The organism is Bradyrhizobium sp. CB2312 (assembly GCF_029714425.1).
Lineage (GTDB): Bacteria > Pseudomonadota > Alphaproteobacteria > Rhizobiales > Xanthobacteraceae > Bradyrhizobium.
On record NZ_CP121668.1, the window covers coordinates 3003246 to 3117511 of the forward strand.

Below are 114266 nucleotides of genomic sequence, written 5' to 3' on the forward strand. Positions count from 1 at the left end.
CGGGTCCGTTCACGATGAGCCAGCAGGCCAAGAACGAGTTCTACAAGGACGAGGAGGAACTCGCGATGGCGCTCGCCGAGGCCGTCAATGCCGAGGCGCTTGATCTGCAGAAGGCCGGCGCGGACGTAATCCAGCTCGACGAGCCCTGGGTGCGTAACAATCCCGAGCTCGCCAAGCGCTATGCCGTCAAGGCGATCAACCGTGCCCTGCAAGGCATCACCGTGCCAACCGTCGTGCATCTCTGCTTCGGCTATGCCGCGGTCGTGCCAGGCTCGAACAAGCCGGCCGGCTATTCCTTCCTCGCCGAGCTCGACGACACCATTGCCGACCAGATCTCGATCGAGGCGGCGCAGCCGAAGCTCGATCTCGGCGTGCTCAAGGATCTCTCGTCCAAGAAGATCATGCTCGGCGTGCTCGACCTCGCCGATCCCGCGGTCGAAAGCGTCGATATTGTCGCGGACCGCATCCGCAACGGCCTCAAATATGTGTCGCCCCACCGGCTGGTTCCCGCGCCGGATTGCGGCATGAAGTACATGCCGCGCGCAATTGCGTTGGGGAAGCTGAAGGCAATGTGCGACGCCGCGGCCAAGGTGCGGCAGGAGATTGGCTAAAGAAGCACCACGCTCGGCTATGGCGTTCGTCTATCAGCGGCAGTCGGCCGGCCGGGCCGCTCGAAGTCCGCGCGCTTGTGCCCGCTACACCATTTGCCGGGCACGGTCCCGGCTTGTCAGTGAGATCAGTGTCGCGATCGATTTCGGTCCGCTCACGTCGCGAGAGCGAGGCTTGCCATCATCAGGCCGATCGCCGCGATCCAGCCTCCGAGGGCGCGAACGGCGATGGCCCGCCAAGATGCCGAATTGTCCGACGTCGTTTGCCTGAAGACGGCGGTCAGCGCCATCGTCAGCGTGATCACCGTGTAGCCCGCACAGGCAAGGCCGGCCGCAAACAGCAGCCGGTCGGTTTCGGGTCCGAGCTCGGCCCCGTTCGCAGCGCCCCGTATCACGGCGACCGCGAATGCAATCGCGCACAACACGAAGGTGGGAACTTGCGCGGCTGCTGCGAGCAGCATGCCGATCGCGAGCATCATGGTCGCGTCGGCCAGCTGCGTCGCGGCCGCGCCGAACAGGGACGCGAACGGCAGTCCGGCCAGCAGGCCGAGCGGAAACACCAGGATGAGCCAGCGTCCCCTGGCGGCGCCAAGCGTGCCTGCCAGCAGGCCGGTCGCGGTCCAGAGCAGGACATCCTGAAGATCGGTGAGCGGGTGCGAGGCTCCCATGTAGAAATCACCGAGGCGGGCCGCGACGATATGGGCCTCGGCTGCGTTCGCCCCGGTCAGCAGCAACGCTGCAGCGGTCAAGGCCCGTGCAAGGTGCGATCTCATGCGACGGCTCCGAGACCCTGCGCGAGGAAGTAGCAGCCGATCCCGGCGATGCCGGCGCCAAGTCCCTGAATGATGCGCTCGCCGGCGGGCCAGCGCGTCAACGTGCCGATCATGATGCCGCAGAGATGCAGGAGGCCGGTGGCGGTGACGAAGCCGACGCCGTAGGCCAGCGCATTCGCCGCGCGGGGAAGCTCTGCGCCGTGCGCATGTCCATGGAAGATCGCGAAGATCGCGACGATCGCGGCGGCCGCGGCAAAGGGCAGGCGCAGCCGGGCCGCAACAGCCACGCCGAGGATCACGGCGGAAATGGCTATCATCAGCTCCGGCATCGGCAGCGGAACATGCAACACGCCCAGCACTCCGCCGACCGCCATGACGAGCGGGAACGTGATCGGCAGGATCCAGATGGCGGGCGCGCCGAGCTGCGCGCCCCAGATCCCGACAGCCACCATCGCGATCAGATGGTCGATGCCGGTGACCGGATGCAGCAGGCCGCTGGCGAGGCCGCCGGCCACGCCAGCCTGCTCGTGCGCGAGAGCCGGTTGCGTCAGCGCGATTGCTGCGATCGCCGTGGTGAGGGCTCGGGAGATGTGTAGATTCATTGTGCTGCGACTCTCGCTCAGATCACGGCGAACACGCGCGCCAGACGGCCGAAGAACCAGAACATCGACACCGACCCGATGAGATAGGCCGGCAGCGCCTCGCCCCAGCGCGGCACGACGGCATCGAGCCGCCGATGCGCCCAGATCAATGCGAGCACGAGCAGCACGAAGGCAAGCTGTCCGATCTCCACGCCGATGTTGAAGAACAGCAGTGCCGCGGGCAGCAGGCGGCGTTCGAGCCCAAGTCCCGCCAGGGCGCTCGCAAAGCCGATGCCGTGAACCAGGCCGAAGGTGAAGGCCACCATCCAGGGATAGCGCGCGGTGAGCCCGATCTCGCCGCGCTGCTGCTTGACGATCTCCACGCCGACGAAGGCGATGCTCAACGCGATGCAGGCGTTGAGCGGGCGTTCCGGCACGCCGATCAGGCCGAATGCCGCCGCGGCCAGCGAAGCGCTGTGCCCGATCGTGAAGGCGGTGATGGTCTTCACCAGAGGCCAGCCGCCGCCGACGATCCAGATCAGGCCGAGCACGAACAGCAGGTGATCGGCGCCGAGCAGAATGTGATCGATACCGTAATTCACATAAGTCTTGGCCAGCTCGATCCAGGTCTCGAGCGTCGGTGCGCCGGTGCCGAGCACGGAGACGACGGGATTGGCCGTCGAGATCGTGTAGCTGCGCGGCTCGCCCTCGATCGGGACGACCTTGATCAGGACCACCGACATGTTGGAGCCGAGATTGGTGATGGTGATCGGGCCAATCAGTCCCTTCTGGCCGCAGTTCATCTCGGGCAGACGCAGGAAGCAATGCGGCGGCACCCGCAGATCGACCCGCGAGGCGCCGATCGACGGCTCTATGCTCCAGCGGCCGACGAAGGCGCCTGGGCGAACCTCGCGGAATTCAAGCACGCCCATCGCCGCTTCATGCGCATGAAGCACCGATGGCCGGATCAGCACGGCCAGAGCGAAGGTCAAGGCCAGCAGCGCAAGCCGCAAATATCGTATCGTCGTCACGGCTCGTTCCGCACTTGATAGGATGCCTTGAGCCGCTTGACCGCTTCCCAGGCGCGCTTGCGGGTTTCCTCCGTGTGCCAGTTCCTGGCCGCCTCATCCCGAACGCTGTCGAGACTGGCAAGATTTCCGGCTTGCCGAGAATCCAGCCGGGCGACGTGCCAGCCATCCTTGGACTGCAACAGCTTCCATTCCCCCTCCGGCATCGCCAGCAATCCGTCACGGAAATTGTCGCCGAAGGATGCCGAGAGACTCTCGACGGGGCGGCCGAGGATGGCGCGCGTGAGCTTCTGCAACTCCTCGGATTCGCGCTGCTGAGTGATGTCGTCGAGCTGACGCTGCGCCGTTTCCTGATCGGTGGGCGGGGTGATGTAGAATGAAACGCGCTCAGGCTCGTCGAAGCGGCCGTGATTTTCCGCGAACCATGCTTGCAACTGCTCGTCGGTGGGACGCGGCACGCGGATCTGATCGAAGATCAGCAATTGCATCTTGTAGGCGATCCGGTCGCGGATCGTCTCGTCACCGCGGTCGACGGCAAGCGCCTTGCCTTCACGATAGAGAATCTCGCTCGCGACCCAGCTGTCGATCATCTTCTGGAGCTGCGCCTCGGAAGGCGCGCGTTCCTTGTCCTCGTCGAAATTGTCGATGAAGGACTGCCGCATTGCCTTGGTGACGGTGATGACTTTTTCGTCCTTGGCCGGAGGATGCAGCACCGCGTCGATGCCGAAGATGATCGCTCCGAGCAAGGTGAAATGCAGCAGAGGCTCGCGCGACAGCCGCGCAAATAGAGAGACAAGCGAGCGCGAAGACTTCGTTGCGCCGTGGGCGACATCGTTCGGATCTGAATCGTCGATACGCGATATCGGAAAGGGCTGCACTTCAACTGGTGTCGCTGGCATTGACATACGGTTGTCACAAACTTTCTTGGCACGCGCGTCGCCGCGTCTTATGCGGCAGTGCTTTTCATCTGTCATCCTCTAACGCTCATGCGGCGAAGAAAAATGCAATGGAAAAACGCAAGAGGCAAGATGCCGCACACGCAGTGCGCAGTTGTCGCGGTCAAACACAAATCCTTCACGAAGCTGTATCGTAACTCTGGCCAGTATCGCCGCGTGCAGGGAGCCGCGCACGCGGATGAGCCAAACGGCTCTCACTCTCCGCACCTCTGGCTAATTTTCTCGATATGTGACACGAGGGGCGATAGATGTTTCCATCCGGCAAGACGATCCTGTTGACTGCAGCATCGGCAACCTTGGCGCTGACGCAGAGCGCTGCAGCCGACGACTGGGGGCGCGGCGAGCGCCGCGGCAATCCCTATGTTGCCGGTGACATGCACAACCACAACACCTGCACCGATGGTTCGGTCGCAGCCGGCTACACGATCGATCGCGCGGTCGGCCGCGGCACCGCGTCCGCCGGCGGAAACAATTTCGATCTCGACTGGTTCACGCTCGGCAACCATGGCGGCTCCGGCAACCGCGACTGCCGCTTCAGCGACACCAGCGCCAATCTTCCGGGACAGACCACGACGACCTGGAGCCAGACGCTCGGTCAGACCATCGACGGCATCACCATCAGCAGCCTGAAGGGCACCCCGAACGGCACCGGCAGCGGCGCGCAGATGTGGCGCTGGCAGTCGATCCGCGAGGTCGAGTATCCGACCATCGTCAATCGCACCAACACCTACGACAAGGTGCTGATCGAAGGTCTCGAGTGGATCGCGCCCGGCCATGAGCACGTCGACGTCGCCGTCATCACCGGACAGCACCCGAAGCACCGGTGGAAGCCCGGCAACGCGGACAAGATGGCGGAATTCGAATACCGCTTCGACCGCGCCGACACCGACGCGATCGGTCCCACCATCGATGCCGGCGGCAACCAGCTCTGGCCCGGCAAGGACAACGTCAACAACACGGGCACCGCGGGTCACCAGAAGGCGCTCACGGGCATCAAGTGGCTGCAACAGAACTATCCGCTGCAATCCTACGTCATCCCGACCCACACCGAGCGCCAGGGACCGTTCAGCGCGACCGCCAATAAGGGCTATAACATCGAGCACTTCCGCGACTTCAACAACGCGGGCCCGACGGTGGCGTTCGGCATCGAATCGCCCGGTCACTTCGCCGAAGGCGGCGCAACCGGCGGCTCCGGCTCGTACACGCCCAACGCGGTCGGCGGCGGCACCTACGGCATGAGCGGCATCTACACCGCGAAGGTCGGCGGCCTCTGGGACGGTCTGCTCGGCGAAGGCCGCAACTTCTTCATCTTCGTGAGCTCCGACTGGCACAGCCGCGGTGCGGGCGGTGCGCGTGATTCCTTCACGACCGCCGACTTCATCCCCGGCGAGTACACCAAGCTGTACGTTCCGAATGCCGGACGGTTCTCGTCGCAGCACGTTGTCGACGGCATGCGTTCGGGTAACTCGTACTCGGTCAATGCCGACCTCATCGGACCGGATCTGGTGTTCCGCGCCAAGGCGCGCGGCGACGACTGGAAGACGATGGGCGAGACGCTGGTCGTGAGGCCGGGGGACAAGGTGACGGTCGAGATGGAGATGACCGTCCCGGCCGAGAACAACGCCCCCTACAGCTTCAACAACCCGCTGCTGTTGCCCGTCGGGATCAAGCAGCCGCTGAACAAGCCGTCGCTCGACCACGTCGACCTCATCACCGGCAAGATCACCGGCGTTGTTGCGCCCGATGCGGCCGGCTATTCGGTTCCGAATGCGGCCGGTACGGCCGGTGCGGCGATCGTGTACAATCCGACGGCGACCATCGCGCAGCAGATCCTGGCGAAGCAGATGCATCGCGAGCATCAGCACCATGGCGCTGTCCGCCTGAAGTTCACGACGACGTTCAGCGCCGGCAACACGCCGTTCTACATCCGCGCGCGCGGAACCAACATTCCGAACGGCACCCCGAACGTCACCGACACCGCCGGAAACCCGCTGCTCGACGCCAACAACGCGCTGGTCAGCTGCACCGATCCGGCTTGCCCCGCGCATCTCGAAACGGTGAACGGCGCCAAGAAGGTGACCCACGACGTTCAGGCCTATTCGAACACCTGGTTCTACGCCAATCCGATCTTCGTGCGGCCGGAGCGTTCGCCGAAGCTGCTGGTCGAGACCAATGCCGAGCTGGCTCGCCGGCTCGGGCAGCGCGCCGATAACGATCATGATCACGACCATGACCATGGTCACGATCACGATCATCACGACCATCACTGACGCGATGATTTGAGGCCATCCGGCGGGACGCATGACAAATGCGTCCCGCCGTACCTATTTTATAACCCGCTAGACTTGCCAGCACGCTCGTGATGTCACTGTTCCGTATCTCGGTCTGCACACTATCCCTTCTCTCTGCCGGCTTCGGTTGCGCGCTGGCCACCCCCGGTGCGGTGCCTGCCTCCGACGAGCCTACCCGGGAAGACTGCAACGCCGCGGTGGCGGAGGCGCGCGCATTGGCGGCCGATCTGCCGCCCGATCATCTGTCCCGCTACTTTGCCGAGCGGCATTTGCACCAGGCCCTGGTCGAGGCCGGCAATGGCGAATTCGACGAATGCGTCGATATGGCCGCGCGTGCCTCCGACGAGGTGCGCGAACGCCGCCATGAGCTGCAGCCGGGCGAGCAGCTGAGAGTGCTCAAGCCGAACGAGTAGCGAGAGCGGAGATCTTGCGCGCTGTCATCGCAGCGTCATCTTTCCCCGCGCATTGTTGGCCGAGCTTCACCAACAGGTAGATGTCGCGACATGGATCAGATCGAGCCGCTTTTCCCGATTCCCCTCATGCGCTCGCCTGGGCTGCTGCCGCCATCGCTGAACGAGGCCGCGGTCGCCGCGATCCGCAGTACCACGATCGAAGGGAATCTGCGCTCGGGCCAACTGTTCCACACCGAGGTTGCCGATCCCCGCGACAATGAGCTGTTTCGCCAGATCGCCGAGCTTGCCGCACCGAAGCTGGTCGATTTCGGCGTCCTGCTGTTCGGCGAGCAGTTGCGCTGGACGGTCAAGGAGATGTGGACCAACATGCTCGAGACCGGCGGAAACCAGACGCTGCATTCGCACGCCAACAGTTTCGTGTCCGGCATCTTCTATCTCACGCCCTCGCACGCGGCGTGCAAGACGGTGTTCGTGCGGCCGCCCGGCGGCTCAGACTTTTCCTTCCGTCACCACACCCGCAGTGCCGCCATCGGGCCGTTCAATGCGGGCAAATATGTTTTGCCGGAAGCCGAGCCCGGCGATCTCGTGCTGTTCCCGAGCTATCTCTATCACGAGGTGCCCAGAAATCCGGGCGGGCAGCGGATCACGATCGCCTTCAACGCGATTCCGGACCATCTGGACTGCTGGGGCTATCGCATCAACTTCGCGCCGTGAGGCCGTCGATCACTCGTTTCTCATGCCGAACTCTCGAAGCAGCAGGTCCCTTGCCTCGCGGCGGGACGGTGCTGCCTCGTTGATCTTGCGCAGCAGGCGTGCGGCGGCCGCGCGGTCCGAGCCGAGCAGGGATTTTGCCATCCCCATCAGCGGTCCATAGGCCGGATCGAACTCCGCGCTCAGGCGAAGCGCGTCGATGAGGCCCGGCGACGCCGCGTCGATCAACGCGGCTCCGCGCGGATCGCCTGGCAGAGACGCACCGGCTTCGAGAAAGCGGTTGCGCGCGGCCCAGTAGGCATTGAGGCGTGTGCCCAGCGCGTCGCGCTCGGCTGCGCTCACGAGCAGTTCATTCGGATCCGGGCGAATCTCCTTCGTGACGGCAAGCAGCAGTGACCAGGGCGCCGCCGTGAGCGCACGGACATTTCGGCGCGCATCGAAAGTCACGAACGGATAGTCGTCCGTGTTGCGCGGACCCTCGCCGGCGAATGTGGAGAGGGCGCGCGGGCCTGCTACATATTGGCCGAGGAGATCGATCGATGTCTCGAACCCGAGGGGGCGAACGGCTGATGCGACCGCGGGATCGCGAAGCCGCGCAGCCAGCGCGTCGGTGTCGAGATGGCCGCCGTCCCGCGTTCCGACCAGCGCAAGCATCGGTGTGCGGACGCTGTAGTGATTGAGCCAGGCCGCGCCGTCGGGATAGACGTCGAGAAAGCCGCGGACGATGGCGCGCAGCGACGGCATATCGAGCTGGTACAGCGGCAGCCATTGGCAGAAGATCCCGCCGGGCGCGAGGCGCCGTTTCACGGCTGCGAAATGCTCCACCGTGTAGAGCGCGCCGCTGCCGTCGAGCGCGGGATGAAACAGGTCGGCGATGATCACGTCGTGCTGGCCGGTATCCGCAGCGACGTAGCGGCGGGCATCCGCCACCGTCACAAGCGGCGCTGATGCCGGTGGCGGATTGACGAACCAGGGCAACAGCTCCACCACTTCGCGGGAAAGTTCGACGGCGCGCACGCTGACGCCGGGCATCTGCGCGCCGCCGACCATGGTGGCGCCGGTGCCGATACCCAGGAACAAGGCGCGGTGCGGGGCCTCGTGAAGCAGCAGCGGCAGCATCGCCTGCCGGTAGTCGGAGCGCGTCGAGCTCGTCCCGCCCATGCGGAAGTGGCCGTTGATCTCGAGGTAGCGCACGCCCGCGGCGTCATCGACGACGCTGGCCGTCGCCATCGGACCTTCACGGACTGCGAGCAGCGCGCCACCCGGCGGCACGCGCGTCAATGATGGCGCAGGATTGAGCCACAAGATGAGCGCGGGGACTGCCGGTACCGCGGACCACAGCAGCGCCGATCGGCCGGGCGGCAGCAGCAGCAGATAGCCGACCGCAACGGCAAGCAGCGCCGTCCATGCGCCAAGGGCCGGAATCAGGAATTGCGCCGCCAGCAGCGGCGCGATGCAGGCACCAAGGCTGTTGATGCCGACCGCCGCTCCGACCGAGCCGCGCTGATCGCTCACCCGTTGCGCCAGCAGGCCGAACAGCGCGCCCATGGCGCTCGCAGGAACCAGGAACAACACCATCGCCACGGCCAGCTCACCAAAGATGTCCGCAGACGATACGGCCTCGACCAGGCGGCCGGCATAGGGGGCCAGCGCCGCGGTCGCGATGCAGGCGAGTGCGGTTGCCGCGAGCAGGCCGCGGAGATTTCCATCCCTGGCATCGCGCCCGGTCCGCTGCCAGAGCAGGCTCCCCGCCGCGGTGCCGAGCAGATAGGCGGCGAGCAGCCCGGCGAACGTGTAGACGGTGTCTTCCATCACCTGGGCGGCGATCCGGACCACGAGGACCTCGAAGGCGATTCCCAGCAGTCCCGTGGCGAACAGGGTGATGGTGAGCCGCACGTCGCGAATGCGTTCCGGCCGCCGTTCCTCGGCATCGGCCGTGGCGGCTGGGCCGAGCGCGAGCGCGCCAAGCGCGCAGAACGCGTTGACGGCGGCAAGGCAGAGCAACGTGCCCGAAAATCCCAGCGCCGGGATCAGAAGGAATGTCGCGACGAGCGTGCCGGCAAGAGCTCCGGCCGTATTCGCGCCGTAGACGCCGGCCGTGACGCGGGCTTCGCCACGCGCGTTCCGCATCATCCGTTCCAGCGCGGCCAGCGTCCCGCCCATCGCCATCGTTGCCGGCAGCAGCACGAGAGTCGGCAGCGCCAGGCTGCCGGCCCAGAGCAGGGCAGCCGACGGCTCGGTGCCGAGCAGGGGGGCAAGAGCGCGACCGGCGGCCGGCAGCAACCAGACGCTGATCAGGCCCCACACGGCAATGACGGCTTCGAGCATCGCATAGACGCGCCATGGCGATGCAGCGCGGCGGATCGGCCGATCGAGCGCGAACGCGCCCAGTGCCAGGCCGCCGAAGAACCCGGCAATGACCCCGAGCACCGCCATCATCTCGGTGCCCAGCACGAGGCTCAGCTGGCGCGTCCACACGATCTCGTAGCCGAGGCCCGCAAGACCCGACGCGGTCACGATCGGCACGAGAGCCCAGGCGCGGCTTGCAGCCTGGCGCGTGCGCGCCGGCGCGGCCTCATCCTGCGCCGCGCCTGCGAACCGGCCAGCCGAAGCGATCGCGATGCTGTCCGGCTCAGATTGCATTCCTTCACTCCTGTTCGAACGCGACCGACTGCGCGGGGCAAGCTGAACGCTTTGCATCGGCCGAGTGGTGTTCTCGGCCGATCAGAGCATTCGCTCTATGTCAGATTTTTTCAGGATTTGTGACGACCGGTCAGGACCCGTTGTCGCTGCGATCAGAATCTTGCCGCCACCGTCAGCCGCACCGCAAGCGGCTCGGCCGGATGGACGTGACGGTCAGCGACGCCGTCGATGGGCTCTCCCGGCAAGCGCGACAGATAGTAATATTCGATCTGGTTGGTCTGGGCGTTGAAGAGGTTGAGCACGTCGAGCTGCACCCGCACGCCATTGTCGAATCTGTAGCCGGCGCGCGCATTGAAGATCAGCGAGGACCGCGAACGGACGCTGTCGTCCTCGATGAGCGGGCGCGGACCGAAATAGCGCGCCTTCAGGCTGCCGAACCAGCCGGTGTCGCCGCCCAGCGTGATCGCGCTGCTGGCCACCCACGCCGGTGCGCCGGGGATGCGGGACCCGGCGGGGTCGAAATCGGTGAAGCGCGCGTGAGTCTGCGCGACGTCGAGGTCGACCGTCATCCACGGCAGAGGCTTGTACTCGTTCGTCCACTCGACGCCGACGCGGCGGCTGGGCCGGCTCGGCTCGGTAGTGCCGGCGTCGCCGACGAAGAGCAGCTCTGAGTCGAAGTCGAGCACGAAAACTGCGAGCGTGCTGGTGAGACCCTCGATCACCTTGGTGCGGATGCCGAGCTCGGCGCCGCGCGAGCGCACCAGCAGCGGCACGCGGTCGAGCGGGGTCACCTTGTCGTTGGGATCGACGGTGATCGTCGCGCCGCGGATGTCGTTGCTGTGCAGGCCGTAGCCGGCATTGCCGTAGAACTCGGTCTTGTACCAGGGGCCGAGCACGATGCCGGCCTTCGGGCTCGCCATCGAGGCCTGCGCGTTGCCCGAATTCTCCGGCGTGTCGCTGTTCACATGTCCGGCAAAAAAGTCCTCGCGGATGCCGACCGTGGTGCGCAGCCAGTCCTTCCAGCGCGTGGTGGTGTCGGTCCAGAGGCCGACATTGCCCTCCTGCACGTGGTCGTCGCGCACGGTCGAGAGCCATGAGCGCTGCTCGGTCTTGAACAGCCCGACATGGATGTCGTCGTAGCGCGTCTGTACGCCGACACGGGTCTGCGATTCGAGCCCGCCTAAGCGCCAGTCGAACGTGTGCCGCGCGTCAAAGCCGCCGAGCGTGCGACCATCGAGCTGGCTGAACTGGTCGCCATTGACGGGATTGTCGAGGAAATAGGTGAAATTGTTGAACAGCCGCAGATCGGAGCGCACGACATAAGCGCTGACATTGGTTTGCCCATAGTCGCTCGACTGTGCCCAGTTACTCGACAGGCTGAAGCGGCTGGAGGTGCCGCCATCGGTCGGATCGAGCGTGCCGAGACGGGTGATCAGGCCCTGGTCGATCGCGCGTTGCGGGACCTGATCGGTCGAATTCCAGCCGTTGGAATAGGCCATCGCCGTCAGCGTCAGGCCATCGGTCGCGGTGCCCTGGCTGTAGCGCATGACGCCGTTCAGCTTGCGGACATCGTCGGGCACGTCCCATGGCCCGTCATATTTGTTGGCTTCAAATGCCGTCAGCAGCGTGCCGTCGCCAACGCTGGTCGATCCCGCCGCCAAGGCGCGGCGATAGCCGAAGCTGCCGAAGGTCAGCTCCGCGAAATTGTGCGGCAGCTTGTTGACATAGTCGATCGCCACGGCGCCGGCGGATGCGAAGTCGCCCTGGTCGGCGAAATACGGTCCTTTGCGGACGTTGACCGACCGGATCAGCTCCGGGATCAGGAAGTTGATATCGGCATAGCCTTGCCCATGCCCGTGGGTCGGCATGTTGACGGGCATGCCGTCGACACTGATCGCAAGATCGGTGCCGTGATCGAGATTGAAGCCGCGCAGAAAATACTGGTTGGCTTTGCCCTCGCCGGAATGCTGCGTGACGATCAGGCCCGGCACCACTTCCAGCGCCTCGCCGGGCCGCGAGAACGGGATAGCGTTCACCTGTGCGCCGCTGATGCGCACTGCGCTGGCGGCAGTGGGTTGCAGGGCGGTCGAGCCGGCCGGCGCAGCGCCGGGCGCACCGCCGCCCTCGGTCTGGCCGTCCGTGCGAACGGCAGCCTGGCTGCGCACACCGGCATTTTTCGGCGGCTTTCTGTGGGTGTGCCGTTTGGGATGCTGATGATCCGCCCCCGCAATGGTGACTGGCGGAAGCTCGGCGGGCGCGGCCGAGCTGATCTCGTGGGCTGGGGCCGGGAACGTGCACAGCGCGGACGATGCGGCAGCGGAAAACACCCGCAACAAGACGCTACGCACCACGATATCTCCGCACCACGACCATTGCAGTCCAACACACCGATACTATGGCAGGTGAGTATGACGATCCAGCAACAATATCATACTAACCCGCGGCGGCGATTGCGAGTAGCGAATTGTTACATTTACAACCGCAAAGGCGCATCGCCGGCGGCTTGGACGCCCAAATTCATCTGCGCGACGTTGCAGTCCGGATAAGCCGTTGAAACATCGGCAAGGTAATCGCCGCTTCGCACGGCTGTCACATCGGTAACCGATAAGCCTTGCTTCCCTCGGCGCTGCTTGTCCTGCATATGCAGGCCGCCAGCTTTCCGTGACTTGAGAATCTTGCACTGCTGGCAATTGGCTGATGACGAGGGACATGCGAGCACATCGGGCGATACGGCGGATCTCGGCATGGCTCGCGCCCATGCTGGCGGCTTCGCTCGCCGTTTCCGCGCCGACCTTTGCGCTGCCGTCTGATTTTTCGGATGCCGACGCGCCGGCCTACGTCGTGCCGGCGCCTGACCGCCCACTTCCGGAAGTTCCCGCAACATCGGCATCGGCCGTCAGCCCTGCGGCGCGAACCGCCTCGCCCGTCAAGCGAGAGGCCATGAAGGGCAATCCGCTCTGGGCGGTCCCGCTCGCAACGCTGTCGGAGACGGGCGAGCGACCGATCTTTTCGGCCTCGCGGCGCCCGCCACCGCCCGTGGCTTCAGTCGCCGCGTCGAGCGCGCCGCCACCGCCGCCGGGCCCGCCGCAGGCCGAGTTGCATCTGGTGCTGGTCGGAACCGTCATCGGCGGCGATCAGAGTGTCGGGATTTTTGTCGACGAGGACAGCAAGACGACACTGCGCCTCAAGCTGGACGGCGACTATCAGGGCTGGAAACTTCTTTCGGTGCATCGGCGGGAGGTCATCATGGCGCGCGGCGAGCTGACCGAGACCTTGGAGCTCACGAGGACGGGCCAGGGCGCGTCCGCAAACGTGTCGGCGGTTGCGGAAAGCACCGCAAAGCGCGGAAGCTCGCACACGGCTCAGTACGACTAGGTGAGCAGCAGGCCTGCTCCGAGCCGGCGTCTGGCGAACTCGCGCGCCGCTATTGCCGGGCCGCGATCGCAGTCATCTCGAGCTTGACGCCCGGACCGAGGTCGGCGACGCCGATTGCGGCGCGCGCCGGCAGATGCGCTTCGGCGAAGCACGCCTTCCAGGCCGCGTTGAACTCGGCCTTCTCCTTGAGGTCGGCCATGTAGATGGTCACCTGCAGGACCTTGCATATGTCGGATCCGAGAGTCTTCAGCAGCTGCGCCAGCTGCCTGAGAACGTCGCTGGCCTGGCCCGACATATCGAGGCTCGTATCCTCGGGGACGATTCCGCCGATATAGAGCACACCATTGTGCTCGACCACTTCGTGGAGAAGTCCTTCGTAGGGCAAGACGCGCTGGATCATGATGAGACCGGTGTTGCTGTGGGGACGGGCGGCATATCACACATTCCAATGTCAGTATCGTCGGCAGAAATTTTCGTGTTGTCAGGCGGTCCGATCAGAATGCTCCCGAGGGCTGTGGAACAAGATATTGGAAATAAAGGAACAATCGGGCCGCTGAACTGCCGCGATGGTTCCCTCGAAGGTTTACTTACCTGCACTTGCGCACGAGGGCCCGGCATTTCCGCTGGCCTGATCGCGACGACATGCGGGAGCGGATCGGTATACTGCCACCGGAATTGACTCGGAAACGACCCGGACCGCGGGCGGGAACAAGGATCAGGCGATGGACGATACGATTGGCTTCCCCGACCCCGGTCTCGACCTGTCGGACGGCTTCAAGCCGCACACCTCGCATTGGGGCGTGTTTTCCGCGCGTCAGGGCGAGGCCGGGCTCGAGGTCAGGGCCTATGCGGGCGATCCTGATCCGAACGGCATCATCGACAATTTCCCCGGCGCGCTGCGTCACCAGGCGCGCATCGCCCAGCCGGCGATCCGCCGCGGCTGGCTCGAGCGTGGTCCGGGTCCGGACGATCGCCGCGGTCGCGACGAATTCGTCTCCGTCAGCTGGGAGAAGGCGCTCGATCTGCTTGGCGACGAGCTCGGCCGCATCCGTGATACGCGCGGTCCCGACGCCGTGTTCGGCGGCTCCTATGGTTGGTCGAGCGCGGGCCGCTTTCATCACGCTCAGAGCCAGGTACACCGTTTCCTCAACATCGCGATGGGCGGTTATGTGCGCTCGGTGAACACCTATTCGTCGGGCGCGTCCTCGGTGCTGCTGCCGCAGATCCTGGCGGGCTACGAGGACATTACCAAGCGCAATGTCACCTGGGAGCAGATCGCGGCCGAGACCGACATCGTGCTCGCCTTCGGCGGCATGGCGCTGAAGAACTCCATGGTGGCCGGCGGCTCGATCAGCAAGCATGTCGAGCGCGGTGCGATGCAAGCTGCGCGCCGCCGCGGCTGCGAGTTCGTCCTGATCAGCCCGCTGCGCGACGACCTGCCCGTCGAGGCCGGCGCCGAATGGATGAGCTGCGTGCCCGGTACCGACACCGCGTTGATGCTGGGCATCGTCCACACGCTGGTGAGCGAAGGCCTGCACGACCAAGCTTTCCTCGATCGCTACACCGAAGGATGGCCCGTCTTCCTGCGCTATCTCCTCGGCGAGAGCGATGGGCAGGCGAAGCACGCTGACTGGGCCGCATCGATCTCAGGCGTCGACGCCGACACCATCCGCTCGCTTGCGCGCCGTGCCGCCGCCGGCAAGCGCGCGCTGATCACCGTCTCGCATTCGCTCCAGCGCGCCGAGCATGGTGAGCAGCCGGTGTGGATGGGCATGGTGCTGGCGGCAGCCCTCGGCCAGATCGGTCTTCCCGGCCGCGGCTATGCCTATTCGTTAGGTGCGATCGGCTATTACGGCCGCCGCGTCAACGACGTGCCGGGGCCGACGCTCGGGCAGGGCCGCAATGGCGTGCGCGATTACATCCCCGTCGCGCGCATCGCCGACATGCTGCTCAATCCCGGCGCGACCTATCGCTACAATGGCGAGACGCGCACCTATCCGGACATCCGCCTCGTCTACTGGGCCGGCGGCAATCCCTTCCATCACCACCAGGATATCAACCGCCTGCGCAAGGCGTTTGCGCAGCTCGATACGTTCGTCGTGCACGAGCTCGCCTGGACCGCGACCGCGCGCCATGCCGACATCGTGCTGCCGAGCACGATGACACTCGAGCGCGAGGACATCGGCTATTCCACAAACGATCCACTGATGGTCGCGATGCACCGCATCGCCGAGCCGTTCGGCCTTGCGCGCGACGACTATGAAATCTTTGCCGATCTCGCCGAGCGTCTCGGCGCACGCGAACCCTTCACCGAGGGACGCACATCGCGGCAATGGCTGGAGCATCTTTACGAGCCGACCCGCGCCTCGCTCGCCAAGCGCGGTCTTGAGGCGCCGAGCTTCGAAACATTCTGGCAGCGCGGCAGCCTGGTCGTGCCGCAGCAGCCCGACGATGGCGGCCGGCTGCGCCGCTTCCGCGAGGATCCCGTCAATCATGCGCTGCCGACGCCGAGCGGCCGCATCGAGATCTTTTCGCAAAAGATCGCGGGCCATGGTGATGCAGATTGTCCCGGCCATCCGGTCTGGCTCGACAAGACCGATATGCCGAAGCCTGGCGCACCCTGCTTCCTCGTCGCCAACCAACCGGTGACGCGTCTGCACAGCCAGCTCGATTTCGGCGGCCATTCGCTAGGCGCAAAGCATCGCGGCCGCGAGGTCGCGCGCATGAATCCGGTTGATGCAAATGCCCGCGGCATCAAGGACGGCGACATTATCCGCCTGTCCAACGAACGCGGCGCGTGCCTTGCCGCTGTCCACGTCACCGACGGCATCGCGGCCGGTGTCGTGCAGCTTCCGACCGGCGCCTGGTACGATCCGATGGACCCCGAGGACGAGGCGCCGCTCTGCGTGCACGGCAATCCGAATGTGCTCACGCGCGACATCGGGACGTCGTCGTTTGCGCAAGGCTGCACGGGACAGCTGACGACGGTCGAGGTGGAGAAGTTCACCGGCAATCTGCCGCCGATCCGGGCGTTCGATCCGGTTTAGCGGACGACTGCCATGGTTGGGTCGAGAGGCACGACATTGGGCGCGCCGGGCGCGCGCTTGTTGACGGACTCCGATGCGAACTTCCCCGCCGCCATTGCCGGCGGCAGCACCGGATTGGTGCTGTGCCAGGTCGGCGGCCAGTGCTCTGGCCTGTGGCCCCAGGCATTGAGTTGTCCGAGCGCGTCGAACAGGCCGAGATATTGGTGATAGGCGACGTTCGGCAGCTCCTCGCCGATCGGACATCCCAACGTCACAACGGTTAGGCCATCGAGCCGCTCTTTCGGGACTGAACGGATCGCGTTGCTGATCTGGAGCGCGCCCTTGCTGTGCCCGACCAGCAGGCGGAATGGCGGCTCGCGGCGCATCAGCAGCGCATGCAGCACGTCCGACGAACCGGACCCTGTCCGGAACACGGGTGCTCCGCGCAGCGTTGGCTCGTTGGGCGCCGATGCCGCGAGGTCGCGCCCGATGCGCGCGACTTGCGGCGCGGCGGCAGCGAGACTCTTCTGGATCATCGACTTGCTGCCGAGGTAATCGTGCAGGCCGAAGGCGAACCAGCCGCCCAGCGACTGCAGAACGACGTCGGCGGCACCATAGCCGGGGACGAGCGCCAGCACGGGCTTCTGCAGCGCGACGGAGATGTCCCAGGCCAGAGCGGCACTGCCCAGCGCCGAGCTGCCGACGCCGGTGATCGTGACGATGTCGACGTCCTTCGTCTCCTGGCCCGCGGAGTCGAGGAAAGTCGCGACGTTATTGTACTTGTGAACATACGGCGCAGTCGTTGCATCGATGATCAGCATCGATCCTTCGGGATCGGCCAGCGCATCGAAGTCCACGATCCGGGAGGGCTTCTTGTCCCCTGCGGCCATCTGTGCGTCCTTTTCGGTCAATCCCGCGCGCAAGGTCGGAACGTCGTAGAAGATGAAGTCCAGTGCGGTGTTGAACAACCGGCACGAACGTACCGCCGGCTCGACGAGCCATTTTGGAATCTCGAAAAAGGCAGGGGATAGTCCGGTGGACGAATGATCTGATGTCTCCATGACGGGCTCCAATTGCTTTTGAACAATCGATATTCCGCCTGATCTGGTCCGTCAGGCCGCGCCCGGCGATGTGATTGTAATATGGAGAGGTGGCAATTTACAATTGTCGTGTCGATGCCGCGCTGATCACATTTGTCGCATCGATCGTCGCTCTGGCTGACGTGAAGGCCGCAAGCTTTTTCAACTATCACCGTCACCCCTGAGGTGCCGAAGCGAAGCGGAGGCCTCGAAGGACGAACGGCCCGGCTGTGTCGGGGCCGGTGATCCTTCGAGGCTCCCGATGGGGCGTTCAACGTCCCATCGCTCGCACCTCAGGATGCGGAGCTGATAGCGTCGACGCTGCAACAGGCCGGAAAACGGGGCCGCCCTGTGTGGGCGCAGGGACGGCCCCGAGAGGCTCGCAGATCCGGGAGGAAGAGGGGCGAGCCGGCGCAGGTCGACGAGCTACGCGGCGGCGCTCGTGATCCAATCCCCGTCCGCCGAAGGACGGCGCCGCGGCAGTGCTTCGATCTCGAAGCGCTGGTTCTTGCTCGCAAGGCGCCAGCGTGCCGGAGACTGGCCGCTGATGCGCTTGAACACGGTCGAGAAATGCGCCTGCGTGCTGAAGCCGACGGCGAGTGCGATCTCGGCCAAGGGCCGCCCGGTCGTCGCGAGCAGCGTCTTCGCATGCTCGATCCGGTGGTTGAGCAGATATTCGCGAGGACGGTAGCCGGTCGCGGCGCGGAATTGTGCCGCAAAGTGCATCCTGGACAGGCCGGCGACATTGGCGAGCTCGGACAGGCTGATGCAGCGGTCGAAATAATCGGCGATGTATTGCTCGACCCGCCGCAACCGCCATTTCGGTAAGGCATTCACCCGCGCGCGCGGCGATTCCAGCCGGGTCAGATGCATCGCGAGGGTCTGGCCGATGCAGAACGTGAATTGGTGGTCGGCGGCATCGCCACGTTCGATCAGCGCCTTGGCAAGCTCGGCCGCCAGCGGGTCGCGCAGCAGTACCAGATCGTTCAGTCCCTCGGCCGCGGCGAGTTGCGTCGGAAAATGGTCCGCGGAGATGTGGAAGTGCAGGAAGGCGCACGGCGACTGGAATTGCCCGGCGAGCGGTTTTGACGGCGCGGTGACATACAGCGTGCCCTCGGGCATGGCGCCGTCGAAGATGACCTGACGGTCCCGCGTCAATCTCGCCCGCGTGGACTTGAGGGCGATGCCGACGAAATAGCAATCCTCGGGCGTCGTCGTCTGATGCGAGGAGGCGCTTCGCGCGTCTTCCCATCGCGAGATCGTGATGTCCGCGATGTCGGCCTGCGGACTGCGGACGACCTGACGCCATTGGCTTTCCCGGGCGATCGCCTCCGTGGCTCGGGAAATCCGGTGATCCCGTGGGCGGATCGGAAATTCGATCCCGCCATGCGACGCGTGCAAATTGGTCGACATCGTTCGTCCTCTCCTGGCTCTGCCGCTCTTGCAACGATGGGTAAGCGCGCAAACCCAATTCTTTTCATGTTGAGAGGATAGGCGCGACTTGGCCAGGACGCTCGTTAGGTGTGATTAGGATGTGTTAGTTTTTGTGGTGCACGCCGGATGCGACAGCCCGCCGCAGGAGCGCTGAGTGCGCTCAATTTTTCGGATATTTACGCAGATCGGCCTCGGCGTGGGACAGCGTAGCGACAGTCGCGCGGCGATCGATGCGGCTCGTCGCTGTGGACCTCGCCGCGTTGATCGCTAGATTGCGGCCGCGACGTCCGGGATCGCGTCGGTAAAGGCCTTCGGCGCGCCTCCAGGCCGTTCGCTGCGCTCCTCGTCGCCCATGTCGCCGCCGCTACTCGAACACGGCGTCGAAAATCTCAACGTCCATCAGCACGGGCTTCGCGACCACTGATCCATCAGGCCGCCGCGTCTGTGCGCGGCGAAGCGTCGGCACGACGATGCCGCCAAAACTGTCATGTGCCCAGGAGTAATGCGCGACCTTCGTTCCGAAGAGGTCGTGATCGGTCCGCCGCTGCAGCGCGTTCTCGTCGAAATAGAAGATCTGCTCGGGCGCGAGCGTGATCAGGTGCGGGGGGAATTGCGCCCGCAGACGCCGCCACGTCTCGGTGTTCTCGCGCCATGGCGCCAGCTCTTCGGTGACGACATCGGGATGGGCGAGCAGGAACGGATTGGTCAGATAGTTCCAGATCGCGACGCCGCAGAAGAAGACGAGGTGCAACTCGTCGGCCAGCGTAGGGGACCCGACCTCGGGAAACGCAAGGCTCGGATTGCGCCAGGTCCGCAACACGTCGCCATCCAGGCTTTCGATCGTGATCGCATCGGGCTGAAAGGTGCCGGAATGTTCACCCCCGGTGATGCCGGTGAAGCGGACCGATTGTGTGCGGGTCGAGCCCTCCGCGGTCACGTCCTTGAATTCCCTGGCATGCCCGGCGCTGGCGAACAGCGTTCCGCCGACGGAAAGGTGGAGCGTGAACCGGTCCAGGCTGTTCCAGTGGGCCATGCCGCCGCAGGCATCGATTGCATCGTCAAGAAGCGCCATATCCCGTCATATCCGCCGTGAAGCGCCACCACCATGGCGGGGCGCATGCGGCTTGGCATGTTAGAAGTTGTTAGGAGTTGCGAGCGCGCGGGACGGCGGTATCTCGTTGAAGACGCTCTCAATTCAGGGTGTTCAGCAACCCCCTTGCGGCGGCCAGATCGCGGCTATGAAGGCCCTCTTGATATTGCGCGACGAGCGGGGCGAGCAGCGTGCGTGCTTCGCCTGCTTTTCCGGCCCGCTGCCAGATGCGGCCGAGGCTGATCGCGCCGCGCAGCTCCCAGCCGAGCGCGCATTGCCGCCGCGCCAAATCGAGCGATCTGCGCAGATAGGTCTCGGCCTCTGCCGCATTGCCCGATCGCGCCAGGATCTCGCCCTTGACCCTGAGCATCTCCGGCATGTCGAAGGATTCGCCGTGATCGGGGATCTGACCGATGGCCTCATTGATGGTCTGCAAGGCGAGATCAGGCTGGTCTTGCGCGGCGAGACCCTCGGCGAGCGCGGTCGCGAACACCGTCGTCATGATCCGGTGCCGTGTCGCGTACAGCGTCGCCTGGCTGCGGCGGAGGTGCTCGATTCCCGCAGCGACGTCGCCGCGGCGCAGCAGCAGCTCGCCCTTCTGGCCGATGCCGACCGCGTGATAGGGACCGAGGAAGTGCCGTGCCGAATGGTCGATCAGCCGCTCGATCAGGATCTCGGCATTGGCGAAGTCGCCAACCCAGAGAAACACGTAGATCGTCCAGATCAGGGAGATGCCGAGCGTCAGCGGCTGTTCGAGCAGCTCGGCCTCGCGCACCGTGTATCCGGCCGCCTCGATCGCGCGATCGGGCCGGCCGGTGAGCCACAGCCCGCGCGCCAGCGCCACCAGCGCGACGATGCGATCGTCATAACCGAGATGGCCGATGTTCAGCCGCTGCGAGCCGGGATTGTGCAGCATCGCGCTTTGGCAGAACTGTACGGCCTTGTCCTGGTTGCCAATCAGATGATGCGCGACGCCCAGCATCCATTCGACGTTCAGCGTCGCGGCGGGATCGTTCAGCTTGCGCGCGACGCTCTCGCTCTGTTCGCCGGTCCCGAGCGCGCCGTGAAAATCTCCGAGCCTGGTGAGATAAATGTGCAGGCCGCGCAGCAGCCAGAGCTGCCAGTGCAGATCCTCGAGTTCCCGCGCCAGTTCGAGACTGCGCGTGAACGCGGCCCGGACCGCGTCGGTATTGCCCTGCGTGAACATCACGGAGACGCCCAGCGCGGCCTGCAGCGTCATCTCCTGGCGGCTGTCCGCCGGAGCCGCGTCGAGCGCCCGCCGGGTCCAGCGATAGCACTCCGTCAGCAATGTCAGCTCGAGGAAGAACTGGGCTGCGGAGGCCGCCAGGCCCACGCTGATCGTCCGGTCGCCGGCATCCGAAAAGCTCCAGATCAGCGCCGCCCGGACATTGGGCAAATGGTCGGCATAGGGAAGGAAGCCGCCAGCGCTCTGCATGCCCGTGGATTTGAGCGCGATGTCGCGCAGGAAGTCGCGGAAATATTCGGCGTGGGCGCGCGCGACTTGGCTCGCTTCGCCGTTCTCGACGAGCTTGTCGCCGACGAAGGTGCGGGTGGTGTCGAGCAGGCGATAGCGCAGCCGCCGCTCCGCGGGCGAGGTCGCGATCAGGGATTTGGAGAGCAGGTTCGAGATCGCCTCTGCGGCTTCAGACTCGCTGATGCCCTGGCTGCACGCCACGGCTAGCGCGGCCTCCAGCGTGAAGGGGCCGACGAACACCGACAATCCACGCAACGCCGCGCTTTCGGTCGCGGGCAGCAGATCGTAGCTCCACGCCAGCGCAGCGCTCAAGGTCTGGTGCCGCGGAATCGCGGTGCGGCGTCCGCGCCACAAGAGCGAGAAGCGGTTGTCGAGCAGTGAGGCGGTTCCGGCGATGCCGTAGGCGTTGACTCGTCCGGCCGCGAGCTCGATCGCGAGCGCAATGCCGTCCAGCCGCCGGCAGATATCGGCGACGAGCGGGGCGTCCTCCTCGCTGAGCTCGAAGTCGCCCAGGCTCTCGGCGATGCGTTCCACGAAGAGCTGGCTTGCGGGATAGGCGAGGATGTCGGCGATGCCGAGCCCGGCACGCTCCGGCGGGCAATCCAGCGGAAACAGCCGGTGGACGCGTTCGCCTTCGGCGCGAAACGACTCGCGGCTGGTGGCAAGAACATGCAGCTCGTCCGCCTCGCGGACCATACGCTCGGCCAGGGGAGCGAGTTCATCGATGATGTGCTCGCAGCTGTCGAACACCAGCAGCATGCGCCGGCTGCGCAGGAACGTCAGCAGGCCCGGCATCGGGTCGTCGGAGTTGACGGTCAGGCCCAGGGTCGCCGCGATCGTCCCGGGAATGAGCCGGGCATCGGTCAGCGCGCCGAAATCGACGAAGCTCACCTGGCCGTCGAAGGCCGCAAGCTCGCCGTGGGCGACGGCGAGCGCGACCGAGGTCTTGCCGATGCCGCCGGGGCCGACGATGGTGACGAAGCGATGCTGGGCCAGCTCGGCGGAAATCCGCTCGACCGCATCGTCCCGCCCGATCATCTTCGCAAGCGGCGCAGGAAGCGCATGAGGGGCCGAGACAGCCGGGCTCGCTCGCCGCTCCGCAGGTTCGGCCCGCAGCAGCGGAGCCGCGAAGCAATAGCCGCGTCCGGGGACGTTGACGACGTAACGCGAGCCTTCGCCCGCATCGCCCAAGGCCTTGCGCAGCGTCGTGATGTGAAAGCGCAGACTGCCTTCGTCGACATTCACGTCGGCCCAGACGCGCCTGATCAACTCCCGCTTGTCCACAACCTCGCCGGCGCGCTGGGCGAGAAAAATCAGGATGTCGAGCGCACGGCCGCCGAGGTGAAGCGGGGCGCCGTCCTTCTCCAGCAGGCGCGACTTGGCGAACAGGCGGAACGGCCCGAAGGCAATAGCCGAATCCTGGTCGCTAATGTTCGGCACGGGCCAATGATTCCAGTGAGAGGGAGCGTTGTCCGCACTTTGGTCTAGCAGAACGAGATCGTCAGTAAACTAACCGAAAGTGGCGAAATCGCGCGGCAATCTGTCTGCCGATCTGTGACAAATTTTGCTTAAACGCGAGCAGCTTACCACGCGACCGGGGCAATTCGTCAGCGTGCTTGGCCGTGCAGAGGACAGCTTCGCTGCCACACTCTGTTTGCCGCCGATCATAACAGAATCTTGCAACGTCTAACGAGCAATGCGCGCAAAGTGCATCCAGTATAGCGTTCGAGTTCAGCACTACGTCAAACGGGGAGGCTATGATGTCCGGTATTGGCGCTCGGCCGAACGAGCACGTCGTTCGATCTGAATTTGTGGCCAGTCCCGACGATCCGTCGCGTGATTGGGAACTCGTGCTGCGAGAATCCCACCATCGGATGAAGAACACGCTGACTCTGCTGGGTGCGTCAGTCCGCCGCGATTTCACGCGGGCGGGACCGAAAGACGTCTCGGTTGCGGTCGACCGGTTCGAGCGGCGCATCGTCGCCTTCGGCAGGCTCTACCAGCTCTTGTCCGACAATGATGATCCCTTGCCGGTCTCGATCGAAGGCTTCTTCGAGAATTTGTGCGGAGCGCTCTCCGAGGCGGTGCTGGCGCCGGCGGGCATCCGCTGCGAGGCTGCGATCGCGAGCGGCACGCTGCCGGCCTCGCAATGTCATCGGCTCGCGCTGATGCTGACCGAGCTGGTGACGAATGCGGCAAAGCACGCCTTCCCGAACAAGAAGGGAGCACTGATCCGCATCGACATGGCAAGGCGCGACGGCGCCTGGTTCTGCACCGTCGCTGACAACGGCATCGGGGCGACCGGCCCGCTTCAGGGTACGGGCAGCCGCATCCTCGAAGGGCTCGCACGCAGCATCCAGGCGCGGCTGCACGGCGAGGCCGGGCAGGGCGGCACGCGGGTGACCATCGTGATGCCCGCGGCCTGAAACCGTCTCTGCTCGCAGTCGCTCCACCTCACATCCGGGAGTTCAACATGGCTACAGTCGAAATCAACCGCGACGCCGCGGCGAAGCCCTCGGCATCGCGCGGCCTCGATCTGAAGCTCGAGGTCGTCGTCATCCCCGTGTCCGATGTCGACCGCGCCAAGGCGTTCTATACGCGCCTCGGCTGGCGATTGGACGCGGACTTTACATCGGGCAACGAGTGGCGGGTGATCCAGTTCACGCCGCCAGGTTCGGCCTGTTCGGTGATCTTCGGCCGGAACGTCACGCCAGCGGCGCCCGGTTCAGTGCGCGGCCTGTACCTGATCGTCTCCGATCTGGAGGCGGCCCGACAGGATCTGCTCGACCGCGGCATCGCGGTCAGCGCGCCATTCCACGGCGGGGGCGACGTTCATGCCGGGCCGGACGAGCCGTATCTGTTCGGCAGCGTTCGGGTCAGTGGCGCTGACCCGAAGCATGGCAGCTACAGCTCGTTCGCGTCATTCAGCGATCCCGACGGCAATGGCTGGTTGTTCCAGGAAGTCACGACGCGGCTGCCTGGACGCATCGAAGGAGGCAGTACGACATTCGCCTCGACGGCCGAACTCGCCGCGACCTTGCGCCGTGCCGCGACGGCGCATGGTGAGCACGAGAAGCGGACCGGCGGGCATGACGAGAACTGGGCGGATTGGTACGCCGACTACATCGTCCGCGAGCAGGCCGGCCAGCCGCTGCCGTCCTAACGAGAACGCAGTTCGTCGCGCGTCGCTTTGCATTCGCGCCCCTGCTCGCGCCGTTCTGCATCGGAACCGTGGCGGCGCTCGACCGGTTGGAACGGCCGCAGGCGGTCACGCCGATGTCGCCTTCCACCGGTACGGAGCGCCGGTGCTTGAAACAAACAAGGAGAACCGAGATGATCCGCAAGGCAAAAGCAGTTTGGAAGGGCACCGGTCGCGACGGTACCGGCCATCTCTCGAGCGAATCCGGCGTGCTCACCGATACGCCCTATTCGTTCAAGACCCGCTTCGAGAACGAGAAGGGCACCAATCCCGAGGAATTGATCGCGGCGGCCCATGCCGGCTGCTTCACCATGGCGCTGGCCTTCGGCCTCCAGATGGCCGGCTTCACGCCGGACGAGCTCTCGACGGAAGCCGCCGTCACGCTCGAGCCGGAAGGCAAGGGTTTCAAGATCAGCAAATCTGCGCTCACCTTGCGTGCCAAGGTGCCGAATCTGGATGAGGCGGGCTTTGCCAAGATCGCTGGCGAGGCCGAGAAGAACTGTCCGGTATCGAAAGTGCTCAACGCCGCCATCACGCTCGACGCCAAGCTCGGCTAGAGACGAGCTCAATGTCCATCCGGCTCTGAGGAACCGGGTGGACATAGGTGAAATGCCCGCCTTTCGGACGGGTAGCCGAATGCATATGATAACACGGACGCAGGGCGATCAATCGGGAGCGGACAGATGACGACGGAGCGCGCAGTTTTGGCCGGGGGCTGTTTCTGGGGCATGCAGGATCTGATCCGCAAGCAGCCGGGCGTGATCTCGACCCGCGTTGGCTACACCGGTGGGCACGTCAGGAACGCCACCTATCGCAATCACGAAGGCCACGCCGAAGCGATCGAGATCATCTTCGATCCAGCCAAGACCAGCTTCCGGACCATGCTGGAGTTCTTCTTCCAGATCCACGATCCCACCACGCTCAACCGTCAGGGCAACGATCTCGGCACGAGCTACCGCTCGGCGATCTTCTACACCAGCGACGAGCAGAAGCGGGTCGCCGAAGACACCATCGCCGACGTCGAGGCGTCGGGCCTGTGGCCTGGCAAGGTGGTCACCGAGGTCGCGCCGGCGCGCGAGTTCTGGGAGGCCGAGCCGGAGCACCAGGATTATCTCGAACGTTATCCCGACGGCTACACCTGCCACTTCATCCGGCCCAACTGGAAGCTGCCGCGGCGCGCGGCTGCCGTGGGCGGCTAGATCTAGAACGCATGATCCGGAAAAGTGTGTAACGGTTTTCCGAAAAGATCATGCGCAAATAAAGAGCTAAAGCGCGATGATGATGTATCCTGATCTCATCGCGCTTTAGTCCGGCAGGCGCGAGAAGCGGAAATTGCAGTGGCTCGCGCCGCCGGCCAGGGTTTGCGTCCGTTCCAGGCGGATGCCTCGCGTGGCATAGGCATCGAAATCAAGCCCGCAAATGTTCGGCAGGATGTCCTTGTCGCCATGGCGAGCGGCAAATTTGCAGAAGCCGCAGGCCTTGTAGTTGATGCCGAACTCGAAGTCGTCACCCGGGCCCGGTTCGACGAAATCGTAGACGAAATCTTCCGGAAACGCGTCCTGGTGGCTTGCGCTCGCGCTTCTTGCAGCCTGCTCGCGCAGCAAGGCCTGGTTCTCTGACGACATGAATTGGCGCCCCGAAGCGAGACGTTCCGCTTCAGGCACGGTGAGCAATTGCGCCTTGTAGGTTTCCCGCTCGATCTCGCCGATCACGGGCAGCGGCACGCCATGCCGCCGCAGCACCCGGCTGATCGCCATGAAACCCATGAGGCGCATGAAGAAGTCGCTCATGCGGCTCGTGGCGCCGCCGACATAGGGCATCTGGGTGAGCACGATCTCGAATTCGTTCATCACCTCCTGCCTGATCGCGTGGATATCGGAGACATGCGCGCGTTCGCGCAGCATCGCTTCGGCAAGGTCGAGTCGATCGCGCATGGCGGCCTCCATGGCATCGCGATGCTGCGCGTAAAAGGGATGGATGGTCTCAGTCATTGGACACCTGACAAAATTGGCTTATCGCAAAGGCGGCGAACCCGGTTTCATTCCGCCGCGATCGCCTCGATCTCCAGCAGCCATTTGCTGTTGACGGTCTGGGCGACCATGACCGTCAGCGCGGGCTGATGGTCGCCGAGCATCGCGCGGCGAATGGTCCGGTTGCTCACGAGCTGAGCCCGGTCGGTCAGGAACGTGGTGACCTTGACCAGATGATCGACGCCAAGGCCGGCGGCGGCGAGCACCGCCTTGACATTGCGCCAGGCCTGCTCGCATTGCGCCTCGAACCCCTCAGGCACGGAGCCGTCGGGTCTCTCGGGCACCTGGCCGCTGATGAACAGCAGGCGGCGATGCTGCGTCAGTTCAAGTCCCATGCAGTAGCCGCCGGCGGGAGGATGGACCGTTGCGGGATTGTGGTTGACGATATGAGGTCGGGGCATTGGGCTTCTCCAAATTGCGCCCCGACCGTATCCAGCGACATCGCCGCGGCGCAAAGCATCATTGCTGCGGCTGAGCGCAAGAAAATCTATTGCAAGACTGCGGCTCATCAGTGTCAAACTTGCTGTGCGATGACCTACGCCCTTCCACCACTCAACGCGCTCCGCGCTTTCGAAGCCGCCGCGCGGCATCTCAGCTTCAAGCTGGCCGCCCATGAGCTGCATGTGACGCCTGCCGCCGTGGGGCAGCAGGTGAAAGCGCTGGAGGCACGCCTCGGCGTGCAGCTGTTCGAGCGGCTGCACAAGCAGCTCATCCTCACCGCCGCAGGCCAGGCCTATCTGCCAGGGGTGTCCGAAGGCTTCCGCCACATCGCGGACGCAACCGCGCAATTGAAGCCGTCAGGTGCAGTGCTGCTGCAATTGGGCGTCCATGCCAGCTTCGACCTGCGCCGGCTCGATCTGGCGGCGTTCCGCAGCGGGCATGCCGACATCGGCCTGCGCGTGCTGCAGCCCGCCGGCCTGCACGAGCTGGTTGAGGGCAAGGTCGACCTCTTGATCGCCCGCGGTGTCGGTCACCACCCGGGCTATCGCTGCGATCGCGTCAATGAGGGATCCGGGCCGGGTGACTGGCTGATCGCGCCCGAAGGCACCGCGGATTGTCCTGAAATCGTCAGTTTTCGCGCGTGGCTGCGCGCTGCGATTGCGGAGAACCCGCACACGAACCGCCGTCCTCGACTGGTCGGCGGCGTCGGAAGTTGAGGCGGCCGTCGCCTGAGGCGCCGTCAGCTCCGCAATTGCGCGATCAGGTCGCGCGCGATGCGCATGTCGGCGATCTCCAGGCCTTCGGCAAACGCGGCGCAGACGTTCTCCAGAGCCGGCAGGGCTTCGGTGGATCGGCCTGCGCTGATCATGAATCGTGCGAGGCTGGTTGCACAGCGCAGCTCCCAGAACCGCGCGCCCTGTCGCCCTGCAATGTCGATGGCTTCGCGAAAGCGCGCCTCGGCGTCGCCCGCGTGCCGCGGGCTCCTCAGCATCAATTCGCCCTCGATGCGGATCAGCTCCGGCAGATACCAGAGCTCCTGCCGGTCGTTGCAGCGGGTCAGAGCGTCCTCGATCACGTCGAGGCCGCGGTCGATCTGGTCGGCCTCCAGAAAGCACGCGGCGAGCTCGCCGAGCAGCGGGAGAAAGCGCGGCAGAAAGCGCGCATCGCCGGCGCGATTGAGTTCTTCGCGCAAGAGCGGCAGGCCCGTCGCGATATCGCCGCGCCTCGCCAGCACCGCCGCGTTGAAGGCCCGCGCCCACAGCCCCCACAGCCGGATGGCGTGGCGCTCGGTGTGTTCGACGAGCTCGGCGCCGTGGCGCTCCGCGGCCTCGAAATCGCCGGCCCAGAAAGCGATCGGGCAGGTGGCTTGCCCCAGCACGCTGCAGAAGGTCAGCGCGTGGCCGTTGGCACGACCCTCCTCGATGTTTCTGGCGGCGAGCGCCTGGGCCTGATCGGCGAGGCCCTGCAGCCACAGGATGCGGGCGCGGAAATATTGCGTGGATATTCGCAGGTCGAGCGGGAAGATCTTTGGCTTCTCCGCCAGCACATGCAGTGATGCGTTCACGCGGTCGATGCAGGCGCGCGCCTCGTTCTGGTCGCCGAGATAGTGCAGCGCCACGGCCATCAGCCGGTCACCCAGCATCACATCGGTCCTGTCGGGCGAGTTCGCTGCGGCATTCGCAAACCGATCGGCCAGCGCGCGGGCCTTGCCGAACTGTCCGTTGTTGAACTGGTCGATGCACAAGCCCCACAGCGCGCGCAGGCGAAAGTCCTTGTCGTCGAGCCGGTCGGCGAGCTCCAGCGTCGTCTCCAGGATCGGACGCGCCTCGCGGGCGCGGCCCTCGCCATACATCAGCGACCAGCCGAGCGCGGACAGAAGCTGCATGCGGATACGCTCGTCGCCGGCATCTCCGAGCGCCGTGAGCGCCGTTCGCGCGCGCTCGCGGCATTCGGCGAACAGCGACAGGCGCACCCACATCGTGACGGCGGCTGCGGTCAACGCGATTCCCAGCGCAACGTCACCGTCGGGCGCGAAGGCCCAGTCCAGCGCCGCGCGCACATTGTCCAGCTCGGCGCCATAGATACCAAGCCATTCCGGCAACGGCGTCGACGAGTCGGCCTCGGCGCGCTGGAAGAAATCGCGAAAGTGCTCGGCATGGCGCCGCGCGAACTGCTTGGTTTCGCCGAGCTCGGCGAGCTTTCCCTGCGCGTAGGTGCGCGTGGTGTCGAGCAGGCGATAGCGCAGCAACCGTGAGCCGGATGGCGAGATCAGCGATTTGGTGACGAGACTGTCGATCGCCTCCAACGTCTCCGAGGCGCTGAGGCCGTCGCCGGATGCGACCGCCGCGGCTGCTTCCGGCGCGAAGGGGCCGGCGAAGACCGAGAGTCGGCGCAAGGTGGCGCTCTCGGCGGGAGGCAGCAGGTCGTAGCTCCAGTCGAGCGCTGCGGCGAGGGTCTGGTGTCGCGGCACGGCGGTGCGCCGCCCACGCCATTGCAGCGAAAAGCGGCTGTCGAGCAGCGATGCTGTGCCGGCGATGCCATAGGCGTTGACGCGGCCCGCCGCGAGCTCGATCGCGAGCGCAATGCCGTCGAGGCGCCGGCAGATGCTGGCCACAAGCGGCGCCTCTTCCGCGCTGAGCTGGAACGGACCCGAGCTCTGCGCAATGCGCTCGACGAAGAGCTGCGCCGCGGGATAGGCGAGTACCTCGTCAACGCCGAGGCCCTCGCGCTCGGGTGGGCAATCCAGCGGGAACAGCCGGAAGATGCGCTCCCCTTCGCTGCGGAACGATTCGCGGCTGGTGGCGAGCACGCGAAGCTGCGGCACATCGCGAACGATGCGCTCGACCAGCGGGGCGAGCGCATCCAGCACATGCTCGCAGCTGTCGAAGATCAGCAAGGCGGGGCCGGTCTTCAGGAAGGTCAGCAGCGCCGGCGTCGGATCCTCCGCGCTGATGGTGAGGCCAAGCGCGGAGGCGATGGTGGTCGCGACGTGGCTGGCATCGCGGAGCGGACCGAAATCGACGAAGAAGACGCGTCCGCCAAAATCCGCCGAGCGGCGGTTCCCGACAGTGACGGCGACGGCGGTCTTGCCGATGCCGCCGGGACCGACCACGGTCATGAAGCGGTGGAGCGAAAGGCCGTTCGATATCTTCTCGACGATCTCCTCCCGCCCCACCATCTTCGAGAGCGGCGCGGGGAGGGAGCGGGGCGGCAGGATGTCGACGGTGGGCTGCGCGGCCGGCGCCGTCGCCTGGGCGAACGAGGCGACGAAGCAATAGCCGCGCCCGGGCACGTTGACGACATAGCGGGCCGACTTGCCGGTATCGCCGAGCGCCTTGCGAAGTGCTGCGACATGGAAGCGCAGGCTGCCCTCGTCGACATTGACGTCGGCCCAGATCCGTTTGACCAGCTCGCGCTTGTCGATGACCTCGCCGGGGCGCTCGGCCAGAAAAATGAGAATATCGAGCGCGCGGCCGCCGACATGCAGAGGCGAGCCCTCTTTTTCCAAGAGCCGGGACTTCGGAAACAGTCGAAATGGCCCGAAGGAAATGGCCGAGTCTTCGCTACGATCTGGCACGCGCCATGGCCCCCGCAACGGGAGTCAAAAGGTATGACTTTCTGCTCTATCAGAACGAGACGTACAGTAAACTGGCCGAAAGCAGTGGGGCAGGGCTGGCAGCCCCGCGTGCACCGCTTGGGTCAGCCGTCACCGGGAATCCTGCTTGAAAAGGAACGGGTTAAGCGAATATGACGGGGCGATGACGCCGCCGACTAATCCAGAGGGAGCATTGACGGCGGTGATTCATTGCTGTGATGGAATGGTTCGGGAGCCGGCCCGCCTCGACAGTGACAACCGACTCCCGGACTCGAACATGCCCTCCTTCTCGCGGCGACAGATCGTCCATGCATTGCCGGGCGCAGCGGCGCTTGCGGCGATTCCGCGCAGTGGACGAACCGCCGACTATCCGTCGCGTCCGATTCGCCTGGTGATCCCGTACGGGGCGGGCGGATCAGGCGATCAGATCGGGCGTCCCTGGGCGGAGAAGATGTCGTCGCTGCTCGGACCCGTCTTCATCGAGAACATCACCGGTGCGGGCGGCGCGATCGGGACAACGGCAGTCGCGCGCGAGAAGCCCGACGGCTACTCGTTGCTGCTCGGAAACGACAGCACGCAGGCGGCTATTCCGCTGCTCGCGCAAAATCCGTCCTATGCAATGGACGATTTCCGCGCCATCTACCGCCTCATCACCAGCGCGCTGGTTTTCGCCGTCCATCCGTCGCTGCCCGTCAAAGACCTGCCCGAACTGGTTGCCTACGCGAAAGCCAATCCGGGAAAGCTGTCCTACGGGACGCCCGGCATCGGCAGCGGAAATCACCTCGTCGGCGAAGCCTTCAAGCTGCAGGCGGGCGGTCTGGACATCGTCCATGTCCCGTATCGGGGCATCGCGCAGGCCAGCAACGACCTCCTCGCCGGCCAGATCCCGCTCATCATTGCAGTGATGTCGGTGCAACTGCAGCAGTGGAGCGAGGCCGGTAAGATCCGGATGCTCGCGGTCGCCACCGAAAAGCGGCTGAGCGTGGCCCCCGATATCCCGACCGCCATCGAATCCGGCATGCCGGGCCTGCGCTATGACGGCTGGTTCGGCCTGTTCGCGCCCCGGCAGACCGACGATGCGATCATCGACCGGATTGCGCAGGCGACGCGCCTTGCCATGGCCGACAGGGCGATGCAGGCCAATTACCGTGCCGAGGGCATGGAGCCGGACAGCGCCTCGAACCCGGTCGAATTCCAGCGCCTCGTCGAGGCGACTGCGGCGAGCCTGGCGTCCATGATCAAATCGATCGGACTGCAGAGATTTTGAGCGGGCTCACGCAGCGGCGCGCGTGACGATGCGCGCCGACAGCGTGACGAGACCCATCAGCGCGGCGAGCAGCCAGAACGCCAGAGGCAATCCCCCGACACGCGCGAGGAAGCCGACGCCGGCCGGGCCGACGAGGATGCCGGCATAGCCCGCGGTGGTGATCGCCGCCACCGCAAGCCCCGTCGGCATCACCGTCTGCCGCGCCGCCCGGCGGAACAGCACCGGCACGAGGTTCGACGCGCCGAGGCCGATCAGCAGGAAGCCGGCGATCGCAATCGCCGCAAGCGGCGCCGTGAGCAGGACGACGAAACCGGCGATTGCAATGAGGCTGCCCCAGAGCAATGTCGCGCGATCTCCGACGCGCGCGACGACGGCGTCGCCGCCGAGCCGCCCCATCGTCATCGCGATCGAGAACACGATATAGCCGATCCCGCCTTGCGCTTCGGAGACGAGGCCCGCGCCGATCACGAGCAGCGCGCCCCAGTCGAGCATCGCGCCTTCGACCAGGAAGGTGATGGCGCCGAGCAGCGCCAGCAGCAGCACCGAGCCGTGCGGCAGCACGAACAGCGGTCCCTCCTGCACCTGCACGGAGCGAAGCAAACGCGGCCAGGCGACCAGCATCGCGATCAGCATCAGGGCGGAGCAGACCAGCGTGCATGCGAGCGCGGAGAGTTGCAGCGAGAGCAGCGCGGTCATTAGCGCCGATCCGGCAAAGCCGCCGATGCTGAACAGCGCGTGGAAGCCGGACATCAGCGGCCGGCCTGCGTCGCGCTCCACCTCGACCGCGTGGATGTTCATGGCAACGTCGATGGAGCCGAGCGCGGCGCCGAAGGCGAACAGCGCCAGAGCCAGCGTTGCCGGCGTGCTCGCGACCGCCAGCAGCGGCAGGATCAGCGCAAGGCCCAGTCCGCCCGCGATGATGATCGGCCGGCTGCCATAGCGCGCGCTCATGACGCCGGTCAGCAGCATGGCGAGCACCGAGCCGATGCCGAGGCTGAGCAGCAGCAGTCCGAGCACGCCGTCGTCGACGGCGAGCCGCGCCTTCGCGAACGGCACCAGCGGGGCCCAGCAGGCGATGCCGAAGCCGGCGACGAGAAAGGCGAGCCGCGTCGCAAGACGGGTCGCCGGCCGATCGGCAGAATGCATGGGAACTCCGGAAGAGGAAGGAGGCAGAGGAGGTGCACTCGACAAGCCTGATGATTGCCGCGACTTTATGTCGGGGAGAGCGGTGGAATTGTCGCGACCGGGCAATTGTTGCCGGCTGTCTCTGCGCGGGTCTGGGCCAGACCGCCGGGTCATTGTCCTGATCGCTGTGTCGCCGCCCGCCAACTCCTTACGACTAAAATATTGCGTTTTACCGAAATTCTGATTTATCGTATTTGTCGACCATCCCGACTCATCCTTGAGGGCGATCATGTGGTCGTCATGGTCGCGAGGCGGGCTTGCGGTGGACGCGGCAGCGCCGGGCGCGAGAGGTGCGGGCAGGGCGGATTGCTCTCCGTGAGCCCGAGGCTTCGTACGGACGGACGGCGCTGTCAGGTTCGTCTCGCCTGTAAGTTTCTACGGCAACACCGGAGGCAGCCGCGCGCAAGCTGATCGAACTCGCTGCCAGCATTCCGCCGGTCCAAGACGGTCGCATCCACATCGAGAGAAGCTCAACGCGCCGTTCCTCTACACGCTCAAGGCCACCGGGCCGGAGTTAGGCGCGGGCATCGAGTACGCCATCGAGCAGGGCTGGCTCGAATGCACGAGAGCGGCACCTATGTCCGGCTGCTGTCTCCCGGCCAAGACCTGCTCGAATAACGAGCTAGTCGACCGATCCACCCGCCCGGTCGATCACGCGTCTCACCAACACACGTTCACTGGCCTGAGCCTCCAACCCCAGCCAGTCCAGACGCGACGCCATCGCGTGCAACCGCCATACGCTGCGTAACTCCAACCTGGCGCTCCCCAGCCGGGTCCCCAAACAGGTCCTCCCCACCCCCAGCCAGGTCCCCAAGCTGCCGCGCTGGCAAGCCCAAGGCCGAGACCTATGCCCACAGCTGGTGCTCCCCATCCGCCGGCGCGCCAACCGCCTCCCCAACCGCCGCCATGCCAACCGCCGCCGTGCCATCCTCCATGAAAGCCGCGTTGGGCGGACGCTGCACTAGGCGCCAGGGCAAGCGCCGCTGCGACGCTGAGAGCGAAAAATGCGTTCTTGACCATGACAACCTCCGGTTTGAGTTGTGCGGCATAAACGCTTCGCGATCACCTTTGTTCTGATCGCGCCCAACTTGCTTCAAATGATTAGGTCTCACGACTGCCCACGGACCAGCAGGAACAACACAGCGGCGGTGAAATTTGATTGCTCGTTGGCCCTTCACGCGGGCTGGCCTGAAGGGTTGGCGGGGCGGCTTCGGGTTCCCCCCCGGGTCAACCGGAGCCGTCTTTCCTCTAAGCCAGTCGCCTCGAATTTAATCTGCAATCCGGTTCATTTCGTACAGACGAAGAGAAGTCCCATGGCCGAGATTATTGCCAGCGCATGCATTAGCATGCGCTGGCGGCCCCGGCTCGTCACCTGCCAGCCCTGGAGATGGGCTTGGGGCCGTTCGACCCATGCTCTAGCCGTGTGAACTGTTCACTTTGGCAGGGACCCTTGCTCAGTGCATGTCCTCTATGCGCGCGCAAAGGACGACCCAAGTTACAATCCAGTGCACACCGTCAGCATGACCGATCCTTCCAATCCCCACGCGCAGACTGCCATGCAGCTCTTGGTGTGGGCCCTGGAAGAAATTGAAAAAGCCGCCAACATGGAAGCCGCACAACACGCGCGAAGCGCATTAGATGCGATCCGTAAGAGCATGCAGCCGGACAAATTAGCCACGCGCAGCATCACTGAACCTGACGCAAAACCAAAGTAGGCCACTGCGTTTCGACAATTCATTTTGGCGGATGTAGCTCTGAGGATCGTAGCCACTCGCTCACGTGCGAGCCGGTCGCAGCCTGTCGCCTCGAAAAGAACGCAAGAGAGGCTGGGAACGCAAGGCAAGCTTGCCCTGTTGCCGCTTTTTCCCGATCTACGTGGAGTAAGGGCGCATGGACGTCATGGAGCGCGTTGATATCGAGGCGGCAGCGGATACTCCTCAAAAAGCGACCGAAGACATCGCCATTAACGTGGCTTTCGGCGCAAGCGTTCTGGTTGCGATGGCTGGCTGGCTCTACATTTTAGGCCGGGGTGCGCTCCTCGCAATAAGCTGGATCATTGGTTGATCATCCGCGCGTCCGATTTGCCAGAGTTTCCCGTTGGGCCGCGTAAGGTAACGAATTTGAGGTTTAGCCCACGTAAGATGGAGCTTCACTCCGCGATGACGCTCGGCGGGATCATGGTCTGCTTGAACGGGGCTATTGGCCTTCTGGGCTTTGCTAGACGGCGCGAACGGACGCGCTCGCGCAGCGCAGCGCGCATGGCCGGTGCTCAATGACGAAGGCCGCAGCGAACTCAATCGCTGCGGCCCGCGCCGTGGTCAAAAAAACCGGGTGAAACAAATTACGTGAACTATGAGCCAGCCCCGGTTTGCCGAGCTTTCCCGCTGCTTCCAGTTCCCGCTATAACAAACGTGAGTGCGGGTGCGCAGCGCGGTGACCGTTGTTCCTGCCGGGAACATTGCGAAAACGAACAGAGCGGCCCTTCGGTCGGGGAGTAGCCTCAGTATCGCTTGGTGCAACCGACCAAGCACCTCCAGTCGCGGCCCCGGCCTACACCTTCAGCAGCATGTCCCCTGCCAGGCCGGGGCCGTCGTCGCGACAGGGTGCGTGAGTTCAAGTTGCGACGCAGCGGTGTAAGCGCGGGTGCCAAGTCGATCCCAGCTCACATGTTGGCGTCGCGACACAAAGATGAAGGCGCGGGTGCAATGTCGCTCCTTCAGCGCAGGTCGGCGCCGTGACGCAGAGATTGAGCCGTGGATGCATAGTGTATCCGGCTGGGCATGTTGCAGTAATCGGCGCGGCGTGGGCGCCGAACCTAACCAACGATGCCGACGCGGCGGCAGGCGGCGGAAGCACGCATGCAAGCCGACCGGCTGGCTGCGAGGCATGGACCGTGCGCATGCTCGGTTTCAAGGGGCCGGCACAGCCGTCTCGTAGCCCTAGCGAGTTGCGTGCATGCAGCCGGAACTATCACCAAAAAGAGTAGCTTGAGGCTCACAACGGGTGGGATTAGGCTTCTGTCGAAGTGAAGCAATGGCCTGATGACCCTGCGGTGGTTTACATGCGCCATACGATTGAGACCGCACCGAACGTCGTCATCCTCGATGCGTCACGCGCGCGGCGGGGATTTGCAATTTCCTGGATCCCCTCAACCCTCGTCACGGCGACGCTCATCGGGTTCTGTCTCAACGCCGAAGTCGTCGCCTATCTGGCGCGATACGCCACTCAGCAGGAGTCATCAAAGCTCATCACGATCATCCCGCCGGCCATGGCGCAACAGACGCCATTGCCGAGGGACGACGAGGCGGCGCAACTCAAGCAGGCGGTCGACAGCGCGACAGCCGAACTGCGGCAGTCTCTGCAGCAAGAGCACGACAGGGCCGAGGCGCTCGAAAAAGAACTGGTGAAGGCGTGGCGGTACGTCGGGAAGCTGTTGTCGATGCGCAACGGCGAGGCGGACCAGTTCAGCCAAGCGGTCGACAACGCGACGGCAGTACTGTGGCAGTCTCTCCAGCAGGAGCACGACAGGGCCGAAGCGCTTGCAACCGAACTGGCGGACGCGCGGCGCTCCATGAAGCAGAAACCTGCCGCTGTGGAAGAGATGCCCGGTGTCTCCTTGCCCGCCTGGGCAAACAGCTACGCCGCCTTCATGAAGCCCGCCCAGACCGCAGTGCAGCCGGACGTGTCCGCGGAGAACAGCAAATCGGCAATTATACCAGGCGAACCAGCTCGCGTTGAGCACAAACCGCGCGGGGGCTCCGGCTGCCAGCACTTTCAGAGCTACGATCCGGTATCAGGAACTTACATGGGCTATGACGGACGGCGGCATTCCTGCCCATAAGTTCGGGCGGTGTTTCGGAAACAAGTCTAGCTGACCCGCCGCTATCGGCAGCGAGATGCAGCCGCCCTCACTCGGCGGCGCCTCGTTCTAGGACGCGGCGGTGCGGCGGGACGCCCCCCGGCAGGCGTCGTGCATTTGTGAAAATCCGTGATGAGCTTGCTGCGTGCGAGCGTGGACAGCTATTGGCGAATGTCGGATAATGCAAATTGCAAATTGCGGGGCCCTGAGGCCTGCATTTGAGCTTCCACAGAAGGACGATTCCGATGACTCAGGCAGGCGCCTACGGGCAGAGGCTTGGGCAATTCCTGCGTTTGAAGGATGCGCCGCCCTCGCTGGTCACGCGCTCGCTGCGCAGCGCTGCGCTCGCGGTCACCGAAACCCGCAATGAGCGCCCGGTGCGTGGCCTATCCGGCTCGCTGACTGCCGAAGATGCCTTTCTCGTCAGCCTGAAGCTGCACGACTATCCGGACTGCGAGCTCTGGGAACGCGGAAAATGCATCATGCGGGCGGATGTCCGCGCCGGGACGACCTATCTCTACGATCTCAAGCGCGATCCGCGCTACGTGATCGACAAGCCGTTCCACTCGCTGTTTTTCTACCTTCCACGCTCGGCGCTCGATAGCATCGCCGAGCAGTGCAATGCACCGTGCGTCGACGAGCTCGACTGTCAGATCGGCGTCGGCCATGACGACGGAATTATCCGCCACATCGGCGCCTCGCTCCAGGAGGGCCTGCGCAGACCGGACGAGGCCAACCAGCTCTTCGTCGATCACATGATGCTCGGCCTGACCGCCCATGTCGCCCAGACCTATGGCGGGCTTCGGCGCGCGTCCGCCTCCGCGCGCGGCGGCCTCGCGCCGTGGCAGGCGAAGCGCGCCTGCGAGCGGCTCGAATCCGACCTCGGCGGCAAGGTCTCGTTGCAGAAGATCGCGACCGAGCTCGACCTTTCGGTCAGCCATTTCTCACGTGCGTTCCGGATTTCGATCGGCCTGCCGCCGCACCAATGGCTGCTGCAGCAGCGCGTCAAGGCCGCCAAGCAGCTGATGAGCGTACGCGACCTGCCGCTGTCGGAGATCGCCATCTCGGCCGGCTTTGCCAACCAGAGCCACTTCACGCGGGTGTTCTCCTCGATCGTCGGCGTCAGCCCGGCGGTATGGCGCCGCGAGGCGCTTGGTGCCTCGCGCGGCCGGGCGTGATCTCGAGCCTGCGTGCTTAGCGGCGCTTCGCAAGTGAGATGGTGTAGGCGGCGCGCCGCGCGGCAAAGATCTCGTCCGGCGGGTGGCCGATGCCGTCGGCGAGATTGGCCGGATTGAAGATAGAGGCGTCGCAGGCCTCGTTCGGCTCGAATCCGGTGATCACGATCGTGCCGAGGCGTACCTCTTCGCGATGATCCTCTTCAGGCCAGCGTATCGTGACGTCCTCGGTGGGATCGCCGGGGCGATCGAGCAGCGCCATCACGTTGAAGCGGGCATCGCCTGCCGCGATCCGCGTGCCGAGATCGTCGCGCAGGAAATCGGCCGGCTTCGCCCTCGCTTCGTCCTCGCTCAGCGTGATGTCGCCGCCGGCCGGGGCAACCTTGAACTTGATGAAGCGGGTCTCGCCTTGCTCATTCGTTGCCGGAAAGGCGTGCACGCCCCAATAGGTCGTGCCGGCAAGGCTCCCGGGCAGCCGACGCGCGGCGATGTAGTTCGCCTGGTTGAGCGTCTCGGGGTTGGCCGCCGAGAACGCCTTGACCTTCGCCATATCAGGCTTGCCGTCGGCACCCGGAACGCGCGCCTCGAGGAAGGCCAGCATCTGGTCGAGCGTTCGCGCAAAATGCACCGGCGCGCTCTCGGCGAGAATGTCGGATCGATGCTTCTCGTCGCCGAGCTTGAAGCTGAAGCCGCGCAGCACGAGGTTGTTGGTATCGGCCACATTGGGATTGCCGCCCCCGACCGAGAAGCGCGCCAGCACGCGCGATGGCCGCGTGAAGCTCTGCGATCGCGTGACCTCTCCCGCGTGATCCGACGGGGTGTAGGTGCCGCGAACGCACCAGCCCTTGGCGAAGCTTGCCCGCACCTTCGGCGGATTGCCGGCGACCGCCTTCAGGGCATCGACGATGGCAGCGGGCGTTGCGGCGGGGATCTCGGGCATGATGGGGCCTTCTCGCGTGGGCGCGCGCAGATTAGGCCTCGTGCGAAACCAGAGTCTTTCCCAAACCGATCGCGCTTGGCACGATCCTGCTCAAGGCACCTGCATGGCTGAGCGCGCGGAGATGGTTGCCGCGCGTCGGCTGGACGGTGCTCGGCTAACCGCCGAGGATCCGCCGGCAGGAATCGACGAACACCTGCGCGCCGGTGACGATATCGGCGTCGGCGGTATTCTCGGTCCAGTGATGACTGATGCCACCGATCGACGGCACGAACAGCATGCCTGCGGGCATCACGGTCGCCAGCATCTGCGCATCGTGGCCGGCGCCGCTGGGCATGCGGATGGAGCGTCCGTCAGCAAGAGCCTTGCTCGCGGTCTCGATCGCGTCCTGAATGCCCGGGTTCATCATCGCGGGCGCGCCGGTGCGGATTTTCTCCACGGTGACGGTGCAGGGGCCTTTCTCGCTGGCCTCGTCGGCCATGGTCCGCAGCAGGTCCTCCAGCCGCGCGATCACGGCAGGGTTGTCGTCGCGGATCTGGAACAACATCTCGGCGCCGCCCGGGATGATGCTCGGCGCACCGGGATCGAGCGTGATGCGGCCGGTGGTCCAGACTGTGCGGGGACCGCATGCGCCCGGAAAGCGCTCGTCGATCGCGAGGCAGAATTTGGCGAGCGCCAGTCCCGCATCCTTGCGCACGGCCATGCGCGTGGTGCCGGCGTGGTTCTGCTCGCCGATGAAATTGATCTTGTACTGCCAGATGCCGACGATGGACGTCACGACGCCGATCGCGAGCTTGCCGCTTTCGAGCGTGTCGCCCTGCTCGATATGCGCCTCCAGATATCCGACGTGCCGGCCCGGCTCGGCCGCGACGCGTGCCCGCCCGGCGAGACCCATGTCGGCGAGGGCATCGCGCATGGGGCGGCCGCTGGTGCGGTCGCGCGCGGCATCGATCTCGGCCTCGGTCACTTGTCCCACATAGGACCGCGATCCGAGAAAGCTGCCGAAATGGCCTTCTTCGTCGCACCACGCTGCGACCTCGACCGCGCCCCCGAGCGCGGGATCGGCGTTGAGCACGCGCGCGGCTTCGAGCGCATAGACGACGCCGAGCGGGCCATCGAGCCAGCCGGCATAGTTCTGGCTCTCCAGATGCGAACCCGCCAGCAGCTTCGGTCCAGCCTTGGCGCTGGTGCCGAACACGTTGCCGATGCCGTCGATCGTTGCGGCAAGACCGGCGTCGGGCAGCTTCTGCATCAGCCACTCCAGCGATTGCCTGTGCGGCTCCGAGAAGGTCGGCTTGTGCACGCCGGTCTTGTAGGCGCCGATGGCGCGGAGCGCATTGAGGTCGGCGAGGACGCGCTCGCCATTGGCGCGCGGCTTGGTGTCAGGCATGTTCGGCAACCTTCAATGCCTCGGTGCGGATCTCCTCGACCAGCCGTTCCTTGAGCTGGACGAATTCCGGCGTGGTCTTGATCTTGTAGGAGCGCGGATGCGGCAGGTCCACACTGATCTCGGCCTTGATACGGCCGGGGCGCGCGCTCATCACGATGACGCGGCTGCCGAGGAAGATCGCCTCCTCGATGTCGTGGGTCACGAACAGCACGGTCTTCTGGTCGCGCTCCCAGATGCCGAGCAGCATCTCCTGCATCAAGGCGCGGGTCTGGTTGTCGAGTGCACCGAAGGGCTCGTCGAGCAAGAGAATCTTGGGATCATTCGCAAGCGCACGCGCGATCGCGGTGCGCTGCTGCATGCCGCCCGAGAGCTGTTTCGGCCAGTGGTTCTCGAAGCCGGTGAGGCCGACTTGGCGGATGAAGGCATCCGCGATCTTGTTTCGCTCCGCCTCGGGCACGCCGCGCTCGCGCAGGCCGAAGGCGATGTTCTCGCGCACGGTCAGCCAGGGAAACAGCGTGTAGGACTGGAACACCATGCCGCGATCGGCGCCGGGTCCGGTGACCTCGCGGCCGTCAAGCGTGACGCGGCCGCTGGTCGGGCGATCGAGTCCGGCGACGATGCGCAGCAGCGTGGACTTGCCGCAGCCGGAGGGGCCGAGGATGGTGACGAAATCGTTGTTGGCGATGGTGAGATCGGTCGGTTCCAGTGCCCTGGTCGGCGCATTGCCGTGGCGTGCGGGGAAGGTGCGCGAGACCTGCTCGATTCTGAGTGTGGTCATGCGAGCCTCCACGGAAACAGCCAGGCGTTGAACGCCTTGAACATGAAGTCCGAGAGGAGGCCGATCAGTCCGATCACGATGATGCCGAAGATGATCTGCCCGGTGTTGAGCAGCGCCTGGCTGTCGGTGATCATGTGGCCGATGCCCGAAGAGGAGCCGATCAGCTCGGCGACGATGACGTAGGTCCAGGCCCAGCCCAGCACCAGGCGCAGGATCTCCGCGATCTCGGGCGCGGAGGAGGGCAGCAGCACGCGGCGGATGATGCCGCGATCGCTGGCGCCCAGCGTATAGGCCGCCTCGACCAGATCGCGCCGCGTTGCGCCGACGGTCACGGCGACCATCAGGATGACCTGGAACACCGAGCCGATGAAGATGACGAGCAGCTTTTGCAATTCGCCGATGCCAGCCCACAGGATCAGCAGTGGAATGAAGGCGGAGGCGGGCAGATAGCGTGCAAAGGACACGAAGGGCTCGAGGAACGCCTCGACCGGCTTGTAGGCGCCCATCAGCACGCCGAGCGGCACCGCGATGATCGCCGCGAGCGCGAAGCCGCCGACGACGCGCCAGATCGTCATGCCGATGTCGTAGATGAATCCCTGCTTGGCCAGGAGGTCATAACCCTCCTGCACCATGGTCAGCGGGTTGGCGAGGAAGGTCTTCGACACATGGCCGCCGAGCGTCGCCCACGACCAGAGAGCAACGAACAGCACGAAGAACGCGAGGCCATAGGCCATACGCTGCTTCGATGTAACAGGGTCCAAGGGACGCATCGACGATCTATCCGGGCGGTGAACAGATTTGCCGGCCCCGCCGCGAGACGGGGCCGGCAGCTCCAAAGTGACTTACTTGATGTAGCTCGCGTCGAAGAGATCCTCGACCTTCGGCGCGGCCTTGATGATGCCGATCTCGAGCAGCAGGTCGGCGGCCTCCTTGTTGAAGGTCAGGAAGTCACCGGCAAAGAATTTCTGGTTCGCAGCTTTGTCCTGCCAGCGCAGATATTTTGCCGAGTTGCCGAACTGTTCGCCGGTCTGCTTCACGTCGGCGCCCATGATCTCGTAGGCCTTGGCCTGGTCCTTGGCGATCATGTCGAGCGCCTCGAAATAGCTGTCGGCGAGCGCCTTGGCGGCCTTGGGATTCTCCGTCAGGAACTTCGGCGTGCAGCCAAAAGTGTCCATGACCATCGGGTAGTCGAGCGTCGTGGCGATGATCTTGCCCTTGTCGGGCGCAGCGCGAACCGTCGACAGATACGGCTCATAGGTCATGGCGGCGTCGTTCTGGCCGGAGACGAAGGCCTGCGCGGCCGCGGCCGGCTCGAGGTTCACGACGGTGACGTCCTTCACCGTGAGGCCATTTTTCTTGAGCATCCAGGCCAGCGCGAAATAGGGCGAGGTGCCGGGCGCGGAAGCTGCGACCGTCTTGCCCTTCAGGTCCTTGATCGCGCTGACGTCGTTGCGCACGGCCATGCCGTCGGCGCCATAGCTCTTGTCGAGCTGGAAGATTTGCTTGGTGGCGACGCCGTTGGCGTTCCAGGAGATCCAGGTCTCGACCGTCGTCGCCGCGCACTGCACGTCGCCGGAGGCGATCGCGAGGTGGCGATCCTTCTGGGGAATCTTCTTGATGGTGACGTCGAGGCCGTTCTTCTTGAAGATGCCAGCCTCCTTCGCCAGCGTCAGCGGCGCGAAGCCGGTCCATCCGGAGATGCCGATGCCGACCTTGACGTCGTCGGCGAGCACGGGAGTGGAGGCCGCAAGGGCAATGATTGTCGCAAAAATCGTCGAACTACGCATGATTGTCGTCCTCTTGCCGATCGATGGATTGACGTCCTGTTGATCTCTGTCGGCCGCTATGGACCGTTGCCCGAAGCATTGCACGAATTGTGCCGACATTGTTCTCTCAGCCTCCCTTGAATCGGGCGACAAGGCGGTGAGAGTCACCGGGATAGAGCAGGCGCACCGCGGTGATCGTGCGCGCGCTGCGCCAGGTATAGCGGTCGATCACGAGACAGGGCGCGCCGATTGCGATGTCGAGCGCTTCCGCCGTGCGATCATCCGCAACGATGGCGCTGATCGTATGCTCGGCCTCTGTCCATGGGACATGATGAAGCAGCCACGAGCCCGGCGGCTCGCGCGAGAAATCCGCGGTCGCGGCACTAGGCACGGAGGCGAGATCGATCAGCCTGTCCTCGACCGCGAACGGCACCTTGTCGGCGCTGTGGCGGCAGGTGATGGCAACGACCTTGCCGGCTTTCTTGATGCCAAGACGCTCGCGGTCGGCGGCGGTCGCCGCCCGCAGTTTGCGGCCGGTCAGCTCGTATCCGTAGGCGCGGCCGAGTGCGGTGATCTCGGCGCGGATGTCGGCGATCTTGAGCACGGCTGACTGATGCTGCGGGCGGCGCACGAAGGAGCCGGCGCGCCGCCGCCGCTCGATCAAATCGGCCTGCGCCAGTTCCGATAGCGCCTTGTTCACGGTCATGCGTGAGCAGCCGTAGCGCGCGACGAGCTCGTGCTCGAATGGAATGCGATGACCGGGCGGCCATTCGCCGGTGAGGATCCGCTTCTCGATGTCGGCGCGGATACGCTTGTAAAGCGTCGGCTTGTCGGCCGCATCGGTGCCAAGGCTCATGCGACGAGCCTCCGCACCGCCGCGTTGAAGCGCTCGCGCGCGGCCTGGCGCAGCCGGTGCCGACCGCCTTCGACGACTTTGTGGCCGCCAGCCCAGACGCAATCGATCGCGCCGCCGCCGGCGGCAAAGATCCAGCCGTCGGTGACTGCGTCGTGCGTGCGGCCGGCCAGCGACGGATGCGCTGTATCGAGCGTGACGATGTCGGCGCGCGCGCCGGGCGTGAGGCCGACTATCGCCTGCGCCATCGCCTGCGCGCCGTCTGCGAACGCATGATCGAACAGCGTGCGCCCCGTCGAGCGGCCTGCGCCGCTGGAGAGCACGTTGCGCTGGCGATGCTTCAGGCGCTGGCCGTATTCGAGCTGGCGCAATTCGTCGGCGGCGCCGACCAGCACGTTGGAGTCGGTGCCCACACCGAACGCGCCGCCGGCCGCGAGGAATTCGCGTACGGGAAAGATGCCGTCGCCGAGGCTCGCTTCGGTGATGGGGCAGAGACCGGCAACTGCGCCCGTCTTCGCGAATGCCGTGATTTCCGCATCCGTCATGTGGGTCGCGTGAATGAGGCACCAGCGCTGATCGAGCGGCGCGTGCTCCAGCAGCCATTGCACCGGGCGCCGGCCGGACCAGGCGAGGCAATCCTCGACCTCCTTGATCTGCTCGGCGGCGTGAATGTGCACCGGCCCGCCGTTCGCAAGCGGAATGATCGCCGCGAGCTCGTCCGGGGCGACCGCGCGCAGACTGTGCGGCGCAATGCCGATATTGGCGCCCGGCAATGTTGCGATCACCTTGCGCGAGGCGGTCACGAGCTCTGCGAACTCATCGACCGAGCAGATGAAGCGGCGCTGGCCGTCATGCGGCGGCGCGCCGCCGAAGGAGCCGTGCGCATAAAAACTCGGCAGCAGCGTCAGGCCAATGCCCGAGGCCTCGGCAGCCTGCGCAATACGCCCGGCCATTTCGCCGATATCGGCGTAATGCGAGCCGTCGCGATCGTGATGCAGATAATGGAATTCGCCGACGCGGGTAAAACCCTGCTCCAGCATTTCGACATAAAGCAGCGTGGCAACGGCGGTAACGTCATCCGGCGTCATCGCCAGCGCGAAGCGATACATCGTCTCGCGCCAGGTCCAGAACGTATCGGTGGAATCGCCGCGCAGTTCCGCAAGTCCGGCCATGCCGCGCTGGAAGGCGTGGCTGTGCAGGCTCGCAAGTCCGGGCAGCGCGATGGCGTGGCATTCGGCGCCGGCGGCAGGCTGCACGCCTGGCGTCACCTCCGCGATCGCGCCGGCAGTGATCACCACCTGTACGTCATTGGCCCAGCCCGAGGGCAGGAGCGCGGAGGCGAAATGCAGTCGGGTCATGATTGATTGCACGCCGGCTGGACAGAACCGCCTTACGATTATATGTCTAGACATATAAGTCAAGCATCCCAGGATGCAGAGATATCCGCGAAGGGACACCTTCATGGCAGAGCGCTTCGACCGGATCTGGCACAATGCCCGGCTCGCCACGCTGCGGGCCGACCGTCCCGATCTCGGCGAGATCGAGCATGGCGTGATCGCCGCGCGCGGCGGCCACATCGTCTATGCCGGCGCTGCGGCGGATTTCCCTGGCGATGTCGACGCGATCGAGCGGATCGATTGCGAGGGACGCTGGATTACGCCAGGCCTCATCGACTGCCATACGCATCTCGTCTATGGCGGCAACCGCGCGCACGAATTCGAGTTGCGCCTGAAGGGTGCGAGCTACGAAGAGATCGCGCGGGCCGGCGGCGGCATCGTCTCGACGGTCGCAGCGACGCGCAAGGCGAGCGAGGCCGAGCTTGTCGCAACCGCGCTGCCGCGGCTCGATGCGCTGATCGGCGAGGGCGCCACCACGGTCGAGATCAAGTCCGGCTACGGCCTCGATACCGAGACCGAGATGCGGCAGCTGTCCGCCGCGCGCAGCCTCGGCGCTCAGCGGCCGGTTGCGATCCGTACATCCTTCCTCGGCGCGCACGCCCTGCCGGTCGAAGCCGACGGCGACAAGGATCGCTACATCGATCTCGTGTGCAAGGAGATGCTGCCCGCCGTCGCAAAGGCTGGCCTCGCCGATGCCGTCGATGCCTTCATGGAAGGTATCGCGTTCTCGGCCGAACAGACGGCGCGGGTGTTCGAGACGGCGCGGGGGCTGGGCTTGCCGGTCAAGCTTCATGCCGATCAGCTCTCGAATCTCGGCGGCGCTGCGCTCGCGGCAAGATTCTCGGCGCTCTCCGCCGATCATTTGGAGCATACCGACGAGGCCGGCGCCGCCGCGATGGCGAAGACGGGTACGGTTGCCGTGCTGCTGCCCGGCGCCTTCTACTTCATCCGCGAGACGCAAAAGCCTCCGGTCGAAGTGTTCCGCAAGCACGGTGTGCACATGGCGCTCGCGACCGACTGCAATCCCGGCAGCTCGCCGCTGACCTCGCTGCTGCTCGCCATGAACATGGGCGCGACGTTGTTCCGGATGAATGTCGCCGAATGCCTCGCAGGCGTCACCCGCGAAGGCGCGCGTGCGCTCGGCGTGCTCGCTGAGACCGGCACGCTTGAGGCCGGCAAATGGTGCGACCTCGCGATCTGGGACATCGAGCGGCCCGCCGAGCTGGTCTACCGCATAGGCTTCAATCCGCTGCACCGCCGGGTATGGAGGGGGCAGTGACGGAGCAGGGCGCAGCCATCGTCGTCAAGCCGGGAACGGTCAGCCTCGACGATCTCGCGCGCGTGCTTGCGGGCGCGTCCGTCGTGCTCGATCCTTCTTTTTGGCCCCGCGTGGATGCTGCGGCGGAGATCGTCGCGAAGGCAGCGCACGCCGCGGCGCCCGTCTATGGCATCAACACCGGCTTTGGAAAGCTGGCCTCGAAGCGCATTCCGCCCGATCAGACCACGCTGCTCCAGCGCAATCTCATCGTCTCGCATTGCTGCGGTGTCGGCCCGGCGACGCCCGAGCCGATCGTCCGGCTGATGATGGCGCTGAAGATCATCTCGCTCGGGCGCGGCGCCTCCGGCGTCCGCCGCGCGGTGATCGAGCAATTGCAGGCCATGCTGGCGCGCGGCGTCTACCCGCTGGTGCCGCAGCAGGGCTCGGTCGGCGCCTCCGGCGATCTTGCGCCGCTAGCGCATATGACTGCCGTGATGATCGGCGAGGGGCAGGCGATTGTTGACGGGGAGACTGTATCCGGCAGCGAAGCGCTCGCCGCTGCCAGCCTTACGCCACTGACGCTCGGCCCCAAGGAGGGCTTGGCGCTGATCAACGGCACGCAGTTCTCGACCGCCTACGCCATCGCCGGCGTGCTGCGTGCATTCCGCCTGATCCGCGCCGCGCTTGTCACCGGCGCACTGTCGGTTGATGCGGCAATGGCCTCCACGGCGCCGTTCCGTTCCGAAATCCAGGCGCTGCGCGGCCATGTCGGGCAAACCGCCGCGGCCGCGACGCTGACCGCACTGCTCGACGGCAGCGATATCCGCCTGTCGCATCTCGAAGGCGACGAGCGCGTGCAGGATCCTTATTGCCTGCGTTGCCAGCCGCAGGTCGGGGGTGCGGCGCTCGACCTGATCACGCAGGCCGCACGCACGCTGATCGTCGAGGCCAATGCCGTCACCGACAATCCGCTGGTGCTGGTCGAGACCGGTGAGATCGTCTCCGGCGGCAATTTCCACGCCGAGCCGGTGGCGTTTGCCGCCGACGCCATCGCGCTTGCACTGTCGGAGATCGGCGCGATCAGCGAGCGGCGCATTGCGACGCTGGTCGATCCCGCGCTCAATTTCTGCTTGCCGCCGTTCCTGACACCCGATCCCGGCCTCAACTCCGGCTTCATGATCGCCGAGGTGACGGCGGCGGCGCTCTATGCCGAGAACAAGCAGCGGGCGCTCGCCTGCTCGATCGACTCGACGCCGACCAGCGCGAACCAGGAAGACCACGTCTCGATGGCCGCGCATGCCGCGCGGCGCCTCTCCGATATGGCCGACAATCTCGCCGCCATCTTGGGGATCGAGCTGCTGGTCGCAGCCCAAGGCATCACGCTGCGAGCGCCGCATGCGACCAGCGCGCCGCTCGTTGCCGTCATTGCAAAGCTTCGCGAGCAGGTGCCCGCGCTCGGCGCTGATCGCTACATGGCCGGCGATCTCGCCAAGGCCGCTGCGCTGATCGAAGCCGATGCGTTGCCGGCCGCGGCGATCGCCAGGCTTTCAACCGATCCGTTTCCGAAACTTGACTGAACAAGACTTGACTAAGGGGTGTTCCGCATGAACCGCCGACTGGACAATGACCGCACGATCCGTGCTCCCCGCGGCAGCGAGATCAGCGCCAAGAGCTGGTTGACCGAAGCGCCGCTGCGCATGCTCATGAACAACCTCGATCCTGATGTTGCGGAGCGCCCAAGCGAGCTGGTCGTCTATGGCGGCATCGGCCGTGCCGCGCGCGACTGGGAGAGCTTTGACCGGATCACCGCGGCCTTGCGCAAGCTCGAAGCCGACCAGACGCTGCTGGTGCAGTCCGGCAAGCCGGTCGGCGTGTTCCGCACCCATGCCGATGCGCCGCGCGTGCTGATCGCCAACTCCAACATCGTGCCGCACTGGGCAACGCTGGATCATTTCAACGAGCTCGACCGCCAGGGGCTGATGATGTACGGCCAGATGACCGCGGGCTCCTGGATCTATATCGGCAGCCAGGGCATCGTGCAGGGCACTTACGAGACCTTTGTCGAGGTTGGTCGTCGCCATTACGGCGGCAGCCTCGCCGGCAAATGGATCCTCACCGCCGGTCTCGGCGGCATGGGCGGGGCGCAGCCGCTGGCCGCGACCATGGCCGGCGCCTCGATGCTCGCGGTCGAGTGCCAACCGAGCCGCATCGAGATGCGCTTGCGCACCGGCTATCTCGATCGCCAGGCCGCTACGCTCGACGAAGCGCTGGCGATCATGGAAGAGGCCAAGAAGACGAAGAAGGCGGTCTCGGTCGGCCTGCTCGGCAATGCCGCCGAGATTTTCCCGGAGCTGGTCCGTCGCGGCGTCAAGCCCGACATCGTCACCGACCAGACCAGCGCGCATGATCCGATCAACGGCTATCTGCCCAAGGGCTGGACGCTCGCCGATTGGGAGACCAAGCGCGCGTCCGATCCGAAGGCGGTCGAGCGCGCCTCAAAGACCTCGATGGTCGAGCATGTCCAGGCCATGCTGGATTTCCACGCTCAGGGCATTCCGACGCTCGACTACGGCAACAACATTCGCCAGATGGCGCAGGACATGGGCCTGAAGAACGCCTTCGATTTTCCCGGCTTCGTGCCGGCCTATATCCGCCCGCTGTTCTGCCGCGGCGTCGGACCGTTCCGCTGGGCCGCGCTGTCGGGCGATCCCGAGGACATCTTCAAGACCGACGCCAAGGTCAAGGAGCTGATGCCTGACGACAAGCATCTGCATAATTGGCTCGACATGGCCAAGGAGCGAATCAAGTTCCAGGGCCTGCCGGCGCGGATCTGCTGGGTCGGCCTCGGCGATCGCCATCGCCTCGGCCTCGCCTTCAACGAGATGGTGGCGCGCGGCGAGTTGAAAGCGCCGATCGTGATCGGCCGCGATCATCTCGACAGCGGCTCGGTGGCAAGCCCGAACCGCGAGACCGAGGCGATGAAGGATGGTTCGGACGCGGTGTCCGACTGGCCCTTGCTCAATGCGCTGCTCAATTGCGCCAGCGGCGCGACCTGGGTCTCGCTGCATCATGGCGGTGGCGTCGGCATCGGCTATTCCCAGCACGCCGGCATGGTGATCGTGGCCGACGGCACGCCGGAAGCGGCGAGGCGCATCGAGCGCGTGCTGTGGAACGATCCCGCGAGCGGCGTCATGCGCCACGCTGACGCAGGTTACGACATCGCGATCGATTGCGCCCGCGACAAGGGGCTCGACCTGCCGAGCCTGGCGTAGTAGCTGCGGCTCTCTCTTTTACCTCTCCCGTAGGGAGAGGTCGGATCGCATCGTGAGATGCGGTCCGGGTGAGGGGTTTCGGTCCCTCTGAACACCGCGGCCCCTCACCCGGATTGCTGCGCAATCAGACCTCTCCCGCTGGGGAGAGGTGAAGTCAAGCGCCGTGCCACGACGTATTACCCAGCAGCTTCGGCATCGTCGTCTTGGCGCCGTCCATGAAGGTCTGGACGGCGTCGCGGACGATCGCGTCGAGATCGGGCGGGATCGGCGTCTCGTAGATGAACTTGCGGATCGCGAGATAGAAGATTCGGCCGTGCAGGCCCCAGAACAGCTCGGTCTCACGCTCGCTCAGCGGTCGGGCCTTTGCATCCGGCAGTTTCAGATCGTGGCGCAGCTCGGCTGCAGCCGGCTCGATGATCTCGCGCCTGACGATGTCGAGATAGCGGCCGGTGATGCCGAACGACTTCATGCCGGAGAAGACGAAAATCCGCACCCAATTGTACTCGAACACGCGTTCGACATAGTCGAGATAGAAGCGCGTCAGCCGCGCCTCGAGCGACAGCGTGCGGTCGCGGATCATCGGCCCCCAATCGGGCGACCAGCGGCTGAGATAGACCTCCTGGTAGACGCGTTCGATCAGCGCTTCCTTGCTGGGGAAGTGGCGATAGATCGCCGAATGCGTGATGCCCATGCGCTTGGCGAGTTCGCGGGTCTGGCCTTCAAAACCATGTTCGGCGAAGAAGCGGATCGCCTCCTCGACGATCGCGCGCTCGCGGTCGGCCGCACGCATGTTGCGGCGCTTTGGCGCGGACTTTTCGGTCTCGGCCCGCTTGCGGACTGGTCGTTTCGCTGACTTCTGCGCTTTTCTGGCCATTTCGTCGCTGAATCGGACTCTCCATCGCTTTCTTAGCCTAAAGCTGCATTTGTGACCAAATGGTCATTTCCTGTTGACCGCCTTCCAGCGGCGTGTCAGGATTTTGAGACCAGATGGTTACAAATCTGGCATCCCGGCTGATGAGCCGACGGATCTCGAGGAAACGGCGGTGAAGGCGAGGGCTTTCAGCTATTTTCGTGCTGCGACGATCGACCAGGCGCTGGATGCTCATGCGCGCGCTGGCGATGATGCGCGCTTCATCGCCGGGGGGCAGAGCCTCGTGCCGGCGCTGTCACTGCGGCTCCAGGCGCCGCGGCTGCTGATCGACATTACCCATATCGACGCGCTGCGCGGCGTCAGGCGCGACGGCGGCTATTTGCGCATCGGCGCGCTGACGCGGCATTGCGAGATGCTGAGCGAGCCGCTGATAGCCGAGTTCGCCCCGCTGCTGCATGCGGCGGCGCCCTTCGTCGCCCATCCCGCGATCCGCAATCGCGGCACTTTCGGCGGTAGCGTTGCGCTGGCCGATCCCGCGTCCGAATTTCCTGCGATGACGCTGGCGCTCGATGCGGAGATTGAGATTGCTGGCGCTTCGGGCGGCCGACGCATCAAGGCCGACGACTTCTTCCTCGACCTGTTCGAGACCGCTTTGCAGCCCGGCGAGCTGATCACTGCTGTCTTCGTCCCGCTGTTCAAGGCCGACCAGCGCTTTGCGTTCGACGAACTGGCGCGGCGGCGCGGCGACTATGCGCTGGTCGGCTGCGGCATGCTTGCGACTTTCACCGGCGAACGCGTTGACGACATCCGTATCTCCTTCTTCTCGGTCGGCAATACGCCAACGCGGGTGAAGGGCGCCGAGGCGACCCTGATCGGATCGAGCCTGGATGCGGAGCGTATCGCCGCTGCCCAGGCCGCGCTTGAAGGCGACCTCGCGCCGCCCGACAGCGACGAGGTGCCGCCCGCGATGCGGCTGCATCTCGCCCGCGTGCTGCTCGGCCGCCTGCTCGGACGTCTGGGCGAGGGCGCATGAATCATTCTGACGAGACCCTGCTGGATGACGCGGACGAGACCGTGCGTGTCCGCCTCGTCGTCAACGGTCGGAAGGTCGCCTGTGAGGTCGCGCCGCGTGAGACGCTGGTGGATTGTCTGCGCAATTCGCTCGAGCTGACCGGCACGCATGCCGGCTGCGAGATGGGGGCCTGCGGCGCCTGCCTCGTGCAGCTCGACGGCCGCGCCGTGCATTCCTGCCTGATGTTCGCGGTCCAGGCCGACGGTGCGGCCATCAACACCATCGAGGGCCTCTCCGACAGCGGCCTGATCGCCGACCTCCAGGCCGAATTTCATCGCCGCAACGCGCTGCAATGCGGCTTCTGCACACCGGGCATGCTGATCAATGCCCACGAGCTGCTGTCGCAAGTGGCGCAGCCGAGCCGCGAGGAGATCCGCGACGCGCTGTCGGGCAATTACTGCCGCTGCACCGGCTATGAAGCGATCGTCGACGCCATCGACGCCGTAGCGAAAGCACGCAGCGCTGGCGGAGGCGCCACATGATCGCGCCTCTGACCTCGCTTGATCGCCCCAATTCCTATATCGGCCGTTCGGTGCCGCGGCCGAACGCCAAGCGGCTACTCGCCGGACGGGGCCGCTATATCAGCGACCTCAAACTGCCGCGCATGCTCCATGCAGCGTTCCTTCGGAGCCCGCATGCGCACGCGAAGATCGCTGCGATCAATGCCGATGAGGCCCGCGCGCTCGAAGGCGTGCATCTCGTGGCCACCGGTGAGGATCTCGCAAAAATTTGCATGCCCTGGACCGGCACGCTCGACCATTTCAGGGGCATGACCTCGGCGCCGCAATTGCCGCTGCCGGTCGATCGCGTGGTCTGGACAGGGCAGGCGGTCGTCGCGGTCGTTGCGGAGAGCCGCGCGATTGCCGAGGATGCGCTGGAGTTGATCGAGGTCGATTACGAGGATCTTCCGCTCGTCGTCGACATCGACGGTGCGCGCGAGGTTGGTGGTCCGGTGATCAATTCCGGCAGCGCCAACAATACCTGCTTCCATGCCCAGTTGGATAGCGGCACCGTCGACGTCGCCTTCGCGAGTGCGGCGCACGTCGTGGAAGAGGAATTCACCTTCGGCCGCCATACCGCGGTGACCCTGGAGCCGCGGGCCATCGTCGCGGACTACGATCCAGCCGCCGGTACGCTCACTGTGCATCACGCGACGCAGACGCCGTATCAGTTTCAGGACCTCTACTCGCGGCATTACGGCATCCCCGAGGCCCGCGTTCGCGTGATCGCGACCGACATCGGCGGCTCCTTCGGGATGAAGCTGCATGTCTATCACGAGGACATGGCCGTGGTCGGCCTGTCGATCCTGCTCGGTCGCCCGGTCAAATACGTCGCAGATCGCATCGAGTCTTTTGTCTCCGACATTCACGCCCGTGACCACCGCGTCCACGCCAGGATGGCGCTCGATGCCAAAGGCGAGATCCTGGCGATGGACGTGCTGGACTTGACCGCGATCGGGGCGTTCTCGACCTATCCGCGCACCAGTGTGGTCGAGGGCAATCAGGTGATCCGACTGATCGGCGCGCCCTATCGCTTCAAGAACTATCGCGCCACGCTCGAGGTGATCTTCCAGAACAAGGTGCAGACCAGCCAGTACCGCGCCGTCGGTCACCCCATCGCCTGCGCCGTCGCCGAGCGGCTTGTGGACATCGCGGCGGCGAAACTCGGCCTCGACCCCTTCGCAATCCGCGCGCAGAACGTCATCGCCGACGACGCCTATCCGCAGACCTCGCCGACCGGCTACCGCTTCGAGGCGCTGTCGCATCAGGCCTGTTTGAAGCGCCTGCATGACATCATGGATTACGACGGCTTACGCGCCGAGCAGGCTGACTTGCGCAAGCGCGGCATCTATCGCGGCATCGGGATTGCGACCTTCGTCGAGATCACCAACCCGAGTCCGGCCTTCTACGGCGTCGGCGGTGCGCGGATCTCCTCGCAGGACGGCGCCATTCTCAGCTTGACCCCGTCGGGCGAGGTGCGCTGCCTGATCTCGGTTACCGAGCAAGGGCAGGGCACCGAGGCGATCATCAGCCAGATCGTCGCTGATCAGCTCGGCCTCGCGCAGGAGCACGTCAAGGTGATCACCGGCGATACCGAGGTGACACCGCATGGCGGCGCCACCTGGGCCTGCCGCGGCGCCGGCATCGGCGGCGAGACCGCACTCCAGGCGACGCGCGCGCTCAAGCGCAACATTTTGGAGATCGCCGCACTCATTCTCCAGGAGCAGTCCTCGGCGCTCGACATCATCGACGGGCACGTGGTTGACGCGGCGACCCGGAACCAGCGCATGCCGGTCGCCGAGATCGCGCGCATCGCCTATTTCCGCTCCGACACGCTGCCGCCGGGCACCCAGGCGCAGCTCACCGTGAGCCATCACTTCGCGCCGCAGGGCTATCCCTTCGCCTTCACCAACGGCATCCAGGGCTGCTCGCTGGAGATCGATGTCGAGACCGGCTTCATCAGGGTGCTGAAGCATTTCATCGTCGAGGATTGCGGCCGTGTCATCAACCCGATGCTGGTGGACGAGCAGCTCCGCGGCGGTATCGTGCAGGGGCTGGGCGCCGCGCTGTTCGAGGAATGCCGCTACAGTGACACCGGCCAGCTCATGAACGGCTCGCTCGCCGACTACCTCGTCCCGATGCCGATGGAGATGCCCGACATCGTCATCGCCCACGTCGAGACGCCGACTGCGGACACGGTGCTCGGCGCCAAGGGGGTCGGCGAGGCCGGCACGGCGGCGGCGTCCGCCTGCGTGCTCAACGCCGTCAACGATGCGCTCGCGCCATTCGATGCCACGATCAACTCGGTGCCGATCACGCCCACCAAAGTCCTGAAAGCCCTGAAGCGATTCTAGAAAAAAGACAGTTGGAGGAAATCATGCCCAAATCCGGTTCGACGTCGAAGATAACCCGCCGCACTGCGCTCGCCGGTCTCTCGGCCGGCGCGGCACTCCTCGCCATGCCCCGGCTCGGCCGCGCGGCGGACGAGACGATCCGCATCGGCTTCCCGACGCCGCTCACCGGCCCGTTCGCCGCCGAAGCGCGCGATCAGGTCAAGTGCGCCGAGCTCGCCGTCAAGCTCGTCAACGACAAGGGCGGCATCGGCGGCCGCAAGGTCGAGCTCCTGGTCCGTGACGACAAGCTCAACGCCGGCGAAGCCGCGACCCGGACGCTGGAGCTGATCGAGAAGGACAAGGTTCACGCCGTGGTCGGCGCACTCTCCAGCGCGGTGCAACTCGCGGTCAACGAGGTCACCCGCGCTCGCGGCGTGATCTACGTCTCGATCAGCCAGTCCGACACCATCAACGAAGCCAAGGATTTCAGCAAATACACGTTCCACGAAGCGCTGAACCCGCACATGACGACGGCGGCGGTGGCGCGGCAGACGCTGAAGAAGGGCATGAAGGTCGCGCATCTTGTGGCGGATTATGCCTACGGCCATGAGATGCTGCGCGGCTTCAAGCGCGCGCAGGCGGCGATCGGGGCGGACAATGTCGGCGAGATCCTGCATCCGTTCGGCGCGGCCGACTATTCCACCTTCATGCCGCGCCTGATGTCGATGCGGCCGGACGTGCTCTGCATCTCCAATTTCGGCCGCGACCAGGCCAATGCGATCAAGCAGGCCGTGGATTTCGGCGTGAAGCAGCAGATGAAGATCGTCGTCCCCGTGATCCTGCACAATCAGCGCCTCGCCGTTGGTCCCGACGTGTTCGAGGGCGTGGTCGGCGGCGCCAATTACTATTGGGGCCTTGAGGGGCAGAGCAAGTCGGCAGCCGCTTTCAACGCGGCGTTCAAGGCCGCCAATGGCGGTGCGATTCCGACCGATTACGGCGCCTATGGCTATTCCGGCGTCGGATCGCTGCTCGCGGCCATGCAGGCCGCCGGTGGCACCGACACCGACAAGGTGGTCGATGCCCTCGAGAAACTGCAATACGATCTGACCAAAGGCCCGCAGCACTATCGCAGATGCGACCATCAATCGGTGCAGTCGGTGCTGGTGCTGGAGTCCAAGAAGAAATCGGCCATGACGGGCGACAACGACCTGTTCGCCATTCTCGCCAACGACGCCGGCTCCGACGACATGCTGCGCAGCTGCAGCGAGCTCGGCCACGCGACCTAAGTCTTGTGACGATGGACCTGTCGCTGATCATCATGCAGCTTCTCTCCGGGATCGCCCTTGGGGCGGTCCTGGTGATCACTGCGCTTGGACTGACGATCGTGTTCGGCATGCTCGGGGTGGTGAACTTCGCGCACGGCGCGCTGTTCATGATCGGAGCCTATGCGGGCCTCTATCTGGCGTCGCTGACTGGAAGTTTCTGGTGGGGATTGCTGCTTGCGCCCATCCTGATCGGCGCCTTCGGCATGCTGATCGAGTTCGTCCTGATCCGCAGGCTCTATGGACGCTCGATCGACGATCCGCTGCTGTTGACCTTCGGCCTCAGCTACATCCTCGTCGAGGGCGTGCGCATCGTGTTCGGCAGCGACGGCATTCCGTTCCCGACCCCGCCGCAATTGATCGGCGTGGTCGATCTCGGCATCGGCTTCTTCCCGCGTTACCGCCTGTTCGTGATCGCGCTGGTGGCGGTGGTGCTGCTGGTGCTCTGGCTGACGCTGGAGAAGACCCGCGTCGGCCTGATCGTGCGCGCCGGCGCCCGCGATCCCACCATCATGCAGGTGCTCGGCGTCGATATCGGCCGGGTATGGCTTGCGATCTTCGGCCTCGGCGTCGGCCTCGCCGCGCTCGGCGGCGTGCTGGCCGGGCCCATGCGCAGCGTCAATCCGGAGATGGGCTCGCTGGTGCTGGCGGAAGCTTTTGTGGTTACCGTGATCGGTGGTCTCGGCTCGATCGTCGGAGCCGTCGTTGCCGGCCTCATGGTCGGCATCTCCATCAGCATGGTCGCGCTGTTCGCCCCTGAGATGGCGACCATCGTCATGTTCGCGCTGATGGCGGTGGTGCTGCTGATCCGCCCGCAAGGCCTGTTCGGCGTGAGGGGGAGGACCGCGTGACGGGATCATCGAGCGGCGAAGCGACCGCCACATCCTCGTCCGGCGCGATGGGCTGGCTCCTCGAGCAGCGTGTGCTGCTATCCATCGCCGTGCTGGCCGTGCTGCCTTGGCTGCTGCCGTCCCAGGCGCTGGCCGTCAACGTCCTGATCTACGGCGTCGTGGTGATGGGCTACAATTTGCTGTTCGGCTACACCGGGCTGCTGTCATTCGGCCAGGCGGCGTTCTTCGGTGCCGGGGCTTACTTCACGGGCATTGCGATCGGCCGCTACGGTGTGCCGTGGTTCGCCGCGGTGCCGATTGCTGTGCTGCTGAGCACCTGTCTTGCCGCCGCGATCGGTATCGTCTCGACCCGCACGCGGGGCATCTATTTCTCGATGGTGACGCTCGCGCTCGCCCAGCTGGTCTATTACGTCGCGCTGCAGGCCTCGTTCTTCACTGGGGGCGAGAACGGCCTGCGCGGCTTCACAGTCGACCGGATCAGCCTGTTCGGCCTTCAGGTCAATTTCCTCGATCCCGTCAACAAATACTACGTGCTGATGGCCTTCGCGGCGCTGGCGATGTGGTTCCAGTCGCGCATTCTCAACTCGCCGTTCGGGGCCGTGATCGAAGCCATCCGCGAGAACGAGCAGCGGGCTCGGGCCTGCGGCTATGACGTCGAGCGCAGCAAGCTGATCGTGTTCATGCTGTCGGGCGCGATCTCCTCGCTCGGCGGCTGCATGCTGGCGCTGCACTTGTCGATCGTGCCGCTGGACATCCTGCACTACCAGACCTCCGGGATGATCGTGATGATGGTGCTGCTCGGCGGCGCTCGCAGCTTCTTCGGGCCCTTCGTCGGCGCGGCGAGCTTCCTGATCCTGGAGGACGTCATCTCGCTCTGGACGCCGCATTGGCAGATCTTCGTCGGCGCGATCTTCGTGCTGTTCGTGCTGTTCCTGCCCAAGGGTATCTGGGGCACGCTGCTCGATACGCTTCGTATCGGAAAGGCGCGGCCATGACCGGCGAACTGCTCCGCGCCGAGGGCATCGGCAAGCATTTTGGCGGCTTCGTCGCGCTTGAGGGCATCACTGTGTCCTTTGCAGCGGGACAGCTCACCTCGATCATCGGGCCGAACGGAGCGGGCAAGAGTACCTTCTTCAACATTCTCTCGGGTGCCCTGGCCCCGACCTCGGGCAAGCTGCACTTCAGAGGAATTGAGCTCAACGGCCTGCCGCAGCACCGCTTAGTGCACCAGGGCATCTCGCGCTCCTACCAGATCACCAACATCTTCCCTGACCTGTCCGTGCACGAGAATGTCCGCGTCGCGGCGCAGGCGCTCACCGTAAGCTACGATATCTGGCGGAGCCGCGCCCGGCTGACTGAGCTGAATGCGCGGGCCGATGCCGCACTGGAGGCCGTCGGGCTCCTCGGCAAGCGCGGCGAGCTGGCAAAATTCCTCTCCCACGGTCAGCAGCGCGCGCTGGAGATCGCGATCGCACTGGTTTCCGAACCGGAATTACTGCTGCTCGACGAGCCGACCGCCGGCATGGGGCCGGAGGAGACCAAGGACATGGTCGCGCTGCTCGAACGGCTCGCCGACAAGCGCACCGTGCTGCTGGTCGAGCACAAGATGAAGATGGTGCTGGGTCTGTCCAAGCGGGTCGTGGTGCTGCACCACGGCCGCCTGCTTGCGGACGGCGCGCCCGACGAGATCAGGAGCAATCCGGAAGTCCGCCGGGTTTATCTCGGACAGAGTGAAGGCTATGGCTGAGACCGCGCTGCTCGAAATCAATGACCTCCACGCCTGGTATGGCACGAGCCATATCCTTCACGGCATCTCATTGCAGGTGAATCCGGGCGAGGTGGTCGCACTCGTTGGTCGCAACGGCGCGGGCAAGACCACGACCCTGCGGGCGATGATGGGGCTGATGCCAAAGGCGGCGGGGCGCGTGCGCTTTGCGGGCAGGGACCTCCTGCCGCTGCGTGCCCATCAGCGGTTTCATCTAGGCTTGGCGTACGTGCCTGAGGAGCGCCGTATCGTCCCGGGCCTGTCCGTGCGCGAGAATCTCCGGCTTGGCCTCGTCGCCGGCGGCGATATCGATGAACGCGCCGCCATCGACGAAATCGCGGAGACATTTCCACGCTTGAAAGAGCGCCTCGAGCAGGAAGGCGTGACGCTCTCAGGCGGCGAGCAGCAGATGCTGGCGATCGCACGCGCCCTGATCGCGAAGCCGAAGATGATTCTGCTCGACGAGCCCTCTGAAGGGATCATGCCCGTCCTGGTCGAAGAGATGGGCGTGCTGTTCCGCCGCTTGCGCGACGAGGGCAAGACGTTGCTGCTGGTCGAGCAGAACGTCGAATGGGCCCTGCGCCTCGCCGATCGCGCTGTCATCATCGACCAGGGTGAGGTGGTGCATCAGAGCAGCGCCGCGGCGCTGCTGGCGGACAAGGACATTCAGGAGCGCTACTGCGCGGTCTGATGAGCCTCAGGCCACGACCTTGGCCGCTCCACCATCGAGCCGTTGCCGCTCGGTCGCCAGGTAGTCGCCGATCGCATCGCCCGGCATCGGTTTTGCGAAGTAATAGCCCTGGATGTAATCGCAGCCGAGGCGGCGCAGGGTGTCGAGCTGCGCACGAGTCTCGACGCCTTCGACGACGCAGGCGATCTCCATGTCGTCGCACAGACCTGTCAGCGACCTGATGATCTTGTGGCTGACGGGATTCTCGTTGATGTCGGCGACGAAGCTGCGATCGACCTTGATCTTGTCGAGCGGCAGCCGGTGCACATGGCTCAGCGAGGAATAGCCGGTGCCGAAATCGTCGAGCGAGATGCCACAGCCCATCGCCTTCAGCGTCGCGATAGACTGCTGCGCGCGCACGAAGTCGAAAGTGACGGCGGTCTCGGTGATCTCGAAATCGATCCGGTGCGGCGGCAGCCCGCTCGTCTCGATGATCGAGATCAGCGGCAGGATGCCCTCGACCGCGCAGACATCGTGGGCGGAGAGGTTGAACGACAGACGGACGTGGTCTGGCCAGGTCTTCGCCGTCGCGAGCGCGCGCGCCAGCAGCGCCTGCGTCAGCGGGCGGATCAGGCCGATGCGCTCGGCGGCCGGAATGAAATCGGCCGGCGAGACCAGGCCGAGGCGGGCGCTGTGCCAGCGCGCCAGGACCTCGAAGCCGGCGGTGTGCTCGCTCATGGCCTCCACGATCGGCTGGAACACCAGGTCCATCTCGGTGCTGAAATCGGCGGTGCGCAGCAGGGTCTCGATGACGCCGCGGCTGCGGATCTCGGCCTCGAGCTCGCTCGAGAAGATCACGGTGCGGCCGCGCACATGGCGTTTGGCGTGATAGAGCGAATAGTCGGCGCATTCATACAGCGCTTCTGACGTTGTCGCGGAATCCGGGAACAGCGCAAAGCCGATCGAGCAGGACAGGCCGGTATGGGCCGTGTCGAGCTGGTAAGGCAGCTTGACCTGCTCGCCGATGCGTTCGCCGAGCCGCGTCAGGTCCGCATCGTCAGGGTCGCCGCATACGACGAGGCCGAACTCGTCGCCGCCGAGCCTTGCGAATTCGACACGCTGCGGACCAAAGCCTTCGCAGACCTCGCGGATACGCCGGCCAGCCTCGATCAGGACGCGGTCGCCGACCGAATGGCCGTAATTGTCGTTGATTGGCTTGAAGCCGTCGAGGTCGATGATGCCGACCGCGACGCGAACCTTCCTGCGCTCAGCGTCGATGAAAGCACTCGACAGCTCGGCGAAGAAGCGGCGGCGGTTCGGCAGCTCGGTGAGCGAATCCAGATTGGCGAGACGGAAATTCTCGTCCGAGAGCGCCTGCGTCGCCGCCTGCTGTGCGAGTAGGGATTTGCGGCTGGCGACGAGATCGGCGAAGTCGCGATAGTAGATGACCAGCACGGTCACCATCGCGCCGGAAACCAGAAGGTTGTTGACGGCGATCGCCTTCAGGGTTGGCTCGCCGGTGGCCCAGAAGAACAGCACATAGGGCACGTCGACGACCAGCGTGACGATCAGCGCCGCCGAACGCAGATGCATCAGTGAGAAGATGCAGCCGATCACGGTGACGGCCATGTAGAAGGCGACCTGGCTTTTGGCGAAGGGGTCGCCGTAAGGATAGAGCGCGAACGACCACGCGGTGAAGCCCGCGCCGATCGGCAGCGTCATCCAGTTGGTGGCGCGCAGATTGCGCAGGATGTCGGCATCGCTGCGCACGAGATGACGCTGGCGCAGCCACCAGATGGTCCGGAGCGCCGCAAGTACGGTCAGCACCGAGGGCACGACCATCGTCAGCCAGTCCGGCGCCACGTTAACATAGGTATAGGCGACGGCGATCGTGTTGCTCATGAGGATGAAGTAGAGCAGCGGGATCTGCTTGGAGAAGGCGTCGAACTGCGCGCGCGTCAGGTCCGGATTGTCGGCCGGCACGCGAAACAGCCGCATCGCGGCGGCGAGGTGAGACTTCAAATCGGCGACAGGCATTGCAATACGGCCCCGGATCCCCTCAAAATGCAGGCGATCTTGCACGGCTCGGGTAAAGAGCGCGTTAGATGGGAACCGGACCAAAAGCGCGCGCAAGTTGCGCGCTACCGCGGCGATCTTCCGGCCGCGTGTATTGGTGAGACGGCGTTAAGGATAGGTGGCGGAGGGGCGCGTCCGGATGACGAAAACCCCGCGAGAACCGCAGCTACGTTCTGCTAACCATAGGCATCGGTGCGACGCGCGGCCGCGCATCGCGGGATGCCGGTCCACCTCTCCAGGAGGGAGAGGTGGAGGCTGCTGTCACTTCGCAGTTTGAAGCGCCGCCGTCTGCTTGGCGAGCTGCTTGTCGAAATCCTCCGACAGGGTCGTCGCGTAGGTCGTGAGTTCGCCCGGCTTGACGAACGGGTTTGGCGCGCCCTCCTTCATCTCCGCGCGCTTGGCCTGCATGCCGTAGACTTCCGGATGCGGTCCGAGCAGCACGTCGATCTTCATCGCCTTCACCTTGGCATAGGTCGCGCGGTAATCGTCGACGATGCCGGGATAGGTCGGCTGGCCGACCAGCCTGTTCAGCGCCACCGTTCCGCTACAGAAGAACAGCACGTCGCGATCCTGGCTGCCGTCCTTGACGGTCATCTCCCAGCTCGTGCAGCCCGGCGAGTGGCCGGGGGTCGCATGCGCCGTCAGCGTGGTGTCGCCGAGCGTGACCTTGTCGCCTTCCTTCACCGTGCGGTCGACCTTCACCGCGGGGAAGGTGAGGTCCGCGTTCTTCTCGTCGCCGGGGTAGTAGCCGCCTTCGAGGAGCGGCTTGTCGCGCTCGCCGGCGATGAGCTGCGCGCCGGTTTCCTTCTTGATCTCGGCGAAGCCGCCGGTGTGGTCGAGATGGGCGTGCGTGTTGAGGATGATCTTGATGTCGGCGACCTTGAAGCCGAGCTTGGCGATGTTGTCCTTGATCATGCCGGTCGACTGCGACATCGCCGTATCCATCAGGATCAGGCCCTGCGAGGTCTTGATGACGTACACGGCGATGCCGTCGGTGCCGACATAGTAGATGTTGCCGATGAGCTGGAACGGCTCGAACGGCGCCGTCCACTTCTGCATGACCGTTGCCAGAAAGTCCTTGATGGTCTGCGCCTGCGCGCCGGTTGTGAGGAACGCCAGCGCACACAGCGCGGCCGTAAGCTTTCTCATGGTTGCCTCCCGAGTGTTCTTGTCGTTTCGGCCAGACGCGGCATCTGCGCGGCGCGGCCGGTGCGCAAGCTACGTCGTGCGGAGGACGGCAGCAACGGCATCACGCTCTCAAATTTTCGCTGCATGCGCGGAATAAGGGGCGCCGCCCGGTTTGAGCATGGGGCCATCGCTGCAATGCGGCCGCTTGCTGTTTGACCCGGCATCGGCGGCCCGGCATACTTTGCTTCAAGACGGGCCAGCAAGACTCGTCGGCACGGGGAGCTGAAATGACCAATCCATTGTTCGTCCTTGCGGGGATGCTGATTTCCGTCGTCTCATTCTTGTCGATCGCGTCGGCCCAGCCGGTCTGCGTCACACAGAACATGGCCGTGCCGCCTGGTGCCAACACCACCGACAAGGCCGCGCCCTTCTTCATCGACACGACAGGCCTCGATTTCAAGACGGCGCCGCCGACGCGGGATCCCTTCAGCGCCAACTACCCGCGCGCGACCGAGCTGCCGGACGGGACGCTGCCGCCGCCAGGCGCCGAAGGCAATTTCATCATCGGCCCCACCCACAATCCCGCGCCGGAGACGATCGCAAAGGAAGGCGTGCCGCGCGGCACGACGAAATCCTTCACGTTGTCATCGAAAGAGAGCACGGTCTACAATCCCGGCCTGATCCGCGACGACGTCGCGGGCTGCACCAACTCCTCGATCATGACGACGGTCACCGCGCCGGACGACAAGTCGCACATGATCGTCACCACCAGCCATCCCGGTGTCTGGTCGCGCACGATCGACGTCTACGTGCCGGCGCAATATGTGCGCGGCTCCGAGGCGCCGTTCATCGTGGTCGGCGACGGCGGCTCCAACGCCTACAAGGATCTCGCCACCACGCTCGACAATCTGATCGCGCAACGCCGCGTGCCGCCGATGATCGCGATCCAGATTGGCAATGGCGGGCAGGACGCGCAGGGCAGCCAGCGCGGCCGCGAATATGACGCGGTGTCGGGCACCTATGCGCAGTTCGTCGAGCGCGAGGTGCTGCCGCTGGTCGAGAAGAACGCCGACGTCAAGCTGACGAGGAATCCCGACGGACGTGCGACGATGGGATTGAGCTCGAGTGGCGCGGCCGCCTTCACCATGGCCTGGTTCTTTCCCGATCTCTATCACCGCGTGCTGGCCTTCTCGCCGACGATGGTCAACCAGCAATGGCCGCATGACCCGTCCCTGCGCGGCGGCGCCTGGGAGTATCACAGCGCATGGACGGGGCCGGTTGGTCCCAATTTGATCTCCAAGGCAGGTGTGCTGACGCCGGCCGAGCCGCCCGGCGTGCCCCTGATCGTCGCCGCGCCGGCCAAACCGATCCGCTTCTGGTTCTTCGGCGGCGACCAGGACCTGTTCTATCCGAACCCCACCATTCCCGACGGCATGCACGACTGGACCTTGTCGAACGCGCTGATGGCCAAGGGGCTGGCGGAGAAGGGCTATCAGTACCAGTTCCTGTTCGTGCGCAACGCCAAGCACGTCGATCGCCCGACGATCGCGCAGACGCTGCCGTCGGCGCTGGAGTGGGTCTGGAAGGGTTATCCGATCCCCTGAGTGCAGACGCTTAACGCCCGATCGTCACGCCGGCGGTCGAGCGCATGGCGTCGCGGAGGCTGGTGGCGTTCATGTCGTCGAGCCTTTGACGCGTCAGCACGGTGGTCTGGCCGGGCGTGTTGAGGAAGGTCTCGCCGCGCGAGGAGGACAGCCGGTCGGCCTTGTAGGGCGCTGCGGGATCGATCGCGGCCGCCGTTGTCGGCACATGGCGCGGCCGTTTGCCGGACGCCGCAAAAGCTCCTTGCGAGACGCAGAGAGCAGCGATCACGACCAGTCGCGATGATGTTGCGAACATGCGGTGTCCCATATCCAGGGTGTCAGCCTGGCATATGGCGAGCGCGATCGCAGATGAAAAGGGTCAGGCGAGGGCGGCCTGGCGTTCCCGCACCGCCTCACGGACGGTCTTCACGGGTTCGGCGAGCCGGGTGAAGCTACGCTTGTCCACCTGCGCGGGCGCTTCGACGATGACGCCCTCACAGACAATCTGCCCGCCGAGCATCTTGAATTCCAGCTTGTCGTAGCGCGGCATCGTCTCGCCGGGCGCGGGCGGCAGCAGTCCGATCCGGCCCTGGATGTTCAGCGTCGCATCGCCGGTGCCGTGAAGCCGCGGATTCCACATCCTGATCCCGGTCTCCGCCCAGCGCTGTCGGATCAGCGCGGCACGGTCGGCGGGTTCCGTGACCCTTGTGCGGGTCTTCGGTGCGCGGAGAATTTCCGGAACGGGAGACTCGAGGACCGGCTCCGGCGCGCTCTCGGCGACGCCGCTGGTTGCGTCGGCGGAAGAGTCCTCCGCCGCGACCACCATGACGGGGGCAGGATCGTTGACGGCGACCGGCTCGATCTCCGCCGCGACGCTGGGAGCGGGATCGCTGTCGATGTTGCTCTCGGAGACATCCAATGCCTTGTCATCGGCGCACGCGACACACGAGCCGTCGTTAGCGGCCGGCGCGTCAACCACGAGAAGGTCGGGGGTGGGATCGTCGGCGACGAGAAGAACGGGAGCATCAACCACGTCGATCGCGACATCGACCGACGCGACCAGAGTCTCCTCCGCGACGATGGGCTCGATCTCGATCGCGACATCGAACGATGGAACGCTGCCAATGACAGCCTCGGGAGCATCGGCCGGCTCGCTCGCAACCTCGATAGGCGAGACCGGTGCCTCCTCCACGATGACGGGCTCGATGCTCGCAAGCACTTCCGCCGGAGGATCGTTGCTGACGACTTCGGGAGCCTCAACCGCGTCGATCGCAACATCGACCGACGCGACCAGAGTCTCGTCCGCGGCTGCATGCTCGAACTCGGTCGCGAGTTCGTACGATGGAACGCTGCTGATGTCAGCTTCAGGAGCATCGGCCGGTTCGCTCGCAACCTCGATAGACGAGACCGGCGTCTCTTCCGCGATGACGGGCTCAATGCTCGCCAGCAGTTCCCCGGGAGAATCGCCGCTGACGACTTCGGGAGACTCATCCTGCTCGCTGGCGGCATCGATCGGCAGGACCGAAGCCTGCTCGACCACAACCGGATCGGCCTCAGTGGGCATATCCCGGGAGGGTTCGTCGTTGATGCTGATATCAGCTGGCGTGGCTGACGGACTCTCCGCGGTGACGGAGATCGTGGGAGCGTCCTCGGCTACGGGAGTCGTGGCCGTGATGTCGGCCTGGCCATGTAATGGTTCGGCGCTGCTCGTGTCGAGCGTCGGAGCGGCTTCCGCGACGTCGGCAAGGATGGCTGGCGAGTCGCTTGCTGCGTTCGCCGCGACGTCGATGGTTCCGCTGTGCGGCAAGGGCCGAAGTCGGGTGAACGCCCATTTCACCGCAGGAATGCGGCGCAGCAACGATATCAGTCTCGAAAGCACTGGGAGTTGTCCAAGAGGTACTCGGCGTGAGGCAATCGCTGATTCGTCAGCAATATGAAAAACTGCCCCGCCTGTCACACCGATGTCAATCTGACTGGGACCAATTGCAGAACATCCACACGTGCCGTGCAGGTGAGATTGCCGTCGGCACTTGCAGCGATGGCCGGCCGGATCGCGCCCGGGCTGGATCAACCGTCGGGGTTCCCTGTGCAGTTCGCCTGACATAGCTTGGAGCACCCGAAATCCAGGTCCGAGGACGACGCAATGAGGAAGCTTGCCGCCATCGCAGCGGTTCTGTTCTGGTCGACATGCTCATTCGCGCAGGATCGCAGCATCACCGTGGCCTCCACGACCTCGACGGAGCAGTCTGGCCTGTTCGGCTATTTGCTGCCGCTGTTCTCGAAGGCCGAGGGCATCGAGGTGAAGGTCGTCGCCGTCGGCACAGGTCAGGCGCTCGACATCGGACGGCGCGGCGATGCGGATGTGGTGTTCGTCCATGACAAGCCGGCCGAAGACAAGTTCATGTCCGAAGGGCAGGGCGTGAAGCGCTTCGACGTCATGTACAACGACTTCGTCATCGTCGGCCCGAAGGCTGATCCCGCGAAGATCGCCGGCGGCAAGGACGTCGCGGATGCCTTGCGCAAGATCGCGGCAGCGAAAGCGCCGTTCATCTCGCGCGGCGACAAGTCCGGCACGCATGCGGCCGAGCTGAGATTGTGGAAAGAAGCGGGCATCGACATCGCCGCCGGCAAGGACAGCTGGTATCGCGAGATCGGCCAGGGCATGGGCCCGGCACTGAACATGGCCTCGTCGGCGAATGCCTATCTGCTGTCGGATCGCGGCACCTGGCTGTCGTTCAAGAATCGCGGCGAGCTTGCGATCCTGACCGAGGGCGACAAGCGGCTGTTCAACCAGTACGGCGTCATGCTGGTGAATCCGGAAAAGCATCCGAACGTGAAGGCGAAGGACGGGCAGGCCTTCATCGACTGGCTCGTCTCGTCGAAGGGGCAGGATGCGATCGCCGGCTACAAGGTCGGCGGGGAGCAGCTATTTTTCCCCAACGCGTCCCACTAGCAGGAAAGCGACGGTCGACACCGCGACGCTGAGCGCGAGCAGGATCAGCCCGAGCCCGAGCGCCAGCGGCAGGTCGCCCTTGCTGGTCTCCAGCGCAATCGCCGTCGTCATCGTGCGCGTGAAGCCGCGGATGTTGCCGCCGACGATGATGATGGCGCCGACCTCGGCGATGGCGCGCCCGAACGCGGCGAGAAAGGCGGTCAGCAGCGAGGTCCGTCCCAGCGCGAACAAAAGCGCCATGCTGCGCAGGGCCGACAATCCGTCGATCCGCGCGAGGTCGCCATACTCCGCCCACAGCAGGCTCGCCGGCCGGTGCACCAGCGCGACCACGATCGGTGTGGCGAGCAGGGTCTGCGCGATCACCATGGCGGTCGGCGTGAACAAGAGGCCGGCAGCCCCGAGCGGACCGGACCGCGACAGCAACAGATAGAGCGCGAGCCCGACCACGACCGGCGGAAGGCCGAGCAGCGCATTGGTCAGCACGATGATGACCTGCCGCCCGCGGAAACGGGTGATGGCAAGCAGGGCCCCGAACGGCGCGCCGATCAGCAGCGCGACGATGCTGGCAGTCAGGCTGACACGCACGGACAACGCGACGATGCCGAGTAGTTCGGCATCGGCTTCGCCGATCAGCGCGAACGCGGCGGCAACGGATCGCGCGAAATCGTTCATTCGGCCGGGCGCTTCGCCGGCGGGCCGAACGCCTCGGGATCATCGATGTCGAAGCTGCATGATCGCGTCACGGATAGGTCTCTGCTGGTCTGGTCGACATGCACAGAATACCCGCGGGAAGAGATTTGAAAACGCGATTCATTTCAGGAAATGAATTTGACGCCCGGTTATACAGGCCCATCGGACGGAAGCGGAGAAGCGCTCCACGTCTTAGAGGCTGCGGCCCAGAGCCAGCGCGCCGGCAGAACGGCAAGGCCGGCCCCGATGAGTTGACCGGTGATGAACGCCGGAACGCCCCAAGGGCCGATCCCTGCGAACGTATCGGATAGCGAGCGGGCGATGATGACGGCGGGATTGGCGAACGACGTCGAGGACGTGAACCAAGACGCCGATGTGATGTAAAGGCCGACGGAGTAAGGAACGGCATGTCTGTCAATCGAGATCGGGGCGAGCTGCCCCGATCTCGATCTGACGGCCGGCCCTTTGGGGCCTCAACGTTTCACGCTGGCCGCTGCGGAGACCGTCTGCGCTTCGAAGTTCTGCTGCCAGTAGCGCTCGATCTGATCGATCAGGGCGGCGGGCAGGGGGACGTAGTTGAGCGTCTGGGCTTCCGACTTGCCGTTCTCCAGAGACCAGCGGACGAAGTCGATCGCCGCTGCGGCACGCTCCTGTGATTTCGGCATCTTCGGCATCAGCACGAAGGTCGTCGCCGTGATGGGATATGCGTCTTCGCCCGGCGCATTGGTCAGCACGAGATGGAAATCCTTCTCCGCCTTCCAGTCCGCGCTCGAGGCCGCCGCCTGGAACGAGGCGGCGTCGGGAACGACGAAATTGCCGGCTGTGTTCTGCACCACACCGAATGAGATTCGATCGAGCCGTTGCAGCGCGTAGGTGTATTCGAGATAGCCGATCGCGCCCGGAACGAGGCTGACCAGCGAGGCGACGCCGTCATTGCCCTTGCCGCCGAGGCCGAGTGGCCATTCGACCGAGGTGCCTTCGCCGACGCTCGTCTTCCATTGCGGGCTGACCTTCGCGAGATAGTTCGACCAGTTGAACGTCGTGCCGGATCCGTCGACGCGATGGACCACGGTGATCGCCGTGTTCGGCAGGTTGATGTCGGGATTGATGGCGCGAATGGCCGGGTCGTTCCAGGATCTGAGCTTGCCGAGATAGATGTCGGCGAGCACCGGCCCGGTGAAGCGGATCTGGCCGGGCTTGACGCCGTCGATATTCACCACCGGCACGACGCCCCCGATCACGATCGGGAATTGCATCATGCCGAGCCTGTCCAGCTCCTTGGGATCGAGCGGCAGGTCGCTGGCGCCGAAATCGACGGCTTCCTTCTTGATCAGGCCGACGCCGATGCTCGAGCCGACGGCTTGGTAGCTGACAATGTTTCCGGTCTTCGACCTGTACGCGTCGATCCATTTCGCCATCACGGGCGAAACGAAGGTTGAGCCGGCTCCCTTGGTCTCGGCCGCCGGGCCCTGCGTGGCGACGAGCAGAGCGGCGAGGAAGATGGGAAGTGCAATATGTTTTGTCATGTGCGCGACGCTAACAGGTGGGGCACCAGGCTGATGTGGGCTATGTCACAATGGCGTCGCGAAGCATTCGCACTGGCCATTGCGCATCGATTACAGCACACCGTCAGCGGGCACCGCATCGTCCGATTGATGTAGATCAAGGTGGTCCGAACGGGTCGGGCTCAGCCGTCCCCCACTGCAAGGCGCCGGGGGCGAGCACGCGCAAATTCGGAAAAACAACCTGCCAGGCCGCCAAATCTTGCCGTTTCGCGGCCGAATGGCGGCTTTATTCCCGCTTCGGATGCTTTAAGGAAGGGGCATGATCAGGTCGCCCCCGCCCGGCGGCGGTGCTAGACCCTGATACGGGAACAATGGGGCCGGGCCGTACCGGCGCGCCCCGCAAGGATGAAGGATGTGAGGCAATGATCCAGACCGTTGGCATCATCGGGGCAGGGACCATGGGGAACGGCATCGCGCAGGTTTGCGCCGCGGCCGGGCTTTCGGTCGTGATGGTCGACATTTCCGATGCGGCGGTGAACCGCGGAATTTCGACCGTCGGCGGCAGCCTCGAGCGCCTGGTCAAGAAGGAGAAGATGTCGGTGGCCGATCGCGAGGCGACGCTCAAGCGCATCACCGGCACCACCGACCGCGCCAAACTCTCCGATTGCGACCTCGTCATCGAAGCCGCGACCGAGAACGAGGAGCTCAAGGTCAAGATCCTGAAGGATCTCTGCGCCACGCTGTCGCCGCGCACACTGGTTGCGACCAACACCTCCTCGATCTCGATCACCAAGCTCGCCGCCGCGACCGACCGTCCCGATCGTTTCATCGGCATGCACTTCTTCAACCCGGTGCCGGTGATGGCATTGCTGGAACTCATCCGCGGCTTGCAGACCTCCGACGACACCCACGCCAAGGCGCTCGATTTCGCCCAGCGCGTCGGCAAGGTGGCGATCACGGCCAAGAACAGCCCGGGCTTTGCCGTCAACCGCATCCTGTGCCCGATGATCAACGAGGCGATCTTCGCGCTGCAGGAAGGGATCGCGACGGCGGAAGAGATCGACGCCGGCATGAAGCTCGGCTGCAACCATCCGATCGGACCGCTGGCGCTGGCCGATCTCGTCGGCCTCGACACCATGCTCTCGGTGATGGAGGTCTTTTATAAGGGCTTCAACGATCCTAAATACCGTCCGGCTCCCTTGCTCAAGGAAATGGTCGATGCCGGCCATCTCGGCCGCAAGACGGGGCAGGGTTTTTACACTTACGGCACCTGATCATGGTGCAAGCGGCGGGCCTTGCGCGTCCGCCGTCCGATCCCCGCAATTTGCGCCGCGACAAAGACGCCGCGCGCAATTTCATCGAGCTTCCTTCCTTCTCCCCTTGTGGGAGAAGGTGGCGCGAAGCGCCGGATGAGGGGTTAGTTCCGCAGACTCAAACGCTTGAGAGCATGCAGAGAGATACCCCTCACCCGTCTCGCCGCTCCGCGGCGAGCCACCCTCTCCCACAAGGGGAGAGGGAAAGACGAAAACGGACGAAGAGAAACATGTCGGATCGACTGAAGGCCGAGCGCGAGGCGGCGGCCGCGCGGCGGAGTCCGTTGACCCAGGATGCGATCGAGCGGACCGGGATCACCGAGGAGATGATCGGGGAACTCGTCGCTCGCTTCTACGGACGCGTGCGCGAGGACGCGCTGCTCGGGCCGGTGTTCGCGATCGTGCAGAATTGGGACGAGCACCTCGCCAAGCTTAGGGATTTCTGGTCGTCGGTCGTGCTGATGAGCGGCCGCTATCATGGCTCGCCGATGCGGGCGCATGTGCCGCTGAGTCTGGTTGGCGATCATTTCGACCGTTGGCTCGATCTGTTCGAGCAGACGGCGCACGAAGTCTGTCCGCCGCCGGCGGCTGCGCTGTTCATCGACAAGGCGCGGCGCATCGCCGACAGCTTTGAAATGGCTTCGGCCACCATCGCAGGTCGCATCGCTTCGCCGCGTCACCTCCTGAGGTCCTGAAATACAGAATGCCTGCACGAGACACGCGCAGGCTCGTATCGCGATGGCGCGTCGCACCAATTCCAGCATCATCGGTCTGATCTGCAAAATCATCATGCCGTTCGCGCGATGCGACGTAGAAGTCGCAAAAACGCGCGCGAACGCATGTGTTCTCGCTCAATCAAAACGAGCAAAGACATATTGATGCACTGCGGCGCCAATCCTTCGCCTTGTTTTCGGCAGAGTTCCAGCGCCTGCTAGCGGGCATGGCCAGCGCACCGTTCAACACCCCTTTCTCATACTCCGAGACGATTGCGGAACCCGAAGCTGACGCGGGTACGGAGCAGACGCGACGAGCGATCCTGCTCGGCGCACTCGCTAGCACCGCGTGTCTCGGCTGTTCCACACGGGCGCGCGCGGGTGAGGATCCGCCCGGCTCCGACGAGCGTCCGCAAAACGGCGACGTGCTCGTCTTCTCCGAAGGAGACCAGGAGGGAAAGCTCATCACCGCCGCCGATCTGCCGGCGGGCGGACCGCCGGTGCATGCCTGGCCGAAGGACCCCAAGACATCGGTCGTGCGCAGCGCCTCGCGCCTCAACGAGCTCCTGATCATCCGGCTCGATCCCGCCGAGCTCGACGAGAAGACCCGCGCGCGTGCGGTCGACGGCATCCTCGCCTATTCGGCGATCTGCTCGCATGCCGGCTGTCCCGTCACCGCCTGGGTCAAGAGCGATGTCGGCGACAAGGATGTGTTCAAGTGCATGTGCCACAATTCCGAATACGATCCTCGCGAGGGCGCGCAGGTCGTGTTCGGGCCGGCGCCGCGACGGCTCGCCGCGCTGCCGCTGGCGCTCGCTGACGGCTCGCTCAGCGTCGCCGGCAATTTCATCGGAAAGGTAGGTGGCGCGCAGCCAGGATGATGGACGGTGCGGGTTGTGCCCGCGTCACGAGAGGCCGCATCCGCCGAGGGGCGGACGACGGGACGAACGACAAGAATTCAGAACAAGAATTCAAGCGGATGAAAAAGGGGAACGTCCATGAAAACGTCCATGACCAGGAAGCAATGGTACCTGTCCGGCTTCGTCGCCTTCACGTGTCTTGTCTCGACCGCTGCAATTGCCGGCCCGATCGAGAGCTACGCGCCAGTCACCCAGCAGCGCCTGGAAAATCCGGAAGCCGGCAACTGGATGCTCTACCGCCGTACCTATGACGGCCAGGGCTACAGCCCGCTCGACCAGATCAACACCTCGAACGTCAAGAATCTCACGCCGGTCTGGACCTTTGCCACCGGTGTCGTCGAAGGCCACGAGGCGCCGCCGATCGTCAACAACGGCGTGATGTTCGTGGCAACCCCGATGGGACAGGTGATCGCGCTCAACGCGAAGACCGGCGACGAATATTGGCGCTACAAGCGGCAGCTTCCCGACGATCTGTTCCAGCTGCACCCAACCAGCCGCGGCGTCGGCCTCTGGGAGGACAAGCTTTATCTTGCCACCACCGACGACCATGTCGTCGCGCTCGACGCCAAGACCGGCAAGGTGGTGTGGGACACCAAGGTGCAGGACTACAAGAAGGGCCAGTACATGACCCTGATGCCGCTGATCGTCGACGGCAAGGTCATCGTCGGCGGCTCCGGCGGCGAGTTCGGCGTGCGCGGCTATGTCGCCGCCTATGACGCCAAGGACGGCAAGGAGCTGTGGCGCACCTTCACCATTCCAGGCGAGGGCGAACCCGGCCACGACACCTGGAAGGGCGACGACTGGAAGAACGGCGGCGGCTCGGCCTGGATGACCGGCAATTACGACAAGGACACCAAGACGATCTATTGGGGCGTCGGCAATGCCGCGCCGTGGCCCGGCGAGATGCATCCCGGCGACAATCTCTACACTTCGTCGGTGCTCGCGCTCGATCCGAGCAACGGCAAGATCAAGACCTATCATCAGTACCACCAGAACGATTCCTGGGACTGGGACGAGGTCGAGGCGCCGATGCTGATCGACCTGCAACGTGACGGCCGCAGCATCAAGAGCCTGGTCCATCCGGGACGCGATGCGATCTTCTGGGTGCTCGAGCGCGCGCCGACCAAGATCAACTACGTCGCTGGCTGGCCGTTCGTGGCAACCGACGTCTGGAAGGGCATCGATGCGGAGACCGGCAAGCCGATCGTCGATCCCGACCACAAGCCGGTCATCGGCAAGCGCGTCGAGTTCTGTCCGTCGCTGTGGGGTGGCAAGGACTGGCCGTCGGCGGCTTACAGCCAGAAGACGGGTCTCGTCTATGTCCCCGCTAACGAGAATTTCTGCGGCGGCTTCACCGGCGAGAAGCTTCCGCTCAAGCCGGGTGAGCTCTGGCTCGGCACCAAGCCGGAGGACATCGGCCTAAAGGCGAAGCCCGGCGCCGATCATTTCGGCGAGCTCCAGGCCTGGGATCCCACCACGGGCAAGAAAGTCTGGCAGCATAACTTCCCGAAATCGCAGCTGTTCGGCTCGGTGACGGCAACCGCGGGTGATCTCGTCTTCGCCGGGGGCACCAACGACCGCAACTTCCGCGCCTTCAACGCCAAGACCGGCGAGCTCTTGTGGGAGCAGAAGACCAACTCCGGCATCATGGGCATGCCGGTATCCTATGAGGTCGACGGCACCCAATACGTCGCGATCCAGTCCGGCTGGGGCGTCGACGCGCAGCGCATCCAGGATGCGCTCGCGACCAACAATATCGGCATCGAGTCCAACGTGCCGCAAGGCGGCGTGATCTGGGTGTTCGCGCTGAAGAAATAGCTCCGCGGCGGATCGACGAAAGCGGAGCAGCAGGGGGGTGGAGAATGCGGCGGACGGCAACGTCCGCCGCATTTTGCTTCTTCCTTCTCCCCTTGCGGGAGAAGGTGGCGCGAAGCGCCGGATGAGGGGTTCTCTCCACGCGCAAGACCATTCGTGAGGATGGAGACCCCTCACCCAAGCAAGGTTGTATCTCCCAGCGTCGCGGCCCTCTCCCGCAAGGGGAGAGGGCACATCCATGCGCAGCCGTCAGATAACTACTTCCCCTGCCTGTCCACCTTGTCCTTCTCCTTCTGGTTCATCTCCCGAACCTTCGGATCCGGGTTGTGCTGCCCGGTGGTCTGGGTGGTTGAAGGAAGCGGGGCGTTGGCGTTGGGAAGCGAGTTCTGGTCGGGCGCGGTGGGGCGGGTCGCCGTGGTCGGCGGCGTCGTGTTGCTCTGGGCGAACGCGCCCATCGTGGTCATGAAAAAGGCGCCCGACAGAAACGAGACTGCGAGCGCCTTTGGAATGTTGGTCATCGATCTGCTCCTGTCAGATCGATGGAAACGGCGCGAGGCCGCCTTGTGTTCCCCGCCTAAAGCGCGATGAGATCAGAATCATCATCGCGCTTTAGCTTGTTGTTTGCGCATCATCTCCGCGCAAACGCGTTCCGCGTTTGTCGCGAGGGAAAACCGCTGCGCACTTTTCCGGATCATGCTTCAGGTTTCGAGTTGCTTGCCGAGCGGAAGGTTGCGGATGCGCTTTCCGGTCGCGGCGAAGATCGCGTTCATCATCGCCGGTGCGAACGGAGGAACGCCGGGCTCGCCGACGCCGCTCGGCGGCGTGTCGGGTCCGGGCGGAACGATGTAGACGTTGGTGACGATAGGAGATTCATCCATCCGGATGACCTGGAAGTCATCAAAGTTCTTCTGCTCCACCTTGCCGTCCTTGAAGGTAACCTCGCCGTATTTGGCAAGACTCAACCCCATGATCGCCGCGCCCTCGATCTGCGAGGCGATGCGCTCGGGATTGACATAGGTGCCGCAATCGATCGCGGTGTCGACCCGCGGCACCGTCAGCTTGCCCTTGTCGTCGACGGCCACCTCGACGATGCTCGCGATGTAGCTGACAAAGCTGCGGTGGACCGCGATGCCGAGGCCATGGCCCTTGGGCACCTTGCGGCCCCATTCACCCTTCTCTGCAACCAGCTCGACCACCTTGCGCAGGCGCGCGGTGTCGATCGGATAGCTGTCGAAGGGCTCGCCATAGTTCCACAGGTCCTTCACCGCCGGCTTGACGATGCGCGGGCTGCCGATCAGCGCGAGCAGCGTCTCCTTCTGGTCGCGGCCGGTCGCAGCTGCGATCTCGCCGACCATCGACTGCACCGCGAAGGCACGCGGAATGTTCGAGACCGAGCGGAACCAGCCAATACGGGTGAACGCCGCAGCTTCCGGGTTCTCGCAGGTGATGTTGGCGATCTCGAACGGCATGTCGACGAGGCCCATGCCGAGTTCGAAGGGAGCCGCGTGGTTGGCGCCGGCGGCGAAGGTCGAGGCGATCGTCGGTGCCACGCTGCGATGGCGCCATGCGATCACCTTGCCGCTCTTGTCGAGCCCCGCCTCGATGCGTTCCACCGAGACCGTGTGCAGGAAGTCGTGGTGAAGATCGTCCTCACGCGTCCATTGCACCTTCACGGGTGCGCCCAGTTCTTTCGAGAGGAGGGCAGCCTCGAGCGCAAAATCGCATTTCGACTTGCGGCCGAAACCGCCGCCGAGCAGCGTCACGTTGACGGTGACGTTGCCCTCGGGGATGCCGAGCGTCTTGGCGACATCTTCGCGGGTGCCGCCGGGGCTCTGCACCGGCGCCCAGATCTCCGCCTTGTCGCCCTTGACGTCGGCGACCGCGACTGGCGGCTCCATGCTGACGTGCGCGAGGTGCGGCAGATAATATTCGCCGACGATGACCTTGTCCGCGCTCTTCAGCGCGGTGTCGGCATCACCCTCCTGGCGCACGACAAGGCCCGGCTTGCGGGCGGCCTCCTCGAGCTCCTTGCGATAGGCGACCGAGTCGTACTTGCCGTTGGCGCCGTCGTCCCAGGTCAGCTTCAGTGCGTCACGGCCCTTGATCGCCGCACCGGTGTTGCGCGCGATCACCGCGACGCCGCCAAGCGGCTGGAATTTCGACGGCCATGGCCAGCCCTGCACCTGCATCACCTTCTCGACGCCGGGGATCTTCAGCGCGCCGTCCGGCTCGAACTTGACCAGCTTGCCGCCCGTCACCGGCGGACGCGCGATCACGGCATATTTCATGCCGGGCAGGCGTACATCGGCGCCATATTGCGCTTTGCCGGTGGTGATGTCGTGGAGGTCGACGATGCCGACCTGGCCCTTGCCGAGATAGCGAAAGTCCTTGGGGTCCTTCAGCTTGAGGCCTTCGATGCTCGGCACCGATTCCTTGGCGGCGTCGGCCGCGAGCTCGCCGAAGCCGAGCTTGCGACCACTGGCGCTATGGACGACCTCGTGGTTGACGGCCTTGACCTCGGTCGCCGGCACGTTCCAGCGCTTGGCCGCGGCCTGCTCCAGCATGGTGCGAGCGGAGGCGCCGATCTGGCGCATCGGAATCAGGTAGTGCCGCGTGCTGCGCGAGCCGTCGGTGTCCTGGTTGCCGAACTTGACCTCGTCGCCATGGGCCTGCTGCACCTTCACCTTGGACCAGTCGGCTTCCATCTCCTCCGCCACGATCAGCGGCAGGCTGGTGCGAACACCGGTGCCCATCTCGGAGCGGTGAGCGAGGATAGTGACGATGCCGTCGGGTGCGACCGCGACGAAGACGCGCGGATCGACCACGACGCCATGCGGCATCTTGCCGGCGCCGGTCTCGTAGGCGAAGGCCTGGCGCGACATCACGGGTGCGGCGAGCACGAACCCGCCGGTGATGCCGAGCCCCTTCAGGATGCTGCGGCGCGAGACCTTCTCGACTTTGATGTGCTTTTCGAAGCCACGGAGCTTGCCGGGATTGTCGATGAAATTCATGTCACACTCCCGTCGATGCGAGGTGGACGGCGTTCTCGATGCGCTGGTAACAGCCGCAGCGGCAGATGTTGCCGGCCATCGCCTCGCGGATCTGGTCGTGCGACGGCTTGGGGTTGTCCATCAACAGCGCCGCGGCCTGCATGATCTGGCCGGCCTGGCAGAAGCCGCATTGGGGCACGTTGACCTGGCGCCAGGCCTTCTGCACCGGGTGGTCGCCGTTCGGATGCAGTCCCTCGATCGTGGTGACTTCGCGTCCGGCGACGTCGTTGATCGACGTGATGCAGGAGCGCACGGCTTCCTTGTCGACGATGACAGTGCAGGCGCCGCAAAGGGCTTGGCCGCAGCCGTACTTGGTGCCGGTGAGCCCGGCCTCGTCGCGCAGGAACCAGAGTAGCGGGAGATCCGGGTCGCCGTCCCAGCTCTGTTCCTGGCCGTTGATCTTCACCTTGATCATGATCGTCCCTCGCTCTTCATAAGCATGTCGAATTCAAATGCGCCGATTTGGATCGGCAGTGGCTCGTGCGTCGTATCGCCAAATATCTGCCGTCGTTCCGCGCGGGCAAATCCCGGAGGGAGGCAGGAACGCCAATGGCGATGTCTGGATGTGCTCGATACCTCCCGTCTTGTTCTTAATTGATTGAACTTCGCGCGGCATCGTGACGGCTCGACCGTAGCAGAGATCGCGCCGACCCGGCGTTCACAGCCGAGTGTTCTCACCGGGAAAAGATTGCATCGATGGTTTGTCAAAAGCAGGGCGCGACATCGCGCCGCGCGCCTTCCAAGCGGACGCACAAAAAAGGCTTCGTCCGCGAGAAAAGACTGCACGGACGAAGCAGGATGCCTCAGTCGAGGGAGGGAGAAACGCAGGCACCGCGGACTTCAATCAGGAAGCAGGCGGCACTGCGCAGTCATTCAGAGACCAGGACTGAGGAGCCAATGGCCCTCACGCATACGCGCCGTACGGAGGCGGCGGGGCACGCCGCGATCGTTCCGAGGCCGGACCCGTCCGGCTCACCGGCGTTGGTCGACGCCGGTGAGCGGACGGGCAGGGCTGTGTTCAGGCGGCCTCGCTCAGGCCGCTTTGGCCTTGGCCACGTGGGTCGCGATCGCGTCCATCAGTGCCGGCGACAGGCAGTCATAGGGCTCGAGCCCGATTTCCTTCAGCCGCGCGCGGATGCCCGCCATCTGCTCCGGCTTCACGCCCGATTCGATCACGGAGGAGACGAAGGCGGCGAATTGCGGCGCCTGCGAGCCCTGCTCCTGGAACAGCTCGGGATGGATGAAGTCGAGGCCGTAGAACGGGTGGTTCTTGTTCTCGATGCGGCCGTACATGTGCGTGCCGCAGGCCTTGCAGGCATGGCGCTGGATCACCGCGGACTCATCGACGATCTGGAGCTTGTCGCCGTTTTCGAGCACGCTGACGTTCTGGCGCGGCACCACGGCGACGACCGAGAAGGTTGCGCCCTGGGGCTTCCAGCACTTGGTGCAGCCGCAGGCGTGGTTGTGGGCGACGTCGCCCTTCACCGCGACCTTGACCGGGTGGTCCTTGCATTTGCAGACCAGCGTGCCGCCGGCAAAGCTGCCGCTGCCCTGTTTGACGCCGTTATCGATCGAGGGATGGAGTGCAACAGTCATGGGTCGATCCTCCTTGGGTGCGATGCCTGTGGGCTAGTACACGACGACGGAACGGATGGATTTGCCCTCGTGCATGAGGTCAAAGCCCTTGTTGATCTCTTCGAGCTTGAGTACGTGGGTGATCATCGGATCGATCTGGATCTTTCCGTTCATGTACCAGTCGACGATCTTCGGCACGTCGGTGCGGCCGCGCGCGCCGCCGAAGGCGGTGCCGCGCCAGTTGCGCCCGGTGACGAGCTGGAACGGGCGGGTGGCGATCTCCTTGCCGGCTTCGGCGACGCCGATGATGATCGAGGTGCCCCAGCCGCGATGGCAGGCTTCCAGCGCCTGGCGCATCACGGTGGTGTTGCCGGTGCAGTCGAAGGTGTAGTCGGCGCCGCCGTCGGTGAGGCCGACGAGATGTTGGACGATGTCGCCCGTGACCTTCTTCGGGTTGACGAAGTGGGTCATGCCGAACCGCTTGCCCCAATCTTCCTTGGAATCGTTGACGTCGACGCCGATGATCTTGTCGGCGCCGGCCATCTTGGCGCCCTGGATCACGTTGAGGCCGATGCCGCCGAGACCGAACACGACGACGTTGGAGCCCGGCTCGACCTTGGCGGTGTTGACGACGGCGCCGACGCCGGTGGTGACGCCGCAGCCGATGTAGCAGCTCTTGTCGAAGGGCGCGTCCTCGCGGATTTTGGCGACCGCGATCTCCGGCAGCACGGTGAAGTTCGAGAAGGTCGAGCAGCCCATGTAGTGATAGATCGGCTTGCCCTTGTAGGAGAAGCGGCTGGTGCCGTCGGGCATCACGCCCTTGCCTTGCGTCGCGCGGATCGCGGTGCAGAGATTGGTCTTCTGGCTCAGGCAGCTTTTGCACTGCCGGCATTCCGGCGTGTAGAGCGGAATGATATGGTCGCCCGGCTTCACCGAGCTCACGCCGGGGCCGATCTCGCGGATGATGCCGGCGCCTTCATGCCCCAGGATCGATGGGAAGATTCCCTCGCTGTCGAAGCCGTCGAGCGTGTAGGCGTCGGTGTGGCAGATGCCCGTCGCCTTGATCTCGACCAGGACCTCGCCGGCCTTGGGTCCTTCCAGATCGACTTCGACGATCTCGAGCGGCTTCTTGGCTTCGAAAGCGACGGCGGCACGTGTCTTCATCGGTAGCTCCTCAAATTCTCAGCAGACGCCAGGACGTAGTCTTGGCAGTCTCCGTAACGTTCATTTCTTGCCCATGCAGGCGTCTTCAGCCTTGGTGTAGGCCTCGTTCTTCTCTTCCTTCTTGGAAGGACGCTGCCGGCCCCAGGCTTCGGTCGAGCGGGCGCGGAGATAGACGTAGAGATCGTCCATGTAGCAGGCGACATTCGGGTTGTCCCCGAACGCCGGCATGACGTTCTCCTGCGCGGTCGAGATGTTCTTGCGGCCGGAGGCGACCACGCCGAGGAAGTCGCCGTAGCTCATGGTCTTGACGGAATCCTTCAGCGCCGGTGCGTAAGTGGATCCCATGCCGTCGGGGCCATGGCAGACGTGGCAATCGGAGTGATAACGGCGGTAGCCGGAATAGGTGAACCAGTCCACGGTGCCGTCGGCCGAAATCTTGTAGGTCGGATTGCCTTCCTTATCGAGCCACTTGCCGTCGTCTTCCTTCTTCACGGCGGTCGGGTCGCCCGGACCGTCCGCGATCGCAATTCCTCCCGACCCAACGAAGATCATCGCAGCAATGACAAAGCAGATTTTACGCAAGAGATTGTTCCTCGGAAGGCGTTCGGTGGAGACGAACCGGCGCGTGGAGCGATCCACGCGCCGGAGCGATGCTGAGGGGCCTAGTTGGGCAGCGAGAACACGGTCAGCGTGCCGCCGAGAGCCGTGTAGTTGCTGAGCGCCGCGTAGCCGCCGACTGCGCCGAGACCTGCGGTCGGATCGGTCAGACCGGCTGCCAGACCGATGCCGGCCCAGCCGCCGACGCCCGAGAGCACTGCGACATACTGCTTGCCGCCGTTCTCATAGGTGGTGACGTTGCCGATGATGCCCGACGGAGTCTTGAACTTGTAGAGCTCCTTGCCGGACTTGGCGTCGACCGCCTTCAGGTAGCCTTCGAGCGTGCCGTAGAACACCACGCCGCCGGCGGTTGCGAGCGCACCCGACCAGACCGAGAACTGCTCCTTGTTCGACCAGACGATCTTGCCGGTCTTGCCGTCCCAGGCGATGAAGTTGCCCATGTGGCTTTCACCCTGCGGCGGATACATCGAGAGCGTCGCACCCACATAGGGCTGGCCCGCGGTGTAGCTCACCTTGAACGGCTCGTAGTCCATGCAGACGTGGTTGGTCGGGACGTAGAACAGCTGCGTGTCCGGCGAGTAGGCTGCCGGCTGCTCGTCCTTGGTGCCGAGCGCGGCCGGGCAGATGCCCTTCACGTTGTGGTCCTCGCCCGCCTTGTCGGTCGAAGCTGCGTCGAGCACCTTCGGACGGCCATAGGTCGCCGAGTTCTTGTCCATGTCGACGCCGGAGGTCCAGTTCACCTTCGGATCGTACTTTTCGGCGACCAACAGTTCGCCGCTCTCACGATCCATGGTGTAGGCGAGACCGTTGCGGTCGAAATGGGTCAAGAGCTTGCGCGCCTGGCCGTTGATCTGCTGATCCGAGAGGATCATCTCGTTGACGCCGTCATAGTCCCACTCGTCGTGGGGCGTCATCTGATAGACCCACTTGGCCATGCCGGTGTCGGCGTCGCGCGCGAAGATGGTCATCGACCACTTGTTGTCGCCCGGACGCTGCTTCGGATTCCAGGTCGAGGGATTGCCCGACCCGTAATAGACGAGGTTCAAAGCGGGATCGTAGGACATCCAGCCCCAGGTGCAGCCGCCGCCGATCTTCCACTGATCGCCTTGCCAGGTCTTCAGCGAGGAGTCGGCTCCGACCGGCTTGCCGAGCGACGTCGTCTTGGCCGGATCGACCTTGATCTGGTCATCCGGGCCTTCGGAGAAGGCACGCCAGACCTGCTTGCCGCTCTTGAGATCGTAAGCGGTGACGTGGCACTGCACGCCGAATTCGCCGCCGGAGATGCCGACCAGGACCTTGTCCTTGACGACTAGCGCCGCCGACGTGCCGGTCTCGCCCTTCGCCGGATTGCCGTTCGTCGCCGACCAGGCCACCTGGCCGGTCTTGGCGTCGAGCGCGACGAGGTTGGTGTCGGCCTGATGCAGGATGATCTTGCCGTCGCCGTAGGACAGGCCGCGGTTAACCGTGTCGCAGCACATCACCGGGATGACGTTCGGATCCTGCTTCGGCTCGTACTTCCAGATGATCTTGTTCTCGTTGGAAAGGTCAATGGCGTAGACCTTGTTCGGGAACGGTGTGTGGACGTACATGACGTTGCCGACGATCAGCGGGCCACCTTCATGGCCGCGCAGCACGCCGGTGGAGAAGGTCCAGGCGACCTGGAGCTTGCCCACGTTTTGTGCGTTGATCTGGTTCAGCTTGGAATAGCGGGTATTGGCGTAGTCGCCCGCCGGCATCACCCAGTCTTTCGGGTTCTGCGACATCTTGATCAGCTCATCATTGGCTGAGGCGCTGCCGACGGCGAGAGCCGCCGCGGAGCCAAGATAGGTCGCCAGTAGCACCTTGCGCATAGTTATTCCTCCGTTGGTCTCGTTTATTGTTTCCGAAGCATTGATCAATCACCGGGCTTCTCGTCCGGCGTCTGCTCGTGCAGGGCGGTCACGATTGGGACCAGAAACGATGCTGTGCTGTTTCCTCCTCCTGGATGAGAGCCACGGGTCCACCGTGCAGGAGCGGCCCGTTCTTGTTGTTCCTGACGCAATCCCTAACGGCTTCATCATAGGGAAACTTGCCCAAGAGAGAAGGCGGTTTGCTTGACAGCGCACGGAGGCGAAGATTTTGATTTTGCAGTAGCGAATTCAGCGGCTTCCGCGCGGCTTCTGGAGCGCCGTCAGCACTCAGGTTCCCCTTGACGGCGGTGCAACTAAGGCGGAGGATTAACCCTCAAGGGTGGCAATGGAGCGATGGCGCTCGCTGCAAAAGACCGCTCAAATTCGAGGTAAACGTCACGCAATCACGGCTGAGGGCTCCGGCACGCCGGTCGCGATTCGCGTCGAATCTCCGGATCAAACCAGTGGCTGGATTAATGTCCGACACAATTCACACGCTCTCGACGACCGGAATGACGCCGAAGCGCCAGATCCAAAGCTGGATCGACGGGCTCACGAGCCTGTGTGGGCATTTCGACGTCGATCCGCTGGAGGCGTCCTCGCTCGAAGGCCGCATCGACTACACCTCCGTCTCGCGCCTGAAGCTGTGCCAGATCGAGGTGAGTCAGCATCGCATCGCGCATACGATGGCACGCGCCAAGGCCAATGAGCACCCGTACATCAAGATCCACTTCCAGACCTACGGCGTGTCCTATTTCGAGCAGGAAGGCCGCCATATCGAACTCAATCCCGGCGACATCATCGCTTATGACGTCTCCTGTCCGCATTCGATCATCAGCCCCGCCTTCACCCGTCACGACGTCGTGATCGTGCCCAAGTCGTTGCTGCGCGATCGCGGCTTCCCGTCGCAGCGGATGCCGGCCTGCAAATTGTCGGCGAAGACCGGCACGGGTCGGATCGCGCACGACTTCGTCCATGCGACCTTCGACGAGGCGGCCAAGCTGTCGGCGAACAGCGCGGTCGGCGTCGCCGATTCGCTGATCGACCTGTTGCTGCTGCCGCTGCGCGAAGCCGACACGATGTTCGATCGCGTCGGGCCCGAGGCGATGTATGTGCGCGCGCAGTTCTTCATCCGCGAGCACCTGCGCGATCCGGATCTGTGCATCGACCAGATCTCGGCCGAGCTCGGCTGCTCCAAGCGCTATCTGCACATGCTGTTCTCCGAGCGCGGCACGACTGTGAGCGACTACATCTGGCAGGCACGCTTGCAGAACTGCCGCCAGGAGCTCGAGGCCCACGCCGGCAAGACCATCACCGATGTCGCGTTCTCCTGGGGCTTCTCAAGCTCATCGCATTTCAGCCGCGTCTTCCGGAAATATTTCGGCGTGGTGCCATCCTCGATCCACAAGGCGCAGCAGGCCAGCGCCGTCGCAGACGAGCATTAGGCCGGCATTGCCGGGACAGCTCCGGCGATAACGGTGCCGCTCAGGCCGTCGTTGCCATGTAGGGAATGCTGGCGAGGAGCGCGACGAGCAAAGCCGCGTTGCCGAGCATTCCGCTCCAGTGCAGCCGGCGTAGCCGACGCGGGGCCTCGGCATCGCCGGCATCCCTCGCGCTGAGCTCGTCGTCCATCCGTCGCATGAACCAGGGGCGTCCCCAGATGGCCAGGGCTGCGAGCATGCCGACGCCCAGCGCGGCGAGCAGGCGACCATCGAGGAGCAGAGCCACCGCTCCGATGAGGCCGGCAACGCGCATCACCAGGAAATGCGCATTGAACATTCCGCGCAGCAATTGAGCGACGGGCTGGATATCGAGCTTCACCAGCAGGAAGGCGGGCGAGGCCAGCGTGAAATAGCCCATCGGAAAGAGCAGGATGATCATAACGGCGACGGCGACGGCATCGGGTGTCATGCGATCGGCCTTTTTTGTGCGCGCCGGCGAGGGTTTCCGGCGCACAATCATAGCGGGAAAGTACGTTTTCCGACACTAGGCTTTTGGTCGGACCCGGGCCGGAAGAGCGACCGGCGCCGCGTCGCGGTTCGTGCTTCAGGCCGGCTCGAGGCCGAGCGACTTTGCGCTCTCGATCCAGATTGGCAGCTCGCGCTGATACAGGTCATTGGTCGCCTTGAAGCCGATGGCCGACTCGAGCACGAAGGTCGCGAGAACCTCCTTCACCTTCGGATCGCTGTTGGCGGCAACGCAGAGCTCGGCGAGGCGGTCGACGACCGGTTGCGGCGTCGCCTTCGGCACCGCCCACCCCGAAAAGCCGCTCACCGTGAAGAACTTTGACGTCGCACCCTGCTCGGGGAGCGTCTTGACGGCCGGAAGCGCGTCGACCTTCTTCGAATGCACCGCGAAGACGGTGCCGCGATCGCTTTGCAGGACCGATTGCGCCGCCGTGTAGCTACCCATGGCGGCATCGAGCGTGCCTTCCAGCATGCCCGTCCACATCGGCGCTTCCCCGCGATAATGCACCGGCTCGATGTTGAGGCCGTACTGCTTGTTGAGCTCGTTGATCGTCATGTGCGGCGCCGAGCCCGCACTGTAGGTGCCGAAGTTCACCTTGCCGCTCTTGCGCGCGAAGGCGACGAAATCCTCCAGCGTCTTGACGCCGGTCTTGGGGTTCGCGATCAGCAGCAGGCCGGCGCCCGGGATGACACTGACCAGCGTCAGATCCTTGTCCATGTCGTAGCCCGGATTCTTTATCACCACCCGGTTCATGATGTAGGTGGTCGAGATCGAGCACAGCATGGTGTGGCCGTCGGACTCGGCGCGGGCGACTTCCGCCGTGCCGATCGCGCCGGAAGCACCCGGCTTGTTCTCGACGACGACGGTCTTGCCGACCTGCTTGGAGATGAATTCGCCATAGGCACGGGCGAGCAAATCGGTCTGCCCGCCAGCCGGGTAGCTGCAGATCATGCGGATCTGCCGCGAGGGCCAAGTACCCTGCGATGTACCCTGTGCCGAGGCGCCGCGCGGGACAAAGGGCATAGCGAGTACGGCGCTGCCGCCCGCGATGAAGTGGCGGCGGTCGAATTTTGCGGACATGATTCCCTCCCGATTTTTGTCGAGCCTACTGCATCGGGCCGGCGCCATCATGGGCAGCAGGCGAGACAGATTGGCGCATTCGAAAAGGCGAGGAGGGCCCTTTCTCCCGTCTGCCGAACAATCAGGCCTTCCGCATCATCCGCAGCCAGACGATCTCGGTCACGGCCACCGCAATCAGGCCGAAGGTGCCGCCGATCAGCACGTTGATGATACGCTCCTCGGCAATGCCGCTGGCACCGCCGGCAAAGGAGGCCGCCAGCGCAATGAAGAAGCAGCGCAGGCCGAAGCCGACGATATAGCGGGAGAACGAGATCAGCGTGAGGGTGGCCGCGAGCACCGCGGTCGCATAACCGACGCGGCTTGGCGGCAGGGCAAGGCCAGCGAGAAAGCCGAGCGGCACGCCGACGAAGGCCCCGATCGCCCGCTGCTTCAGCTTGCCTGTGGACGCCGTGAGATCGCCGACCACGACGCTCGCGGCCGACCACATCACCCATTGCCCCTGCGCAAGGTTGAGGATCTCGACCAGCGCCGCTGCGGCAAAGACCGCCATCGCGCTCGCGAGCGCGGGCAGAAACCATTCGGCCGCCGGCGGTCCGAACGAGGTCGCGGCAGTGCCGCGCCGGCGCTGGTCGTAAATCTGGATGGCACAGACCAGCGCCAGCGCGATCGGCGAGGAGACGATGATCACGCCGGCATGGCGAAGCGCTTCCGAGGCGCTGACGCCCTCGCGCACCTCGCAGGCGAGATAGACGGCGGGGATGAACACCCAATTGCCGAGCGTGCGGAAATGTTCGCCATAGCGCGTTCCCGCGACAGCCAGGAAGCCGGCGAGCGCCGTCAGCACCACGAAGAGCGGCTTGACCGGAGCTGCAAAGAACAGCGCGGCGAAGGTGACGAGGATGGTGAGATAGTGCCAGGCGACCACTTTCGGCGGGAAGTGCTGCCGGAGCGCGGGAATGAGCAGCGACACCGCGACGAGGCCGAGGTTGAGCAGCGCGGTCTCGCGCGCGATGAAATAGGCGGCGACCATCGGCCCGACCACGATCAGCGCGCGCACGAGCTCGGCGGTCTTGATCTCGCGGGCGAGGAGGTCGCGGAGGCCCGCGGCGGTGGGAATCGTGGGGGAATTCACGGGACACCAAAGCGGCGAATGAAATGCCGAGCATAGCACGGAATGCTGCAGAAACTTTGCGTATGGCGCGACAGCCTTTCCACACTCTCGCTGTCATCGCCCGGCTTGACCGGGCGATCCAGTACCCCGAGACGGTCGTGGCTCAATCGATAGGCTGCGGTGTACTGGATGCCGGTCAAGCCGGGGCATGACAGCGGAGTGCGGGGGCGATGCTGCCGCTCGCCGCCATGATCGTCACCGCTGAATGATCTTCATCCAGACGTCGCCCAGGATTGCGGGCTCGCGCGGCGGCAGATAGGTGAGGCCGGCCTGCTTGCCGAGCTCCGCGATCCTGCCGTCCGCTGCAAGCTCCGTCAGCGCCTTGTTGACGGCATCCATCAGCGCGCCATTGCTGGCAAGCCCGACATAACCGCGATTGGCGCCGATCGGGTAATAATAGCCGGAGGCGGTGACGGCCGTATCGGGATGCGCGGCGCGATAGGCGTCGAACCGGGCAAGATCGATCAGGGTCGCGTCATAGTCGCCGCGCTGGAGCGCGCCGAGCAGGTCGTCGCGCCCGGGGACGAGATGGGTGATATTGTCGATCAGGCGTCCCCTGTCGAACGTCATCAGGATGGCATCGCCGAGCGAGCCGCTCTCGATCGCGAGGCGAAGGCCCGCGAGATCGCCGACGTCGCCGATCTTGCGGTTCTGCGCCGTCGGCCCCAGCACCACCGTCATCGGCGAATAGAGATAAGGCTGGCTCGGCGCAAGCACGCCGAGCGCGACACGGCGGCGCCTGTCATCGCGCGTCGCGCCGGAAAAGTCCGGCAGGCGCGCCGTCTTCATGCCGGGCTTGACGAGGGAATCCGCCGTCAGCGCGTAGCCGCCGACCAGCGCGCAGCGTCCGTCGGAGAGCAGCGCGTTGGCTTCGAGTTGCGGGCTGGAATCCTCATCCAGCTTGCTCTCGAACCACTGGATCGTCAGCGGTCGCCCCATACGCTGCGCGACCGCCTGGGCCAGCAGCACGTCGAAGCCGGCATCCGGCTTGCCCCTGTGATGCGCCGAGAGCGGCGGCCGGTCCTCGTCGAGGCAGATCTTGAGTGGATCGTCTGCCGCATGCGCGGTGGTCGCCGCGAGAATCGCGCCAACGCTCCATGCTGCAAGCCAGGTCTTCACGGCTTTCTCCGGCTCGAAACGAAGGCCCAGAGATTCCCGATCTCATCGTCGCTGAGGATGTCGCCCCAAGGCGGCATCTTGTTGTTCTTGCCGTTCTTCACCGTGGTGACGAAGCGCGTCTTATCGTCGGGAAAGGCGCGCAGGTCCGGCGTGATGGTGCCGGAGTTCATCAGATTTGGACCGTGGCAGTGCGAACATTTCGAGGCGTAGGTTGACTTGCCATGGTCGATCTGCGCCTGCACGGGATCGCCGGTCGTCTCATCCGCGGCACGGACGGTCGCCGCAAGCGCGACCGTCAGCACCAGGGCGGTGGCGAGGACCGCCACCGTCTTGTGAGAGATGTGTTTCAGCATCGTGCCGCGGTTATTGCTTGACCGCAAAGACCCACAGCGAGCCGCCGGCCGGCACGCCCGCAAGCCGTTCGTCCCCCGAGAAGATCGAGTAGACGCCGCCATAGCCGCTGGTCACGGCGACATATTGCACGCCGTCCTGCTGCCATGTGATCGGTTGTCCCTCGATCCCCGAGCCGGTCTGGAACTGCCAGAGCTTCTTGCCGCTGTCGGCGTCGAATGCTTCAAACTCTCCGGTCAACGCGCCCGTGAATACGACGCCGCCCGCGGTCGACAACACCCCAGAGAAGCGGGGGATGTCGCTCGGCGCCTCCCACTTCGCCTTGCCGGTCATCGGATCGATCGCCTTGAGGTGACCACGCGGCCCGTCGGGCCAGTCCCAGAGGTCCGTCAGATCCATGCCGAGGTACCATTCGCCGGCCTTATAGGTCACTGGCTCGGTCTTGTAGTGACCGCCGAATGCGAGCGTGTTGGCATAGGCGAGTCCGGTCTGCGGATTGAACGACATCGGCTCCCAGTTCTTGCCACCGAGCAGTGATGGGTAGACGACAACCTTCTTGCCTTCGCGTGCGTCCTTCGAAACGTCCGTCTCGATTGGCCGGCCCGTCTTCATGTCGATGCCGGTCGCCCAGTTCACCTTCACATAAGGATTGGCCGCGAGCAGCTTCCCATTGGTGCGGTCGAGCACGTAGAAGAAGCCGTTGCGGTTGGCGTCCATCAGCACCTTGGTCGGCTTGCCCTCGACGTTCATGTCGGCGAGCACCATCTCGGCCACGCTGTCATAGTCGAACGGGTTGTTCGGCGAGAACTGGTAGTGCCACTTGATCTTGCCGGTCTTGGGATCCATCGCCAGCACGGAGCAGGTGTAGAGATTGTCGCCGGGGCGTACTGCCGAATTGAACGGTCCGGGATTGCCGATGCCCCAATAGACCGTGTTCAGCTCGGGATCGTAGGAGCCGGTGATCCAAGTCGAGCCGCCGCCGAGCTTCCAGGTGTCGCCCTTCCAGGTATCGCCGCCGGGCTCGTCCGGCGAGGGGATCGAATGGGTGCGCCAGAGATGCTTGCCCGTTGCCGGATCCCAGCCGTCGATGAAGCCGCGGGTGCCAAACTCGGCGCCGGAGATGCCGGTGATGACGACGCCGTCGGCCACCAGCGGGGCCACGGTCATCGAATAGCCTTCCTTGATGTCGGCCGCCTTCTGCCGCCACAGCTCCTTGCCATCCTTGGCATCGAGCGCGATCACGTTGGCGTCGAGCGTGGTGCGAAACACTTTTCCGTCGTAGAGCGCGGCGCCGCGGTTGATGATGCCGCAGCAGACGACGCGCGGCGTCTCGGCGGGATATTCGATCTTGGATTTCCAGATCTGCTTGCCGGTCTTGGCGTCGACCGCCATGGTCGCGTTGTGGGAGGTCACGTAGATCACGCCCTGGTACACCAGGGGCTGGGATTCCTCGCTACGATCATCGTTGAAGGAGTAGTTCCAGACCGGGACGAGGTTCTTGATCGTGTCCTTGTTGATCTGGTTCAGCGTCGAGAAACGCTGGAGATTGTAGCCCATCCCGTAGTTGAGAACGTTCGATGTATCGGTCGCGCCATTGACCAGTTGCTCGGTGGTCTGAGCGCTTGCACATGTCGATGCAAGCATGACGAGGCTCGCGGCCATCGCAAAGCGTTTCATCCGTTCCTCCCAATATGCGCGCCTTTTGACGCTGCGACGTAACACTCCGCCCGAATGCAAAACCCGTCAATACGAAAGTCGAAAGTGCGCCGCCGATATGCGGATGTGCCTTACGGAAACCTGACAATCGACCCGCGCTTGTGTGCAGGCGCTGCAAAAAATTCCGTGGCATGAAGCGGTGCCGAGCGCAGACCACCGGTTTCGACCAGCGGGTTCCGCGGGTTGTGCGGTGCGCAGGTTGCATTCCGGGCTTGAATCGGGGCAGGCTTGTGGACTTATGTCATTTTCGCCCCGCGAGATCAGGGGCTCTGGCCAGGAGGTTTCGATGATGTCACGTCGCTCTATTGCGCTTGCGCTCACCATTGCAGTGCTGTCCGGTCCGGCCTGGTCGGCTTCCGGCAGCGCGGTGAAGATGTTCGACACCGACAATGACGGCACGCTCGATCTCGCCGAGGTGAAGAAGGCTGCGAGCGCCTTGTTCGCCAAGCTCGATCCCGACCACGACGGCACCCTCGATGCGCGCGAGTTGCGCGGGCGGTTATCGGCGAAAGAGCTCGCTGCCGCCGATCCTGATCACGACGGGACTCTCACGCTCGACGAATACCTGGCGGTGGTCGAGCAGCGCTTCAACGCAGCCAATCCCGACAAGGACGGGACGCTGGATGCGAAGGAGTTGAACTCGCGCGCCGGCCGCGCGCTGCTGCGCTTGCTGCGCTGAGCGCCTCAACCGGAACAAGCCGACGACGGCGGATTGCGATCAATTCCGCCCCGACATCAGGAACATCGGGCTGCCCGGCCTGTTCTCTCCGCAACTCCTGCCGGCGCCCGGGGCTGCGCGAAGGGAAGAGAGGAGATGATGCAGATGAACACGAAACGATCCGTACTTGCTGCATGCGCGATCCTGACGTTGAGCGCCGGTGTCGCCGTCGCGGGCCCCTGCAACACCGGCAGCGCAGCCAACGACAAGGATGCCGGCTCCGGTCCCGTCACGGTGGGCTCGGCGCAGTCCCATTCGTCGAGTCCAGCGAGCGACACCAGCCAGCATCCGCCGACCAGCACGATGAATCGCGCGAGCGGTGAAACACCGGCGTCGTCCGAGGATGCGCAGCGGCAGATGCAGAGCGAGCCGACAGCGGCTCAGCGGGCCGAAGGTGCCAAGCCGAACACAGCGACGGCCGACAAAGGTTGCTGACGGCGAGGCCCAGGGTCGTGTCGATTCGACGCCCGGTGCGCCGCACAAGCTGGCTCTCAGTGGGTCGTGTTTGACCAAGAGGGAACTGGCTTTGCCCGAGAGAGAAATGCAGTCGCGAAGAATCGACACAGACCTGCACGACACTCGAATCGAAGCTTGAACTATGGAGGAGGCAGCCCTAGGTTTTGCCCCGCGCGATGTCGCGCTCAATTCCTTGGGGAGACCCGAATGGCCTGGAAAGCTCCGAAGATCGTGGAAGTGCCGGTCGGCATGGAAATCAACATGTACGCCTGCGCTGCGCGCAAGTAAGCAAGTAAGTCTGACGACCTGCCGCGGCTTCGATGGCGAATGCCGTCGAAGCCGCGGCAGTGTTGCTGCCGCTCATGGCCGCGTCCCGCAGGTTGTCCTCGATGCTTTGCCGTTGATGCAAAGCCACACTTGTCCGGACGTCGGCACTTCTCCTCCAAAATCCCAATCGTGCTCTAGCCGCAGTGTGTTACGCTGATCCCTCAGTCAGCGCTGTTGCCGTATCAAATCGGCGCGCGCATGCGGAAGACGGGATGCGGATCGGAGCTCTCAGATTTTGGACGGCGGTGGTGTGCGGCCTCGCGGCTGCACCGACATGCGTCAGCGCCGAGGACGGCTTCGATACCGAGCACATCTTCGGCTTCATGATCGGCACCGATGTCGGCAATCCCGGTGAGCGTGAATTCCAGACCCAGACCACGGGGCGCTTCGGCAAGGGCGGCGGCACCTATCGCGCCCTCGCGCAGGAGGTCGAGATCGAGGTGGTGCCGCTGCCGAACTTCCGCATCGAGCTCGGCGGCACCGCCAGCTGGCACGACATCACCGGCGTCCCTGACATCGACGACCGCCGCCAGTTCAACTTCCAGGGCGCCTCGCTCGACCTGCGCTATCGTCTGCTCGACCGCGAGCGTGCGCCGTTCGGCCTGACCATCGCCGCTGAGCTCCACGGCGACCGCATCGACGAGATCAGCGGCGCCAAGGGGCGGATGTACGGGACCGACTTCAGGCTCGCCTTAGACCGCGAGCTCGTCCCGAACTTCGTCATCGGCGCGCTCAATTTGATCTATCAGCCGGAATGGGCGCGCTTCGAGCTGGCGGGCGTCTCGGAAAGGAGCTCGACCATCGGTGCCGCCTTCGGCGGCCTGGTGCGCGTGCGCCCCAACGTGCTGCTCGGCGGCGAGATGCGCTACTTCCGGCAATATGAAGGCATCGGCCTCGGCGAGCTCTCGGGGCAGGCCCTGTTCGTCGGACCCACCGCCTATTTCCAGCTTTCGGAGCAATCGCGGCTCACTCTCAGCTGGAGCATGCAGGCCTGGGGACGCCCGGCAGGGATGAGCGGCAATCTCGATCTCGTCAATTTCGAGCGGCACCAGGCGCGGCTCGTGTTCGGGGTGAATTTTTAGGACGCTCTTTCCCTCTCCCCTTCTTGTGGGAGAGGGTGGCTCGCCGCGATAGCGGCGAGACGGGTGAGGGGTCTCTCTCCGCGGGTCCGTCTCACATTTGAGTTCGCGGATAGAACCCCTCATCCGGCGCTTCGCGCCGCCTTCTCCCACAAGGGGAAGCTCATTTCGGCGAAAAACGCAACACTCTCAATGGCTAACCCCGCGAGTGTCCGTCAGGTGTCGGGAATAGCGGATTTCAAGCCTTTTCCAGTATTTTTTCGCCGCGCATCCTATGCACGGCCCGATTCGGGACCGTCGGCCGGTGCTGCACACTTGCACCTGCACCAATACAAGGAACCGATCGGAGGCATGCAGGCGCTCGGTCAATCTGAACAACTTGTACTTCTACACCTATGTAGATCTGACATCGGCTTACGGAGCCACGGGGCAATCGGAACAGGCACAGCAGAGTTTGACCGAATTGAACAAGCTTCGACCAGACTTTACGGTCCAGTGGTACCGTGATCTTGGCTACTCAATTTCAAGCAACCCGCAGTTTCGTCGGGAGTTCGATGACATTGTCGATGGGCTAAGGAAGGGAGGCGTCCGGGAGCAACAAAATGCAAGTCTATTCGCTTGCTGACGTGGACGGCCTCTTTCATCTCGAATGTCACCTATTGGCGCATCGGCGAAGTTGCGCCTCGCGGGTCGTAAGTCCGCTCGTTGAGCCAGAGCGGACCAGATTTGCTCAACCTGAGTTCTTCGTTTTGACCCTGGCTGTGTGAAAAGTCACGAGTCGGCTAGGATTCTTCCGTTTCCTGATGGGGGATACGGATGGGACGCTTCGTTGAAGGCGCGGACAGATCCCAGCTGACGCTCTTGCCGGAATGTCTGGAGGATTGGGTAGGCGAGGACAACGCGGTCCACGTGATCGATGTGTTCGTCGAGGCGCTCGACCTGCATGGAATGGGGTTTGAGCGTGTGATCGCCAAGGAGACGGGCCGGCCCTCCTATCATCCGGCAGTCCTTCTGAAGCTTTACATCTACGGTTATCTCAATCGGCTGCAATCCAGTCGCCGCCTGGAACGTGAGACGTGCCGCAATGTCGAGGTAATGTGGCTGATTGGGCGCCTGGCTCCCGATCACAAGACGATCGCCGATTTCCGGAAGGATAACGGCGCGGCGATCCGGAAGGTTTGCGCGAAGTTCGTTGCACTATGCCGGCAAATGGGCCTGTTGCAGACCGCAAGCGTCGCAATCGACGGCAGCAAGTTCAAGGCGGTGAACAACCGCGACCGCAACTTCACGCATGCCAAGATGGCAAGGCGGATGGCGCAGATCGAGGAAAGCGTCGGTCGATATCTGCGTCAACTCGATAGCGCCGATCGGCAGGAGCCATCGGAAGCGATCAGCATCAAGACGACGAGGATCAAGGAAAAGATCGCTCGGCTGAAGCAGGAGATGAGCCGCCTGGAAGTGCTTGATGCGCAGATGCGCAACACGCCGGATCAACAGATATCGCTGACCGATCCGGATGCCCGTTCGATGGCCACCAGCGGACGCGGATCGGGTGTCGTCGGCTACAACGTCCAGGTCGCGGTGGACACCGAACACCATCTGATTGTGACGCACGAGGTCATAAACGTCGGCAACGACCGTGGGCAGCTTGCTCGGATGTCGAAGCAGGCCAAAGAAGTGCTCGCAGTGGACAAACTCGATGCGGTCGCCGATCGTGGCTACTTCGACGGAGAGGAGATATTGGCCTGCGAAGAGGCTGGCGTTGCAGTCACCTTGCCCAAGCCCATGACGTCGAACGCCAAGGCGGAGGGCCGGTTCGGCAAACAGGACTTCGCCTACCTGCCTGATGAGGATGTCTACCGCTGCCCATCGGGCCAGCTGCTGCCCTATCACTTCACCAACATCGAGCATGGAATGACGCTGCGCCGTTACTGGTCGACGGCGGCATGCCAAGGCTGCGCGATCAAGAGCCAATGTACGCCGTCCAAGGAGCGCCGGATCACGCGCTGGGAGCATGAGCATGTGGTCGAGGAGGTCCAGCGACGGCTCGATTCCAATCCTGACGCCATGCGGACGCGACGTGAGACAGTCGAGCATCCCTTCGGCACGATCAAAGCCCGTATGGGTGCGACCCACTTCCTGATGAAGCGCCTACGGAATGTCGCCGCTGAGATGGCGCTGCATGTTCTCGCCTATAACCTCACACGGGTGATGAACATCGTCGGCAAACCGCGCCTGATTGCAGCCATCCGCGCCGCCTGAAGGCCGGAAAGCGCGTCCAAAACCGCAATACCCCGTCGCGATACCCACTTTGGCCGGTCATTGGACGATCCGATGCGTCAGCACCGGCCGCCTGCAATGATTGGCGACCACGCCGCGTCCGACCTATCCGTTTGCACACAACCAAGACCCGGAGCGGACATCACGTTCGCCGCCTACACGATTGAAGTTCGCCGCGCAGCGAAGATCCGCACCCCTTCGGCCAGTCCCTTGAGCGCATGAACGCCGCGATCCTCGAAGGAGAGACCAGAGCCCGCAACCAGATCCCTGAGCACACTCGACGTTAGGATCTCCCCCGGGGCAGCCAGTTGAGCAACGCGAGCTGCGACGTGTACGGCAATCCCGCCAATATCATTCGGTAAAATCTCTATCTCCCCGGTGTGCAGACCGGCCCGAACTTCCAGGCCCAGGTCGCGCACGGTTTCACGAACAGCCTCGGCGCAACGTACTGCACGGGCGGGACCGTCGAACGTTGCAACAAACCCATCGCCGGTCGTCCTGATTTCCTTGCCACGAAATCGAGCGATCTCGCGACGCACGCTCGAATCATGCCTAACCAAGAGATGGCGCCATTCGCGGTCGCCAAGTGAGCACACGCGCTCTGTCGAACCGACAATATCGGTGATCAATACGGTCGCTAAACAACGTTCCATTTCGGAATGAGAGCGTGACCCGGTCAAGAATTCTTCTATTTCGTCAAGAATGCGTTGTGAGTCTCCTGCGCAGAACAGGTGATCACTTCCCGACAACTCGACGTAGCGCGCACCGGCAATGTGTGTGGCCAGATAACGGCTCGCCGCGACATTCACCCGCGGGTCATTTGTTCTGTGCATTATCAACGTGGGTACGTGAATGACGGGTAAGACGCCGCGGATGTCAATTTCGCTGTTCATGCGCATGAGCGTTTTCACGTCCGACGGGCTGGCGCCGAGGCGCTCGAAGCGCGCCCACCAGTTGCGAAACGCCCTGTCTTGGGCAAGGCTCGGTGCAAACCCGGGAACAAGCGCTCCGCTCCCCCATGACTGTTCAACCTCTTCCAAGAAACCGGCAAGTTTATCCGGCGACATCACGGCCGTCGAAAACAGGCCATAAGAGCCATAGAGCATCAGAGCAAGGGTACGGTCAGGATGTGTGGCAGCGAACAGCAGTGACATCGGACCGCCCTCAGAAATGCCGAGGAATGCTGCGCGTTTCGAACCGACCGCGTCCATCACCGCACGCGCGTCATCCATTCGCTCCTCAAGCGTAGGAATTGCCGTAACCCGATCTGACAACCCCGTTCCGCGCTTATCAAAGCAGATCAAGCGAGCGAAGGAGGCGAGCCGTTCCATGAAGCCGGCCCAGCGAGGTTCATCTCAAACATGATCGACATGCGAGATGAATCCCGGTACCCAGACAAGATCGAGTGGACCGTTCCCAATGACCTGATAAGCGATATGGACCTCGCCGCTTCTGGCGTATCGGGTTTCGGGAAGCATCACTAACCACTCTGGCTGATGCGATCGGAATTGAAGCTTTCACTATTTAGCACACGTCGCTAGTCGGCGCCCTCATCTTTCGACCAAGAGCGGGACATTCCTACGGCTCGTTCCACGTCGGATTTTGGCCCGTGGCTGACTTCCCCTCTTGGCCTCGCACGGTCCGCTTCGGAGGGCTGAGCGGAAAGCCATCATGGAGACGCCGAGGGCAGTCTATGACCCTGGCTGTGTGAAAAGTCACGAGTCGGCTAGGATTCTTCCGTTTCCTGATGGGGGATACGGATGGGACGCTTCGTTGAAGGCGCGGACAGATCCCAGCTGACGCTCTTGCCGGAATGTCTGGAGGATTGGGTAGGCGAGGACAACGCGGTCCACGTGATCGATGTGTTCGTCGAGGCGCTCGACCTGCATGGAATGGGGTTTGAGCGTGTGATCGCCAAGGAGACGGGCCGGCCCTCCTATCATCCGGCAGTCCTTCTGAAGCTTTACATCTACGGTTATCTCAATCGGCTGCAATCCAGTCGCCGCCTGGAACGTGAGACGTGCCGCAATGTCGAGGTAATGTGGCTGATTGGGCGCCTGGCTCCCGATCACAAGACGATCGCCGATTTCCGGAAGGATAACGGCGCGGCGATCCGGAAGGTTTGCGCGAAGTTCGTTGCACTATGCCGGCAAATGGGCCTGTTGCAGACCGCAAGCGTCGCAATCGACGGCAGCAAGTTCAAGGCGGTGAACAACCGCGACCGCAACTTCACGCATGCCAAGATGGCAAGGCGGATGGCGCAGATCGAGGAAAGCGTCGGTCGATATCTGCGTCAACTCGATAGCGCCGATCGGCAGGAGCCATCGGAAGCGATCAGCATCAAGACGACGAGGATCAAGGAAAAGATCGCTCGGCTGAAGCAGGAGATGAGCCGCCTGGAAGTGCTTGATGCGCAGATGCGCAACACGCCGGATCAACAGATATCGCTGACCGATCCGGATGCCCGTTCGATGGCCACCAGCGGACGCGGATCGGGTGTCGTCGGCTACAACGTCCAGGTCGCGGTGGACACCGAACACCATCTGATTGTGACGCACGAGGTCATAAACGTCGGCAACGACCGTGGGCAGCTTGCTCGGATGTCGAAGCAGGCCAAAGAAGTGCTCGCAGTGGACAAACTCGATGCGGTCGCCGATCGTGGCTACTTCGACGGAGAGGAGATATTGGCCTGCGAAGAGGCTGGCGTTGCAGTCACCTTGCCCAAGCCCATGACGTCGAACGCCAAGGCGGAGGGCCGGTTCGGCAAACAGGACTTCGCCTACCTGCCTGATGAGGATGTCTACCGCTGCCCATCGGGCCAGCTGCTGCCCTATCACTTCACCAACATCGAGCATGGAATGACGCTGCGCCGTTACTGGTCGACGGCGGCATGCCAAGGCTGCGCGATCAAGAGCCAATGTACGCCGTCCAAGGAGCGCCGGATCACGCGCTGGGAGCATGAGCATGTGGTCGAGGAGGTCCAGCGACGGCTCGATTCCAATCCTGACGCCATGCGGACGCGACGTGAGACAGTCGAGCATCCCTTCGGCACGATCAAAGCCCGTATGGGTGCGACCCACTTCCTGATGAAGCGCCTACGGAATGTCGCCGCTGAGATGGCGCTGCATGTTCTCGCCTATAACCTCACACGGGTGATGAACATCGTCGGCAAACCGCGCCTGATTGCAGCCATCCGCGCCGCCTGAAGGCCGGAAAGCGCGTCCAAAACCGCAATACCCCGTCGCGATACCCACTTTGGCCGGTCATTGGACGATCCGATGCGTCAGCACCGGCCGCCTGCAATGATTGGCGACCACGCCGCGTCCGACCTATCCGTTTGCACACAACCAAGACCCAAACCTGACATCGATCTACGCGGTCAAACGAGATAGGCTGATGCCAAGGTCTGGGGGTCTAATCGGGAATCGGGACGACCGAATATTCGTCATTGGCGCACCACCGCAGGAAACCTCGCCGTCCCAGCTTTTCGGAGGCGGCGACATTTCCTCAATCGTCGTCCGCCGTCCCATGTGCAGAGATACGGTGAACTTTGCAGCGTGTGACGGGAATGGCGAAGCTGCTTGGGTTTCGTGCTGCGTGTTCTAGCCGCTGCGAGGAGCCGCTGCGATGATGAAGCCGGACATCATGCCAGAGGATCAGCCTTTCACCCTTTCGACCTTACCGCCCGGGCGCGCGCAGAAACGGCTTGCCCTTGCGGTTATGCTCGCCTTCCTTGGCGTCCTTTTAATCTTGGCAGGGGGCCTCTCGAATATCCAGCTGAGGCGGATCGACTCCTTCGTCCCGGCCTACGGCATGGCGATGTTCGTGAATGACATGATCACCGCGGTCCTGCTGTTCAACCAGTTCGCCATCCTGCGCTCGTGTGCCATCCTCGCAATCTCAACCGGGTATCTCTTCACAGCGCTCATGCTTGTCCCCTGGATGCTGGTCTTTCCGGGAGCGTTCGCGCCAGCTGGCCTGCTTGGCACGGGGTTACAGAGCACGGATTGGCTCAACGCTGTGAGGTACGCCGGTTTTCCTACGTTCGTCATCGCGTATACCCTCTTGAAGGGTGTCAATTCGCCTAAGCGATTATGGGAGGGCTCAGTGGGCGCGACGATTCTTTCGAGTGTTGCGATGACGTCAGCCGTTGTGTGTTCCGTGACAGTCCTTGCCATAGTGGGTGATGCATACTTACCCCGCATCATGCTCGACCCGGTCTATTTTTCTACCTTCGCGCTTTATCTTGCCGGTTGTCTAATCCTGTGGAACGCAATTGCGCTCACTTTGCTCTGGATACGCCAGCGCTCGGTGCTCGATCTGTGGCTGATGGCGGTTGTTTGTGCCTATGCAATTGAGATCTATCTGGTCTCGTACCCCGGTCTGGCCCGGTTCAGCGCCGGCTGGTATGCCGGCCGCGTCTTCGGGTTCGTCTCCAGCATTCTTGTGCTCATTGTGCTGTTGCATGAGATAACCACGCTTTACGCGCAGCTGCACCGCGCGGTCCTGGCGCAGCGTCGCGAACGTGAGGCGCGGCTGATGACCGGCGATGCCGTTTCGGCATCAATTGCCCACGAAATCAAACAGCCACTCACAACGATCAAAGCCAGTGCAAACGCAGGATTGAATTGGCTTGATCGCGGCGAGCCTGAGCTCGATCGTGCCAGGGATGCTTTGCGGCGCGTTGTGACTGCAGGAGACCGTGCGGACGCCTTGGTCGAAAATATCCGGACGCATTTCAGGATGGGCGTACGGCCCCGCACTTCCCTTGATATCAACGATGTCATCCGGGGAGCCCTGACGGTCGTTGGCGACAAGCTGCGAACAAATCGGATCGCCGTTCGAGCCGACCTTAACGAACGACTGCCGAGGATAAGAGGCGAACAGATTCAGCTCCAGCAAGTGCTGGTGAATTTGATTGGGAATGCAATCGACTCCATGGCCACCGGGGATGGGGAGCGCTTGCTCTCCATAAGGTCCGAAGTCCATCAGTCCAGATATGTGATGGTGTCGGTGCAAGACACGGGGAAAGGACTCGAGCCGGGCACCGACGATCGAATATTCAACCCGATGTTCACGACCAAGGAGGACGGCATGGGCATGGGGCTGGCGATCTGCCGATCGATCATCGGGGCGCATGAAGGAGAAATATCGGTAACCCCCCATAAGGGCCCCGGCGCCATTTTTCACTTCACTGTGCCTTTCGATCCGGGCAGCGCATCCTAATTGGGGCCGGCCCCATCCGTATCACGGTCGGCCGCGAGTGCTTGAGCGATCTTCTGAGCCGCCTGAGTCCGACTATGGCTCATCGGCGAAGTTGCGCCGCGCCTGACGGAGGTCCGTTCGTTGGGGCAGAGCGGACCAGACTTGCTCAACCTGAGTTCTTCGCGTTTTGACCCGAAGCGGTCATGGACGCATCGATGTACATGATGCGCTGGGCGGGCCGATCGCAAACGTTACCAACGAAATAACGAAGGCCCGCGAGGAAGACGGGCCTTCGACGGATATTCGAATGGCGAAAGCTTTAAGGCCCCATCCTGGCCGAGGCGGGATGTCCGGGCACCTGGAAGCGCTTGCCGGTGTCCATGATGTTGCTGCCATCGACCTTCAGGATCGAGAAGTCCTGCGTAAGGTAGTTGCCAACAAGGAGGTAATTGCCGTCGGGCGTGAACACTGCCGCTTCGGGTAAGCCGCCCACCTCGATGTCTCCAGTCTTGCTCACTTTCTTCCCGTCGATCTTGAGCACCGAAATGCTGCCGTTCTTTTCGTAGAAGTATGCGTTCTTCATATTTGAACCGCGCAGAATCACGGCAACCGCGACGTCGCCCTTTGGGCTGATTGCGAGTCCCTCGGGGCCGTCGCCCACCACCACGCGATCGATGATGCGCGGCGGATTGGCCTCCAAATCAATGACGCTCGTGGTATCCACACTTCCATCGGAAGCACCCGCATTACCATTGTCAGAGGTTAGGGCGATTTTCCCGGCCGGTGCGACCGCAACATTGTACGGCCATTGGCCGGTGGGCAGATCAATCTTGTTGTACGTCACCTTTTCGCCCGCAACGTCCAGCATGGAGATCTTATGAGCAGGGAAGCGGGCGACCAAGGCTCGCTTGCCATCCGGGGTGAACGTCACGTGCGACGGACTGTCCGGCATCGCAACGGTGTCCGTGATCTTCACGTCCGTGCCGTTCACGGAGAGGACGCTGATCGAATTGTCTCCGCGATTGGAGACCAGTGCCATCTTGCCATCTGGGCTGAAGCTGAGCCCTGAAGGCTGCTTCCCACCCGTGAGCGTTGCCGCCAGCTTAGGCGGATTGGCCTGCAGGTCGACGACGTAGATCCTATTATCGAGCATCTGTTTCAGCGCGTCGCCGTCCTTGACGACATCGACGGAGTCGGCGACCAGCGCCACCGCGCCGCTGGGATCGATCGCAACGTTCACGGGCGGTCCGACGACCGAGTTCTTGAGCGGCAGGGCAGCGATGATCTTGGGGGTCTCAGGAGATGCGAGGTCGACGATCAGAACTTGATCCTTGCCGGGTGCGGACAGAATGGGCTTGCCGCTTTCGTCCCACAGAAGTTTCTCATCGAGGCCGACAATCATGAAGGGCTTCGCGTGCCCAGTGCTAAAGCTCGTAGTTAGCAGCATGACGGCCGCGAATGATAGTCCTATGGAACGGTTACGCGACATCTTGGCGTCCTCCGAAAATAACGCCCGCCTCTGGCGGGCGGTTCTCGGCAGCTTACGCCGTGAATCATTCCTTTGCTAGTAGCGCTTCGTCTGCTCGTGGCCCGAGCTGCCTAACTCAATGCTTGCCCAAGCGTCGGCAGTCGAGGAAGACCGGAAGCGGCTCGCAGCGGCCTCCACCGCCGGCTTTGGGCCATCAGCGAAGTTGCGCTTCGTTCAGCGAAGGCCCGCTTCCTGCGGCTGACCGGACTGCATTTGCTCGCTCTGAGTTCTTCGCCTTTGACCCTTAGCGGATCTGCTCTCCCTCTCGCGTAGCCAGAACCCACCTCGGATATTCTTTGATCTATATCAACCGGCGCGGGAATCGCTTGGCTTTGATCGCCTGGCTAAAGATCCGATCCAAATAAGCGCCAGGTGCTTAAGGCGGCAGACACCCTTGCGCTCGCGACTCTTGCCGCCGTCATCGATCGGCGCGGATAGCTCGAGCTGATCGACGCCGCCGCAAGCCATTCCGGCTTCAGGCGCATCGCCAGGAAGAGGATCATGTAATGAGTAACGATAGGATTCCGGCCGAGCCAAACAAGGAGACCGGACCCGGCAGCGCAGGATTGAAACGCCGCGATCTCCTTTTGAGCGGCAGCTCCATCGTCGCAGCTTCAGCGCTCTCTGCGGTCGGCGCGACAGGTTTTGCGCAAGCACAGCAGCCGGCACCCACTCCCGCGCCAGCCGGACAAAGGCCCAATATTGTCGTCATCATGGGGGACGATATCGGAATCTGGAATATTGGTGCTTACCATCGTGGCATGATGGCCGGCCGGACGCCGAACCTCGACAAGATTGCGGCGGAGGGGATGCTGTTTACCGATTACTACGCCGAAGCGAGCTGCACAGCGGGCCGCGCCAATTTCATCACCGGAGAGCTGCCGATCCGCACCGGCATGACCACGGTCGGCCAGGCCGGCGCTCCCACCGGCTTGCCGGCGGAGGCCGTGACCATCGCCACCGCGCTCAAAGGCATGGGCTATGCCACCGGCCAATTCGGCAAGAATCATCTTGGCGACAAGAACGAGTTTTTGCCGACGGTGCATGGCTTCGACGAATTCTTCGGCTACCTGTATCACCTCGATGCGATGGAAGATCCGGCCCACCCCGGTTATCCGCAGGACCTGTTGAACGTCGTCGGTCCGCGCAACATGCTCCATACGTGGGCGACCGATGTCGACGATGCCACCGTGGACCCGCGCTGGGGCAAGGTGGGCAAGCAAAGGATCGAGGACGCCGGCACGCTCTATCCCAAGCGGATGGAAACCGTGGACGACGAAATCCGGGACCTTGCTTTGAAGTTCATTGAGAAGGCCAAGGCCGACAACAAGCCGTTCTTCCTGTGGCTCAATCCAACCCGCATGCACATCGTCACGCACTTGTCGCCAAGATACCAGGCGATGCGCAATTCCAAGAACGGCTGGACGATTCATGAAGCCGGCATGGCGCAGCTCGACGACGATGTCGGCATCGTTATGCAAAAGCTCAAGGACATGGGCGTGGATGACAACACCATTGTAATCTTCACTACTGACAACGGCACAGAGGTCTTCACCTGGCCGGATGGCGGACAGACGCCATTCGCGCAAAGCAAAGGCACCGTCATGGAAGGCGGTTTCCGTGTGCCGGCAATGATCCGCTGGCCTGGCAAGGTGCCGGCCGGCAAGGTCGAGAACGGCATCATCTCCGGGCTGGACTGGTTCCCGACCTTACTAGCCGCAGCGGGCAACCCGAACATTGTCGAGGAGTTGAAGAAGGGCAAACACATCGGGGACCGCACCTACAAGTGCCATCTGGACGGTTACAATCAGATGGACATGATCACCGGCAAAGGGCCGTCGAGCCGGCACGAAATCTGGTACTTCGGCGAGAGCGAGCTGGGAGCCGTGCGCATCGACGACTTCAAGTATCGTTTCATCGACCAGCCTGGAGGCTGGCTGGGCGAAAAAAGCAAGGTTGACGTGCCCTATTTGACCAACCTTCGCCTCGATCCGTTCGAGCGGACGGGCTGGCCCGATAGCGGGACCAAATTTGGCGCGCAGCAATACTTCGACTGGTTCAAATATGAATTCTGGCGCTTCGTGTTCGTTCAGCAGGAGGTCGAGAAACTGGCCATGACGGCGATCGAGTTTCCGCCGATGCAGAGGGGGGCAAGCTTCAATCTAGACGCGGTGAAGGCCAAGATCGAAGCGGCGCGGGCGGCGGTAGCGAAATAAAAATTCATATCGTCAAGGTGGGGCGGCCGGCCTCTCGGCCGCCCCACGCTGCACCAAAAAATGTCTCCTTCTGGCCCGTGCCTGACCTTAGCTCAAAGCGCCTAGAGGTCTGCTTCCCGTAGGTGACCTGAACCGGCGATGTGAGCGGGCAAGGCAGCTTTTGACCCTGGCTGTGTGAAAACGCTGTGCCGCTGCTATGATTCTCCGGTGATTCTTTTTGGGGGAATCGATGAGGCGCTTCGTTGAGGAGGCGGATCGTGGGCAATGCACGCTGTTGCCGGAATGCCTCGATAATTTCATTGACGAGAGTAATCCTGTCCGTGTGATCGATGCGTTTGTCGATGCGCTCGATTTGGCCGAGATGAGCTTCGAGGTTGAGCCGGCGGCGACCGGTCGGCCATCGTACCATCCCTCGGTTCTCTTGAAGCTCTACATCTATGGCTATCTGAACCGGGTGCAGTCGAGCCGGCGGCTCGAACGAGAAGCCGGACGCAATGTCGAACTGATGTGGCTGCTGGGTCGGCTCACTCCCGATCACAAGACGATTGCCGACTTCCGCAAGGACAATGGCCTGGCGCTGCGCAGGGTGTGTACGCGCTTCGTTGAACTCTGCCGTGGGATGGGTCTCCTGACGACGGCGAGCGTTGCCATCGACGGCAGCAAGTTCAAAGCGGTGAACAACCGGGACAGGAACTTCACCCGGGCGAAGGTGGAGCGGCGACGCTCCCAGCTGGAGGAGAGCGTCGCGCGGTATCTAGGCCAACTTGACACGGCCGACCGGCAGGAGCCGACGGAGGCCCTGGCCACAAAGGTGACGAGTCTTACCGAAAAGCTGACGAAGCTGAAGGAGGAAATGGGCAAGCTTGCCGCTTACGAGAAGCAGATGCTTGCATCGCCTGACCAGCAAATCTCCTTGACTGATCCCGATAGCCGCTCGATGGCGACGAGCGGCCGCGGCTCCGGCGTCGTCGGCTACAATGTGCAGGTCGCCGTGGATACCGAGCACCATCTGATTGTGACCCATGAGGTAACGAACAGCGGCTCAGATCGGGCTCAACTGGCCAATATGGCAAAGCAGGCGAAAGAAGTGCTCCAGACCGATGCGCTCGAGGCCGTTGCCGATCGCGGCTACTTCAGCAGCGTGGAGATCCTCGCGTGCCACGAGGCCGGCATCACGGTAACTCTGCCCAAGCCACAGACGTCGGGTGCCAAGTCAGATGGGCGCTTCGGCAAGCAGGATTTTGTCTATTTGCCTGAAGAGGACGCCTATCGCTGCCCAGCTGGAGAGCAACTGCCTTATCGCTTCACGAGCGAGGAAGACGGGAAGCGGCTACGGCGCTACTGGACCACGGCCTGTCAAAATTGTTCGCTTAAATCGCAGTGCACGACAGGGCCAGAGCGGCGGATTCCACGATGGGAGCATGAGCATCTGCTCGAGGCTGTGCAGCAGCGTCTCGATGCAAACCCACAGGCCATGCGCCAGCGTCGAGAGACAGTCGAGCATCCGTTCGGCACGATGAAGGCCCGCATGGGAGCGACACACTTCCTCACCAAAACGCTTCCAAAAGTAGCCGCCGAAATGGCACTCTCGGTGCTGGCCTATAATCTGACACGGGTCATGAACATCGTCGGGATCAAGCCGCTGATCGCTGCGATCGGGGCCTGAGACACACGCGGCTCCCCGCTTCCGGGACCGACGCCCTTTGAGATCGTTTTTACACGGCCAAGACCCTAAGCAGACTTTAGGTGCTGCCCCGGTCTGGACTTCGTGCGCACGATCATACTTGCCTGCCAATGGCCCAGGAAGTTGCGGATGCGCTGCATCGGCTTGCCCGATGCAGCGCCAGGCACGTTCCTCACTGCCTTTCGTAGATGGCAACGCTGCTAATGGGCTGACCGTTGGCGCCGGTGCCCTCGGTAGTAACCGCGAAAGTCTTTCCGTCGGGCGAAATCTCGTTGGAGCCGGTTTGAATCGGCTTTTCGGCTTTGGACCGGACGCCGTGTTTCGCTGAGGTGATGCGTCGAATCGGCTCATTGCGCTCGAGCGGTCGATGTGAGCCGATTACTTCTCGGAGAGCGCACGATGAAAGCCTTGCTGCCGTCTCGTGTTTGCCGTGGTTGTCGTGGCCCGGGAAGCGACCGCTCAAGACGCACCCAAGGACGCGCAATGCGTCCGCGAGCGCGCCGCCATGGTCGAAACCATCCGGGCATACGCCCGTTCCGCCGCCAGTGCCTTGGGACAGCAAGGCCTGTCGGAGAGTGTCCTTAAGGCCATGGCGCAAACGAAGCGCCATCTGTTCATCCCCGAGCAACCTTGCTCCATCGCATACGCGGACAGACCGATGCCGATCGGCCTCGGGCAGACCATATCGCAGCCGTACATCGTGGCTTTGATGACCCAGTTGGTCGAGGTCGCGCCCGATCACGTTGTGCTGGAAGTGGGGACGGGCTCGGGCTATCAGGCCGCCGTCCTTGCTCACCTGGCGCGAAAGGTCTGCACCATCGAGATTGGCCGAGACCGCCGCGAAAACATTAAGGGACCTTGCGTATGACAACGTGAGCGTCAAGCTTGGCGACGGATACGACGGCTGGCCCGGATGCGGTCCTTTTGACGCCATCGTCGTGACTGCCGCTCTCGGGCAGCCACCGCCGCCCCTGATTGAACAGCTTAAAGTAGGTGGCCGGCTCGTTATGCCGGTGGGGCCCGGTTACACCACTCAGCAGCTCACGGTCGTCGAAAAAATCGCGCCCGACAAGACGACGACGCGCGCCGTCGCCCTCGTGCGCTTTGTCCCCTTTACGCGTTCACAACACTAAGCTCGCCAACGTCCCGTTGTTGCTGAGCCGGAATTCGGGGGCGTCGAGGTGCCTGGCACCTTCCGCGAATGCACGTTTGGAGCGGCAGCAATTGGCCCATCAGCCAAGTGGCGGAGGTCTGCTTATCGGCGCATAGCGGACTAGATTTGCTTACCCTAAGTTCTTCGCATGTTGACCCGAACCGGACATAGCCCGTCATCATCTTGTGTCGTCGCTTACAGTCATTCCCTAAGGAAAGAACACGATTGTCGCGTCGTCGGTGGTCTGCCCGACCTCTCTGAGGTCATGCTGAGGTGCCTGAGGAATTGCCGTCGATTGGCCCGGCAAGACGAGCATCGAATTCGGGGGTGAACCGGCAAGGTCAAGAAGAAGGCCCTGGAGTTGCTTAGCAAACTCGAGCCCGACAGCGTAAATCAGCAGCATTCCCCAGCGGTGTGGCGGCGGGAAATCATGAGAGCCGCCTCGCCAAGGAGGTGGAACATCATTCGAGATCGAGGTTCCGTCCCATTGGATGGGACGCAAATCGCCAGGGCACCAAAACGTGTTTTCGGCAGTCATTGTTCCAACCGTGATTCCGTAATCGATGTCGATTTGGAAATCCCATCGAACGCGCAATGCGGCTCTCTTATTAATAGAACATTTTGTGGGGGTGCCCGGCGGTTCTCTCAGCCAGTGGTCGTAGCCGTCCCAAGAGAATTGCGGGGCGCGCGTCAAGGTCGCCGTGCCGTAAGCGGAAGCTGCCGCCGCGCTTGCGAAGCACTGCTCTGCTGCTTGAGTGAGCCGCGCGGATGCGCTGAAGCGACGACCGGACGTGTTGAACTCGCCGCCGAGCAGGCTGCGTGCCTGACCCCGCAACGACTGCTCGTCGAGTTCGATCGGCAAATCGGCGTTCGGAGTCCACATCCGGGCGAAGCGCGCCATCCGGCCTTGCAGGTCGGGGCCGTCGAACAGGAACAGCTCGACGAAGGGCCGCCAATTGTTAAGCCACACTTGGGATATCCGACGATCGATGTGGCGCGGCTGCAGCTCTTTTTCGGGCCAGACGGATTTCATCTTGCCAGGGATTGAGCCAGACGCCTGGATTGGCGCCTGGAAATATTACTGGAACGTCGGCGGGGGAAACAATGATGGCCGGATCCCTTAACCCGACGGGCGCGGCGACATGCGGTTCGTAGTCGAGCGTCAGTTTGTAGGCGAAGTCTGGGCCGAGAATGAGGTCAGCGGCGTCCCGACCTTCTCGCCACAGAGCGAACTGCTCGAACACCGTGAAGAGTTCTTTACGCTGATCCATGGTACGGGCGTCTCGCGCCCGATCGCCCAGAGCCGCCAGAAACTCCGCGACCGAGGCAGACTTGCCAACAAGTGCCTGCACCCATTCGGGGGGGTCTCGGATGAGATCCCGGGGCATCGAAGTTCTTTCTTGCGCAGAAGAAGCGTTGCGGAAATATGCAACGCCATCGCGGAAGACCACCTCTGGATCGTGTTCACCGACGCTTTTGCTTTTCTCTCACAGGCATATGCTCGTGAGCTGGAGGCTAAAGGCGACGGCATTTTCACCGCTGAGAAGCGAAGCAGGGCTGGTCATGTGAAAGTCGCTACCCGGTGATCGGAATACTTGTGTGGGACCAACTTGAGGCTGCGCGGCTGCCAAAATGGGCGGTGCCCTATCCACACGAACGGTTCTCGACCGAGGGGATGCCAGTTTATTAGGAGCTAAGGGCTTCAGCGCATTCGCAATCTCCTGCGCGGCTCGCTGGCAGTTCAAGTGATGAAGGCCGATCACCCTCGTCGAGCTGGTCTGTTAGAACGCCTCTCCGCAAATTGTGTCCGGCAGCCGTCAAGTGCGATCCCACGATCAGGCCGATCCGCCTCAAGGTCAGGAGAGCCATGGGGTCACACAGCTCGATCGAGAGCCCCGCCCCGAGGACCGCAATTGCGCGTTGCTCATCCTCATCGAGATCATCCCATGCGATACCATCCATGGCGTGCCCCAAAGTAGTCCCAGATGGACTTATCCAAACCCGAACGCGGACCTGATCTGTTGCAGCATCGCCGAGGCCCCCTCGGTGTAACGACCGCTGGTTAGGTATTGGTCTAGCTGCACCACAATCGTGACCGCAAAAACCGCTGCCGCGAAGCCCTTAAACATCGCGTGTCTCCTACAAGAGACCGCCAACCGGGCGAGGTGAAATATCAAACTGTCTTCAGAACGCGCTGTCGCAAATGGCGGCCAGCGCAGTGATCGTGCCAGTCACTAATGACCAATTTCTTAACAACGTGGCGATCAACCTCGCAGTTAAGGCCCGCCGAATTTCGATAGGCATCGGTAGTCCACCGGAGGTGCGGCCGGCACCGTTGGAACTTATGCTGCCCGCTTTCAAACGGGCATTGCGATGACGCGGGACAATCCTCCGATCCTTATTTGCAGGCAATGCAGGCAGCCTATGGATTACCTTGCGATGCTCCCAGAGATCGCAAACTTGCCGGCTGCATATGCCTATCGATGCTTGCCCTGCCGGAGGGTCGATACTGTCACCTTAGGTTTGCACCCAGCAGCACTGAATTGCCAATTCACGAGCTTGCTGATGTTCGATACCGCGCACCCGGCGACCGAAAGCCACTAGCTCCAAACTCGGCCGAGCGTTTAGGGCCACCCGCATCGGGTTTCTTAATACCTGCAGCCGTCATTGAACCTTCATAAAAAGCCGATTAGCTTTCGCTCCTTTCTAACGTTTTTGGAGAGCGTAAGTGGCGATGGGTACTGTAAAGTGGTTTAACGCAACCAAGGGCTATGGCTTTATTCAGCCAGAGGATGGCGGCAAGGACGTGTTCGTCCACATCTCTGCAGTAGAAAGAGCCGGATACACCGGCTTGGCGGAGGGCGCGAAGGTCAGCTACGAGGTCGTGGCGGACCGCCGCTCCGGCAAGGCTTCAGCGGAGAACCTACGTATCGGGTGATTGCGGACGATCTAAACAAATAAGCCCGCCGCGAATGGTGGGCTTTTTTGATGCGTTCACCGACCTGCTTGGCGGTACGACATGGACGAAGACGGTTATTAAGCCCTCTTCAGCTTGCGCCGCGCAATGCGGCTCTTTCCCTTCGATTTGAACTCCGAGACCTAGCGACGGGTCAAAGCCCGCATCCCACCAATGCACGCCATCATCGTCAGCCAAAGAATAGCCCCACGACCATGCGAGCGAAGCATATCATAAGGCTAGACATGCAAACGGCTATCGCAATGTCGATGTAGAATAGCAGCCATTCGCGGTCCTCATCGCGCATCTGCCTCTTTGCCCAACTCCTTGCGCACCGTAGCTGCGGAGTTGCCCACCTTATCGACTGCTTTCTGAAGCTCTTCGCGGGTCACGCCAAGCGAGTGGGTCCAGTACTTCACCTCGTGAGCCTCATGCATGTTTATCTTGCTGCGGTCGGGCTGACCACGCTTGGTTAGGTTATCGGTCACGCTCGTCCTCCCTATTTGAAGAGGAGAACTCAGCTAGGAACGGCGCGTTCCTTTACTCAGTCCCTTAAACGAGCTTGCGCGCAGCAAGCCTTCCGAGGTGATGTCCCGATACTCGATGTCGGCGTAGAATGCCGGTTCGACCCACGTCGCCTTAGGCTTTTTGATAGGCTTTATTAGCTTGGCTTTTGGGCTCACCACCGTGTCCAGCGCCTTGCGGATTTGAGCAGATGTCGTGCGGGTGTCAACGCCGACATAAATCTGACCCACCTTCGCGGAAGTCGCCGAAGTAATTCTGACCCACCCCGGCGCTATATTGTGCTGGCCAGCTGCGGAGGGCGGAGCCCGTAGCGGCTGGCCAGCACAATGTCCTATTTTTCTCCGGTAACCCTCCTGGCGGCCTGACCGGCTTTGCGTTTGTCGCGCAGGCGATAGCTTTCACCGCTGACCTGGACGATGTGGGCATGATGCAGCAGGCGGTCGAGCATGGCGGCCGTCAGCGTCTGATCGTCAGCGAAGGCGCCAGCCCACTGCGTGAACGGGAGGTTGCTGGTGAGCACGATCGAGCCACGCTCGTAACGTTTTGCCACCACGTTGAAGAACAGATTGGCTTCCTCACGTCCGAACGGCAGGTACCCGATCTCGTCGATGACGATCAGCTTTGGCGCCATCACCGCTCGATTGAAGTATTCTTTCAGGCGGCCTTGGGCTCGCGCCGCGGCCAACTGCAGCATGAGATCGGCGGCGGTGATGAAGCGGACCTTGTGACCGGCCATAACCGCCCGGTATGCCAATGCGAGAGCGATGTGCGTTTTTCCAACGCCGCTCGGACCTAGCAGAACGACGTTCTCGGCACGCTCCACGAACGCCAGATGCGCCAGTTCGAGGATCTGCGCCTTGGGTGCACCGCTGCCGGCATTCCAATCAAATTGCTCCAGCGTCTTGACCGCCGACATCGTGGCCAGCTTCAGCAAGGTCGCGCGCTTCCGCTGTTCGCGCGCTGCCAGCTCTCGGTTCAGCAATTTCTCAAGGAAGTCGGCGAAGCTGACCTCGTCCTGCGCCGCCTGTTGAGCCAGGCCTGGCCATTCGGTCGCCAGGCAGGCCATTTTCAGTTGTTCGCACAAGCTGGCGATCCGCTCCTGCTGCTGGATCATGACTGCACCTCCAAAAGCGCGTCATATACCGACAGCGGATGCTGTAAGCTTTCGACTGGAACTGGTACCTGCAGCGGCATCCCCGCAGTCGCCTTCAGCGCCGGTGCCGGTAGCATCACCGCACGCTCTTCCGCCAGACGACGTGCCGGAATCGCCTTAGTCGTGGCATGCACGCGAGCGCGCAGCAACACTGTCGCTGGTATCCATCGCGGCCGCGCCTGGCCGACGCGCTCAAGTAGATAGTCCTTGTACCCGTCCAGTTTGGTCGACCGCGGGGCGCGTGGCCCGTATCGACCTGCCTTCTGGTCCCGCAGGTATCGCCTCACTGTATTCCGCGAACAGCCTAACTGTCGCGCTATCTCTCGCACTCCAGACCCCCGACGGGCCAAAACTCGTATCTCCACTGCTTGCTCCTGGCTCAACATCGACGGCTCGCGCAAAACCGTCATTATTTCCCAGGTGGGTCAGTTTTACTTCGGCGCAGTGGATCACTTTTGCATCGGCGCTAACATGCGGGACCAGCCGGTGCCGACCTTGCCCACGTAAACCAGCTCTTCGCCTTGCTGCTTGCCAAGGTACAGCGCGGCTGCTCCCGACGGGTCTTTGATGAACCCAACCACCGGGAAAGTACCCTTGTGTATAGTTTTGACCTTTAAGCCAAGCCTCGGTGCGCTCCGAGCGATATGGAGCCTCGGCCTTCTTGGATACGATACCTTCGTAGTGCAGCTTGCTTGCGGCCTCGAACAGCTCGTTACCATCGCCGATCACATGTTCACTGTAGAGCGCAGGTGCCTCGATTTTGTGAGTATAACAATTCCTGCAGCAGCTCCTTGCGTGCGAGCTGCGACGCACTTCGCAAGTCTTTGCCATCGAGCCATAGAAGATCGAAGGCGTAATACAACAGGCGATCCTGATTGCCTCCGGCGAGGTCAGCCTGCAACTCGGAGAAGTTGGTCCGGCCGTCATGCACGACAACGACTTCGCCGTCGATGATCGCCTGACCGGGAAGGTCAAAAGCGCCGGCGATGACGGAGAAACGCTTGATCCAATTCAGGACGGTGCGGGTAAATGCTTTGCGGCCATCGCCGTCGATATGGAGCTGGATGCGGTAACCGTCATATTTAATTTCATGGAGCCAATTTTCTCCTGAGGGCGCCTTGCTTTTGAGCGTGGCAAGTTGGGGCTTGATGAAGCCCGGCATCGCAGGTGCTTTGGTACGCCTCGCCACTACGCAACTCACAAAAAATCCGACGACGGGCAGCCTACCCTGTCAGCAACGAGTTCAAAAACGTGCGGGCCGGCACTGCCGTTCCAAGGCCGCCGCAAGACCTCGGGACCCGGTCGATTACAACACGCTAAAGATCGAAATCCAGATTCGGTCGCAACTGCAGCATGCGTGGGCAACGGCCGTCGAGACCGTGGGCACACTCCAGCAGCGGGCGCTCAAGTCCAGCCAAGGCGAGAAGGATTGGCTGCGATTCTTTGCTTTTGGCCAGCAGCGCCTTTGCATTGCGGGAAGGCACGCCGCCCGTTCCGGGAACGCCCAACGTCTATCGTGAACTCGTCCACGAAATGCGCGACTACGTGCGTCGGCTCGATCTGGCGAAGCGGCTGGAGGCCTACGGGCACGCCATGAACCTGTTGTCCAGCCCGCAGCACAACAGAGGCGACAATCACTATTTCCTGTTGGAGATGAACCCCCGCGTTGATGTCGGTCCAGGTCACCACCTTTAAGTTCGGCGAATCGACGCTGGCGAATCAAAGATATCTCGACTTCGAGCGCAGGCTGAAAGGCATCCCCGGCGCGGAGGCCGTCCTTGTCTCGGTTGTTTCCTCTGACGCGGTGCGGAAAGCCTATCCTAATTATTTTCTCGACACTCAGGTGTTCGTGCGGCTTATTCGAGAGGCGACCAAAACACTCAGGCCGCCACCGCGCCCCTCAAGGGGGCCGCCCGACACAAGGCAGCTCGATCTGTTCAAGTAGCAGGCGCTTTGGTAGTTCGGACCGGCATTTAGGCTTTCCCTTCCGCCTCGCTCTCCTCAAGCGCGATCTTCATAAACTCATCGTGGTTGAATGCGACCTGCCCGACCGTTTTAGCCTCGAATAGCGGCGCACGTGCTTCCCTTAAATGCTGTGCCCGGCTCGCACGTGTAGAGCATAGGTCGGAACGGCCCCAAGCCCATCTCCAGGGCTGGCAGGTGACGAGCCGCCCGTGCACGCTAACCCAACGCATGCGCTGGCAGTAATCTCATTTCTCTTCGTCTGTACGAAATGGACCGGATTGGAGATTAAATTCGAGGCGACCGGCTAGATGAAAGACGGCTCCGTTTGACCCGGGGGGACCCGGAGCCGTCCTGCCAACCCTTCATGCCAGCCCGTGTGAAGGGCTAACAACCAAATTTCACCCCCGGTGTGTTGTTCCTGCTGGTTCGCCGTTGGGCGCGATCAGAACAAAGGGGATCGCGAAGCGTTTAAGTCGCGCAACTCAATCCGGAGGTCGTCATGATCAAGAAGGCGTTTTTCGCTCTTAGCGTCGCAGCGGTGCTTGCCCTGGCGCCCAGTGCAGCGTCCGCCCAACGCGGCTTTCATGGAGGATGGCACGGCGGCGGTTGGCATGGCGGCGGTTGGGGAGGCGGTTGGCGCGGCGGCGGATGGGGAGCACCAGCTGTGGGCATAGGTCTCGGCCTTGGGCTCGCCAGCGCGGCAGCTTGGGGACCTGGCTGGGGGTGGGGAGGACCTGGCTGGGGACCCGGCTGGGGAGCGCCGGGTTGGAGTTACGCAGCGTATGGCGGTTGCACGCGATGGCGTCGCGTCTGGACTGGCTGGGGTTGGAGGCTCAGGCCAGTGAACGTGTGTTGGTGAGATTGAAGCGGCCCCGACCGCAGCGACTGGAGGGGGTCTGTTGGTCCGGGGCCGCACTTGCTGGCTCAGCGGCGAATCAGTTTGAGCAAAAGATGCGGTCCGTCAACCGTCGTTCCTATTTTCCGGAGAGCAGCTCGTCGCCCGGCGTCAGCAGGCGCACATAGGTGCCGCTCTCGTGGAGTTCGAGCCAGCCTTTCTCGACCGCATACTTGATCCCAGCGCCGAACTCCGGGCCGCTCGCCTTCAGCTGGTAGAGGAACGGCGCGTTGAGCTTCTCGATGCGAATGCGCCCGTCCTGGATTGGCGGGATGCCTAGCGTCGTGCTGCTGATGCGGTGCGCCGTGTCAATCGGTCAGGTTAAGCGTCTTATCGGCGCAGACGTTTATGCCGGAAGCATCCGCCAACTGGCCGTCGTCGAACCTCCCGCGCAGATCGAAGCGGCAATCGCTGGCCTGTGGCAGTTTAGCCGACGCTTG

The 114266-nt window shown here is 63.7% G+C and carries 101 protein-coding genes and 2 pseudogenes (2 of these 103 cut by a window edge); 49 read left to right on the forward strand and 54 right to left on the reverse strand.

Features of this window, described 5'->3' with window-relative positions:
- Window positions 1-611, forward strand: the 3' portion of a protein-coding gene (locus QA642_RS14350; protein WP_283085231.1) for a 5-methyltetrahydropteroyltriglutamate--homocysteine methyltransferase. 433 nt of this gene lie to the left of the window's left edge; only the last 611 of its 1044 coding nucleotides appear in the window; its start codon lies beyond the left edge, outside the window; its stop codon occupies window positions 609-611.
- A gap of 152 nt (window positions 612-763) precedes the next feature.
- Here the strand turns inward: QA642_RS14350 and QA642_RS14355 are convergent, their stop codons facing one another.
- The 4 genes from QA642_RS14355 to QA642_RS14370 are packed head-to-tail and all read right to left on the reverse strand — an operon-like array spanning window position 764 to window position 3964.
- Window positions 764-1381 (reverse strand): HupE/UreJ family protein, encoded by a 618-nt coding sequence (locus QA642_RS14355; protein ID WP_283085232.1) that lies wholly within the window; start codon window positions 1379-1381, stop codon window positions 764-766.
- Window positions 1378-1983 carry a HupE/UreJ family protein gene (locus QA642_RS14360; RefSeq protein ID WP_283085233.1) on the reverse strand — a complete coding sequence of 202 codons (606 nt, stop codon included), beginning with the start codon at window positions 1981-1983 and terminating at the stop codon, window positions 1378-1380. Before QA642_RS14360 ends, QA642_RS14355 begins: the two co-directional genes overlap by 4 nt.
- 17 nt (window positions 1984-2000) lie before the next feature.
- A complete protein-coding gene (locus QA642_RS14365) occupies window positions 2001-2993 on the reverse strand; it encodes a HupE/UreJ family protein (protein WP_283085234.1) in 993 nt (330 codons plus the stop codon).
- On the reverse strand, window positions 2990-3964 hold the full coding sequence (locus tag QA642_RS14370; RefSeq protein WP_283085235.1) for a peptidylprolyl isomerase: 975 nt from the start codon (window positions 3962-3964) through the stop codon (window positions 2990-2992). Before QA642_RS14370 ends, QA642_RS14365 begins: the two co-directional genes overlap by 4 nt.
- Window positions 3965-4194: 230 nt before the next feature.
- On the opposite strand from QA642_RS14370, the gene QA642_RS14375 reads away from it, so the two are divergent.
- From QA642_RS14375 to QA642_RS14385, 3 genes are all read left to right on the forward strand, one after another.
- Complete coding sequence (locus QA642_RS14375) at window positions 4195-6216, forward strand: hypothetical protein (protein ID WP_283085236.1); 2022 nt, start codon at window positions 4195-4197, stop codon at window positions 6214-6216.
- Between the two features lie 92 nt (window positions 6217-6308).
- Complete coding sequence (locus tag QA642_RS14380; protein WP_283085237.1) at window positions 6309-6650, forward strand: hypothetical protein; 342 nt, start codon at window positions 6309-6311, stop codon at window positions 6648-6650.
- Window positions 6651-6740: 90 nt separating this feature from the next.
- On the forward strand, window positions 6741-7364 hold the full coding sequence (locus QA642_RS14385) for a 2OG-Fe(II) oxygenase family protein (protein ID WP_283085238.1): 624 nt from the start codon (window positions 6741-6743) through the stop codon (window positions 7362-7364).
- A 9-nt stretch (window positions 7365-7373) separates the two neighbouring features.
- On the opposite strand, the gene QA642_RS14390 is transcribed toward QA642_RS14385, so the two are convergent.
- The 3 genes from QA642_RS14390 to QA642_RS14400 form a co-directional block, all read right to left on the reverse strand.
- On the reverse strand, window positions 7374-10004 hold the full coding sequence (locus tag QA642_RS14390; protein ID WP_283085239.1) for a spermidine synthase: 2631 nt from the start codon (window positions 10002-10004) through the stop codon (window positions 7374-7376).
- Window positions 10005-10156: 152 nt separating this feature from the next.
- On the reverse strand, window positions 10157-12352 hold the full coding sequence (locus tag QA642_RS14395; protein ID WP_283085240.1) for a TonB-dependent receptor: 2196 nt from the start codon (window positions 12350-12352) through the stop codon (window positions 10157-10159).
- A gap of 125 nt (window positions 12353-12477) precedes the next feature.
- On the reverse strand, window positions 12478-12645 hold the full coding sequence (locus tag QA642_RS14400; RefSeq protein WP_283085241.1) for a hypothetical protein: 168 nt from the start codon (window positions 12643-12645) through the stop codon (window positions 12478-12480).
- Window positions 12646-12713: 68 nt separating this feature from the next.
- Between QA642_RS14400 and QA642_RS14405 the strand changes: the two genes are divergently transcribed.
- Window positions 12714-13379 carry a general secretion pathway protein GspN gene (locus QA642_RS14405; RefSeq protein WP_283085242.1) on the forward strand — a complete coding sequence of 222 codons (666 nt, stop codon included), beginning with the start codon at window positions 12714-12716 and terminating at the stop codon, window positions 13377-13379.
- 49 nt (window positions 13380-13428) lie between these two features.
- Here QA642_RS14405 and QA642_RS14410 read toward each other — a convergent pair whose 3' ends face one another.
- The gene (locus tag QA642_RS14410; protein ID WP_283085243.1) at window positions 13429-13779 is read right to left on the reverse strand and encodes a RidA family protein; all 351 of its coding nucleotides are present in this window, start codon (window positions 13777-13779) and stop codon (window positions 13429-13431) included.
- A 322-nt stretch (window positions 13780-14101) separates the two neighbouring features.
- On the opposite strand from QA642_RS14410, the gene QA642_RS14415 reads away from it, so the two are divergent.
- Entirely contained in the window at window positions 14102-16426 is a 2325-nt protein-coding gene (locus tag QA642_RS14415; RefSeq protein WP_283085244.1) for a molybdopterin guanine dinucleotide-containing S/N-oxide reductase, read from the forward strand.
- Here QA642_RS14415 and QA642_RS14420 read toward each other — a convergent pair.
- From QA642_RS14420 to QA642_RS14435, 4 genes are all read right to left on the reverse strand, one after another.
- Window positions 16423-17466, reverse strand: a complete 1044-nt coding sequence (locus QA642_RS14420; protein ID WP_283085245.1) for a hypothetical protein — start codon at window positions 17464-17466, stop codon at window positions 16423-16425. The two genes, QA642_RS14415 and QA642_RS14420, sit on opposite strands and share 4 nt — an antisense overlap.
- A 444-nt stretch (window positions 17467-17910) precedes the next feature.
- Window positions 17911-18897, reverse strand: coding sequence for an AraC family transcriptional regulator (locus QA642_RS14425; RefSeq protein ID WP_283085246.1), 987 nt, complete (start codon window positions 18895-18897; stop codon window positions 17911-17913).
- Between the two features lie 385 nt (window positions 18898-19282).
- On the reverse strand, window positions 19283-19990 hold the full coding sequence (locus QA642_RS14430) for a hypothetical protein (RefSeq protein ID WP_283085247.1): 708 nt from the start codon (window positions 19988-19990) through the stop codon (window positions 19283-19285).
- Window positions 19991-20108: 118 nt separating this feature from the next.
- Window positions 20109-22943, reverse strand: coding sequence for a winged helix-turn-helix domain-containing protein (locus QA642_RS14435; RefSeq protein WP_283085248.1), 2835 nt, complete (start codon window positions 22941-22943; stop codon window positions 20109-20111).
- A 320-nt stretch (window positions 22944-23263) separates the two neighbouring features.
- Here QA642_RS14435 and QA642_RS14440 point away from each other — a divergent pair, with 320 nt between their 5' ends.
- The 4 genes from QA642_RS14440 to msrA all read left to right on the forward strand — a co-directional run bounded on the left by QA642_RS14440 (window position 23264) and on the right by msrA (window position 25901).
- Window positions 23264-23929, forward strand: a complete 666-nt coding sequence (locus QA642_RS14440) for a sensor histidine kinase (protein WP_283085249.1) — start codon at window positions 23264-23266, stop codon at window positions 23927-23929.
- A gap of 47 nt (window positions 23930-23976) precedes the next feature.
- A complete protein-coding gene (locus tag QA642_RS14445; protein WP_283085250.1) occupies window positions 23977-24666 on the forward strand; it encodes a VOC family protein in 690 nt (229 codons plus the stop codon).
- Window positions 24667-24836: 170 nt separating this feature from the next.
- Window positions 24837-25259, forward strand: coding sequence for an OsmC family protein (locus QA642_RS14450; RefSeq protein WP_235544734.1), 423 nt, complete (start codon window positions 24837-24839; stop codon window positions 25257-25259).
- A 126-nt stretch (window positions 25260-25385) separates the two neighbouring features.
- Window positions 25386-25901: a peptide-methionine (S)-S-oxide reductase MsrA gene (gene msrA, locus QA642_RS14455; RefSeq protein ID WP_283085251.1), complete on the forward strand. Its 516-nt coding sequence runs from the start codon at window positions 25386-25388 to the stop codon at window positions 25899-25901.
- A gap of 105 nt (window positions 25902-26006) precedes the next feature.
- Here the strand turns inward: msrA and QA642_RS14460 are convergent, their stop codons facing one another.
- Window positions 26007-26693 carry an L-2-amino-thiazoline-4-carboxylic acid hydrolase gene (locus QA642_RS14460; protein ID WP_283085252.1) on the reverse strand — a complete coding sequence of 229 codons (687 nt, stop codon included), beginning with the start codon at window positions 26691-26693 and terminating at the stop codon, window positions 26007-26009.
- 47 nt (window positions 26694-26740) lie between these two features.
- Entirely contained in the window at window positions 26741-27133 is a 393-nt protein-coding gene (locus tag QA642_RS14465) for a RidA family protein (RefSeq protein ID WP_283085253.1), read from the reverse strand.
- A 129-nt stretch (window positions 27134-27262) separates the two neighbouring features.
- Here QA642_RS14465 and QA642_RS14470 point away from each other — a divergent pair, with 129 nt between their 5' ends.
- On the forward strand, window positions 27263-27889 hold the full coding sequence (locus tag QA642_RS14470; RefSeq protein WP_283085254.1) for a LysR family transcriptional regulator: 627 nt from the start codon (window positions 27263-27265) through the stop codon (window positions 27887-27889).
- 23 nt (window positions 27890-27912) lie between these two features.
- On the opposite strand, the gene QA642_RS14475 is transcribed toward QA642_RS14470, so the two are convergent.
- Complete coding sequence (locus tag QA642_RS14475; protein WP_283085255.1) at window positions 27913-30750, reverse strand: winged helix-turn-helix domain-containing protein; 2838 nt, start codon at window positions 30748-30750, stop codon at window positions 27913-27915.
- Between the two features lie 295 nt (window positions 30751-31045).
- On the opposite strand from QA642_RS14475, the gene QA642_RS14480 reads away from it, so the two are divergent.
- Complete coding sequence (locus QA642_RS14480) at window positions 31046-32035, forward strand: tripartite tricarboxylate transporter substrate binding protein (RefSeq protein ID WP_283086889.1); 990 nt, start codon at window positions 31046-31048, stop codon at window positions 32033-32035.
- A 6-nt stretch (window positions 32036-32041) separates the two neighbouring features.
- On the opposite strand, the gene QA642_RS14485 is transcribed toward QA642_RS14480, so the two are convergent.
- Window positions 32042-33181 carry an MFS transporter gene (locus tag QA642_RS14485; protein WP_283085256.1) on the reverse strand — a complete coding sequence of 380 codons (1140 nt, stop codon included), beginning with the start codon at window positions 33179-33181 and terminating at the stop codon, window positions 32042-32044.
- 1496 nt (window positions 33182-34677) lie between these two features.
- Here QA642_RS14485 and QA642_RS14495 point away from each other — a divergent pair.
- The 4 genes from QA642_RS14495 (at window position 34678) to QA642_RS14510 (ending at window position 38257) form a co-directional block, all read left to right on the forward strand.
- Window positions 34678-34935 (forward strand): hypothetical protein, encoded by a 258-nt coding sequence (locus tag QA642_RS14495; protein ID WP_283085257.1) that lies wholly within the window; start codon window positions 34678-34680, stop codon window positions 34933-34935.
- Between the two features lie 175 nt (window positions 34936-35110).
- Window positions 35111-35284 carry a hypothetical protein gene (locus QA642_RS14500; protein WP_283085258.1) on the forward strand — a complete coding sequence of 58 codons (174 nt, stop codon included), beginning with the start codon at window positions 35111-35113 and terminating at the stop codon, window positions 35282-35284.
- Between the two features lie 997 nt (window positions 35285-36281).
- A complete protein-coding gene (locus QA642_RS14505) occupies window positions 36282-37061 on the forward strand; it encodes a BA14K family protein (protein ID WP_283085259.1) in 780 nt (259 codons plus the stop codon).
- A 263-nt stretch (window positions 37062-37324) separates the two neighbouring features.
- Window positions 37325-38257: an AraC family transcriptional regulator gene (locus tag QA642_RS14510; RefSeq protein ID WP_283085260.1), complete on the forward strand. Its 933-nt coding sequence runs from the start codon at window positions 37325-37327 to the stop codon at window positions 38255-38257.
- A gap of 16 nt (window positions 38258-38273) precedes the next feature.
- On the opposite strand, the gene QA642_RS14515 is transcribed toward QA642_RS14510, so the two are convergent.
- The 7 genes from QA642_RS14515 to QA642_RS14545 all read right to left on the reverse strand — a co-directional run bounded on the left by QA642_RS14515 (window position 38274) and on the right by QA642_RS14545 (window position 45336).
- Complete coding sequence (locus QA642_RS14515) at window positions 38274-39194, reverse strand: catalase family peroxidase (protein WP_283085261.1); 921 nt, start codon at window positions 39192-39194, stop codon at window positions 38274-38276.
- 154 nt (window positions 39195-39348) lie between these two features.
- On the reverse strand, window positions 39349-40581 hold the full coding sequence (locus QA642_RS14520; protein WP_283085262.1) for a Zn-dependent hydrolase: 1233 nt from the start codon (window positions 40579-40581) through the stop codon (window positions 39349-39351).
- Window positions 40574-41359, reverse strand: coding sequence for an ABC transporter ATP-binding protein (locus QA642_RS14525; protein WP_283085263.1), 786 nt, complete (start codon window positions 41357-41359; stop codon window positions 40574-40576). Before QA642_RS14525 ends, QA642_RS14520 begins: the two co-directional genes overlap by 8 nt.
- Window positions 41356-42129 (reverse strand): ABC transporter permease, encoded by a 774-nt coding sequence (locus QA642_RS14530; protein ID WP_283085264.1) that lies wholly within the window; start codon window positions 42127-42129, stop codon window positions 41356-41358. Before QA642_RS14530 ends, QA642_RS14525 begins: the two co-directional genes overlap by 4 nt.
- 72 nt (window positions 42130-42201) lie before the next feature.
- Window positions 42202-43146, reverse strand: a complete 945-nt coding sequence (locus QA642_RS14535; protein WP_283085265.1) for an ABC transporter substrate-binding protein — start codon at window positions 43144-43146, stop codon at window positions 42202-42204.
- 106 nt (window positions 43147-43252) lie between these two features.
- Window positions 43253-43981: a histidine utilization repressor gene (gene hutC / locus QA642_RS14540; protein WP_283085266.1), complete on the reverse strand. Its 729-nt coding sequence runs from the start codon at window positions 43979-43981 to the stop codon at window positions 43253-43255.
- Entirely contained in the window at window positions 43978-45336 is a 1359-nt protein-coding gene (locus QA642_RS14545; protein WP_283085267.1) for a formimidoylglutamate deiminase, read from the reverse strand. Before QA642_RS14545 ends, hutC begins: the two co-directional genes overlap by 4 nt.
- Window positions 45337-45439: 103 nt before the next feature.
- On the opposite strand from QA642_RS14545, the gene hutI reads away from it, so the two are divergent.
- The 3 genes from hutI to hutU are packed head-to-tail and all read left to right on the forward strand — an operon-like array spanning window position 45440 to window position 49905.
- On the forward strand, window positions 45440-46654 hold the full coding sequence (hutI, locus tag QA642_RS14550) for an imidazolonepropionase (protein ID WP_283085268.1): 1215 nt from the start codon (window positions 45440-45442) through the stop codon (window positions 46652-46654).
- Window positions 46651-48210 carry a histidine ammonia-lyase gene (gene hutH / locus QA642_RS14555; protein WP_283085269.1) on the forward strand — a complete coding sequence of 520 codons (1560 nt, stop codon included), beginning with the start codon at window positions 46651-46653 and terminating at the stop codon, window positions 48208-48210. The genes hutI and hutH overlap by 4 nt, the downstream gene beginning before the upstream one ends.
- 27 nt (window positions 48211-48237) lie before the next feature.
- A complete protein-coding gene (hutU, locus tag QA642_RS14560) occupies window positions 48238-49905 on the forward strand; it encodes a urocanate hydratase (protein WP_283085270.1) in 1668 nt (555 codons plus the stop codon).
- A gap of 154 nt (window positions 49906-50059) precedes the next feature.
- Here the strand turns inward: hutU and QA642_RS14565 are convergent, their stop codons facing one another.
- Window positions 50060-50695 (reverse strand): TetR/AcrR family transcriptional regulator, encoded by a 636-nt coding sequence (locus QA642_RS14565; protein ID WP_283085271.1) that lies wholly within the window; start codon window positions 50693-50695, stop codon window positions 50060-50062.
- A 253-nt stretch (window positions 50696-50948) separates the two neighbouring features.
- On the opposite strand from QA642_RS14565, the gene QA642_RS14570 reads away from it, so the two are divergent.
- The 8 genes from QA642_RS14570 to QA642_RS14605 are packed head-to-tail and all read left to right on the forward strand — an operon-like array spanning window position 50949 to window position 59310.
- Window positions 50949-51809 (forward strand): xanthine dehydrogenase family protein subunit M, encoded by an 861-nt coding sequence (locus tag QA642_RS14570; RefSeq protein ID WP_283085272.1) that lies wholly within the window; start codon window positions 50949-50951, stop codon window positions 51807-51809.
- Window positions 51806-52330 carry a (2Fe-2S)-binding protein gene (locus QA642_RS14575; protein ID WP_283085273.1) on the forward strand — a complete coding sequence of 175 codons (525 nt, stop codon included), beginning with the start codon at window positions 51806-51808 and terminating at the stop codon, window positions 52328-52330. Before QA642_RS14570 ends, QA642_RS14575 begins: the two co-directional genes overlap by 4 nt.
- Window positions 52327-54702, forward strand: a complete 2376-nt coding sequence (locus QA642_RS14580; RefSeq protein WP_283085274.1) for a xanthine dehydrogenase family protein molybdopterin-binding subunit — start codon at window positions 52327-52329, stop codon at window positions 54700-54702. Before QA642_RS14575 ends, QA642_RS14580 begins: the two co-directional genes overlap by 4 nt.
- Before the next feature lie 23 nt (window positions 54703-54725).
- The gene (locus QA642_RS14585; RefSeq protein ID WP_283085275.1) at window positions 54726-55967 is read left to right on the forward strand and encodes an ABC transporter substrate-binding protein; all 1242 of its coding nucleotides are present in this window, start codon (window positions 54726-54728) and stop codon (window positions 55965-55967) included.
- Window positions 55968-55978: 11 nt separating this feature from the next.
- Window positions 55979-56854, forward strand: coding sequence for a branched-chain amino acid ABC transporter permease (locus QA642_RS14590; RefSeq protein WP_027564099.1), 876 nt, complete (start codon window positions 55979-55981; stop codon window positions 56852-56854).
- Window positions 56851-57849, forward strand: coding sequence for a branched-chain amino acid ABC transporter permease (locus QA642_RS14595; protein WP_283085276.1), 999 nt, complete (start codon window positions 56851-56853; stop codon window positions 57847-57849). The genes QA642_RS14590 and QA642_RS14595 overlap by 4 nt, the downstream gene beginning before the upstream one ends.
- Window positions 57846-58601, forward strand: a complete 756-nt coding sequence (locus QA642_RS14600) for an ABC transporter ATP-binding protein (RefSeq protein WP_283085277.1) — start codon at window positions 57846-57848, stop codon at window positions 58599-58601. Before QA642_RS14595 ends, QA642_RS14600 begins: the two co-directional genes overlap by 4 nt.
- Complete coding sequence (locus QA642_RS14605; protein WP_283086890.1) at window positions 58594-59310, forward strand: ABC transporter ATP-binding protein; 717 nt, start codon at window positions 58594-58596, stop codon at window positions 59308-59310. The genes QA642_RS14600 and QA642_RS14605 overlap by 8 nt, the downstream gene beginning before the upstream one ends.
- Before the next feature lie 6 nt (window positions 59311-59316).
- Here QA642_RS14605 and QA642_RS14610 read toward each other — a convergent pair whose 3' ends face one another.
- Complete coding sequence (locus QA642_RS14610; RefSeq protein WP_283085278.1) at window positions 59317-61326, reverse strand: EAL domain-containing protein; 2010 nt, start codon at window positions 61324-61326, stop codon at window positions 59317-59319.
- Between the two features lie 300 nt (window positions 61327-61626).
- Complete coding sequence (gene blaBJP / locus QA642_RS14615; protein ID WP_283085279.1) at window positions 61627-62514, reverse strand: BJP family subclass B3 metallo-beta-lactamase; 888 nt, start codon at window positions 62512-62514, stop codon at window positions 61627-61629.
- A 266-nt stretch (window positions 62515-62780) separates the two neighbouring features.
- On the opposite strand from blaBJP, the gene QA642_RS14620 reads away from it, so the two are divergent.
- The gene (locus QA642_RS14620; RefSeq protein WP_283085280.1) at window positions 62781-64097 is read left to right on the forward strand and encodes an alpha/beta hydrolase-fold protein; all 1317 of its coding nucleotides are present in this window, start codon (window positions 62781-62783) and stop codon (window positions 64095-64097) included.
- A 10-nt stretch (window positions 64098-64107) separates the two neighbouring features.
- Here the strand turns inward: QA642_RS14620 and QA642_RS14625 are convergent, their stop codons facing one another.
- On the reverse strand, window positions 64108-64392 hold the full coding sequence (locus QA642_RS14625; RefSeq protein WP_283085281.1) for a TonB-dependent receptor plug domain-containing protein: 285 nt from the start codon (window positions 64390-64392) through the stop codon (window positions 64108-64110).
- Window positions 64393-64455: 63 nt separating this feature from the next.
- On the reverse strand, window positions 64456-65934 hold the full coding sequence (locus tag QA642_RS14630) for a hypothetical protein (RefSeq protein ID WP_283085282.1): 1479 nt from the start codon (window positions 65932-65934) through the stop codon (window positions 64456-64458).
- Window positions 65935-66219: 285 nt separating this feature from the next.
- Between QA642_RS14630 and QA642_RS14635 the strand changes: the two genes are divergently transcribed.
- Window positions 66220-67029: a substrate-binding domain-containing protein gene (locus QA642_RS14635; RefSeq protein ID WP_283085283.1), complete on the forward strand. Its 810-nt coding sequence runs from the start codon at window positions 66220-66222 to the stop codon at window positions 67027-67029.
- Here QA642_RS14635 and QA642_RS14640 read toward each other — a convergent pair.
- The 3 genes and pseudogenes from QA642_RS14640 to pstS all read right to left on the reverse strand — a co-directional run bounded on the left by QA642_RS14640 (window position 67003) and on the right by pstS (window position 69245).
- The gene (locus QA642_RS14640; protein WP_283085284.1) at window positions 67003-67701 is read right to left on the reverse strand and encodes an ABC transporter permease; all 699 of its coding nucleotides are present in this window, start codon (window positions 67699-67701) and stop codon (window positions 67003-67005) included. The genes QA642_RS14635 and QA642_RS14640 overlap by 27 nt on opposite strands.
- Before the next feature lie 167 nt (window positions 67702-67868).
- Window positions 67869-68126 (reverse strand): annotated as a pseudogene (locus tag QA642_RS14645) (aquaporin family protein); the annotation flags it as partial.
- A 66-nt stretch (window positions 68127-68192) separates the two neighbouring features.
- Entirely contained in the window at window positions 68193-69245 is a 1053-nt protein-coding gene (gene pstS, locus QA642_RS14650) for a phosphate ABC transporter substrate-binding protein PstS (protein WP_283085285.1), read from the reverse strand.
- 401 nt (window positions 69246-69646) lie between these two features.
- On the opposite strand from pstS, the gene QA642_RS14655 reads away from it, so the two are divergent.
- The 4 genes from QA642_RS14655 (at window position 69647) to QA642_RS14670 (ending at window position 73988) form a co-directional block, all read left to right on the forward strand.
- Window positions 69647-70498 carry a 3-hydroxybutyryl-CoA dehydrogenase gene (locus QA642_RS14655; RefSeq protein WP_283085286.1) on the forward strand — a complete coding sequence of 284 codons (852 nt, stop codon included), beginning with the start codon at window positions 69647-69649 and terminating at the stop codon, window positions 70496-70498.
- 269 nt (window positions 70499-70767) lie between these two features.
- Window positions 70768-71232 (forward strand): group III truncated hemoglobin, encoded by a 465-nt coding sequence (locus QA642_RS14660; protein WP_283085287.1) that lies wholly within the window; start codon window positions 70768-70770, stop codon window positions 71230-71232.
- A 245-nt stretch (window positions 71233-71477) separates the two neighbouring features.
- Window positions 71478-72131, forward strand: a complete 654-nt coding sequence (locus tag QA642_RS14665; protein WP_283085288.1) for a Rieske (2Fe-2S) protein — start codon at window positions 71478-71480, stop codon at window positions 72129-72131.
- A 129-nt stretch (window positions 72132-72260) separates the two neighbouring features.
- Entirely contained in the window at window positions 72261-73988 is a 1728-nt protein-coding gene (locus QA642_RS14670) for a methanol/ethanol family PQQ-dependent dehydrogenase (RefSeq protein WP_283086891.1), read from the forward strand.
- Between the two features lie 254 nt (window positions 73989-74242).
- Here the strand turns inward: QA642_RS14670 and QA642_RS14675 are convergent, their stop codons facing one another.
- From QA642_RS14675 to xoxF5, 7 genes are all read right to left on the reverse strand, one after another.
- On the reverse strand, window positions 74243-74503 hold the full coding sequence (locus tag QA642_RS14675; protein ID WP_283085289.1) for a hypothetical protein: 261 nt from the start codon (window positions 74501-74503) through the stop codon (window positions 74243-74245).
- A gap of 180 nt (window positions 74504-74683) precedes the next feature.
- Complete coding sequence (locus QA642_RS14680; RefSeq protein ID WP_283085290.1) at window positions 74684-76996, reverse strand: molybdopterin cofactor-binding domain-containing protein; 2313 nt, start codon at window positions 76994-76996, stop codon at window positions 74684-74686.
- A gap of 1 nt (window position 76997) precedes the next feature.
- On the reverse strand, window positions 76998-77450 hold the full coding sequence (locus tag QA642_RS14685; protein ID WP_129274700.1) for a (2Fe-2S)-binding protein: 453 nt from the start codon (window positions 77448-77450) through the stop codon (window positions 76998-77000).
- Between the two features lie 617 nt (window positions 77451-78067).
- A complete protein-coding gene (gene gfa / locus QA642_RS14690) occupies window positions 78068-78631 on the reverse strand; it encodes an S-(hydroxymethyl)glutathione synthase (protein WP_283085291.1) in 564 nt (187 codons plus the stop codon).
- A gap of 33 nt (window positions 78632-78664) precedes the next feature.
- On the reverse strand, window positions 78665-79774 hold the full coding sequence (locus tag QA642_RS14695) for an S-(hydroxymethyl)glutathione dehydrogenase/class III alcohol dehydrogenase (RefSeq protein WP_283085292.1): 1110 nt from the start codon (window positions 79772-79774) through the stop codon (window positions 78665-78667).
- A 60-nt stretch (window positions 79775-79834) separates the two neighbouring features.
- Window positions 79835-80326, reverse strand: coding sequence for a c-type cytochrome, methanol metabolism-related (locus QA642_RS14700; protein ID WP_027562357.1), 492 nt, complete (start codon window positions 80324-80326; stop codon window positions 79835-79837).
- Between the two features lie 110 nt (window positions 80327-80436).
- Window positions 80437-82242, reverse strand: a complete 1806-nt coding sequence (gene xoxF5, locus QA642_RS14705) for a lanthanide-dependent methanol dehydrogenase XoxF5 (RefSeq protein WP_283085293.1) — start codon at window positions 82240-82242, stop codon at window positions 80437-80439.
- A 515-nt stretch (window positions 82243-82757) separates the two neighbouring features.
- On the opposite strand from xoxF5, the gene QA642_RS14710 reads away from it, so the two are divergent.
- On the forward strand, window positions 82758-83726 hold the full coding sequence (locus QA642_RS14710; RefSeq protein WP_283085294.1) for a helix-turn-helix domain-containing protein: 969 nt from the start codon (window positions 82758-82760) through the stop codon (window positions 83724-83726).
- Between the two features lie 40 nt (window positions 83727-83766).
- Here QA642_RS14710 and QA642_RS14715 read toward each other — a convergent pair whose 3' ends face one another.
- The 6 genes from QA642_RS14715 to QA642_RS14740 all read right to left on the reverse strand — a co-directional run bounded on the left by QA642_RS14715 (window position 83767) and on the right by QA642_RS14740 (window position 89647).
- The gene (locus QA642_RS14715) at window positions 83767-84192 is read right to left on the reverse strand and encodes a hypothetical protein (protein WP_283085295.1); all 426 of its coding nucleotides are present in this window, start codon (window positions 84190-84192) and stop codon (window positions 83767-83769) included.
- Window positions 84193-84327: 135 nt separating this feature from the next.
- On the reverse strand, window positions 84328-85329 hold the full coding sequence (locus tag QA642_RS14720) for a tripartite tricarboxylate transporter substrate binding protein (RefSeq protein WP_283085296.1): 1002 nt from the start codon (window positions 85327-85329) through the stop codon (window positions 84328-84330).
- A 121-nt stretch (window positions 85330-85450) separates the two neighbouring features.
- Entirely contained in the window at window positions 85451-86461 is a 1011-nt protein-coding gene (locus QA642_RS14725) for an FUSC family protein (RefSeq protein ID WP_283085297.1), read from the reverse strand.
- Window positions 86462-86695: 234 nt separating this feature from the next.
- A complete protein-coding gene (locus tag QA642_RS14730; RefSeq protein WP_283085298.1) occupies window positions 86696-87619 on the reverse strand; it encodes a transporter substrate-binding domain-containing protein in 924 nt (307 codons plus the stop codon).
- The gene (locus tag QA642_RS14735) at window positions 87616-87972 is read right to left on the reverse strand and encodes a cytochrome c (protein WP_283085299.1); all 357 of its coding nucleotides are present in this window, start codon (window positions 87970-87972) and stop codon (window positions 87616-87618) included. Before QA642_RS14735 ends, QA642_RS14730 begins: the two co-directional genes overlap by 4 nt.
- Window positions 87973-87982: 10 nt before the next feature.
- The gene (locus tag QA642_RS14740) at window positions 87983-89647 is read right to left on the reverse strand and encodes a methanol/ethanol family PQQ-dependent dehydrogenase (RefSeq protein ID WP_283085300.1); all 1665 of its coding nucleotides are present in this window, start codon (window positions 89645-89647) and stop codon (window positions 87983-87985) included.
- A gap of 325 nt (window positions 89648-89972) precedes the next feature.
- Here QA642_RS14740 and QA642_RS14745 point away from each other — a divergent pair, with 325 nt between their 5' ends.
- The 5 genes from QA642_RS14745 (at window position 89973) to QA642_RS14765 (ending at window position 94528) form a co-directional block, all read left to right on the forward strand.
- Window positions 89973-90365, forward strand: a complete 393-nt coding sequence (locus QA642_RS14745; RefSeq protein WP_027562366.1) for a calcium-binding protein — start codon at window positions 89973-89975, stop codon at window positions 90363-90365.
- 144 nt (window positions 90366-90509) lie between these two features.
- The gene (locus tag QA642_RS14750; protein WP_283085301.1) at window positions 90510-90839 is read left to right on the forward strand and encodes a hypothetical protein; all 330 of its coding nucleotides are present in this window, start codon (window positions 90510-90512) and stop codon (window positions 90837-90839) included.
- 228 nt (window positions 90840-91067) lie between these two features.
- Window positions 91068-91148 carry a pyrroloquinoline quinone precursor peptide PqqA gene (gene pqqA, locus QA642_RS14755; protein WP_012029362.1) on the forward strand — a complete coding sequence of 27 codons (81 nt, stop codon included), beginning with the start codon at window positions 91068-91070 and terminating at the stop codon, window positions 91146-91148.
- Between the two features lie 251 nt (window positions 91149-91399).
- Window positions 91400-92269, forward strand: coding sequence for a hypothetical protein (locus QA642_RS14760; RefSeq protein ID WP_283085302.1), 870 nt, complete (start codon window positions 91400-91402; stop codon window positions 92267-92269).
- Window positions 92270-93082: 813 nt separating this feature from the next.
- Entirely contained in the window at window positions 93083-94528 is a 1446-nt protein-coding gene (locus tag QA642_RS14765) for an IS1182 family transposase (protein WP_283079231.1), read from the forward strand.
- 173 nt (window positions 94529-94701) lie between these two features.
- Here the strand turns inward: QA642_RS14765 and QA642_RS14770 are convergent, their stop codons facing one another.
- Window positions 94702-95877, reverse strand: a complete 1176-nt coding sequence (locus tag QA642_RS14770) for an adenylate/guanylate cyclase domain-containing protein (RefSeq protein WP_283085303.1) — start codon at window positions 95875-95877, stop codon at window positions 94702-94704.
- A 429-nt stretch (window positions 95878-96306) separates the two neighbouring features.
- Between QA642_RS14770 and QA642_RS14775 the strand changes: the two genes are divergently transcribed.
- Together QA642_RS14775 and QA642_RS14780 are read left to right on the forward strand one after the other, a co-directional pair.
- Complete coding sequence (locus tag QA642_RS14775; RefSeq protein WP_283079231.1) at window positions 96307-97752, forward strand: IS1182 family transposase; 1446 nt, start codon at window positions 96307-96309, stop codon at window positions 97750-97752.
- A gap of 421 nt (window positions 97753-98173) precedes the next feature.
- On the forward strand, window positions 98174-99772 hold the full coding sequence (locus QA642_RS14780) for an MASE4 domain-containing protein (RefSeq protein WP_283085304.1): 1599 nt from the start codon (window positions 98174-98176) through the stop codon (window positions 99770-99772).
- 298 nt (window positions 99773-100070) lie between these two features.
- Here QA642_RS14780 and QA642_RS14785 read toward each other — a convergent pair whose 3' ends face one another.
- Window positions 100071-101153: a beta-propeller fold lactonase family protein gene (locus QA642_RS14785; RefSeq protein WP_283085305.1), complete on the reverse strand. Its 1083-nt coding sequence runs from the start codon at window positions 101151-101153 to the stop codon at window positions 100071-100073.
- A 632-nt stretch (window positions 101154-101785) separates the two neighbouring features.
- On the opposite strand from QA642_RS14785, the gene QA642_RS14790 reads away from it, so the two are divergent.
- The 4 genes from QA642_RS14790 to QA642_RS14805 all read left to right on the forward strand — a co-directional run bounded on the left by QA642_RS14790 (window position 101786) and on the right by QA642_RS14805 (window position 106312).
- Window positions 101786-103495, forward strand: coding sequence for an arylsulfatase (locus QA642_RS14790; RefSeq protein ID WP_283085306.1), 1710 nt, complete (start codon window positions 101786-101788; stop codon window positions 103493-103495).
- A 229-nt stretch (window positions 103496-103724) separates the two neighbouring features.
- Window positions 103725-105161, forward strand: coding sequence for an IS1182 family transposase (locus tag QA642_RS14795; protein ID WP_283085307.1), 1437 nt, complete (start codon window positions 103725-103727; stop codon window positions 105159-105161).
- Between the two features lie 523 nt (window positions 105162-105684).
- Entirely contained in the window at window positions 105685-106047 is a 363-nt protein-coding gene (locus QA642_RS14800) for a hypothetical protein (RefSeq protein WP_283085308.1), read from the forward strand.
- Between the two features lie 4 nt (window positions 106048-106051).
- Complete coding sequence (locus QA642_RS14805; protein WP_283085309.1) at window positions 106052-106312, forward strand: hypothetical protein; 261 nt, start codon at window positions 106052-106054, stop codon at window positions 106310-106312.
- Between the two features lie 228 nt (window positions 106313-106540).
- On the opposite strand, the gene QA642_RS14810 is transcribed toward QA642_RS14805, so the two are convergent.
- A complete protein-coding gene (locus QA642_RS14810; RefSeq protein WP_283085310.1) occupies window positions 106541-107365 on the reverse strand; it encodes a hypothetical protein in 825 nt (274 codons plus the stop codon).
- Between the two features lie 109 nt (window positions 107366-107474).
- Between QA642_RS14810 and QA642_RS14815 the strand changes: the two genes are divergently transcribed.
- Together QA642_RS14815 and QA642_RS14820 are read left to right on the forward strand one after the other, a co-directional pair.
- On the forward strand, window positions 107475-107918 hold the full coding sequence (locus QA642_RS14815; RefSeq protein WP_283085311.1) for a hypothetical protein: 444 nt from the start codon (window positions 107475-107477) through the stop codon (window positions 107916-107918).
- Between the two features lie 1142 nt (window positions 107919-109060).
- The gene (locus QA642_RS14820) at window positions 109061-109270 is read left to right on the forward strand and encodes a cold-shock protein (protein WP_283085312.1); all 210 of its coding nucleotides are present in this window, start codon (window positions 109061-109063) and stop codon (window positions 109268-109270) included.
- A gap of 314 nt (window positions 109271-109584) precedes the next feature.
- On the opposite strand, the gene QA642_RS14825 is transcribed toward QA642_RS14820, so the two are convergent.
- The 6 genes and pseudogenes from QA642_RS14825 to QA642_RS14850 all read right to left on the reverse strand — a co-directional run bounded on the left by QA642_RS14825 (window position 109585) and on the right by QA642_RS14850 (window position 112155).
- Window positions 109585-109776: a DUF3606 domain-containing protein gene (locus QA642_RS14825; protein ID WP_283085313.1), complete on the reverse strand. Its 192-nt coding sequence runs from the start codon at window positions 109774-109776 to the stop codon at window positions 109585-109587.
- A gap of 33 nt (window positions 109777-109809) precedes the next feature.
- Complete coding sequence (locus QA642_RS14830) at window positions 109810-110043, reverse strand: hypothetical protein (protein ID WP_283085314.1); 234 nt, start codon at window positions 110041-110043, stop codon at window positions 109810-109812.
- A gap of 101 nt (window positions 110044-110144) precedes the next feature.
- Complete coding sequence (istB, locus tag QA642_RS14835; protein ID WP_283084969.1) at window positions 110145-110927, reverse strand: IS21-like element helper ATPase IstB; 783 nt, start codon at window positions 110925-110927, stop codon at window positions 110145-110147.
- 179 nt (window positions 110928-111106) lie between these two features.
- Window positions 111107-111352 (reverse strand): annotated as a pseudogene (locus tag QA642_RS14840) (helix-turn-helix domain-containing protein); the annotation flags it as partial.
- 63 nt (window positions 111353-111415) lie between these two features.
- Window positions 111416-111547 (reverse strand): hypothetical protein, encoded by a 132-nt coding sequence (locus QA642_RS14845; RefSeq protein WP_283085315.1) that lies wholly within the window; start codon window positions 111545-111547, stop codon window positions 111416-111418.
- Window positions 111548-111699: 152 nt separating this feature from the next.
- Entirely contained in the window at window positions 111700-112155 is a 456-nt protein-coding gene (locus tag QA642_RS14850) for a hypothetical protein (protein ID WP_283085316.1), read from the reverse strand.
- Between the two features lie 260 nt (window positions 112156-112415).
- Between QA642_RS14850 and QA642_RS14855 the strand changes: the two genes are divergently transcribed.
- On the forward strand, window positions 112416-112661 hold the full coding sequence (locus QA642_RS14855; protein WP_283085317.1) for a hypothetical protein: 246 nt from the start codon (window positions 112416-112418) through the stop codon (window positions 112659-112661).
- Window positions 112636-112911, forward strand: a complete 276-nt coding sequence (locus QA642_RS14860) for a hypothetical protein (protein ID WP_283085318.1) — start codon at window positions 112636-112638, stop codon at window positions 112909-112911. The genes QA642_RS14855 and QA642_RS14860 overlap by 26 nt, the downstream gene beginning before the upstream one ends.
- Before the next feature lie 1223 nt (window positions 112912-114134).
- On the opposite strand, the gene QA642_RS14870 is transcribed toward QA642_RS14860, so the two are convergent.
- Window positions 114135-114266, reverse strand: the 3' portion of a protein-coding gene (locus QA642_RS14870) for a hypothetical protein (RefSeq protein WP_283085319.1). 219 nt of this gene lie beyond the right edge of the window; only the last 132 of its 351 coding nucleotides appear in the window; the start codon falls outside the window, past its right edge — the gene reads right to left on this strand; the stop codon is at window positions 114135-114137.

What these genes read in the sequence shown, in the direction of transcription:
- QA642_RS14355 (WP_283085232.1), bottom strand. Translation starts at nt 1,381, where the DNA reads ATGAGATCGCACCTTGCACGGGCCTTGACCGCTGCAGCGTTGCTGCTG.
- QA642_RS14360 (WP_283085233.1), bottom strand. Translation starts at nt 1,983, where the DNA reads ATGAATCTACACATCTCCCGAGCCCTCACCACGGCGATCGCAGCAATC.
- QA642_RS14370 (WP_283085235.1), bottom strand. Translation starts at nt 3,964, where the DNA reads ATGACAGATGAAAAGCACTGCCGCATAAGACGCGGCGACGCGCGTGCC.
- QA642_RS14375 (WP_283085236.1), top strand. Translation starts at nt 4,195, where the DNA reads ATGTTTCCATCCGGCAAGACGATCCTGTTGACTGCAGCATCGGCAACC.
- QA642_RS14380 (WP_283085237.1), top strand. Translation starts at nt 6,309, where the DNA reads ATGTCACTGTTCCGTATCTCGGTCTGCACACTATCCCTTCTCTCTGCC.
- QA642_RS14385 (WP_283085238.1), top strand. Translation starts at nt 6,741, where the DNA reads ATGGATCAGATCGAGCCGCTTTTCCCGATTCCCCTCATGCGCTCGCCT.
- QA642_RS14390 (WP_283085239.1), bottom strand. Translation starts at nt 10,004, where the DNA reads ATGCAATCTGAGCCGGACAGCATCGCGATCGCTTCGGCTGGCCGGTTC.
- QA642_RS14400 (WP_283085241.1), bottom strand. Translation starts at nt 12,645, where the DNA reads ATGCAGGACAAGCAGCGCCGAGGGAAGCAAGGCTTATCGGTTACCGAT.
- QA642_RS14405 (WP_283085242.1), top strand. Translation starts at nt 12,714, where the DNA reads ATGCGAGCACATCGGGCGATACGGCGGATCTCGGCATGGCTCGCGCCC.
- QA642_RS14410 (WP_283085243.1), bottom strand. Translation starts at nt 13,779, where the DNA reads ATGATCCAGCGCGTCTTGCCCTACGAAGGACTTCTCCACGAAGTGGTC.
- QA642_RS14415 (WP_283085244.1), top strand. Translation starts at nt 14,102, where the DNA reads ATGGACGATACGATTGGCTTCCCCGACCCCGGTCTCGACCTGTCGGAC.
- QA642_RS14420 (WP_283085245.1), bottom strand. Translation starts at nt 17,466, where the DNA reads ATGGAGACATCAGATCATTCGTCCACCGGACTATCCCCTGCCTTTTTC.
- QA642_RS14425 (WP_283085246.1), bottom strand. Translation starts at nt 18,897, where the DNA reads ATGTCGACCAATTTGCACGCGTCGCATGGCGGGATCGAATTTCCGATC.
- QA642_RS14430 (WP_283085247.1), bottom strand. Translation starts at nt 19,990, where the DNA reads ATGGCGCTTCTTGACGATGCAATCGATGCCTGCGGCGGCATGGCCCAC.
- QA642_RS14440 (WP_283085249.1), top strand. Translation starts at nt 23,264, where the DNA reads ATGTCCGGTATTGGCGCTCGGCCGAACGAGCACGTCGTTCGATCTGAA.
- QA642_RS14445 (WP_283085250.1), top strand. Translation starts at nt 23,977, where the DNA reads ATGGCTACAGTCGAAATCAACCGCGACGCCGCGGCGAAGCCCTCGGCA.
- QA642_RS14450 (WP_235544734.1), top strand. Translation starts at nt 24,837, where the DNA reads ATGATCCGCAAGGCAAAAGCAGTTTGGAAGGGCACCGGTCGCGACGGT.
- msrA (WP_283085251.1), top strand. Translation starts at nt 25,386, where the DNA reads ATGACGACGGAGCGCGCAGTTTTGGCCGGGGGCTGTTTCTGGGGCATG.
- QA642_RS14460 (WP_283085252.1), bottom strand. Translation starts at nt 26,693, where the DNA reads ATGACTGAGACCATCCATCCCTTTTACGCGCAGCATCGCGATGCCATG.
- QA642_RS14465 (WP_283085253.1), bottom strand. Translation starts at nt 27,133, where the DNA reads ATGCCCCGACCTCATATCGTCAACCACAATCCCGCAACGGTCCATCCT.
- QA642_RS14470 (WP_283085254.1), top strand. Translation starts at nt 27,263, where the DNA reads ATGACCTACGCCCTTCCACCACTCAACGCGCTCCGCGCTTTCGAAGCC.
- QA642_RS14480 (WP_283086889.1), top strand. Translation starts at nt 31,046, where the DNA reads ATGCCCTCCTTCTCGCGGCGACAGATCGTCCATGCATTGCCGGGCGCA.
- QA642_RS14485 (WP_283085256.1), bottom strand. Translation starts at nt 33,181, where the DNA reads ATGCATTCTGCCGATCGGCCGGCGACCCGTCTTGCGACGCGGCTCGCC.
- QA642_RS14500 (WP_283085258.1), top strand. Translation starts at nt 35,111, where the DNA reads ATGGACGTCATGGAGCGCGTTGATATCGAGGCGGCAGCGGATACTCCT.
- QA642_RS14505 (WP_283085259.1), top strand. Translation starts at nt 36,282, where the DNA reads ATGCGCCATACGATTGAGACCGCACCGAACGTCGTCATCCTCGATGCG.
- QA642_RS14510 (WP_283085260.1), top strand. Translation starts at nt 37,325, where the DNA reads ATGACTCAGGCAGGCGCCTACGGGCAGAGGCTTGGGCAATTCCTGCGT.
- QA642_RS14515 (WP_283085261.1), bottom strand. Translation starts at nt 39,194, where the DNA reads ATGCCCGAGATCCCCGCCGCAACGCCCGCTGCCATCGTCGATGCCCTG.
- QA642_RS14520 (WP_283085262.1), bottom strand. Translation starts at nt 40,581, where the DNA reads ATGCCTGACACCAAGCCGCGCGCCAATGGCGAGCGCGTCCTCGCCGAC.
- QA642_RS14525 (WP_283085263.1), bottom strand. Translation starts at nt 41,359, where the DNA reads ATGACCACACTCAGAATCGAGCAGGTCTCGCGCACCTTCCCCGCACGC.
- QA642_RS14530 (WP_283085264.1), bottom strand. Translation starts at nt 42,129, where the DNA reads ATGCGTCCCTTGGACCCTGTTACATCGAAGCAGCGTATGGCCTATGGC.
- QA642_RS14535 (WP_283085265.1), bottom strand. Translation starts at nt 43,146, where the DNA reads ATGCGTAGTTCGACGATTTTTGCGACAATCATTGCCCTTGCGGCCTCC.
- hutC (WP_283085266.1), bottom strand. Translation starts at nt 43,981, where the DNA reads ATGAGCCTTGGCACCGATGCGGCCGACAAGCCGACGCTTTACAAGCGT.
- QA642_RS14545 (WP_283085267.1), bottom strand. Translation starts at nt 45,336, where the DNA reads ATGACCCGACTGCATTTCGCCTCCGCGCTCCTGCCCTCGGGCTGGGCC.
- hutI (WP_283085268.1), top strand. Translation starts at nt 45,440, where the DNA reads ATGGCAGAGCGCTTCGACCGGATCTGGCACAATGCCCGGCTCGCCACG.
- hutU (WP_283085270.1), top strand. Translation starts at nt 48,238, where the DNA reads ATGAACCGCCGACTGGACAATGACCGCACGATCCGTGCTCCCCGCGGC.
- QA642_RS14565 (WP_283085271.1), bottom strand. Translation starts at nt 50,695, where the DNA reads ATGCGTGCGGCCGACCGCGAGCGCGCGATCGTCGAGGAGGCGATCCGC.
- QA642_RS14575 (WP_283085273.1), top strand. Translation starts at nt 51,806, where the DNA reads ATGAATCATTCTGACGAGACCCTGCTGGATGACGCGGACGAGACCGTG.
- QA642_RS14580 (WP_283085274.1), top strand. Translation starts at nt 52,327, where the DNA reads ATGATCGCGCCTCTGACCTCGCTTGATCGCCCCAATTCCTATATCGGC.
- QA642_RS14585 (WP_283085275.1), top strand. Translation starts at nt 54,726, where the DNA reads ATGCCCAAATCCGGTTCGACGTCGAAGATAACCCGCCGCACTGCGCTC.
- QA642_RS14590 (WP_027564099.1), top strand. Translation starts at nt 55,979, where the DNA reads ATGGACCTGTCGCTGATCATCATGCAGCTTCTCTCCGGGATCGCCCTT.
- QA642_RS14600 (WP_283085277.1), top strand. Translation starts at nt 57,846, where the DNA reads ATGACCGGCGAACTGCTCCGCGCCGAGGGCATCGGCAAGCATTTTGGC.
- QA642_RS14605 (WP_283086890.1), top strand. Translation starts at nt 58,594, where the DNA reads ATGGCTGAGACCGCGCTGCTCGAAATCAATGACCTCCACGCCTGGTAT.
- QA642_RS14610 (WP_283085278.1), bottom strand. Translation starts at nt 61,326, where the DNA reads ATGCCTGTCGCCGATTTGAAGTCTCACCTCGCCGCCGCGATGCGGCTG.
- blaBJP (WP_283085279.1), bottom strand. Translation starts at nt 62,514, where the DNA reads ATGAGAAAGCTTACGGCCGCGCTGTGTGCGCTGGCGTTCCTCACAACC.
- QA642_RS14620 (WP_283085280.1), top strand. Translation starts at nt 62,781, where the DNA reads ATGACCAATCCATTGTTCGTCCTTGCGGGGATGCTGATTTCCGTCGTC.
- QA642_RS14625 (WP_283085281.1), bottom strand. Translation starts at nt 64,392, where the DNA reads ATGTTCGCAACATCATCGCGACTGGTCGTGATCGCTGCTCTCTGCGTC.
- QA642_RS14635 (WP_283085283.1), top strand. Translation starts at nt 66,220, where the DNA reads ATGAGGAAGCTTGCCGCCATCGCAGCGGTTCTGTTCTGGTCGACATGC.
- QA642_RS14640 (WP_283085284.1), bottom strand. Translation starts at nt 67,701, where the DNA reads ATGAACGATTTCGCGCGATCCGTTGCCGCCGCGTTCGCGCTGATCGGC.
- pstS (WP_283085285.1), bottom strand. Translation starts at nt 69,245, where the DNA reads ATGACAAAACATATTGCACTTCCCATCTTCCTCGCCGCTCTGCTCGTC.
- QA642_RS14655 (WP_283085286.1), top strand. Translation starts at nt 69,647, where the DNA reads ATGATCCAGACCGTTGGCATCATCGGGGCAGGGACCATGGGGAACGGC.
- QA642_RS14660 (WP_283085287.1), top strand. Translation starts at nt 70,768, where the DNA reads ATGTCGGATCGACTGAAGGCCGAGCGCGAGGCGGCGGCCGCGCGGCGG.
- QA642_RS14665 (WP_283085288.1), top strand. Translation starts at nt 71,478, where the DNA reads ATGGCCAGCGCACCGTTCAACACCCCTTTCTCATACTCCGAGACGATT.
- QA642_RS14670 (WP_283086891.1), top strand. Translation starts at nt 72,261, where the DNA reads ATGACCAGGAAGCAATGGTACCTGTCCGGCTTCGTCGCCTTCACGTGT.
- QA642_RS14675 (WP_283085289.1), bottom strand. Translation starts at nt 74,503, where the DNA reads ATGACCAACATTCCAAAGGCGCTCGCAGTCTCGTTTCTGTCGGGCGCC.
- QA642_RS14680 (WP_283085290.1), bottom strand. Translation starts at nt 76,996, where the DNA reads ATGAATTTCATCGACAATCCCGGCAAGCTCCGTGGCTTCGAAAAGCAC.
- QA642_RS14685 (WP_129274700.1), bottom strand. Translation starts at nt 77,450, where the DNA reads ATGATCAAGGTGAAGATCAACGGCCAGGAACAGAGCTGGGACGGCGAC.
- gfa (WP_283085291.1), bottom strand. Translation starts at nt 78,631, where the DNA reads ATGACTGTTGCACTCCATCCCTCGATCGATAACGGCGTCAAACAGGGC.
- QA642_RS14695 (WP_283085292.1), bottom strand. Translation starts at nt 79,774, where the DNA reads ATGAAGACACGTGCCGCCGTCGCTTTCGAAGCCAAGAAGCCGCTCGAG.
- QA642_RS14700 (WP_027562357.1), bottom strand. Translation starts at nt 80,326, where the DNA reads ATGATCTTCGTTGGGTCGGGAGGAATTGCGATCGCGGACGGTCCGGGC.
- xoxF5 (WP_283085293.1), bottom strand. Translation starts at nt 82,242, where the DNA reads ATGCGCAAGGTGCTACTGGCGACCTATCTTGGCTCCGCGGCGGCTCTC.
- QA642_RS14710 (WP_283085294.1), top strand. Translation starts at nt 82,758, where the DNA reads ATGTCCGACACAATTCACACGCTCTCGACGACCGGAATGACGCCGAAG.
- QA642_RS14715 (WP_283085295.1), bottom strand. Translation starts at nt 84,192, where the DNA reads ATGACACCCGATGCCGTCGCCGTCGCCGTTATGATCATCCTGCTCTTT.
- QA642_RS14720 (WP_283085296.1), bottom strand. Translation starts at nt 85,329, where the DNA reads ATGTCCGCAAAATTCGACCGCCGCCACTTCATCGCGGGCGGCAGCGCC.
- QA642_RS14735 (WP_283085299.1), bottom strand. Translation starts at nt 87,972, where the DNA reads ATGCTGAAACACATCTCTCACAAGACGGTGGCGGTCCTCGCCACCGCC.
- QA642_RS14740 (WP_283085300.1), bottom strand. Translation starts at nt 89,647, where the DNA reads ATGAAACGCTTTGCGATGGCCGCGAGCCTCGTCATGCTTGCATCGACA.
- QA642_RS14745 (WP_027562366.1), top strand. Translation starts at nt 89,973, where the DNA reads ATGATGTCACGTCGCTCTATTGCGCTTGCGCTCACCATTGCAGTGCTG.
- QA642_RS14750 (WP_283085301.1), top strand. Translation starts at nt 90,510, where the DNA reads ATGAACACGAAACGATCCGTACTTGCTGCATGCGCGATCCTGACGTTG.
- pqqA (WP_012029362.1), top strand. Translation starts at nt 91,068, where the DNA reads ATGGCCTGGAAAGCTCCGAAGATCGTGGAAGTGCCGGTCGGCATGGAA.
- QA642_RS14760 (WP_283085302.1), top strand. Translation starts at nt 91,400, where the DNA reads ATGCGGATCGGAGCTCTCAGATTTTGGACGGCGGTGGTGTGCGGCCTC.
- QA642_RS14765 (WP_283079231.1), top strand. Translation starts at nt 93,083, where the DNA reads ATGGGACGCTTCGTTGAAGGCGCGGACAGATCCCAGCTGACGCTCTTG.
- QA642_RS14770 (WP_283085303.1), bottom strand. Translation starts at nt 95,877, where the DNA reads ATGGAACGGCTCGCCTCCTTCGCTCGCTTGATCTGCTTTGATAAGCGC.
- QA642_RS14775 (WP_283079231.1), top strand. Translation starts at nt 96,307, where the DNA reads ATGGGACGCTTCGTTGAAGGCGCGGACAGATCCCAGCTGACGCTCTTG.
- QA642_RS14780 (WP_283085304.1), top strand. Translation starts at nt 98,174, where the DNA reads ATGATGAAGCCGGACATCATGCCAGAGGATCAGCCTTTCACCCTTTCG.
- QA642_RS14785 (WP_283085305.1), bottom strand. Translation starts at nt 101,153, where the DNA reads ATGATTGTCGGCCTCGATGAGAAACTTCTGTGGGACGAAAGCGGCAAG.
- QA642_RS14790 (WP_283085306.1), top strand. Translation starts at nt 101,786, where the DNA reads ATGAGTAACGATAGGATTCCGGCCGAGCCAAACAAGGAGACCGGACCC.
- QA642_RS14795 (WP_283085307.1), top strand. Translation starts at nt 103,725, where the DNA reads ATGAGGCGCTTCGTTGAGGAGGCGGATCGTGGGCAATGCACGCTGTTG.
- QA642_RS14800 (WP_283085308.1), top strand. Translation starts at nt 105,685, where the DNA reads ATGGTCGAAACCATCCGGGCATACGCCCGTTCCGCCGCCAGTGCCTTG.
- QA642_RS14810 (WP_283085310.1), bottom strand. Translation starts at nt 107,365, where the DNA reads ATGAAATCCGTCTGGCCCGAAAAAGAGCTGCAGCCGCGCCACATCGAT.
- QA642_RS14815 (WP_283085311.1), top strand. Translation starts at nt 107,475, where the DNA reads ATGCGGTTCGTAGTCGAGCGTCAGTTTGTAGGCGAAGTCTGGGCCGAG.
- istB (WP_283084969.1), bottom strand. Translation starts at nt 110,927, where the DNA reads ATGATCCAGCAGCAGGAGCGGATCGCCAGCTTGTGCGAACAACTGAAA.
- QA642_RS14860 (WP_283085318.1), top strand. Translation starts at nt 112,636, where the DNA reads ATGTCGGTCCAGGTCACCACCTTTAAGTTCGGCGAATCGACGCTGGCG.